The organism is Secundilactobacillus silagei JCM 19001, assembly GCF_002217945.1.
GTDB lineage: Bacteria > Bacillota > Bacilli > Lactobacillales > Lactobacillaceae > Secundilactobacillus > Secundilactobacillus silagei.
The window spans coordinates 1-115,343 of the sequence record NZ_BCMG01000001.1; the positions used below are offsets into that span (position 1 = coordinate 1).

Consider the following 115,343-nt stretch of genomic DNA (forward strand, 5'->3'; position numbering starts at 1 on the left):
GGAAGGATAAAGCAATGGCGATATCCTTTTTTCGTGTCAACATACATAGATTACAGAAAGAAAAATCTGTTGTCGATCATGTCTTGTGACATGACCAACAACAGATATGATAGAACCTCTTTTATCTATATTATAAGGAGTGTGTGATATGAGTCGATTGTCAGAAACTATGAAACACGAATTAAAACAGATTCAGCCATCATCGATTTTGAAGTTCAACCAAGAAATCTCTCAAATTCCCGATATGGTGAAGTTAACCATTGGTGAACCAGATTTTAATACACCTGATCACGTGAAACAGGCTGCTATCCGCAGTATCGAAAATAATGAAAGTCACTACACGGATTCCCGTGGTACGGATGGCCTTCGCAAAGCAGCATCGAAATTCTTGCACGATAAATATAACGTGACCTACGATCCAGAAACGCAGATCTTAGTCACGACTGGTGCCACCGAGGGGATCTTTTCATCACTGACTGCCATGTTGAATCCTGGCGATACGGTCATTATCCCCACACCTATTTTTCCACTATACATTCCGGACACGCTGCTGAACGGTGCGAAGCCCATTTTCCTGGATACTTCCGATAATGGGTTTATCCTCTCACCTGAAAAGTTACAAGCAACCATTGAAGCCAACAAAGATACGGTGAAAGCCGTGGTTTTGAACTTCCCATCTAACCCAACTGGGGTCACCTACAGTCGGAAAGATCTGCAGGCGATTGCGGATGTCATAAAGCAGTATGATATCTTCGTTTTAAGTGATGAAATCTATTCTGAACTGACTTACGGTGAACGCCACGTTTCCATGGGTGAACTGTTGCCAGAACAGACTATTTTACTAAACGGTGTGTCCAAGTCTCACGCTATGACCGGCTGGCGGATCGGCCTGGTATGCGGACCCGTTGACGTGATCACAGAAATTGGTAAAGTTCACCAGTTCGCCATTACGTCGGCCACGGCTAACGCCCAGGCTGCCGCGGAAGAAGCCTTCAAAAATGGCCCAGACGATGGGGTGGCCATGCGGAAAATTTATCAGCAGCGCCGTGATCTATTGTTAGCTGGCTTAAAGAAAGCTGGTTTTGAATGCGCTAGTCCTAAAGGGGCGTTCTACTTGTTCGCTAAGATTCCAGCCAACTTGAATCAAGACAGCGTTGCCTTTTGTTACGAATTAGCTAAGGAAGCTAAAGTAGCCGTTATTCCAGGAGCTTCATTTGGTGCCGGTGGTGAAGGCTACGTTCGTATCAGTTACGCGGCCAGCACCGAAGACCTGAAGAAGGCAGTGGTACGGATTCAAAAATTTGTTGATGCACATTAATTAGGAAGAGGGAACCTGTGTTGAAGTTTTTGTTATATCATGCACGTGAAGATGAATTAGTTGCTGTTAAGGAATGGATGAAGGCGCATCCCGATGTCCAAGTCGATACTAACGACGTTCCGTTAACTGAAAAAACGGTCGGGTTAGCTAAGGGCTATGATGGTATCGTGATTCAGCAGCATATTCCAGTGGATTCACCAAAGATTTACCAGCAGCTGCATGAATTCGGCATCAAGCAGTTGACGTTACGAATCACGGGTTATGAAATTGTTGATTTGAAACAGGCTGCTAAAAATCATCTGGTTGTGACTAACGTACCGGCTTATTCACCACGTTCAGTCAGTGAACTGGTACTGGCTCACGTGATGCGGTTAGTTCGGCATTTAGGCATCGCGCAAGCGCGTGAAGCCCACCACGACTTTACTTGGGATGGCATCGAAGCCAATGAAATTCATAATTTGACGATCGGCATTATTGGCGCTGGTAAAATTGGCAGTGCCGTTGCCCGGATTTTCAAGGCGTTAGGTTCAACGGTGATTGCAGCTGACCCGATTCACCGGCCAGAATTAGGCGATACCTTGACCTATACGGATCACGAAACGGTCTACAAGACGGCCGATATTGTGACCATGCATACGCCACTAACGGATGAGACCCACCACATGATCGACAAGCACGTTTTCAAAATGATGAAGCCATCAGCGTTCTTCATTAACGCTTCTCGTGGCCCAGTGGTCGTTGCTGATGACCTCGTGGACGCACTGGAAAGCGGTGAAATTGCCGGTGCTGGGATCGATACCATCGAAGGTGACAGTCAGATCTTCAGTCAAGACTGGTCTAATAAACAGCTAGATAATCCGCCACTGGAAAAGTTACTCAAGATGCCAAACGTCAGTGTCAGTCCCCACGTGGGGTTCTATACCGATGCTGCGGTGGCTAACATGGTAGAAATCGCCTTAGACGACGTTTTGACCATCGTAAATGGCGGCACCAGCCGGCATCAAGTGACAGAATAAGGTTTAAACTTGAATCGCACTGCGAAAGTCTGCAGTGCGATTTTTTGATGATAATGCTGTAAAATAGTTATCAAAAGAGACTAAGGGTGGTGTTTAAAATGGATCTGCCACAAGCATTTTATTTTCAGGCTGGTGAACCGGCCGTGTTACTGCTGCACACGTTTTCGGGTACGCCCAATGATGTACGGGCACTGGGACGCGGTCTGCAGAAGCAGGGCTACACCGTGTTAGGCCCCATGTTTACGGGGCACGGCACGGCTGATCCGCAGCAGATCTTCAAAACGGGCGATCCGGATCAGTGGTGGCAAGATACGGTTGCTGCCATTCAGCAGTTAAGAACTGACGGCCACCAGCACATCGCTGTTTTTGGGGAGTCGCTAGGCGGGCTGTTTGCCATGAAAGCTCTAACTCAATTTAACGACGTTGTCACCGGTGGCACCATTGATACACCATTGTTTCCGGTGGATACCAGCCGAGTAGCTAACCGCTTTTTGGCTGAATGCCGGCAGTGGTATCAAAAATTAGCGTTACCCGCTAGTGAGGTCACTGCCAGAATGCAGTATCTGACCCAGCATATTAACGCGATGCTGGCTAGCATTGGCACGTACACTGGACCAATTCACGATGAGTTGGCTGGGTTAACGAAGCCGGTTTTTATTGCCCAAGCGGATGCGGATGAGCTGCTTGAACGCAATATTGGTCAACGGTTGGCCGATTATTTAGCTTCAACGGCTCAGGTGACGCTTAAACACTATCCAAACGCACCCCACGTCATGACCTTCAGCCCCCAGGGACGTCAGTTGACGGCTGATATGAGTCGTTTTCTTGAAAAGAATATGCCAGTTTAGAAGTAGCTAAAGTAAGATAACAAGCCTGATTCTCGGTCAAAAAATGACTGAAAATCAGGCTTGTTTTGCTGACCCGTTTGAATTATCTTTTTTTTTAATTTTTTTAAAAAAAGTGGCAGACGGAAACGGCCGAAAAGCGTTGAATTTAAGCGGTTTCAGGCTGATACTAATACTTAGATATACATCTTTTTAGAAGGAGGCCGAGTGAAATGAAAGCACAACATCATTTAGTTAAATTAGGATCTCTTTGCGGCATGGTAACAGTGGTAGTTCTTTTGGAAATTGACCAATTTCCTCAACTAGCGTATGCAGCTACCAGCCAGTTTTTGGACAAGATCAACCGCCAGAACTTGACTGAAGCCGTTTTTATTGGTGTTGGTCTACTGATTTGCCTATTGGGACTATTTGGACTTGATTGCTTTCGTGCTCGGCATCCGCGGGTCAATAAATCAGCATTAAAATCAGAAACTAAACTGACGAAGATGACGTCAGCACAACAAGTGAGGGATTCAAATGAAGCGCATCAATTTAATTAATCAACGTTTTGGCCGGTTGATCGTAATCGGTTTTGCAGGGAAAGCTAAGAATGGTAACGCTTTGTGGCAATGTCGGTGTGACTGCGGCCAGGAAGTGGTTGTTGATGGTTATTTATTGCGTAAGGGCAATACGCGAAGCTGTGGCTGTATCCGGCGCGAACGTGGCAGGGAGGCCATGCGGACCAACGAGCAGCTGATTGCTAATCGCGGGGACGTCAACAATCTGCAGCAAGTCAATGGCACTAGTGTGGTTGCCATCATGAAAAAACGTAAAACCAATAAGTCGGGCGTTGCCGGCGTCTCCTTTGATAAACGCTCACAGCGTTGGGTTGCCCGGTTAATGATCCGCGGTCAGTACGTGTTGAACCATAGCTTCGACACGTTCAATGAGGCGGTGACAGCGCGTAAAGACGCCGTTGAAAATAACTTAGGTGAAGCCCTGGTTCAAAGTGTTAAGGTGGGTCAGTAACAATCATTCTAATTATAGAGATAATAAAAAACTGATCAGTAATCAAGAATTCGATTGCTGATCAGTTTTTTATTATTTTGATCTATATATGGTTAAAAGAGGGAACGACAAAATGATTCATTTCAGATAAATTTTTCAGAAATGAATCATTTATTGCTATCCTCTTGCACCAAGATTGATTTTTCCAGAAAGACTGATGAAGTAAGCAGCCAGCCCAGAAACTGAGTGACCGCCACTGCCGTTATTAGCAGCGGCATGGCCAAACGACTGGCCATTATTAGCAATGGCATCACGGTGAACCTGGCCGTTTCGTTCAGTATCCTTGGAAGTGGCCTGACTGGTAGTGTTTTGAGCAATCTTTTGGTTTGGTTTGGCCATGTTTTGATTAGTTTGATTGCTGTTATCAGAGCTGTTACTGTTATCAGAATTCTGACTATTCGTGCTTTGATTAGTCGCATTTTGATTGCTTGAACCTTGACTGTTCGAAACGGAATTAGTCGTAGCTTGCTGATTATTTGCCATGCTGGTTGTGCTGGCAGCTTGATCAGCAGTCTTAGCGTTAGCAGCTTTCACTGACTGAGAAGCATTACCAAGTTGAGCGACAATTGGCATAGTATTGTGTTTGAACGGATTAGCTTGGCGGGCAGGGTGACTGACTTTGATGGTCATGACCGGATTAGTCTGGCTCAAAGTGGTATTCCCCTTAACGTCATTACTTAAAATAACGTAGCCAGCTTGACGCAGACCGTTAAGCTTTTGCTGAATCTGCGTGCGAACATTAGCACCTAGCTTGCCAATGACGGTAAGCTGACTCAGTGGCTTGCCAGTTTCGGTCACAATGTTGACCGTTGCGGTTGGTGTTGCTACCGGACTGGTTAACATTGAGAGTGGCGTAGTCGTAAGTGAACTCGAATTACCAGTTACAGTCGTTGCAGTACTACCTGCTGTTTCAACAGTACTATCCGTTGTTTCAGTGGTCGTTATAGTAGTCGTTGAAGTGCCGCTGTTATTTGAGCTTGAGCTATTCGTAGTTGTTGTATTTGTTGTCCCAGTTGTCGGTGTTGAGCCACCAACTGTAATGGTAGTGTGACCTGATCCAGCTTGACCATTGTCATAACTGCCGACTTTAACCGGTGCTGACTGATCGCGTTTGAGATAGAGACTGAAGCTGTATTCACCAGTTAGACCAATTGGAGTAGTTTCAGACGTGACGATCCAGTTAGCAGTATTTACAGTTCCAGTTTGACCTAGTTTGGGCTGATAGTAGTAATTAACGACGATTGGATTGAGGTCGGTGTATGACTTAACCGTCTGATCAATGAGACCCGTGGTATTACCGCTATCGTGATCAAAGGTGTAGCCGGCAAATTGCAGTTGGCTATCATCTGCGTCGTAGACTTGACCCTTGGCTGCCATATTGGTTGGCAAAGAATACGTCCAAAGTACATTACTTGGATCCGTTGCGTCAACGTAATGGACCACGATTGGTGAAAGCTGCATATAGGCTAGGTTAGCGGTTTGCGGAGTTTTCACAAAGGTGTCTGGAATGTCTTTATCAACGTTACCAACGTAAGAATATCCCGGAATCGGAGTTACTAGGATAGACTTATCCTTAATTGATGAACCGACAGTTCCTTGATACTCACCGGTAAAGGTGTTACCAGCAATTTTAGTGCCAGTCACACCATCGATGGCGTTAACTTCTAATTGCCCCATCTGACTGACGTTAGGGTTACTCGTGGTAGAACCTTGAGTTGAGACTGATGTGCCAGAAGTTCCCGTTGGTTCAGAAGGCTGTGCAGGCTGCTGATTAGTAGTATTCCCCTGAGTTGAACTTCCCTGGGTCGAACTTCCCTGAGTCGTCGAAGCGGATCCTGGATTGGACGTTACCGTGCCAGTATTAGGCGCTATCGGCGTTTCAGGTGATGGCGTTTGAGGAGTTGTTGGTACCTCAGACGATGGAGTTGGTTGATTAGAATCAGTTTGCGTTGTTGTGGAAGTGGCCGTTGAGTTAGCAGACTGTAACGTCACAGCATGAGCGTCAGTACTTGGTTGGTACCCAAAAGAACCAGTCACTACGCCAGAAACTACTGAATTCTTAGTTGCTGCGTTAGTGACGGCGTTTTGTGTTTGTTGTGTTGGCTGGTCGGCGTGAGCATCTACATGCTGTAACTGAAAGCCAGCTAATACAGTAACTGAAAAAAGACACGCTGCTAGCCATTTATTTTTCGCTGTCCTGCTGAATTTCATCTACGCCACTTCCCTTCTGTGCTGTATCTTGGTTTGGAAATAAACTTGGTAATTTTTGTCGCTTAGCATCTAGAATCAAATCTGCGAGGTTCGACCAGTCAACTGGTGTTGGCGGATCTTGCCAAATCACTTGGGTCTGGCTGACCTTCTTCGAATGAAAATCGGAGATGTAAATGTCGGTATCGGCCGTTAAATGCGCATCGATAATGATGTGCGCGTGGTTGAAGGCGCTAAGTGATTGAATGACATAATTGGTATATAAATTGCCCTGAGAAAAGTCGACACAAATGTGAACTTGATCGCGCATGAGTTCGGCCGGGACGGCATTGATCAATGCGAACATATAGCTGAAGTATAAGTTGACAGCCATTTTTTGGGTCAAATGCAGGTCCTCACGGCGTTGTAACTTGGTAATGCTGTGCGATACAGCAACGTCAAACGCTGGGTAAAGTTCGGCAAAGAACTGAACTTGATCAGGGCTGATAAACGTCGTGGGCTCAATGTAAAACGTCGTGAACTGAAAATGAATACTGAGTAGACTGTCTTCCAGCTGATGATCATCAACCAGGTGAGTGGTCAGCAAAACGTTGGTGTCTTGCATCTCACCCATAAATTGAGCGGTTAATTCATCAACTGCTGGGATGTTAGCGGCTAGTTCACGCATTTTGTCAAAGCCGAGATAACCTTGAGCAATTAAGAAACTATAGAGGTAATTAAATTCTTCTGCGGTGAGTTCCAACTGATCTGCTAGCAGGTTTTGGAGCTGTTCCATCATCGCCTGGCTGGACGCCGTTGGTTTGATCTGAAGCTGCTGATTATTACCAATGGTGTTTTTATCAAGCATCCGCAGTAACCAGATCCGCAGAAAAGTGGCTAATTTGGTTTCCTGTGTGGGGTTCAATTCATCGGGTAAACCGGATTGAATCGCTGCTACCATATTGTCAATCAGTGGGTTAAGCGGTTCGAACGGCTCGGACACACCATTGTATAACGTATAGTAAAGCTGAAATAAATGCAGCCGAACCGTAAACTCCTTACTAGCATATAAACTGCTAGCTTGAAAGAAGTTGTGCTTCGTTAAGGTATCCGACAGGGAATCCAAGGACCGGTAGAAGACGGAGCTGCTCATATAATTAGCAGTCACGTATTCCTTCTTAGTGTACAAGTGGTTATAGAAGAACTGGTATTCCAAAGCGGTAAAAAGCGGTGCGCGATTCAAGTAGAGCAGGGTCACTTTTTGCAGCAAGTAAGAATTCAGCCCAAACGCTTGCCACGTGCCCTTATTAGGTTCATCTAGATAACAGGGCGTCTCTTCGGCAACTGAAGCCAAATCAGTATTCATCGTTTCAAAGTATTTATTCAATTGATAAGTCGTCAACGACAATGATTGAGCTAACTCTTCTTTATTTAAGGTCTGGTCAGCTTGTTGGGTGAAACGAGATAAAATATCGAAACAAATGTGATCATTTTTCGATAGTAAAAACGTATAATCCATGGCAGACATTCCAATCATTTTTCTCGATTACTATTCCACCCTAAATTATACCTTATTATAGTCCCTTTGCGATAATTAAACAGTTTTCCAACATAATTGATTTCGCCACTTTTTTTAAAAAACTAAAAAAAAGTGGGAAGCGCGAAGTATTGTATTTACCGCTGTTTCAAGCCATAATGTTCTTTGTATTAAAGGTGCTCGTGCTTAAGTTTCTGAACGGCTAACTGCTTAGAAAATAGCTGAGAAATTTTAATACAGGGGTTAAACATTATTTGATCGATGTAGTGTTATTGAACAAATGATTGGTTTTGGGAGCAATTTTCAACAGGGCAGTTCAATATTGGAGAGAATGTTGAGCCGACTTTAACTGCTGAGCCAGTGATTTATCTTAATGGCACACGTCCAGTAATGAAGTTGTATCTGTCGAAGTGCGGGGGCACGGCGATGGGCTGCAGCGTTAGATAAAAGTGTTTGGTGACGACGAATCATTTAAGCACTAGCAACACCCGCAATAATGAATAATGACGACTTTAAGGATCGTGATGATCGTTATTGCATCAAACAAGGCTTTACTTCGCGTTCCCTGACAACAGTAAAGTTTTTATAAGCTACATGGGTCTTCGCTAAAGCCAATTAGTGGGATTTGCAAAAAACAGTCACCTTAGTGTGACTGTTTTTTATTTATGGGCAATCAAAAAACTGTTCCCGAGATCATCATCTTAGGAACAGTTTTTTGATTAGTAATTATTATTTTTTAATCAAGCGAGCGCGATAAACCGCCTGAATGGCGTTTAACTGGTCGATAATATTGGCATCCTGTTTTTGGAGGTGTTTGACATCAATAATGGTGTAGGCGACTTTGTCCTTCGCCGCGTTGCTCATGTTTTCAATGTTAATGTTGGCATTTGCTAGAATAGTGGCAATTTGGCCGACCATGTTAGGGATGTTTTGGTGCATGACGGTGATGCGGTAAGGGGTGCCAAACGGTGCCTGCAGATTCGGCAGGTTGACGCTGTTTTGCACGTTACCGGTTTCCAGATAGTCCATGATGGTTTCAGCACCTTGAACGGCACCGTTAGTTTCGGCTTCGCCGGTGGAACCGCCAATGTGAGGGGTAATGATGACATCTTTGCGATTGAGAATCTCATCGCTGCCGAAATCGGTGTAATACCCCTTCGCATGACCACTGTCTAAAGCTTTCAGCATCTCGGTGTTATTCACGATACCGCCACGGGCAAAGTTAAAGACTGTAACGCCGTCTTTCATGGCAGCGAAGGCCTTAGCACCGATCATGCCGGTGGTCTCCTCATTCTTAGGCACGTGGATCGTGACGTAGTCGGCTTTTTTCAGCGCTGTGGCGAGCGTCTTGGCACGGTGAATGTCAGTTGAGATCCGCCATGCGGCATCCGACGACAGGTACGGGTCATAGGCAACGACCTTCATACCCAGCTGGCTAGCAGCGTTGGCAACTAACGAGCCGACGTGGCCGACCCCAATGACGGCCAACGTTTTGCCTAACAGTTCCTGGCCGTTAAACTTGGTTTTATCGTGTTCAGTCCGCTTGGAGATATCAGCCCCGCTATTATGAGCAGCGTAATCAGCGGCAGCAAATAAATTCCGTGAAGCGGCGATCAGCATGGCCACCATCAGTTCCTTGACCGCGTTGGCGTTACTGCCGGGAGTGGTGAAAACAGCGGTCCCGTTGGCTGTCGCTCTGTCGATGGGGACGTTGTTGAAGCCGGCCCCCGCGCGAACGATGACCTTTAGATTTTGAGGCAGTTCCTGTTCGTGCAGGTTTACCGACCGAATTAGGTAAGCATCGGCATCATCGGTTTGGTTGATCTGGTATTGATCGGTGAACCGGTCAAAGCCCGCCTGCACAATTGCGTTATACGTTTTAACTTGATACATATGGACACCCTCCTATAAGTTCTTCTCGAAGTGATACAGTTCATTGACCAGTGCCTGAACGCCTTCAAATGGCATGGCGTTGTAGAGGCTGGCACGCAGGCCGCCAACACTGCGGTGGCCCTTGAGGTTCAATAAACCATGCGCTGTCAGGTCATCGATCGCTGCTTGATCAGTTTTCGGATCACCGGTCATAAACGGTACGTTGGTCAGTGACCGATCGGCATGTTTGACCGGGTTGTTGAAGAGTTTTGACTGATCTAAGAAGTCGTACAGCAGGCTGGACTTCTTCTTGTTTAAAGCCTCCATGGCTTCAATACCACCGATCTTTTTCAACCACTTTAGCGTTAGACCAGTCGCGTAGATGTTAAAAACGGGTGGGGTGTTTGGCATAGAGTTCTTTTTGGCGAACAGCTGATAGTTAAACACGCTTGGAATGTGGTCCACCTTTTTGATCAGTGATTTTTTCACGATGACTAGCGTGACACCGGCAGGGCCTAAGTTTTTTTGAACCCCAGCAAAAATGAGGTCGAAGTCGCTGACGTTATAGTGCTGAGCCATGATGTTAGAGGACATGTCGCCAATCAGCGGTGTGCCGTTAGTCTGCGGTAAATCGTGATAGGCCGTGCCCTCGATGGTGTTATTGGTGCAGATGTGTAAATAATCGTAGGTATCGGTTGGTAAAGTTGAGGTGCGTGCTGGCAGCCGGTCGTAGTGGGTGGCCTTAGTTGACGCCAGCGTATCCACTTGATAGCCCAAATTTTCGGCTTCTGCACCGGCTTTAGCAGCCCAGTGGCCACTGTCCAGCAGGGCAATTCGGTGGTGCTTAGTGGCTAAATTCATGGGAACAGCAGCGAACTGGCCGGTACCGCCACCCTGGAAGAAGAGGACTTCATAGTCATCGGGAATACTCATGAGGTCGCGAAGATCCTGCTGGGCGGTGTTGATGATGTCATCAAACAGGGCGGAACGGTGAGAGATCTCCATGATGCTCATTCCGGTTCCCCGTAAGGATGGGAGTTCGCTTTGAATTTGGGTGATGACTTGGTCTGGTAAGGTGGCTGGACCAGCGGCAAAATTATAAACTGTCATGAGATATTCCTCCAAATAATTTAGAAATTAAAAAATCCTCACAGTGGGCACTGTGAGGGTGATTGATTACAGGTATAGTGGCCTCACAGTTGAATTTTAACCTTCATCTGTGGGAGACCAATTAGGATACATGAAAGCGGTCTACACAGATGTGACTGTAGACCAGGAGGATGATACGATTTGCATGTTTTGTTGCTTGTTCATATCAATAACCTCCCTTTCTTTAATTAAAATTTAACAGACACGGTGATGATTGTCAACGTCAATTCGATAATCAATGGGCTATGAGTTAGCAATGAAAACGGTTTATATCATATAAGGCAAAACTTTAAGGACTGTCAAAATAATTTTAAATTGGAATTGTATGAGGAAAATTGATACTATAAAAGCAATGATTATTTCAGGTTAATGACTAAACATCAAGAAATGAGGAAAACTGCATGACTGAATTTTATTTTATTCGCCACGGTCAGACTGAGGGCAATGCGCTGGGGCTGAAGCAGGGGACCATGATTTCGAATATCACGCTGCTAAATGAGACCGGGAAAAAACAGGCGCAGCATTTACACGACCACTTTGACATTCAGTTCGCTGATCAGTTGATCGTCAGTCCACTGCAACGAACGCAGGACACGGCGGCCATTTTGAACGCTACGGCAGGGTTACCTACTCAGACCGATTCGCGACTGCTGGAAATTTCCTATGGCAAATGGGACGGCTTAAAGAACCGGGAGCTGCAAGCGAAGTATACCGATGTTTTTGATCCCGTTTTGCACGATGTTTTACCAGACTACACCAAGTATGCGACTGATGGGGAAACTTTTGAGCACGTGGTTCAGCGCGTCACCGACTTCATGACGGACTATGCTAGCCAAGCTAAGGACGGCAAGTATATCGTGGTGACACATGGGTTTACGGTTAAGGCGGCGGCTTTAGCAGCCCTGCAGCCCCAAGATCCCATGACGCTGCCGGAACCGGACAATACCAGTGTCACTAAAATTAGTTTAATTGATGGTCGATACTACGTGTGGTTTTATAACCGGCTGTACTAAATTGAAGAACAACAAATAGAGGCTGTACCATAAGTCTATGTTGGTAAGTATCCTAATTAACTTCTTAACTGAGAATAGTAACAAATGGCCATTTGTTCAATCCTTCGATATGGTCTAATAGTGCGCCAAAACTCAGATTCCGGCCATTTAACCCAAATAAGACCTATTCCGATAAAGTTCATCGAAATAGGTCTTATTTGGGTTAAATTCTGGAATCTACCGAGTTTTGTCACACACTCGGTTATTTGTGTATTAGAGTGTTTTAACCATATTGTACCAAGTTTCGCCAGCGTGGGCTGAGTCTGAAACGCCCTCGTTGACGTAACCGTTACGTTCGTAAAACGGGACTAATTTTTTGAGACAAGTGAGGGTGATGGCCGTACGGTTTTGCGCGTGGGCAACTTGGGCTAATTCAGCGAGTAACTGGCTGCCAATGTGTTGGTCACGGGCGCTTTTGGCCACTGCCAAACTTAAAACGGTCTGGTAACGGTCAGATGGTTTGTTAGCTGTCAGATGGGCATACAGATCATCACTGAGATAGCGTTCATCTGAGGCGGGGCCAACCACGTAACCTAAGACCTGCTGATCTTGTGAAGCAACAATAAAAGTGTCACTAATACGGTCGATTCGTTCGGCCATACTGGGCTTAGTAGCGGCCTCGTCAGGGGTGAAGCCCTGATTTTCAATGGTCATAATGGCTGACAACTGATTGGGTTTAGCGGGTTGAAATGTAAGCATGAGGATCCTCCGGAAATTTTAAAATCAAAACAATGCTTTTATTATAGCCGGAGTTATGGTAAAAGAAAACGCCTCGATCAGTTTGACCGAAACGTAGGAATAGTTAATAGTTGTTAGTTAGCGTAAAGCCAGACCCGCATGGTTAAGAGATACTCTTCCACTAGCGGCAAATCATTTTTAGCTGGCAGATCATCGGCTATTATTTCAACCGTTTGTTGTGACCACGGATGAATCACTTTTTCATTGGCAATTAAAGCCAACTGACCTGGCGTAAAGAGTTCGGCTAACCCTAGTCGCTTGACGACGCCATAACGGTACCGCATCGCAACCGTCCACAGATAATCGTAGATCGACTGCTGTGCCGTGCTATCTAACGGGGTGGTCTTCACTAATGCTGCCAGCTGGTCTTTTAATTGCGTTTCTAATTTTTGATCCGCAATTGGGAAACTAGTGACCAGTTGATTAGGCTTGGAGAGTGTTTTTAAGAGGTCTAAGGCTGCTCGGAATAAATAATTCTCCTGGCCGTAAACGGCGACTTGCTGATCAACAGAGAGATCCACGACTAAGTTATAGTGCGCTAAAAAGTCAGAAACCCAGTTTAAATCATGCCGAACAGTGTCATTTTCAGCACCTAGTGTAGCCGCCAGTTCTGTTAGCGGAACGTGCTTTGGTGCATGCACAATTAATAAAAGTGTTAAATGAGTGCGTCTTTTTACGGTTTGCGGATCTTGATCTTTAATCATTCTGAGTCCCTCCCTAGGTGAGCATTGGTTATCATTTTAAGTGTCTATAACCTAATCATCGCAGGTTCCAGAGTCAGTGTCAATCAGAAAGTAAACGGTTTCAGTGAAATGCTGGGCGCTTATTTTTAAACCCTTTGAACACACAAAAACACCTTCAGCAAAAGCTTGTTGAAGGTGTTTTTGATGATGAGTTAAAGCTTAACCAGCTTGTTTAGCGCTAGATACGTGTTCCACTAAGGCAGCAACGGTATCCGAAGCCGTAAACAGAGTCACTTGATGACTTAGAGCCTTGGCTGTCAGTTGCTTAGCGAGGTCACTTTCATCTTCAGTGGCGAGGACGAAAGCGAGGTTCTTCGGCCATTTTTGATCCAGTTGATAGACCTGGTGCGGGTAGCCACCAGCGTCCAGGGCTGCCATGAGGTCGGTGTTTTCGGCGTCATGCGGGGTAACCAGGATTGGCCCAGTGGTATCACTGTCAAAATGATAACTATCGAAGAACGCCTTGTGCAGCGCTTCGGCCAACGTCTTGCCATGGCCGAGATCTTCACCGGTAGACTTCATTTCTGGACTGAGCGCTGTTGGGGCACCCGGTAATTTGGCAAAGGAGAAGACCGGTGCTTTAACGTAAACACTATCTGGTTCCGGATACAGTCCCGGCTGCAGGTTAATGTCGGCCAGCGACTTGCCGATGATCAGCTGAGTGGCTAATTGGGCAAGGTGCATATGCGTGATCTTACTCATGAACGGCACGGTCCGTGAAGCCCGTGGGTTCACTTCAATGACGTAGATCTGGTCGGCAGCGATGAATTGGATGTTCATCATGCCAATGCAGTGAACTGATTTACCAATCTTGGTGGCGATTTGAATGATCTTAGCCTTCTGTGAATCAGTCAAGGTCTGCGGCGGGTACATGGCGATTGAATCACCGGAGTGCACACCGGCACCTTCCAAGTGTTCCATGATGCCTGGAATAAAGACTTGCTTGCCGTCACTTAAAATATCGACTTCACATTCGGTACCCTTGATGTACTTATCGATTAAAATCGGTTCGCCGTGGCTGTGCTTAAGGGCTGGAATCAGGTAGTCATCGAGTTCAGACTGATCATGCACGATGGCCATTCCCTTACCGCCTAAAACGAAGCTTGGCCGAACTAAAACGGGGTAGCTGAGTTTATTGGCGATTGCATGGGCGTCCGGAATATCAGTGGCGGTATCACCAGCTGGATGCGCGATGCCTTGATCGATCAGCAGGTCTTCAAAATCGTGCCGGTTTTCAGTTTGTTCAATGCCAGCCATGTTGGTGCCCAGAATTTTAACGCCATGATCCGTTAACTGCTGGGTTAGATTAATCGCCGTTTGACCACCGAATTGAACGATCACGCCCAGTGGTTTTTCCAAATTAATGATGTTCATTACCGAGTCAATGGTGAGTGGTTCGAAGTACAGTTTGTCAGAAATTGAGAAATCAGTTGAAACCGTTTCGGGATTATTGTTGATGATGATCGCGTTGTAGCCGGCAGCCTGAAGGGCTTTAACCGAGTGAACGGTAGTGTAATCAAATTCAACCCCTTGGCCGATTCGAATCGGACCAGCACCAAGGACGATGACGCTGTTCCCCAGTGGCTTGCTTTCGTTTTCAGTACCCACCGTACTATAGAAGTAGGGGGTGAAGCTTTCAAATTCGGCCGCGCAGGTATCCACCATTTTGTAAACGAGGTGCTGATCAGCCATACTGTGCAGTTTGGCTAACTCCTGGTCGGAAACGTTGGTGACCGTTTTGATCATCTTATCATCAAAGCCGAGTTTTTGGGCTTTAAGAACCGTTTCCGCAGTTAGCATGCCAGTCGTTAATTCCTTTTGCATCGCAATGATATTGATCATTTTCGATAGGAAAAATTCATCGATTTTAGTGGCATCGTGGAGCTGCTTGATAGTTGCACCCTTGGCGATGGCGGCAAAGATTTCAAATAAGCGGATATCCGTTGGCGTTTTGATCTTATCTAATAACTCATCTAAGGATTTATCCTTGGCGTCATCCGGTAACAGGGTGGCCTGCATTTGGGTATCCAGTTCCAATGATTGAACGGCTTTTAACAGGGACTCCTCAATGTTGCTGCCAATGGCCATGACTTCACCGGTGGCCTTCATTTGCGTGCCTAACTTCCGGTCGGCATGGTAGAACTTGTCAAAGGCAAAGCGGGGAATCTTGGCGACCACGTAGTCCAAAGCCGGCTCAAACATGGCGTAAGTGGTTTGGGTGATCGGGTTGATGATCTCGTCGAGGTTGAGGCCCACGGCAATCTTAGCGGCAATTTTAGCAATTGGGTAGCCAGTGGCTTTTGAAGCCAGTGCTGAAGAACGGCTGACCCGTGGATTAACTTCGATGACGTCGTAGTGTTCGCTGTAAGGATCTTGAGCGAGTTGGACGTTGCAGCCGCCTTCGATCTTAAGGGCATCAACGATGTTCAGTGACGCGTCACGCAGGCGCTGATACTCTTTGTCAGTTAGCGTTTGCGTTGGGGTAAACACAACGGAATCCCCGGTATGAACACCCACTGGATCGAAGTTTTCCATGCCGGCGACAATGATCGAAGAACCGTTGTGATCCCGCATGACTTCAAATTCAATTTCCTTATAGCCAGCAATCGATTTTTCAACTAAACATTCGGTTTCCGGTGACATTGTTAGGCCACGGTTGAGTACCGTTTTCATTTCGGCGTCGTTGTGAGCGAAACCACCGCCAGTACCGCCAAGGGTATAGGCTGGCCGGATGATGACCGGATAACCGATCTCATTGGCGAAGTCTAACCCGGTCTGGAGGTCATAAACCGTCTTCGAAGACGGAATCGGCTGCTTGAGTTCCTTCATCAGGTCCTTAAAGGCTTCCCGGTCTTCGGCTTGATTGATCGTGTGGAGGTTAGTCCCCAATAATTCGATGCCGAGATCAGCTAGGGTTCCCTTTTTAGCCAGTTCAACGGCGAGGTTAAGTCCGGTTTGACCACCTAGAGTAGGTAAGATGGCATCTGGTCTTTCCTTCTTTAAAATGGCGGTGACGGAATCTAAGGTCAAAGGTTCCAAGTAAACCTTATCCGCAATTTCATCGTCAGTCATGATCGTGGCTGGATTGGAATTGATCAGAACGGTTTCGTAACCTTCTTCTTTTAAGCTTAAGCAGGCTTGACTGCCGGCGTAATCGAATTCCGCGGCTTGGCCGATAACGATTGGACCCGAGCCGATAATCACAATTTTATTTAAATCTGTTCTTTTAGGCATGCTGTACTCCCCCGTTCGTCTTCATGAGATCAATAAACTTGCTGAATAAGCGCGTCGCTTCGTGGGGCCCTGGTGCGGCCTCTGGATGATACTGGACTGAAAAGACCGGTTTTCCAGGATAGCGAAGCCCTTCGCAGGTCTTGTCATTGATCTCAATGGCGGTGACTTCAAGGGGTGTATCAGATACTGAATCAATGTCCACGGCGTAACCGTGATTTTGGGAGGTGATCACCACTTCATTGGTCAATAGGTTCTTGACGGGGTGATTAATACCCCGGTGGCCAAAGACCATTTTATAAGTCCGAGCGCCGTTTGCCAGGGCTAACAGCTGATGGCCTAAACAAATCCCGAATAGCGGGTAGTGTTCTTGCAACTGTCTGATAACTGGCAGGAAGTCTGAATAGTCTTCCGGGTCACCAGGGCCATTGGAGAGCAGGATGCCATCGGGATGTAACGCAGCGATGGTATCAAAATTGGCTTCAGGAGTGACCACCGTGACGTTAGCACCGAAGTTTTCCAGGGATTTAACGATGTTGGCTTTGACCCCAAAATCGACCAGGACAACGTGGTCCGGATCTTCGTCAGTTGAGTGGGCGAACGTGGCGGACTTAACGATCATATCCACTGACTTGGCCTGGTTAAAACTGCTCTTTGCCAGTGGCTGATTAGTGAGGCTGGCCTTCATCGTGCCGTGGGTTCGAATGATCTTCGTTAATTCACGGGTGTCGATACCAGCGATTCCTGGCACACCAGACTTCTTCAAAAAGTCGTCCAGCGTCATGACACTTTGATAATGAAAAACCGTCGTCGCAATTTCTTGCATAACAACGGCCGATGCGGCAACCGATGGTGACTGGTTCGCGTGCAGCGAAATGCCATAGTTACCGATTAATGGGTAGGTAAAGGTGATGATCTGATTCGTGTACGAAGGATCAGTTAAGGTTTCTTGGTAACCGACCATACTGGTGGTGAAAACGAGTTCACCCTTAATTTCTTTCGTTAAGTCGCCAACGGCAGTACCAACAAATTGATCTCCGTTTTCTAGCGTTAAATATTTTTTCATGTCTGATAACCTCCTCAATTGCCGCCTCGCAGGACGGAGTTAATTGCTTTTTGTATAAGATAAAATTTTTTCGAGGAATTGTCAAGACACTTTATACATAAAAACAGCTATTTTTAGTTAAATATAAGTTATTTTATCTATATATGAATACTTATAGAGATAAAATGTAACTTTATAGCCGAACTTTATGCCGATCGTGTCGGTGATAATTGTCGAGCTAAACCCTCATACAAAAAGATTTACAACAAACAATGGAAAAATCAGCAAACGGTCAGCTCAATCGTATTATGCAGAAAAATGAATATACAAAAGTTTTTTCTGAATAATGACGATTTGCACAACTCAACTTACTAGATTTGAACTGATTTTAAACTATATTTCCGAATAAAGCTAGTCAAAATCAAATAATTTATTCGTTTTTATTAGAAAATATCAGGCATGCTATTATTTATATTGTGTACAATCTTGTAATTTACAAAATATACAAAAAATAAGGGTGGTTCACCACTGATCCGGTGAATCACCCTTATTTTAAAAATGATTTGCTAATGATAAATTACTTAGCGTCCGCAGTCTTCAAGTTGTCTTCAGCAAACTTACGAATGTCAGCTTCAGATTCAGTCATGAATGGCTTCATTTGTTCTTCAGTCTTCATGGTGTCGTGATTGTTGTGCTCCATGAGGTAATCCCAAATGGCGTCGCGAACTGGCATTTCGTCTTTGCTCCAGTCAAAAGCGTCACTCATGTTGTAATCTAAGAATAAAGTCTTATCTACATCTTCTGCCATATTTGAATTCCTCCTAACACTTACATTGTAGTCCTTTATTTCTGTGTGTTAAGTTATTCGCTCATAATTATATTAAGTGATTTTATATAATGTTTAAGGGACTGTTAAATCAATTCCTAAACAGGTTCAATATTTAACAAACTCTCCCATTAGTGCTAACATAAAGTAGTTAGGAAGTCCTAACCAATTAAGCTAAGACAAATAAAGGGAGCGCGATTTAAATGGCTAACAAATTAAGCAAGGAACAACGTAAGGCATTGATCGAAAAGGCAGAGGAAGACCGTGCTAAGCACCCAAAGGCTAAGAGTGGCAAGTCTGGTTTCGCTACTATTGACGAAGCTGCTGAAAAGCTTGAAAACCAAAACTAATTAAAAACGGCTTTGGCTATTGCCAAATGTAAATGAAAAGAACGTGATCGCAGTCAAAATCGACTGTAATCACGTTCTTTTTTGTGCAAATTAGGCGACTTTAACATCGACCAACCAGTTATCCTGAGTTGCATGTTTGGCGAGCTGATCACTTTGCTTTAAGAGCGCGTTATTTCTGGCAATGATGGTGCCTTTAACGGGTGACTGCAACGTTTCCACCGCTTTGGCGCCTTCCATCTCAAGCAGATCATCGTCTTGATCCAACTGATTGTCCGGTGATGAAAAATCCATAAAGGTAATGTCGCCGAGGTCTTCATAGGCTTGATCGGCAATCCCGATGCGGACCACGCCGGGCTTAGTTTTCTGATACCAGACCCCGTCTTTTTCCTGGGGATCAAACTGGGTGGCTTTACCGCCAAATAAGCGTTTAATGCTGTTAATTAATTTTGTCCAAAATGACATCGCTGTCCACTCCCTTTTGTTTCTACCATACGATTAGTATACCGAGCTTGCTGAGAGAAAGAAAGCGTTTTACATTGGGCTGGTATCAATGACCGAAAAAAAGTAAAATGGATGTAACAACTTACAGAAAAGGAGCGGACATATGTTTTTAATCGATACAAGTCGGGACGGTAAGCCGGTCTATGATCCCATTGTGAATCAGTCGCTGGATAATTATTTGATCAACGACCTTAAATTACCAGGACATGGACTGATCATGTACATTAACGAACCATCGGTCATTGTTGGTGTGAATCAAAACGTGTTTGCGGAGGTCAACGTCCCTTATTTAGCAGAGAATAACATTACGTTAGTTCGGCGGACGTCCGGTGGCGGTTCCGTTTACCATGATATGGGGAACTTGATTTTTGAAAACATTGTGGTGGGCGACACTGATGATGACGCTGAGTGGGGCAATTATTCGGTTTTCGCTCAGCCAATTTTGGCTGCTCTGCACGAATTAGGCGCTACGGACGCGCAGTTACGCGGCAATTCGGATCTTGTGGTGAACGACCATAAGTTTACGGGCATGACGATGGTGAAGTCAGGGAACGCTTATGCGGCTGGCGGGACGCTGATGTTTGACATGGATCTAGCAGCAGCCAGCCAGGCCCTCAAACCGGTTGAAACGCATATCAACGGCAAGTGGGTCAAGTCAAACCGCAGTGACATTGAAAATATTAAGACCCATTTAGCACCAGAGTATCAGCAGCTGACTAGTGAACAGTTCAAGATGCAGCTACTGCTTAAACTGTTTCACGTTGAGCGGTTAGAGGATATTGAAACGTATCATTTGACCGATCACGACTGGCAGATCATTGATGAACGGCTGGCTGAACAGTACCAGACGGATGATTGGAATTTCGGTGCTAATCCAGGCTTTAACCGCTGCCGCTTCAAGCAATTTGACGCCGGTTCTTTGATCTTGAATCTGATGGTAAAAGAGCAGCGAATTACGAAAGTTGCAATCTATGGCAATCTGTTGGATGATAAACTGGCGCGCAAATTAGAAGCACAACTCACGGGCGTCACGTTAGATAAAATCGATCTGCGCAAGCGGCTCAATAAGCACTGGTTGCGGAAGGTATTAAACGACGCAGATCTTGATAAATTAATTGATGAATTGATCATTGAAAAACAGTAGGTGAATAATGGCAAAACCAAAGTACCCAGTTGAAGAATATATTGGTGTGCCCGTTGAACAGGATGACAGCGGGCAATACGTGATTCGTGATGAAGCCAGCTTTCAGCTCCATTCTTGGCGGACTGGCCGGCACACGAAGGGCAAATTGAAAAAAATTGGTCAGGTCTTCTTGACTGAAAACCATCTTACGGTAGCCGTGATTGCAACTAAACCGGTGGCGTATAAGAATCGCCATGCGATTACACCAATGCAGCGGTTTACCAGTGAGTTTGTTAGTGATGATCTGATTCAATTGGCGCGCACCAAACTCAACTGAAAATAATTAAAAATAGCGCATATTAACAACCATCACTTGGTTGAAAATATGCGCTATTTTTGTATACATATGCAGTTTATTTTTTAACGGCAATCGCCGAAACTTTTGGTAACTGATCAACAAACTTGAGATAAGCGGTTTCTTCCGTCGTTGGCTCGATGGTTGCTGTTTCTGTCGTCACGTTCGCACCGTGCAGTTGCGCTTCATCAACTTCAATGAGGTGGGTCTGCGTGGCGTTACCAATGAGATCGATCCAGTAGCGGTCGGCTGCTTGATGAACCTTGGTTTTGACCATGCCACCGGGGTTATAAACCGTGATGGTGTGGTCAAATTGACCGAGATGAGGATGGGTCATAGCAAAGGCCAGACTAGTTGCTGACATACCGGTCCCACAAGCGTTCGTGAAGCCGACTCCCCGTTCATAAGTCCGAACGAAGAGCTGATTCTTACCTAAGATCTGTGCAAAACTAACGTTAACACCATCTGGAAAATAATCATTATGACCGTTTAAGTGAGCGCCTAATTTGCCAAGAATGTCGCTATTCATGGTGTCTTCATCCACAAAACTGATGAGGTGGGGATTAGGAACGGCAATTGCCGTAAAGTTCAATCCGGCAGCAAAGGCTGGAACTGGCTGGTCGATCAAAGCCCCATCACCCAAGTTAGTAAACGGAAAGTCAGCTGGCTTGAAGCGAACGGGTGAGATCTCCACGCTAAATGCTGGGACATCCGGTGCCAAATCGTTTTGACGGCTCACTTGCAGGTCAGCGGTGAGGGTTTCAACTTTGAACTGATTCGTGTGGTTTTTTTCAGCCAAATACCGTGACACCGTTCGCAGGCCGTTGCCGCACATTGAAGCTTCGCTGCCATCAGCATTGATGACGCGCATTTGCCCCAAAACGTTAGCGTGGGCCGATGAATTAACGACTAACAGGCCATCAGCACCGTCTAAAATACCCGTTTGAGGATTGGTGACCTGCTGGGCTAAGGCGGCTAATTCCCCGTCATTTAACGGTTGGTCCAAGGTCGTTTGATCCAGTAAGAAAAAGTGGTTTTCAGACCCGTGTACTTTACGTAATTGCACCATATTTTTTAACTCCTTATCGTTAGCAATAATTGTGATGTCATTCTATCAGTCTTTGACGAAAAAGTCTTGTTTTTAACCTAAATTTAAACTGGATCAGGGCTAAAAAAGGCGTCGTAGATACTTTTAACGGCCGCTTCCGCATCCGCGCGTCGAGTCCCCAGCATAATTGAAATTCGCGAAGCCCCTTGGTTGATCATGTGGACGCCGATGTTGTGCTGAACCAGTGGCCGAATAATTTGTTCAATAACGCCAACCTTATTGCGCATACCTTCGCCGACAACCATAATAATCGCGTAATCATCGATCCATTCCAACGTGTCTGGTTTAAGGACTTCACGAATGTCATGGCACATATTATGAACGGTATCTTCGTCAAACTGGGTGCGGTCAAAAATCACGGTCAGGTCATCGATTCCAGAAGGCATGTGTTCGTAAGAAACGTTGTACTTCTTAAAGACTTGCAGTAATTTCAACGTAAAGCCAACCTCCTTGTTCAGCAGGTAACGGTGAATGTAGAGCGCGGCAAAGCGGGTGGAACTAGCAACGCCAGTAATGGTTTGCGTCGGCTGGAAATCTTTTTCGGGCACGATCAGTGTACCGGGTAAATTTGGCCGATTGGTATTCTTAACGTTAATGGGAATCTGACCCTGAATCGCCGGAATGATGGCTTCATCGTGAAAGACTGAGAAGCCGGCATATGAAAGTTCCCGCATTTCTCGGTAAGTCATTCGCGGAATGGCAATCGGGTGATCGACCAGCTTGGGATTAGCAGCGTAAATGGCGTTGACATCGGTAAAGTTTTCGTAGAGGTCGGCGTGCAGCCCGCGGGCAACGATCGCCCCGGTGATATCAGAACCACCCCGAGAAAAGGTCGCAATCTGACCTTCTGGTGTAAAGCCGAAGAATCCAGGAAATACCAGGACCGAATTATCAACGGGAAGCTGAGCTAAATTTTCATAGGTCTCTGGCAGCACCGTTGCGTTATTGGGTTCATCGCTGACAATAATTCCAGCAACTTTAGGGTCAACAAAGCGTGCCGTGATTCCCACGTGGTTCATCACCGTAGCCATCAACCGGGCGTTTAGACGTTCGCCATGAGCCTTAAAGGCAGCCATCAGATACTCATTGTCTGGGTATTGCGTGGTTGGTAATTTACGCAGCGCCTGCTTGATCGGTGCCAGGGCCTTGTCGTCTAAATTAAAGTAGTTACCAATTGACTGATAACGCGCAAAAATTTGGTTAAATATCTCGCCGGTATCTGCATGTTTAATCGTTAATTCTGCATATTTAATGAGCAGATCGGTGACTTTAATGTCACCTTCATGACGTTTTCCTGGCGCAGAGGTGATAATCACCCGACGCTGAGAATCAGCCTTCATAATTGAGATCACTTTTTCAAACTGGGGTCCGTCAGCTAACGAACTGCCACCAAACTTAACGACTTTCACATCCAACACTCCTTGTCCGTCTGACTTTTATCAGAAACGGTTAATAATTACATTGAATTCTAACAGTTTATTTTGCTTTGGCAAATGTTTTGCAGATGAGAATGCGGGGATTTTTAGGTAGCCTATGTAGGTAGTGAAGTTTTTTTAGATTTTGGTGAGAGGGCTCCGGATACATGGCCTAACTGGGTTCAGGCGAGCAGAGAGCTGCGTGTAAGGTGGCGTGAACATAAATCCAAGCCCGGGATTTTTGCTCACGCCGCCTTACACACCGCTCTCTAACCGCTCGCCTTCACACCTTGTCTTTTAATTTCCCCTTGACTATCTGTGAAAACAATTATAGAATTTGATTAAATCGAAGAGGTTGCAACCGACACCAGTCAGTTCGCTTAGTCACTGTAATGACGAAGAGGCGGACCTAACAGGGACGTTGCCGAAGCGCTGCACTGTTACAGCAGTCAGTTAGCTGGGACGCGATCCAATAAATCACGGACTGTCGCAGATATATAACGTCTGCGGAGCGCTATCGAAAATGAGTCCATAATGAATTTGTCATTAAACTTGGAGTCCTTTTGTTTAGCGTAAACAAAAGGGCTCCTTTTCGTACAACCATAACTAACCATCGGAGGACATAACATGAGCGAGCAATTGACGAACGAGCAGATTAATGAAGCAGGACATTTAACCATTGGTGGGGTCGACGCCGACCAATTAGCGGCCAAGTACCAAACACCACTAGCGGTCTACGATGTCTCAAAGATTCGTGACCAGATTCGCCGGTTTAAATCCGTTTTTGAAGCCAATGGCGTTGATTACGCGGTCAGTTATGCCAGCAAAGCGTTTGCGACGATTGCCATGTTTCAGGTGATCGACCAAGAGCAAGGTCACATTGACGTGGTTTCCGGTGGTGAACTTTACACCGCTATTCAGGCTAACTTTCCAATGTCACGAGTCAGCTTTCATGGGAATAATAAATCCCGGGAAGAATTGGAAATGGCCGTTAAAAACAAGGTTGGCGTTATCGTTTTAGATAACTTCCATGAAATTGAATTATTGGATCAGGTGCTTAAAGAACAGGACGCAACTTCAGCTGTCATGCTCAGAATTACCCCAGGCATTTCGGCGCACACCCATGAATACATTTCAACTGGTCAAGAAGACAGTAAGTTTGGCTTTGATCTCAAGTCAGGTCAAGCCGACCAAGCTTTACAAGAAGTGCTGGCTAATGACCGGATGAATATGTTAGGCATTCACGCTCATATCGGTTCGCAGATCTTTGAACTGAAAGGTTTCCAAATGGCCGCCAAGAAATTAGTTGAGATTGCCGCTAACTGGCACAACCAGTATCAGTATCAGCCGGAAGTGATCAACGTCGGCGGTGGCTTTGGGATTCGTTACACCAAGGATGATCATCCGTTAGCACCAGAAGATTTCGTTGATGCCATCGTTAAGACCATCAAGCAAAGTGCCGCGGATCAGAATTTGGACATGCCGGCCGTTTGGATCGAACCTGGTCGTTCGATTGCTGGGCCAGCCGGTTACAATCTCTATACCGTTGGTTCTCGCAAGGACGTTCCTGGATTAACTTCGTATTTGACCGTTGATGGCGGCATGGGCGATAACATCCGCCCGGCGCTTTATCAAGCCGAATATGAAGCCGTGTTAGTTGATCAGCCTAACGCGCTACCCACTGAAACGGTGCATGTTGCTGGTAAGTATTGTGAGTCCGGTGATATCTTGATTGATAAGCAGGCTTTACCAGCAAGCAAGCCCGGCGATGTACTGGCTGTCCTGGATACGGGTGCCTATGGTTACTCAATGGCTTCCAACTATAACCGTAATCCACGGCCAGCAGTGGTTTTTGTTGAAAATGGTGAGTCCACGCTGGTGGTTAAACGGGAAACGTACGCTGATCTGACGCGGTTGGATCAGCCACTACCCAAAACATTTTAAATAAAAACTACCTATTATAGACATTTTAGAGAGACGAGGAAATCACATGGCAAAATTAGATGCACAACAAATTATTGATTATATCGGCAATGCGCCAAAGAAGACACCCGTTAAAGTTTACATTAAGGGTGATTTGTCCAACTTAACGGTGCCGGATAGCATTAAAGCCTTCATTGAAACTAAGACTGGGGTGCTGTTCGGTGACTGGGCCGATGTTAAAGGGTTTCTCGACCAGCATCAAGCCGAAATTAAGGATACTGAAATTGAAAACCAAACCCGTAATTCAGCCGTCCCGTTACTTGATATGAAAGATGTCAACGCCCGGATCGAACCCGGTGCCATTATCCGGGACCAAGTCCTGATCGGTGATAACGCGGTCATCATGATGGGTGCGACCATTAACATCGGTGCTGAAATTGGTGATGATACCATGATCGACATGGGTGCGGTTCTCGGTGGCCGGGCCATCGTTGGGAAACATTCCCACATTGGTGCCGGTACCGTGTTAGCCGGGGTGGTGGAACCCGCTTCAGCTGAACCGGTCCGCGTTGACGATAACGTGTTGATTGGTGCTAACGCCGTGGTGATCGAAGGCGTTCACGTGGGTGAAGGTGCTGTTGTAGCGGCGGGAGCCATTGTGACAAAGGACGTGGCACCGCATACTATGGTTGCTGGCGTCCCGGCTAAATTCATTAAAAACGTTGATGAGAAGACTGAATCTAAAACCGGTCTTGAAGACGATTTAAGAAAGTTGTGATGAGATGGCAGCCTTAACGGAAGAGTCACTGATTAAAATTCGCCGGCATTTACACCAGATCCCTGAACTGGCATTAAAGGAAATTCAGACGTCAGCATATCTGGAAAAAGTAATTGCCGGTTTTGACCAGACCCATTTACAAGTTAAAAAGATTGCTGATCTGCCAACGGCCATCATGGTCAGAATTGCAGGCAGTGCGCCGAAACGGACACTGGGTTACCGTACCGATATTGATGCGTTACCGGTGACCGAAGCAACTGGCTTACCCTTTGCCTCCAAGCATCCCGGTGTGATGCACGCCTGTGGTCACGATATTCACATGACGGTTGCCCTGGGTGTTTTGAGTTACTTTGCCGCGCATCAGCCAACTGATAACATGATCTTTTTCTTCCAGCCAGCGGAAGAAAGTGAAAATGGCGGTAAATTAGCCTATGAATTAGGCGTGTTTAAAGACCAGTGGCGACCGGATGAATTTTACGGGTTGCATGACAATCCGGATCTACCGGCCGGGGCGATTGGCTGTCGTATGGGAACTTTATTTGCTGGAACCACTGAAGTCAACATTGACCTGGAAGGGAAGGGCGGTCACGCCGCTTATCCCCAAGATGCCAACGATATGGTGGTCGCAGCAGCTGCGTTAATTGAACAAGTGCAAACGATTATTTCTCGAAGTATTGATCCCATTGAAGGCGGCGTCATCACACTGGGCAAGATGGAGGCCGGCACGATCCGCAACGTGATTGCCGGTCACGCCCACATTGAAGGTACGATTCGCGGTTTGACCCAAGTGATGATTCAGCACATTGATCAGCGCCTGAAAGACGTTGGTGAAGGCATTGCGAGGAGTTTTAACGCGAAAGTCACAGTTGGTTTGAATCAGGGTGGCTATTTGCCGGTGGAAAACAACCTGGCATTAACCAAACGCTTCATTGCCTATATGAAACACAATCCAGACGTAAATTTTGTGGAAACTGAACCGGCCATGACCGGTGAAGATTTCGGTTACCTGTTATCGAAAATTCCTGGCACCATGTTTTGGCTAGGCGTTGAAGATGACTCACAGCTGCACTCAGCCACGCTGAACCCGAAAGAAGCTTCCATTGAAGCCGGCGTTCAGGCAATTACTGGGTTTATGACAGCCAGAATGGCCGAATAATTAACGATAATCCGTACGAGACTAAAAAGGAGACGTTACCATGACAACACTAAAAAACGTAGATTTAATGACGGCAATCATCACCCCATTTGATGAAAATGATCAGATCAACTACGATGCTTTAGAGAAGTTGACCAACCACTTGATCGATACTGGCAGCAAGGGCTTCGTCATCGGTGGGACCACCGGTGAAACGCCAACCCTGACTCACGATGAAAAGATCGACCTGTACACCCGCTTTGGTCAAATTATTGGCGGTCGCGTACCGGTAATTGCCGGTACTGGTAGCAATAACACCCGCGAAACCGCGGCCTTCACTAAGGAAGTCAGCGAAATTGCCGGGGTCGATTACGAATTAGTCGTCGTCCCTTACTACAACAAGCCGAGTCAACGGGGCATGGTCGCCCACTTTATGGCGGTTGCAGACGCTGCTGAAAAGCCAATCATTATCTATAACATTCCTGGCCGAACCGGCGTTACCATGGCTAACGATACCGTCGTTACCTTATCTCAAAACCCTAACATTATTGGGGTTAAGCAGTGTACTTCAATTGACGACATTGAATTTTTGGTTGAACACACCCCAGACGACTTTTACGTTTACAGCGGTGAAGATGCGCAAGCCTTATCCGCTCGAGTCGTTGGCGGTGCCGGTGTGATTTCCGTTGCTTCCCATCTTTATGGTGATCAGATTCGCGCCATGTACGATGCCCTTTATGCAGGAGACTTAACCAAGGCTGGTGGCCTTAAGCGTCAACTGACCCCAAAGATGGCAGCTTGCTTCATGTTCCCATCACCATCACCCGTTAAGGCGGTGTTGAATGCTCAGGGTTACAATGTGGGCGGCTGCCGTTTGCCAATTCAATCACTCAATGATGACGAGAGCCGTCAGTTAGCGGTTGCATTAGGCATGGACGCGGATGCATTATTAAGTCAATCAGTGAAGTAGAACGGAGAATATTTTAAAATGACAAAAGTTTTAATTGCCGGCTTTACCGGTGCAATGGGTCAAAAAGCGGTTCGGTTAGTTCAAGCAAGCGATGGTTATGAACTCGTCGCTGGTCTGGCCGCTGGAATCACTTCTAAAGATCCCAAGGATTACGATCTGCCAGCCGGGGTTGCCATTTATGGCGATTTGAACGAGATTCAAACCGATGCTGACATCTGGATCGATTTCACGTTACCCAGCGCGGTTTACGCGAACACTAAATTTGCGATTGAACACGGGATCCATCCCGTGATTGGGACGACTGGTTTAACGGATGACCAGGTCAGTGAACTGCAGGGCCTAGCTTCAGCTAAGCATCTGGGTGGCTTGATCGCACCAAACTTCGGCATGTCTGCGGTACTGTTAATGAAATTCGCTAAGGAAGCTGCCAAATACTTCCCAGACGTAGAAATCATTGAAATGCACCATGACAACAAAGCGGATGCGCCTTCTGGAACGGCCTTGAGTACCGCAAAATTGATCGATGAAGTTCGGCCCGAACATGAACAGGGTAACCCTGACGAAACCGAGAGTTTGTCAGGCGTCCGCGGTGGCGACTACCATGGCATTCACATCCACGCGGTGCGCTTACCCGGTTACGTTGCTCATGAACAGGTGCTCTTTGGCGGTCCCGGTGAAGCTTTAACGATCCGCCAAGATTCATTTGACCGGCAGTCCTTCATGACGGGGGTCAAAGTGGCCATGGATCACGTGCTGGATTTAAAAGAATTAGTGGTTGGGCTCGAAAATTTGCTTTAATTGTTTTATAATTTTATTATCAAATATTAATTTAAATTAAAAATGGAGTGATATTTTGCCTCAATTAGCCAGTGATTTAACCCAGCAAGTCAATCAACGATTGAATCAAGTCGGTCCTTCCGGTATTCGGGAAGTTGACCAAAAATTCTCATCCATTCCAGAGATCATCAAGTTAACTCTGGGTGAACCGGACATGAACGTGCCAGAACACGTGAAGGCAGCCGCTATCAAGAGTATTCAGGATAACGACTCCCACTACTCACCGCAAAAGGGGACCATGTATTTGCGGGAAGGTATCCATCATTATTTGATGGAAAGCCAAGGCTTGGATTACGACCCGAAGACTGAGATCATTGCCACGGTGGGTGCTACTGAAGCCATTTGTGCCTCACTGTTCACGATTTTAAATCCTGGTGATAAGGTGGTCATTCCGACACCGGCATTTGCCTTGTACTTCCCGTTGGTTACGATTGCGGGTGCAACGACCGTTCAAGTCGACACTTCAGATAGCGACTTTGTTTTGACCCCAGAACGGCTGGAAAAAGTCTTGGATGAAGAGGGTGATTCAGTAAAGGCTGTTTTGCTGAACTATCCTTGCAACCCAACCGGTGTTGAGTACCCGAAGTCAATGATTGAAGGCTTAGCCAAGGTGATTGCTGACCACCATCTATTTGTGATTGCGGATGAGATCTACAGTGAACTGACCTATGGGGTTGAGCACTATTCGATTGCTAACGTGATCCCAGAGCGGACGATCTTGGTCAACGGACTATCCAAGTCTCACGCCATGACCGGTTACCGTATGGGCTATCTAGCTGGACCAGCGGAATTGATCGCTAATGCTACCAAGATGCACGCCTTTATGGTGACTTCAACGTCGGACTCTTCTCAAGCCGCTGCGGCTGAAGCACTGCATAACGGGCTGCAGGACCCAGTTGCCATGCGTAAGATCTATCAAAAGCGGCGTGACTTTGTCCAAAAGTCGATGGATGAAATGGGCCTGTCAATGGCGACCCCATCCGGTGCGTTCTACGCCTTTGTCAAGATTCCGGCCAGTTACGGTCAAGATGACGTGAAGTTTGCCTATGATCTGGCCGAACAAGGCAAAGTCGGTGGCGTTCCCGGCAGTGCTTTTGGTGCCGGCGGTGAAGGCTACATCCGCTTTTCTTACGCGGCATCTGATGATGATATCGCGGAAGCCATGAAACGGATGAAGGCGTTCGTGGCCAGCAAGGCTTAGCACTTGACTAATTGTGCAAAATACAGTTTAATGCTAGTTATTAAATTCTGATTTGAAAACTATGTGTGATGAAAACGAGGTATTTTTGATGAGTGAGAAACTACGAGTAGGAATCATTGGTGCAACGGGTATGGTCGGTCAGCGGTTTATTAAGATCCTGGCTGATCACCCTTGGTTTGAGATCGAGGTATTAGCTGCCAGTGCCCACAGTGCCGGCAAGACGTACGCCGAGGCTGTTAAGGGCCGCTGGAAGATGGAAGGCGATATTCCGGACCAAGTTAAGGATATGGTGGTGCAAGACGCTGCTAAAGTCGACGAGATTGCTTCACAAGTTGACTTTGTCTTCAGTGCAATCAAGTTAGATAAAGCCGACACCCGTGCTTTGGAAGAAGCCTACGCTAAGGCTGAAACACCAGTTGTTTCTAACAACAGTGCTCACCGCTGGACACCGGATGTGCCAATGGTAATTCCCGAAGTTAATCCACAACATACGGATGTGATCAAATATCAAAAGGCCCGTTTGGGGACTACTCGTGGCTTTATCGCCGTTAAGCCTAACTGTTCGATTCAAAGTTACACGCCAGCCCTTTCTGCTTGGCGTCAGTTTGAACCCACTCAAGTGATTGCTACCACTTACCAAGCCATTTCTGGTGCCGGTAAGACCTTTAAGGACTGGCCTGAAATGAAGGGCAACGTGATTCCTTACATTGCCGGTGAAGAAGCCAAGTCGGAAGGCGAACCGCTGAAAATCTGGGGTCACGTCGATGATGACAAGAAGGCCATTGTCCCAGCTGATGACACGGTGATTTCTTCGCAGTGTATCCGAGTCCCAGTTTTGTACGGGCATACGGCGGCCGCTTTCGTTAACTTCCGTCAGAATCCATCGAAGCAAGATCTGATCGATGCTCTGGAAAGCTATTCTGGCGAACCGCAGCGTTTAGGTCTGCCAAGCGCACCTAAGCACTTCATTCGCTACATGACTGAAGATGACCGCCCTCAAGTTCGCCTTGATGTGAACTATGAGCACGGGATGGGCGTTTCGATTGGCCGGCTGCGTGAAGATAAGATCTTTGATTGGAAATTCGTGGGTCTGTCTCACAACACCGCCCGTGGTGCCGCTGGTGGCGCCGTTGAATGTGCTGAATTATTGAAGGCACAAGGCTATTTGACCGCTAAATAAATTATTAAAACGTTTGCCGCTAGGTCCTGCTGTATGTAGGGAACTAGCGGTTTTTTAATACCGGTTAAAATTTGATTTCACTGATTAGCGTAATTAACACTAGGACCTAAATTCTGTTAAACTGGAAGAAGATTATTTTGAAAGGAACTGAAGTCCATGAAGCCGCAGACCATCTTAAAATCTCAGTTCGGCTATGATAGCTTTCGGACGGGGCAAGAAGAAGCCATCAATGACGTTTTGAACCACCAAAATGTGCTGGCAATCATGCCCACTGGTGGCGGTAAATCACTGTGTTACCAGATTCCAGCGCTAATGCTGGACGGGGTCACACTAGTGGTCTCACCTCTGATTTCTTTGATGAAAGACCAAGTTGACGCGTTGACTGAAAACGGCATCGCAGCCACCTTTATCAACAGCTCACTGGATTATGACGAAATCAATTCGCGGTTCAACCAGGCTGCCAATGGTGAGGTAAAACTACTCTACGTGTCACCGGAACGGCTGGATTCGGGTTATTTAAGCCGGCTGGCAGAATTGCCGATTGATTTGGTGGCCATTGATGAAGCCCACTGTATTTCACAGTGGGGGCATGATTTCCGGCCCAGCTACCTGAATCTGGCCCAAACGATTCAGCAGTTGCCTAGTCAGCCAACGATTATTGCGCTGACGGCGACCGCAACACCGATCGTGGCACAGGATATTATGCAGCGGTTAGGTTTACAGGATGAAGTTAAGACGGGTTTTTCACGCCCTAATTTAGCGTTTAAGGTGATCAAACATCAGGATAACGATAAGTACTTGGTGGATTATTTAAAACAAAATGCTGGTCAATCTGGCATTGTTTACGCTAGTACCCGTAAAGAAGTTGAGCACTTAACGAAGTTATTAAATAAAAAACACATTGACGCGACAATGTATCATGGTGGCCTGCCCAAGGATGTGCGCCGGGAAAATCAGGAAGACTTCCTCTACGACCGGGTGCCCGTCATGGTGGCGACCAATGCTTTTGGAATGGGGATCGATAAATCTAACGTCCGGTTTGTGATCCACGCTCAGGTTCCCGGTAGTATTGAATCGTATTATCAAGAAGCTGGCCGTGCCGGGCGTGATGGTCTTCCCAGTGAAGCTATTTTACTGTTCCGGCTGTCAGACGTGCAGATTCAGCATTTCTTGATCGACCAGTCTGACCGCGACGATGCTGGTAAGCAGCGTGAATATGATAAACTGCAAGCTATGTCGCAATACGCGAACACCCAAGAATGTCTCCAGAGCTATATTCTGCAGTACTTTGGCGAAAAGGGCGAGAAGTGCGGCCGCTGTTCGAACTGTTTGGATGACCGCAAGGAGCAAGACATTACCGTTGATACTCAAAAGGTGCTGTCCTGCGTGAAGCGGATGAACGAAAACTTCGGTAAAATTCTAGTGGCGCAGGTTCTAACGGGTTCAAGTGTGGCGCGGGTCAAACAGCTGCACTTTAACGAATTATCCACTTACGGGCTGATGAAGCAATCGTCACAAAAGTCGGTTGCTGAGCTAATCGATTTTTTGACTGCAGCCGGTTATCTCTTGTCGGTCGGCGGCCAATACCCAGTACTTAAAATCAGTGATTTAGGTGTTGCGGTTTTAAAGGGTGAACAAAAGGTTTACCGCAAAGTTGCCATCAAGGCAACCCATGTCTTACCCGAAAATGATGGGTTGTTTGAGCGGTTGCGCGGGTTACGTCGTGATTTTGCGAAGAAACAGGGCGTCCCACCGTTCGTGATCTTTTCAGACAAGACGCTTCATGACATGTGTGCCGTGATGCCGCAAACCGATGAAGAGATGCTGACCGTCAGCGGCGTGGGTGAAAGTAAGCTCCAGAAGTATGGCGGGGCCTTTTTAACGGAAATCAAAACCGCTAGTGAAGCCCATTCGGATAACGATGGTGTAACTGCTAAGTAAACTAAAAGACCGATTTCAGCAATCAAACTGAAATCGGTCTTTTTGTAGCACTTATTTAACCCAATAAGCACTCTTATAATCTTCAACGACACCGCTGATATTATGGACGACACCGTTGAGCTTGGGATTGGTTAAGAAGCTATCAGCTTGCTGGTACAAGGGGGTTACACCCTGCTGTTCAGTGAGCCGCTTTTCAGCAGCCAGCATCTGTTCCCAGCGTAATTGATTGTCCGTGCTCTGATTATTGCTGATGGTGGCAACCTGACGATCATACGCGGCGTTATGCCAGTGGCCGTAGTTATGACGGCTGTTACTGGTCATTGCCTGTAAAAATGACAGCGGATCAGGGTAGTCAGCGCCCCAGCCAGTTAGCAGCAGGTCAAACTGACCAGCCTGCACGCGGTCGTTTAAGTGAGTTGAATCCGGCGAAACCACTCGTACGGTCAAGCCTTTCAACTGGTGCTCCAACTGAGATTTAAGGTTGTTGCCGACCCGTACGCTGATGGCGTCGTTTGACGTAGCCAAGGTTAGCGTTGCTGATGACGCGTGCGACTGGCGCTTGGCTGCTGCCCATTCTTTAGCGGCTAACCGTGAATTGCCTTTGACATAACGAGATGCTTCCTGCTGGTTAGCAAAGTCAGAATGGTTGAGATTATTTTTACTTAGGCCAGCAGTGACGAATCCCTTGGGTGGCAAAGAGGCATTTTGCAGGGCATTATTAATCAGTTTACGACGACTAATTGCGTGCGAAATTGCCAGCCGTGCGTTACGATTATTAATGAGTTTCTGATTGGTGGGATTGGCTGTGGTAAAATTATATTCGATTATCCGCATCAAAGAAAACGGCCGGACAACGTAGTCCCGGTTATTTTTATTTGCCGGGATCTGGCGGCCAATCAGCTGAATCTCAGCGACTTTGCCAGCGCGGTAGGCTTTTAGATCTTGGGCTGGCGATTTGGCAGTCACAATGGTTAAGCGCTTTAAATAGACGTGGGCTTTGTCCCAGTAATACGGATTGGGTTCCAGCGTCCGAGTGGCGCTATTAGCGTGCCACTTAACGAGCTTAAAGGGACCGCTGTAGATCTGCTGATTAGCGCTGTCACCATAGTGAGTGCCATACCGCTGTACCGTGGCCTGATGTTGCGGCGCAAATAGCGGGTAGGCTAAAAGGGTCTCAAAGTAAACCATGGGGTGATCTAAAGTCACCCGCAGTTCATGGTTTGAGAGGGCTTTGACACCCAAGTCAGTTACTGGCAGTGTTCCCTTTCTGATCTGATCAGCGTTTTTGATGCCGTCAAATAAATTCGCGTTGACGGAGCGAGTCTGCGGTTTAACGCTGCGTCGCCATGAGTAGACAAAATCGGCTGCCGTGATGGGCTGGCCATTACTCCAGCGGGCATTTTTGCGCAGTTTAAAGGTGTAGGTTTTCGCGTTCTTACTGATACGGTAAGATTGGGCGAGACCGGGATTAACACGGCCGTTTTTACCTAAGCGAAACAGGCCCTCCGTTGAACTGCGCAGCTTGTTAAAACTGTTGACCTTTGAGATGTCAACGGTGCTTAAGCGCGTCTGTTCAACCACGGTGACGTTTTGATTTTGTGACATGACGCCTTTGCTGTCGGAAACCCGTTTGGAATTCGACAGATTTTGCTGACAGCCGCTTAGAACAAGAACTGCCGCGAGTATTACGATGAGTTTTAATTTTGATTTCATAACTTAATCCTCTCAATTCCAATAACTCTATTTTGATAATAATAACGCAATTTCGTAGCGTCAAGCACGGTGAATACTTACGAGGTGAAAAGCATTGATAGAAGGACAACAACTTTCAGCGGGACAATTTGCCCAGCTCTTAAAAATTGATCGGCACCTGTTAAACCGGTTTGATGAACTGGGCTTATTTAAACCGGCCAACCGAGATAAAAATGGACACCGGTCATATAATTTAACACAGGTTAACCAGTGGCTATCGCTGCAGGCTACCGTTGGTTTGGAAAATGACCTTAATCAAACTAAGACCACGTTACAGACTAATGGCAAGGATCACCTAGCCATGCTGAAATATCAGCAGCAATTAATTGAACAGCAGCTTAATCAACTTAGTCTGGCACGCCAGCAAGTCTCTCAAGAGATCAGTAATCAGGAGACAGCACGTCAGGCCATCCCAGAAGCAGCAGCGGTGGTTGACCGGTCGCCCATTAATCTACTTGCAACGATTTTTCCGGAAGAAACGGAAGTGACTGGCAAACAGGTTCAGCAACAAGTCAACCACGTGCTGTCAGTGTTGGACACGCCACCTATTAATCTGGCCATTGGCCGGGTCCACCCGCGGCACGCAATTGAAGCGGGGAACACTGAGCCGATTACGGCGCTGTATACGCCGCTAACGGCTGACAGCAAGGTTAAAGCCGATATGACGCAGTTAGGCGGCCACGTCGTGATTGAATACCACCATTTGAACACACCATTAATCGAAGGGTTTAACCATTTGCGTGAATATGCTGACCAACATCATTTTGCTTTAGGCACTCATTTTTACGAAGAACCCGTGATTAGCAGCTGGCAGACGGCGGATCCCGCACAGCAAGTGGTTCGGCTGTTAGCAGAAGTAAAGGAATGATGAGATGATTGAATGGTCGCAAAACCAAATTCGCGCTTTTCGCAAAACACTGCTGGACTGGTATGATGCTCACGGCCGAGATTTGCCGTGGCGCCACGATCACGCCCCGTATCACGTCTGGGTCTCAGAAATTATGCTGCAACAGACCCAAGTGAACACGGTCATTCCCTATTACGACCGGTTTATGGCCCAGTTCCCAACGGTTAACGCATTAGCTGATGCCCCTGAAGCACAGCTGATGAAAGCTTGGGAGGGTCTGGGATACTATTCCAGAGCCCGTAATTTACAAAAAGCTGCCAAGCAAATTGTATATGAACGTGATGGTCAGTGGCCGCAAACGGCTGAGGGGTTACGTGAGCTGGCCGGAATTGGCCCGTACACGGCCGGTGCGATTGCTAGTATTGCGTTTAACGAACCGGTTCCAGCGGTGGACGGCAACGCGTTTCGGGTATTTGCCCGCTTGCTGGAAATTGATTTGGACATTGCTAAACCACAAACCCGTCCCGTTTTTGAACAGATCATCGGCCGCATCATGTCACCATCACGACCGGGTGATTTTAATCAAGCAGTGATGGATCTTGGGGCCAGTTATATGGCGGCTAAAAATCCAGATTCCGCACACTCGCCGGTCAAAGAATTTGATCAGGCTTATTTAGATGGTGTTGAAGGGCAGTATCCCGTGAAGTCCAAGAAGCCGCGACCCGTTAAAGTTGCCTACTATGGTCTGGTGATTCGCCATGGGGATCAGTTCTTGATGCAAAAGCGGCCAAGTGATGGCTTACTGGCGAACTTTTGGACCTTCCCGCTAATTGCCGAAGATGACGTGTTAGCGTTGAGCGAGACGCCAGAACTGGTGACGGATGAAGAACGGCTGACGTTACTGGAACAGCTGGTCAAACAAGACTTTGGCCTGACCGTTCACGTGGTACCGATCGGTGGTAAGCCGGTGAAGCACACCTTTACACACCGTCAGTGGGTGATCTCGTTGCTGAGCGCTGATTTGCCAGCGAATACTGATCTCAGCTTTTTTCCCGGGGAATGGTTATCGATAGAAGCGTTACAAAAAATTGCGTTACCAAAAGTACAAGCGAAATTATTCACACGGATACGCTAAGGTAAATGATTAGCGCTATCCGGTTTTTTATCAAATAAATTCAGAAAGAAAGTGATGTTATTGTCTGGAGATGGACATACGCCAGCACAGCCCGTTGATCAAAATGGGCGCCCGTACAACCGAATAGCATTAGTGTTTACGATGCTTGTGGGAACGTTTAGCACCTTTTTAACCTCGACAATGCTGACGACGGCTTTTCCAACTTTGATGAAGTCGTTTAGTATTTCGGCTAATACCGTTCAATGGCTGACCACCGGATTTATGCTAATGATGGGAATCACGATTCCCATTACCGGCTTTTTCCTCCAGCGATTTGATTCGGGGAAACTTTACTTAGCTGCAATTATCATTTTTTCAGTTGGAACTATTCTGTGTTACTTTGCCCAAGATTTTTGGATGATCTTAATGGGCCGGTTGATTCAAGGGGCTGGTGTTGGCATTACCGCACCGGTTTACCAAACCATCATGACGTCCATTTTTCCACCGTCGCAACGGGGGGCTGCTATGGGAACGGCCGGAATGGTCATTGGACTAGCACCCGCCATTGGGCCGACACTTTCGGGTTGGATCTTGATGCATTATTCTTGGCGGATGCTGTTTTTGTCCATCCTGCCGATCTCACTATTGGTCGTAATCATGGGGCTCTTTACGCTACGCAAGGTATTACCCACTAAAAAAGCGCCGATTGATTGGCTCTCGGTTTTGCTGTCGATGATCGGTTTTGGATCCATGCTATTTGCGTTCTCGTCAGTTGGCGATTATCAATGGACGGATCCAATCGTTTACGTCACGTTGACGGTGGGTGTAATTGTGGTCGCACTGTTTATTTGGCGGTCAGTGAAGATCAGTAATCCGTTACTGCAACTGAAAGTCTTTAGTCACCGGGAGTTCACGCTTTCGGCAGCGCTAGTCGCGGTGTCGTTTATGTCCATGAACGGGTTTACATTGATCTTGCCATTATACTTACAAACTATTCGGGGTGAGACACCGTTAGCATCTGGGCTGACCCTGTTGCCGGGGGCCATCGTTATTGGACTGATGAACCCGGTTACCGGGCGGATATTTGACCGGCTGGGTGGTCGCAACATGGCCATGGCCGGGATGTTTTTACTGATGGTCACGACCGGTTCCTTCATCCCGATTACGGCAACCACACCGGTGATCGACATCGTGTGCCTCTATTCGGTACGGATGCTGGGGATCTCAATGGTCATGATGCCAGTGACCACGACTGGAATGAACGCCTTACCACTGAACTTGATCAGTGATGGGACGGTGGTGAACAATACGGCGCGCCAAGTTTTTGCCTCCATGGGAACCGCCGTTTTGGTCTCGGTGATGTCCAACGTCACGAAGAACCACATTCCCGCTCACGGGGTGGCCAAAGCAACACCGATCCTATTTCGTAAATTAGCCTTGCACGCGAACGTCGTGGGCTTTCGATACGCCTTTGCCATTGCCACGTTATTTGCGCTGGTGGGGTTCGTGATGACCTTCTTCTTGAAACGACATAAGGAGGCGGTCTAGATGATTGCAATCACGTTATTTATTGGTGCGTTACTCTTTGCCGGCAGTATGATTTTTATTTCTGGCGGGATTCCAAAGGCGGTTTGGGTGACCATTGGGCTGATCCTAACTGTTGGTAGTATTGGACTGATGATTTTAAATTATAGTCAGTATTTGGGGATGAAAAAGGTGACGGTCCAGCAGACTTATCCGCTAACGTCCAGCATAACTGCTAAGAAGCCGGTTTTACTGTATCATCCAATCGGGACGCAAAACGAGCGGGTGTACCTCTATAAGACCAATCCCCTTGAACACGGCCTGCAGCGGACGAATCCGACTCAGGGACCGGTTCAGGTAACTCGCAATGCTAGCCGTAATCAACTGAAAGTCACTAAGACTTATCGGGTTTATAAAAGTGAAGAGCTGCGGCTGCTATTTAGTACTGGCGTTCAAAACCACGAGTATGTCATGACCCAGTGGCACTTTAGTTTAAAGCCGGGCTGGCAGCTGGTTTCGACCAGGTGATATTCCTGAGTTGGATTAGCTTTCACAGCCTAGCAACATCGTGTATAATGAGCACAATGTAAAATACAAATTGGGGGAGCCGAACATGGATAACGTTTTTGATATATTAAAGATGATCACGATCAACCATCATGGCGTTGATGGGGCACAGCTTGTTGTCACGGATCTGGAGGGCAAGCCGAATAGTCTGCTGACTGATCTGTTACGTGATACGGTGGGTAACATGCGGTTATTTATTGATATGCAAAAAGTGGACTCTCCTGATGATGTTTTAGCCGAATTAGGAGACACCACACCGCTGCCGGACGACGTACTGGATGAGTATTCTAAGATCTTGAAAGAACCTGTGGTAGGCCTCAATTTTGCGCCTCAAAAAGACACGATTGAATTACTGATTCGCTAAAATTGATAACTAATTGCTAAATTAAAAATAATTAAATGAATATGGTTCAACGGCTGATTGGCACCTGCTAATGGTGCTAAAAGGGCGTGATAGCAGGTATTGTCTGCAGTTAGAGCGGCAGTCTTCATTTAAAATAAAGTTTTGCTTCGCAGGAGTTTATTGTTGCACTTCTCAAAATTACCTGTTATAGTATTGGTAATGTATTTATGCTTCGGGATTAAGGTACAACGTTCTTTTTAGAATGGCTCCTTATTCAAAAGTTTCAAATGCAAAATTTATTTGCGCATAGCGCATGGAGGTTTCATTCTAATGGAACAAGGTACTGTTAAATGGTTCAACGCTGACAAAGGTTACGGTTTTATCACTCTTGAAAACGGCTCAGATGTATTCGTACATTTCTCAGCTATCAATGCTGACGGTTTCAAGACCCTTGAAGAAGGTCAACATGTAACCTTAGACGTTGAAGACGGCGACCGTGGCCCACAAGCTGCTAACGTTACTGTTGCTTAATTTAATTAAGCCCAACGGAACCACTGATCATTGTGATCAGTGGTTTTTTTGTGTCTTCGGTGGCGTTCAGACGGTTATTTTCAATCTTTACGCAACCAATACACAAATGACAACTGTTTATTACAGACGAGCGCTAAACTAATCTTGAATAGTAAAGGTGTGGCTGTCACCGCGGCTTATAAATCCTAGCGCTATTCACAGTAGTCCGGTCGCTACTGTACTCTCCCTATAAGACACTGCAAAAAAACGGTTTTGAGACAGCCTACTCTCAAAACCGTTTTGTAGTTACTGCGCATAATCGCTAATATGAGCTTTAGCGATACCAGGTAGTAATGGGTGTGATAAGATGAGCATAATTAGAAGTATTAAGCTTATGTGAATTGGGGGGCGGTTTTATCAAAACTTTAGTCGTTGTAGGGCATCCGCAGATTCAAGATTCCAGTACCCAGCAATTCTTAAAGGAAGCAGCTGCTTTACCAGACGTTACTTGGCATCCGCTCAGTACGTTTGATTTGAACGTTGCTGAAGAACAGACATTGATTAACCAAGCGGATCGCATCGTGCTGCAGTTTCCGCTGTATTGGTACAGCGCACCAGCCATCTTGAAGAATTGGCTGGATCAAGTGTTGACGCGTCACTTTGCTTATCCTGACGCCATGGGAAGCTTAGTTGGTAAAGAACTGGGAATCGCCGTGAGTTTAGGCTCACCAGCGCGAACCTTTACTGCTGGTGGCAGTGAAGGCTTTAGTCTTTCCCAGATCATGACACCGTTTCAAGCGTTGGCGCATAAATTACAAATGACGTTTTTGCCAACCTTTGTGATCGACCAATTTGGCTACCAGACGGATGATGACAAGGCCAAATTACTGGTGAATTATCAGCGCTATCTGACTCAGGCGCAGTTGGGGCACTTTGATGACCGGACCAATTGGTTAATGGATCAATTGACTGAATTGATACCGACCGTTTCAGCCGACAAGCAACAGCAGCTAACTTTGATTTTAGAGCAGTTAAAAAATGATCAGGCAACGTTAACGGATCTGCAGACGAACCTGAAAATGATTCAGGACATGGAGGGATAATTAATGGCAGAACAGACTTGGGCGGCCCAGCAACTATTTGCGTTAGCTGCCAAAACGCCGCAATTTAAAGAACGTGCGCTGTATTTGGCGCTGGCAGAACTGAGCGAAGAACAGCAGCGACGAATTCAACTGGCCCAAGATGAACTGGACGGACGAACGTGGAATCCGTCGCGGTGGTAGCGCTAGGAATTACCCTGATTTACAAAATTAGCGTTACAATTAAAGTTAATTAAGTTTATAGAAACGGGATGATGACTTGTTATTGGGGTACGGGTTTTTATTCGCGGCAATTATCTTTGAGATTATTAGCAGTTCGTTGTTGAAGGAATCCGATGGGTTTCACCGAATACTGCCAACGCTGCTGTTAGTCATTGGGTATTCCATTACCCTGTTTTTGTTTTCCAAATCACTGCGGTGGTTAGATTTAGGTGTCGCTTATGCGTTATGGGGCGCTATTGGGACCCTTTTTACAACCATTATTGGGATTATTTTCTTCCAAGAGCAGGTCAACCGCTCGAAAATCGTCGGTGTCGCCTGCATCATTCTCGGAACGGTGATGTTAAATATACTGTGAGGTGATAGCGGATGTTTAAATACTATGTAGCGCTTGGAATTGCGATTGTCACCGAAATTATTGGGACCATGTCGTTAAAGCTGTCGAGGGGATTTACACAATTTTCATGGACTTTTTTGAGCATTGCCGTTTTCTTGATCATGCTCTACAGTCTGTCGTATGCCATGCAAGTGGTGCCGCTGAGTGTGGCTTATGGGCTGTGGTCAGGAGCTGGAACAGTTTTAACTGCAGCACTTGACGTGATCATGTTTCACGAATCGTTTTCCATTGGCGAAATTTTGGGCCTGGGGCTGATTGTCGGCGGCATCGTGGCCTTGAACTGGTCTGGTGAAGCTGAAGAAGAAATCGACTATGAATCGCTGCAGGTAGAAGAAAAGATGAAGGTTTAGGGCTGAGCGCGAGCGAGGCTCTTTTTTTTCACTAAAAAAGCTGATTGATGTGAGTCAATCAGCCTTAAGCAGGGAAATATTACGCCTGAGATGAAGCCTGTGCATCTTCGTTAAACTGATTCACATCAGTGGTGTAGCCCACAACTGAAATTAAATCATTTTGCCGGAGTTTATCGTCCGCAGTGGGCGAGAGGTTGACCTTGCCATCGGTTTTAATGGCGATGATATTGATATGGTATTTATTACGTACGGCTAGTTCGTTGAGCGATTTGCCCACGAAAGCCGGGTTATCAACCTTAACTTCCGCCATGGTGACTTGGTCATTTAACATGAGGTAGTTCACGATGTTGGGCTGCAGCTGATGGAAGACAATTCGCCGAGCCATGTCACGTTCTGGACGGACGATTTGGTCGGCACCGATCTTCTCTAAGACCCGGGCGTGACTTTCATTTTCAGCCTTGCAGATGACGTCTTTAGCGCCCAGTTCTTTGGTCAGCAGGGTGGCCATGATACTGGCCTGAATGTTTTGACCGATGGAAATGAACACGTGGTCGAAACTGCCCAGTTCCAGTTCTTTCATGGTATCTTCATCCTGGGCATCGGCAATTACCGCCCGGGTCACGATGTTAGTGAACTCGTTGACCTTTTCTTCACTAATATCAATGGCTAGCACTTCTTGCCCCGCTTCAACGAGGGACTGACAGATGGCACTGCCAAATTGTCCCAGGCCGATCACGGCGTAGTTTTCACGTTTATGTTTAACCAATTAGAACACTCTCCTCTGGATAACGGTACTTCGGTTGCTTACGGTTGGCGTTTAAAATCGAGAACATCACGGTGTAGATACCGACCCGGCCAATGAACATCAAAAACATGATGATCAGCTTGCCCAGAACGTTTAAATGTGGCGTTAGTCCTAGTGAAATCCCGGTAGTCCCAAAGGCTGCCAGGACTTCAAAAGTAACCGACTGCAGGCCATCATTTTTAGGCAGCGGCTGGGTGGCGCAAAGAATCAGTGTGGCTGCTGCTAGGATGGTCAGTGCGACAAAGATTAAGGTCAGTGCCCGGAAAATATTATCTTGTGTGAAGCGGCGGTGGCCAAAGGTGGCGTCCCGCTTACCGCGCAGGGTTGCAATACTTTGAATGGTAAGTAGACCAATAGTCGTTGTTTTCACACCACCGGCAGTTGATCCGGGGGTGCCACCAATGAACATTAAAATCATGGTAAAGGCAATACTGGCAAGGGACAGATGCTGGTAGGGCAACGTGGTCAATCCGGCAGTCCGCGGCGTGATGGCCATAAACAGGGTGTTCATGAGCCGGTGGCCGTACGAAACGTGCTGGCTAAGGACTTGCAGGTTATTTTCGCTGAGCAGGTAGACCACGATTGAGATTAAGGTGATGACCGTTCCGGTTCCCAGTGCTAGTTTAGTATGCAGTGATAATCGCCGCCGTTTAGGATAGAGCAAGAGGTCCTGCCAGACCAGGAAGCCAAATGAACCGGCAATGATGAGGATCGCCATGATACTCAAAACGTAGGGGTCGTTCGTGAAGTCTTCTAAACTGTTGCCGAATAAGTCGAACCCGGCATTACAGAAAGCTGAAACGGCGTGAAAGATACTGAACCAGATGCCCTTAGTCCAGCCGTATCGCGGGTAAAAATCAAGCATTAAGAGCCCAGCACCCACTAGTTGAATGATCAATGAGAGCAGTAAGATTAATTTGATTACACTGAGCTGTGAGAGATTATCGAGGTTAAGTGATTCTTGCGCTAACAGTCGCGTTGAGAGTTTCATTTGGCGACGCATGAATAAAAATAGCATGACGGTGAAGGTCATGAAGCCCAGACCGCCAATCTCCATCAAAAATAAAATTACCGTTTGGCCAAACAAGGTCCAGTGAAACGCCGTGCTGACTAGCGTGAGCCCGGTCACGCAGGTGGCGCTGGTCGCGGTAAAGAAGGCGTCCATTACGGAGGTCGTGTGCGTACCGCGCGTGGCAATCGGCAGGCTGAGCAGCAATGTGCCAATTAAAATGATGATCAAAAAGCCCAGGGTGAGAATTTTGGGCAGTGACAGATGTTGCTTTTGAGGGATTGACATAGCTGACCTCCTTTCCAGTTTCTGTTAGTTTCACTATAGCGAAAATCATGCTGGTTTAAAAGCCATATGACAAGAAAACCGTGGCCGCAGTATCGGCGTTAAAAATAGTTTGTGGCAAAACGAACAATACAGCTAATGTGAGGTAGCTCCCGTGTTATAATTTAATCGTAATGATTAACTAAAACTGCTGGAGGTAGTAAGAAGATGTTGATACAGCAAGTGTCAATTGAGAATAGCGAAACCTTGAAAGACGTTCGAATTGAAGACGGCAAGTTTGTTGAAATTGCTAACCACATTACACCCAAAGAGAGCGAAGGCTTGATTGATGGCTGTGGGAAGCTGTTATTGCCACCGTTTGTTGACCCTCATGTCCATTTGGATGCCACCTTAACAGCAGGGGACCCGGAATGGAATCAATCCGGGACGTTGTTTGATGGAATTCGAATCTGGTCGGAACGCAAGAAGAAGCTGACCGTTGAAGACGTTAAAAAGCGCGCCATTCAGACCTTAAATAAACAGGCGAGTCACGGGACCCAGTTCGTACGTTCACACGTTGATGTGACTGATCCTGACTTGACGGCGTTAAAGGCGTTACTGGAAGTTCGAGACGAAGTGAAAGACTTCATTGAACTGCAGATCGTGGCTTTTCCACAAGAAGGCATTTTGTCCTTCCCGCATGGTAAAGAGTTAATGACCAAAGCAGCTGAGATGGGCGTCGACGTCATTGGCGGGATCCCGCACTTTGAATTCAACCGTGAATACGGCGTGGAATCACTGCACTTTGTCAGTGATCTGGCTGAAAAGTACGATAAATTGATCGATGTGCACTGTGATGAAATTGATGATCCAGCAGCCCGGGGTCTTGAAACCCTGGCAACCTTAGCCTACGAAACCGGGATGCGCGACAAAGTGACCGCAAGTCACACCACTGCCATGGGCTCATACAATGACGCTTATGCTTACAAGCTGTTCCGGCTGCTGAAAATGTCCGGCATCAACATGATCGCCAATCCACTAGTCAACACCTTCCTGGGTGGTCGGTTCGATACTTATCCTAAGCGTCGGGGGATGACCCGGGTTAAGGAATTGACCGAAGATGGCATCAACGTTGCCTTTGGTGAAGATGACATTAAGGATCCCTGGTACCCAATGGGTGACGGCAATATGTTAGATCCGCTGCACCTTGGTCTTCACGTGGCACAGACTATGGGCTATGACCAGATCATGAATTCATATAAGTACGTGACGCAAAACGGTGCCCGTGCGATGCACGTTTTGGACCATTACGGCATTGAAGTTGGCAAACAGGCGAACTGCATTATTTTAAACCGCGGTAACTTCTATGATGCCCTTAATGAACGGGCGGAAGTTTTGTATGCGATCCATCATGGTATCGTAACCGTTAAGACGCAGCCACAAGAAGTAAAAACTTATTTTGATCAAAATAAATAAATAAAGCACAAAAAATCCCTTAGTACAGCAATCTTTGACTGACTGCACTAAGGGATTTTAGTCACTATTTTAGGAATCCTGACTGTCACGCGCAAAATAAAAAGTTCTGAGTAAATTCAGAACTCATCAGACTAAGCGTGTTTCTTTGGTTTATGGGCACGGGATTCTGAAGCCTTCTTTTGGGCGACCGTGTCCTTGTGTAAAGCCCGGAGCTGTTCTTTATAACTTTCAATTTCCTCAGCGTGGTTTTCATGCCATTCCTTAAAGGAAAATTGGCTGTCGGTATCACCGGGCTTGAGCCCCGTTTGCAACCAGAATAACGCTTGGGTCAAACTTGAAAAGTTATGCATCCAAAGGGTTTGACCATTTTCGGAATCAAAGGCAACGTAGGATTTGAAATGCTTCTTTAAAAAAGTATGTTTCCGAATTTTAAATGCTTCCCGTTTACGAGTCAGCCGATAATCTGGTAGGATATATTGGCCAGTAAGTGTCAGTTCAGGAAAAAATTCGTTGGCTTGACTATGTTGCTCTTTCAACAAAGCGTGAGCTTGTTTAATGTTAATGAGCTGCGCGTGAATTTCAGACATCAGAGTTATTCCTCCTCTTGAACAACTGGTTAATAATGGCAAAGTTCATAAATGAACGTCGATTTTCTACATAAAGTGCTTACACTAATAACTTTAGCATAATTTTCACAAAATTAGTATAATTGACGATTGTAAAGTGGAAATTGTAATAGGAATTTATTAAACTTTAATAATCTTTAAATGGAGAGCAGGTGACGTTTTTGGGTAAATATTATGCGGTACGAAAGGGTCAGCATCCCGGCATTTATACCAGCTGGCCGGAAGCGCAAAAAGAAGTTTCGGGCTTTTCCGGTGCCGAATACAAAGGATTTAAGACGGAGTTAGAAGCCCAGCAATTCATGGGTGGGTCCACGGCGAAAAAAAACGTTACTCACGATGGCCTGATCATTGGCTATACGGATGGGGGCACGCGTAATCACGGTAACGTTAAGGGCGGTCACGTGAAGACCACCGATCCCGCTGCCTGGGCCTACCGACTGGAGCTGCCTGATACGGTCCTCAGTGATTCCGCTGGTGAATGGGGGGCCACCAATAACCGAATGGAGATCATGGCTCTGATCAAAGCGCTGAACGCATTGATCGAACAAGACCAGCAGACGGCTGACATCACGCTGGTACTTGATTCCAAGTACGTGCTGGATGCAATCAACAAGGGCTGGCTAAAAGGCTGGCAGCGACGTGGCTGGCGACGCTCCGGCGGTGAACTGATGAACGCTGAGCTTTGGCAGCAAGTCAATTCGTTATTGCCGCAGTTTTCTAAGCTGTCGCTTGTTTGGACTAAGGGCCACGCGGATAACCAGGGTAATATTTTTGTTGACCATTTGTTAAATCAAACGATGGACGAGATGGTTAAGACTGATCGGCCAATCGCAGGACGCCAGGTTAAGGCTAAAACGGTTAGACCGACTAAGCCTAAAGCTAAGCCGGCAGTATCAACTAAGCAGCCTGCTGCTAAACCAGCACCGCAACAGCAAAAAAAGGTTGATCAGTCAGTTTCAGACATTCAAAAAGCACTGGAACAATTGGATTTATTTAAAAATCCATAGCCCAGTGCTGATTGTGTCAGGTTTAGTTTTGCTTTTCTTTATGAGTTACTTTTCTGAAGCGGCGCTCAACTTCCTTACTCCAGAAGCCACCAGACATTTGGGTGGGTTCGTTGACCATGACAAAAGCTTCTGGTGCCAATTGATGGATCAGATCCATTAACCGGCGATCAGCTTTTCTGGGGGCTAAGATGTTTAAGATCAACCGCGAACCATCACGGCCATAGCCCCAAGTTTCCGTGACCCCGTAACCATTGTTACGCAGATCCTCCGGTAATTTTTTATTTTGCTGATACTTGGGATCGTCATTGTCGATTTTGACGGTGACTTGGAAATTAACGTAGCCTAACGCCACGTGATCTTCAATCAGAATACCTAGGTAAATCCCAATCCCGAAACCAACAGTATAAGCAATGACGTTGATCGGTGAGTTGATGTTCTTCAACGCAATTGCCAGTGCAATCACGTAAACGAATTCTTCAAAAACGGCTAGCAGTGGTGCCCATAGTTTTTGTCTGCGGACAACTAACATTGTCCGAAAGGTGTTTAAGGTAATGTAACAGGCATTTAAAACAAAAATAGTAAGCGCAAGTTTCAAATAAATCGCCTCTTTTATAAAGATAAAATTTAAAATTATTCTACTACTACAGTTTAGTGCAAATCACGGATGATGAAAGCAATTTAACTCAAAATTGTAATCTGTGATATGCTTTTAGCAAAGGAGTGTTGTTTTGTATGGCTACAGAAAGAGAAAAGATGACTGCCGGTGAACCGTACGATGAGCTCGATGGCGAACTTACTGCTCGCCGGGACTATATGCGCCAGCAACTAGAAGAAATTAATCATATTACTGATAATCAGAACCGTAATGACCGTTTCAAAGCGTTAATTGCCGATACTGGCGATAACTTTTTCGTTGAGACCAGTTTCAAATTTGACTACGGCTTCAACATTCATTTAGGCGATCATTTTTACGCCAACTATGATGTAACCATGCTGGATACGTGTCCCATCACCATCGGGCCGTATGCCTGGATCGGCCCTAACTGCGGTTTTTATACCCCAATTCACCCATTAGATCCAGTTCTGCGACGGGATGCCGACGTTGAATTAGGCGCTCCCATCACCATTGGCCACAGTGTATGGATGGGCGGCGGCGTCATCATCTTGCCTGGTGTCACGTTAGGTGATAACGTGGTCGTGGGTGCTGGCTCCGTGGTGACTAAATCATTTGGGGATAACGTCGTGATTGCTGGTAATCCAGCGCGGGTCATTAAACCCGTTCCAAAACACTCAGATAAGTAAATATGGACGATTAATAACCATTTTCTGCAAATAACGATCTTTCAAAGGCGGTTTAAACACCGTTATTTTGAAAAATCGTTTTTATTTTTCACTTATTTTGCTAAAAAGCCCGAGAATTCGGCAAATATAGCTTGTGGATAACTCCGCTAAAGCCTATGTATAAGCCAATAACATGGGTATTTTTCTTATCATTTTGACTGATTTTACTTATTATTTCAAACGTGTATAATAATGATGTAAATTCAATCGGGTTACATTGGAATTGGCAATTTGTTGCAGGCAGAGCTGTTGCAGGTGGTCGTAGACGATCTCGGCAGCTCTTTTTGTGCTTTCTACTTTGTCGACCCGAATGAAAATACGTTGGGTGCTTTCAGAGTTGAAAGGTTACAATTTCATTGTGGTTTCAATACGATGCTTGACGATATCGTTGCTATAACGGTATTTTGATCAGGATCCATCGGTAGGAATAATAACGAGAACGGTTATTTTTCTGAAAGTGGGGTTGATTGATACATGGACAAGACGTATTCCCAAGCTAGACCGCAGCGTGAACGGCAAGTTTTAAAATCGTCGCAGCGTGTTCAACCCTCTAGCTTGTTCCACACTCTGCATCCAATATGTACAATTATTAGAGGAGGAATATTATTTTAAGAAGCAAGTTAATCAACAAGTGGGTCTTTGTACCAACTGTGGGATTATTCTTACTGGCAACTTTAGTGTTAATGATAGGTGGAAAAGGGTTACAAGCACCTTTATCTAGTCTATTGAGTTGGATGAACCTAAAGTTAGGGTGGATGTACCTTGGTATTTATATCATCAACTTTGTCTTCTTAATCGGATTGGCATTTAGCCGATATGGGAAAATTAAAATTGGAAAACCCGATGACAAACCGGTGTACAGTGGTTTCAAGTGGGGCGCAATGGTGTTTGCAACGGCGATCGATGCCAGCATCATGATGTTGTCCATTACTGATCCACTGACGGTGATTCAGAATCCGCCATTTCACATTAAAGCTTATTCACACGCTGCTTACATCTCTGCTACGATGATGGGCCAGTTTAACTGGGGCCCAATGGCTTGGATGATGTTCGCACCAGCCGCTGTTTTGATTGGTTACCTGTTATACCGTAAGGGTCAGCCCGTTCAAAAGTTAAGCGACGGGATCAGTATGTTAGATGGTGACAAGCACCAGTCATTGAAGAAATTCTTTGCGGGCTTGATCAACATTTTGGTTGTTATTGGTATCATCGGTGGTGTCGGTTCATCAATTGGGATGGAAGTCCCAATCACTGCTAAGGCCTTTTCAAGTGCAACTGGCCTGAAGTACGGTCTGCCATTGGAAATGGCATTGTTCATTGTCTTATTCGGTTTGTTCGCCGTCACGGTCTTTAAAGGCCTGAACGGTGGGATCGACCGTTTAAGTCAGGTGCATATTTGGTTAGCCATCGGTTTTCTGGTTTTAATTTTATTCTTTGGTCCGGCTCGTTACATTATTGGTAACGAAGCACAAAGCCTAGGTATGTTAGTTCAAAAATTCGTACCAATGGCCACTAATACGCATCCAAGTGCCACTCAGCAGGATACGATCTTCTACTGGGGCTGGTGGTTGTCATATATGCCTGTGATGGGATTATTCATTGCGAAGATCTCACGTGGTAGAACGATTCGCCAGATGCTCATGGGGATGTTAATGTATGGCTTTACTGGCTGTGCATTGTTCTACGCCGTCATGGGTGGTTACGCACTTTGGTTACAACAAAATGGGGTCATTAATTTGGTCCACATGTTGAACACCCAAGGTCAAGCTGCCGTTATCGCAACCGTAATTGGGACGTTGCCAATGAAGCAGATCATGACGTTACTGTATTGCTTGTCATGCTTTATCTTCTTAGCAACAACCATTTCTGGTTCAGCTTACATTCTGTCATCGTTTACCAGCACCCCATTGAAGCACCGCGAACCAACGCGTTTCAACCGGATGACTTGGGTCGTCGTCTTCATGATCTTTGCCATCTCACTTGTTCTAGTAGGTGGTTTCAAAGTTATTCAGACGATTTCCGTCATGGCTGGTTTCCCGTTGATTGGGGTCTGTGCCGTCATCCTGCTGTCAATTCGGCGGTTGGTCAAGCACGACCACGAGCTGGTCTTCACGCCATCTTCAGAAGTTACCGATATGGGTATGGCACATCAACCAGTTACGGTGGAACGCAAGTCAGCGATTCATGGTAAGCTGATCTTGTCACCAACGCAATTAGCTAATTAATTTAAATAATTAAGAGAAGTTCTGATAAAAATTGTTGCAGACAATTTTCATCAGAACTTTTTTAGTGGACAGGATTCAAGATGGAAACTAGTTCTTTACAGAATTCAAATTGTGAGAGAAACTAACACTGATTGGGTTTAAAGTTGAGTGAGAAAGGGGGCAGCTGTTATGCTGGCATGGGCCATTCGTGGGATGACATTTGTGACTAATTTGTTGTTACTAACGGGGTTTGCACTGCTCTATGACTGGCTGCAGCGCACCCAATTTCAAATTCAATTCTTGAAACGGTTTCGAGGTATTTGTCAGATCTTACTCACCATTGGCTTTCTGGGATTCTTTCAGCTCGCCTCCGTGTTTCGGATTATGGAAGCCCATAATCGAAAGGGGTTTGGCTGGAGTTATCTCGGGTTTCAAATCGGGGTGCTGATCATTGCTCTATTCTTTGAAAAAAGTCGGGGGCTGTTCCCGGTGGCATCATTTCTTGTACTGAATTGGTACTGGCTGTTACCCAACTTGGTATGGTGGGGCTATGCTTTCGTTTTCACACTCGTGTTAATGCGGGTGGCGGAAAAATTCGGCCGGCAGATCATTGATCGACCACTGCGGTATTACCCATTTTGCTTTCTGTTTGCGGCGCCGTTTATGTGGGCCAACTGGGTTTCATTACGCGGTATTGAAGTGGGCTGGCTATGGGAAATCTTTGCTAGTTTAGTTGTGTTTTACCTGATTTGGTTTATTTACTATGAGCTAAAACTGCGAAATCAGCGGCACGCACTGCTGCTCTACGAAGCCAGACAGGATAATCTGACGCAACTCTATAATTTTCGGGTGTTTAATGAAGATCTGAACCGAGCATTTCGCGATTATCATAAAAATGGCACACGGTATTTGCTGTATACCTTTGATGTTGATCATTTTAAACGGGTCAATGATCGTTATGGTCACTTAGAAGGCAACGCCGTATTGCGAAAAGTCGCCGCTGAATTAAAACAGATCGTGCCTGAAATCAGTAGTCATGCTGAAGCTTATCGGGTTGGCGGCGAAGAATTTTCCATTCTGGTCTTCGATGTTGAGACCCAGCACTGTTCGGCCAACATGGCTGCCAATCGTGTTCGTAAAGCAATTGGCAACTTGAACTTTACGACTCAGCAGGGCGAACAGTTTCAAATCACCATTTCGATGGGCCAAGACCAAATTGACGCTGAGGATCAAAATTATTTGGACTTGTACAAACGTGCCGATAAGCGGCTATACCGTTCAAAAGAAGCTGGTCGAAACAGAGTGACAACCTCTGACGTGGGTTAATTAGGGTGTTTTAAATCAAAGCATGGTAAACTTTAAATAGTAAACGACTCTTTAAACAGAAGGGAATTTTTAAGATGCAGAAAGTAATTATACCTCAGGTTGCTGACAAGCAAACTGACCATTATTTAACTAAGAAGGGTTATGAAGTCTTGATGGTACCCGATCCAACGGAAGCAGCCATCTTGGCGACAGCACCTGATGTCGCGGGCATTATGATGTTTGTGGCACCATTTCCAAATACTTTATATGACAAACTGCCTAATCTAAAAGTCTTAGCTCGCTATGGCGTTGGCTATGACAGTATTGATGCCGACTATGCGGCGACCAAGGGCGTTTGGGTCACCAATACCCCTGGTGCCAATTCGGTCAGTGTGGCTGAAAATGCGGTTACTGATATCATGCTGCTGGCAAAGCAGTCGTTTAAAGTGTCGACTTTGATGCGTTCAGGACAGCAGCGGGCTGCTAGACAGATCTTTGGTCATGAACTCGCAGGGAAAACGGTGGGTATCGTTGGTTTCGGTCACATTGGTCAGGCAGTGGCCAAGATGCTAAGTAGTTTTGGTGTCAAAACGTTGCTCTATAATCGTACTAAACGCCCCACGAAATATGGTGAATACGTTGATTTAGAGACGTTATTAAGACAATCAGACTTCGTGACGCTGCACATTGCCGCCACTAAACAGACTGAACATTTGATCGGTGAAAAAGAATTAAAGATGATGAAGTCTAGCGCCTCGTTGATTAACCTAGCGCGTGGTTCCGTGGTTGACGAACAGGCACTGATCAAAGCACTCAGCAGCCATCAAATTGCCAACGCGGCCTTAGACGTCTTTGATGAAGAACCGCTGCCAGACGATAGCCCGTTATTCAAACTTGACAACGTCTTCTTGACACCGCATACGGGTTCCAATACCGTTGAAGCCGGTGAAAACATGGCCATGGGTGCCGCCAGAATGATCGATGAAGCATTATCGGGTCAAAAACCAGAATGGGCCGTTAATCAGCCACAGTTCTAAGATTATTAGCATTCTTCCCCGTATTTGAGTGGCTGAAAGGTTAGCAGTTGGGAAAACTAAAACCATTTAGTTAACAAGCTAAATGGTTTGGAATCGCTTCCATACGTGCTACACTACAGGCATAAAATACAAAAGGGGGATCCAGATAATGGCTATTAATGGATCGTTGTATCATACAGAGGCAGTAAATGAAAAAGGCTTAAGCGGTGTCAGCTTTATTCGTGGTAATGAAGGTTTAGCACTGGGTGTTAGCAGCTCACTGGTAAAGGGTTCTGGTACAAATCCCGAGCAATTAGTGGGGTTAGCAATCAGTACCTGCTTTAACGCTACCATTGAAATTATTGAAAAGCAGCATAACCTACCGCATACCAGTGTAGTTCACACGGGTGTGGATCAATTAAAAGACGATACGGGTTACAAATTCGTCGTCCGTGTTCAGGTTTTGATGAATGGTGTTAAACGTGATCAAGCACAGGCATTAGTTGATGAAGCTAAGAACTATTGCCCAGTTGCTAAGATGATCAAGCAAAACGCCAACGTTTCATTTGAAGTTGTGGATGAATTTGCGTTCTAATTGAACTAAAAAGCTCGTTGCATGATTGTTATGCAACGAGCTTTTTGAGTTTATAAACGTTGATGTTTTAATTTTTTAAAGACGTAACGGTCACTTAAAGCGATAAACGTTCCCTGGAAAAGCAGAGCCACTACGGTCCCAATATTGACGGCCCAAAGATGGCGCTGAATCAGAAAACAGATGGTTGTAATCGTAATGGGAACGATGAAGGCCACCAGTGAGGCAATCACTGCGTTACCATGGAAATACTTAAACCGCAAGATCTGCATAAAATCATCGTTGGGGTGAAGAATTAAATTAACCCGTTGATAAATAGAAACACCGCAGCCAATCATCATAACCCCAATGATATCGAGAATCACTGACGGGACTAATGACAGATGCTGGATGTGAAAGACCGTTAACATTTGGGCAATGCCACTGACGAGGTAACTAAATGGCACCATGAATAAGACGTTACCTAACATTCGGCGCCAGTCAAAATTTCTTAGGATCAACGCGTTTGAAAGAATGATTGCAATTCCTTCCAGTAACAGAATGTTGCCCAGATTCATGCGGAATAGGTGGGCCATGTTCACGGCAGAGGCGGTCCACAGTGCACTGCCTAGGTTAAGAGACACTGTGAGTGCGTTTCCTAATGAATTGATTATAATGGAGATAATAAGTAGGGTACAATCTCCTAAAATAGTTGGTTTTCCGTTATCTTGATACACGTGCGCATCCCTCCATAACGGTTCTAATTATACGGGATTGTAGCCAAAATAAAAGGGCAATTGTCCTTTAATCGAGGTGATTTGAATGGCTAAATTTGATCAATATACCGGTGTTCTTTTTGATCTGCATGGCGTGATTGCTGATTCTTCTCAGTATCACCTGCAGGCCTGGCATCAATTAGCGGATGAACTGGGTATTACTTGGACGCAATCACTGGCTGAACGAGTGCTTGGGATGAGCCGGCAGGATTCCTTGACGACCATCTTACAAGCTGGACATCAATTAAACCGTTATACGGCAGCTGAACAGGTGAAATTAGGCGACCGTAAAAATCAAATGTACCTTGAGCTGATTTCGCAGATGTCGCCAGCGGATGTTTTGCCTGGTATCATTGATTTTCTAGATGAATTAAAGGCGCAGCACTACGGTATCGTGCTGGCGTCCGCTTCGGTGAACGCGCCATTGGAAATTAAAAAAATGCAGTTGACGGACTACTTTCCCTTAATTGTCGATCCAGCGACACTGACCCGTAATAAACCGGATCCAGAGATCTACGTTCGAGCAGCCAGCTTATTGAACCTGTCGCCGACTAACTGTCTCGGTATTGAAGATTCGAAAACGGGGCTCACTGCCGTCAATGGTGCCGGTGCTTTATCAGTTGGGGTGGGTGCAACAGCTGAAATTGCCACGGCGGATGTTAAGTTCGCGGATACTGCGGAGCTGACATTGGCCGGGATTCAGAAGCAAATTGAACAGCAACATTAAAAAAGGTCACTGATAAGAGTGATCTTTTTTAGATTATAATTGTTGTTCGATGTATGCTTTCAATACCACAGCCTGGTTATGGGCTTCATCCTTAGCACCGTAAAGCATGATGACATTACCATCAGCTAAATGAGCCTTAACCAGTGCTAAAAATTGGTCACGGTCAGGGTTGACATCTAACTCAGCTCGATAGCGGGTTTTAAACTCGTCATACTTAGCTGGATCATGACCGAACCATTGGCGCAGTTCCTTGGTTGGCGCAATCGTTTTAAACCACTCATCAAGGGCGGCCTTTTCTTTGGAAATTCCCCGTGGCCATAGGCGGTCCACTAGGATGCGGTAACCGTCCATGTCAGCGGGTTTCGTGTAAATCCGTTCAATTTTGAGTGCCATTTCTAATCACCTCTTCTATAATGACAATATAGCATAATGACGTTGGAGGGAGAAATGATGACAACTATGGCAGCTTTTTTTAGCGCTCGTTCAACGGGTAACATCACCCGTGAATTATTGGGTAAGCTGTTGCGTTATGAGTCACCCCAAGGGCTGGTCAGCGGCTACATCGTGGAAGCTGAAGCCTACTTAGGTGTGGCGGACTCTGCTGCGCATGTGTATAAGGGGCGGCGGACTAAGGCGAATGATGCACTGTACGGCGCTCCGGGCAACGTTTATATTTATACGTCCCGCGGCTACTATGCGTTTGATGTTGCAACGCAAGCTCAAGGTGAGCCGCAAGGGATCTTGATTCGAGGTGTTGAACCCAAAGATGGTTTAGACATCATGCAGGCTAATCGCCCGAAAACCGGTTCAGAACTCACTAACGGTCCCGGTAAATTAATGCAGGCCTTTGGTGTGACCGACCTGCGCTGGAACAACGTGATGATCACTGACAGTCCGTTTAAGATTGATTTACAAGATCAGCGCGTGCCGGCACAGATCCTGACGTCAGCTCGAATTGGCGTCAGCAAGCGCGGCGGCCAAACTAATTCACCCTATCGCTACTACGTGGCAGGCAACCCATACGTTTCTGGTATGCGCAAACGCGAGATGAATCTGGCAACGCATGGCTGGCTAGCTCAATAATATCAGTTTTAATTAATTTTCAGTGTATGCTTTGCGAGCTAGGTGTACAGCAGCCGCACCCATGTCAAAAGTTTGATAGTTGATATGAGTGAAACCAGCGTTATCATACATCTGAGCTAGTTGTTTAGCATTTACAAATTCAGTCGCGGTGCGTTGCAGATAAGCGTAGTCGTGATAGTCGTGAACGGCAATCTTAGCCATCATTGGTACCAACTTGAAGTAGACTTGCCAGCCCAGTTTGACGACTGGTTGGTTCGGCTGTGATGTTTCTAGTGAGGTCACTTGACCACCTGGACGAACGACCCGGTGCATTTCACGCAGCACTTGATTGGCGTCTGGCACGTTGCGCAAGCCAAAGCCAATGGTGACCACATCGAACTGATCATTACTGTAAGGCAGCGTCATGGCATCACCCTGAACTAAAGTTACACGGTCGTTTAAACTGGCTGCGGCGACTTTCTTTTTGGCGACTGTAAGCATCTCCGCACTGAAATCTAACCCAATGATTTGACCAGATGGACCAGTCGCTTTAGCGAGTGCAATGGTCCAATCTCCAGTTCCGCAGCACAGATCGAGCACGAAGCTGCCGGGCTTAAGCATCAATTTAGTCATAGCGACTTTGCGCCAGTGCTTGTGAGTGCCCAGTGAAATTAAGTTGTTCATTTGATCATAGTTACCGGCAATTCGTTTAAAAAGACCTTGGACCTGTGATTCTGGTGTCTGGTTAGTCAGTGACATGTTGGGCCTCCCGCATAAATTTAATGTAATAAGCATACCAAAAAACGTCCCGCAAGTCTGGTTTCGACTGCGAGACGTTTATTATTTAATATTAAAGGTACTTAGCATCTAAGTCTGGATCTTGAGAAGTTAATAACTTAGGACCATCATTGGTGATCTCTAAGGTATGTTCGTATTGAGCTGAAGGGGTGCCATCAGCTGAAACGTAGTATTCCCAAGTATCGCCGGGAACCGTCTTAGTAGCAATCTCCCAGGTCCCAAGGTTAACCATTGGTTCAATGGTGATCGTCATACCAGCACGTAAACGCAGGCCTTTGCCTGGTTCACCGTAGTGAGGGACGTTTGGTTCTTCGTGCATGGTCGGTCCAATACCGTGGCCGATCAGTTCACGAACATCGCCCATGTGGTTTTCGTCTTCAACGTAGTGTTGAATGGCGTAACCAATATCACCGATCCGGTTACCAACAACGGCTTGGTCGATACCGAGGTATAAGGCCTTCTTGGTAACGTCCATTAAATGCTGCTTTTCCTTGCTGATGGTACCAACAGCGTAGGTCCAGCAAGAATCGCTCATGAAGCCATCCAGGTTAACTACCATGTCAACGGCAACAATGTCACCGTTCTTAAGTAAGAGGTTCTTACGGGGAATGGCGTGAGCGACTTCATCGTTAACGCTGACGCAGGTCGCGTATTTGTAACCTTCAAAGCCCTTTTCTTCGGCCTTGGCGTGGTGTTCTTCGATGTAGGCATTAGCAAACTTTTCGATATCCCAGCTAGAAATACCGGGCTTGATAATGTTACGCAGACCCAAGTGAACACCAGCCAAAACGGCACCGGATTTACGCATCATTTCAATTTCACGTTCTGATTTTAAAGTAATCAAGAATTTCTGCTCCTTTATGCTTTATATTATTTCAACAATGTTAATGGTACACCAAAATACCAAGGTGTGAAAGCGGACGTTTTGGGAGTGGCGTGTAAGGGTGGATTACAATGTAAAACCCGGGCTTGGTTTTATATTGTAATCCACCCTTACACATAACTCCCAGTCCGCTTGAACCCGATTAGGCAATGTAAACGAAAAAGCGCGGTTTGTTTTTAGATTGCCATTCACCTTTATACATAACGTCCAGTCCGCTTAACCCCGCTTAGGCAATGTAAAATTAAAGTAGTCTCTCCTAATCCTTAAGCATTCCTTAAGAAGATTGTCCCAACCCCAATAACTTGCTACAATGTTCTGCAACGATAACGCTAAATAATATTTCTAACAACTGATTTAATAGATAGGAGGGCTTCAATGACATCACCAATTTTTGCCTTTTTTGATCCAACGTACATTTTAGTTATTGTTGGGTTGTTGCTTTCAATGGCCGCTTCGGGTTACGTTAAGTCGACTTATGCTAAATATGATCGGTACCGCGCTCAAAGCGGTGTTACCGGAACCAGTGCGGCGGAATATATTTTACAGCAGTCGGGCATTAATGACGTGACCGTTCACCCAATCGCTGGGGACCTGACTGACAATTATAATGGTGGTAACAAGACGTTAAACTTGTCGGAATCAACCGCCAATTCGTCATCGGTTGCCGCCGTTGGGGTTGCCGCCCATGAATGTGGTCACGCGGTGCAGGATGCCAACAATTATTTACCAATGAGGCTGCGGACGGCCATCGTACCAATTGCTAATCTCGGGTCGACGGTCTCTTTCCCGCTGATCTTAGTTGGGGTGTTAATGGGGATGAATCAGACGTTGATCCATCTCGGTATCTTGCTGTTCTCACTGGCACTGTTGTTTCAGCTGGTGACGTTACCAGTGGAGTTTAACGCTTCTCATCGAGCACTGCGCATTTTGAGTGACGGTGGGCTGTTGTCTGCGGATGAAGTGCCGATGGTTCGCCGGGTGCTAACGGCTGCTGCACTGACTTATGTGGCTGCTGCGTTAGCTACCTTTTTACAGCTATTGCGACTAATCATTCTCTTCGGAGGAAATCGTGACGACAATTAGACAGGTTTGACTTATAATGGTAGGGAAGACGAAAAGGCTGGTGGATAAGATGGACTTAATTTCATATTTAAAGGATCAAATCGAATTTTTAACTGAACAATTTAATCAAGCAGAATCTGACAAGGACGTCACGATGAAGTACATTGTTGAGTCTCGCTTGGATGAAGCAAAAAAAATCAAAAAAGCAATTGATGACGGTACAATTAATAGTCTGAGCTAAATTTTGACACGGTCAATGTGACCGTGTTTTTTTATGTCATACAGTTAGGTCAACTTGACTTAAAAGTAAACGAAATCGGATTTTTAATCTATGCTACTGCCTAATCTCCGTTTTGCACAATTGATTTTAATTTTATTTACGATTATGATTGTGATAGTAAGGGGGAATTCGAAGATGAGTCAAACAACTACTCTATCTGGCCGCTCACGTTTGTGGTTCGTGACGACGCTGTTGCTGGGGACGTTTACCATGTCCATCAGTCAATCTGCGGTGTCAACTGCCTACCCGACGTTGATGCGGTATTTTTCAATTTCAGCTTCGACAGTTCAATGGCTAACAACGGGGTTCATGTTAATTATGTGTATTATGATGCCAGTGAGTCCTTGGCTGCTGAGCAATATTGGGTTTAAGTCATTATTTCTATCCGTGCTCATTATGTTTGATGTGGGGACACTGTTAATTATTTTGGCACCAAACTTTCCGCTAGTCCTGTTAGGGCGTGCGCTGGAAGCAATTGGTGTCGGCATTCTGTTTCCATCGTATCAAACGGTACTGTTGACCATTACACCGCGTGAAAATCGTGGCGGTGCAATGGGTCTAGCGGGACTAGTCATGGGGTCAGCGTTAGCGGTGGGTCCCATTATTTCAGGAATCGTGCTGCGCTTTACGAGCTGGCAAGGATTATTCGTCGTGTTCATGATCATTATTTCTTGCGTGATCGTGGTTTCACTTTGGGCAATCGTTAACGTCATGCCTAAGGCGCCTTCACACCTTGACTGGCTGTCAGTGATCAGTCTGGTGGGCTTTATTGGGGTTTTGTACGTGGTCAATCTGGTTGGTAAATCAGGCGTTAACTGGGGGACTGCGACAATCATCCTAGTGATCAGTATTCTTTTGCTATTATTCTTCGCTTATCGCCAATTACACTTACCAGAACCGCTACTCGATCTACGGGTCTTTGCGGTCGGTCAATTCAACGCGTCAGTTTGGTTAACCGGACTGTCCTACATTGCGCTGATCGTGGTGACAATCGTGTTCCCACTGTACTACCAGATCATTTTGGGTGTCAGCCCGTTTATTTCCGGGATGGCGCTAGTTCCAGGAGCTGTCTTTCTGAGTATTTTGAATCCATTGACGGGTAAATTAGCTGATAGAATTGGCTTTAAAAAAGTCCTGCTGATCGGGATGACGATGATTCTGATTGGCTGGGGAATTCTAGCTTTGATTCCCGCAAAGTTCTCATTGTGGGCTATGATGCCGATTGCCATGCTGATCGAAGGCGGCAATGCCTTCGTGATGATGCCCGCAACAACTTTAGGCGCGGATGCGCTGCCTAAGGAGAAGATTTCTCACGGAACGGCGGTCATTACCACGATGCGTCAACTGCTCGGTTCGACGGGGGTTGCCGTAGCGACTATTTTGCTGTCATTGGGCGGTGTGGCCACAGCGACCTTAGGTAATTTTCACATTGTGTTCATTACCTTCTTTATTCTTGAAATTATTGGACTGATTTTAGCACTGAGTTTAAAGGAAAAGAAAGCCAAGGCTTGATCACGATTAAAATTCAAGCGGTAGGGGGTTCATTCAATTCTAAATATTTCAAAAAATTCTCTCATTTTTGCAATATTAAAAGGCAATGGAACCCTATTCGCACGGTATTTCGACTCTTTTATTAAATTCTCATTTTTCTGTTTTCGTTCGGCTTTTTTTACGCTACAATAGACCCATGGCAAGTTAGTTTCATTTGATTGGAAGGAGAATTACCTACATGACTGAATCAGAAAAAGTTGAAACATCTGCGTTATATATGAATCCAGATCGAGAAGTTGCGGTAATTAATTACACGAGCAAGTACGTTACTGATATCTTTACTTTAATTAACAGTAAAGAAGCAGAAGAAGTTGTTCGTCTATTCCTGGAGGATCGCCGGCATACGCCCGAAAGTAACCGCAGTGACTTTGAAGATGCTGATCCTAAAACGTACATTAACACGTTGAAGGCGGTGCTGCTTGATCGGCCCGATGCCTTTGATACTTATAAACGTGAAGAAATTTTATTCAGCATTGAAGAACTGTATTCATATTATCGGTCATACTTGAGAATTGGGGTCGTTAACCAGCATGGTAGTGCAGCAACTGCTAAGAACTTCATGCAAATGGATAATAAGTTCAACGATGTTGTGATCGAAGCTTACCGGACTGTTGAAGAAAAATTACAGGGATCTCCTAATAAGACTTATCGTCAGGTAAGTGCTGGGACTTCTGCATGTATCCTGACGCAATCTGTTGACTGGCCGATTCCAGAAGGTTATGAGGCCTTGAAGCCAATTCGTTTTCTGAACACGATATCGTTACGGCCACCAATGATGATGAAGACGCCTTCCAACAAGCGTGAAGGGACCTTCACCGCGGTACCTGATAATCCAATTGCTAAGTTTCATGGGGCACGTGATGAATGGTATTGCTTCCCAGCCAAAATTGGTGAAAGTTTAGCTTATATCTATTTCCAGCGTGATTACTTTGTTAGTGGCATTTCGTTAGCTAACTTATTTGAAGTTGCCAGTGAAAAAGACGTTGCTGGTCACAAGCCAGATGAAATTTTACTGTTTGGCCTGCCAAAGACTGAAGGCGATGTTTGCCATTACCACCACGATGAAGAAAACGATATCTGGGTCGGTGAAGTGCCATACAACGATAAGACCACTTACTTCGGCTATATGAAGAAGATGTGCCTGACGTTGCATAATCTACACATGATCTACGAGAACCGCCTGCCAATTCACGGTTCAATGGTGCGTATCAAGTTCTCTAACGGTAAGAATAAGAACGTGGTGTTCTTCGGTGATTCAGGTGCCGGGAAGTCCGAATCCTTGGAAGCATTGCAGGAAATTGCGGATGATAAGATCCTGAGTCAGGAAACGATCTTTGATGATATGGGGAGCTTCACCTTAACAGGTGATGGTGATCTGTACGCGCAAGGAACTGAAATTGGGGCCTTTGTTCGACTGGACGATTTAAGTTCGGCCGTAGCCTTCAATAACATGGACCGTGGGGTGTACTTAAACCCAGACCGGAAGAATGCCCGGGTTATCATTCCAGCTGATACGTATAACCGGGTTGTCGGGCATCATGGTGTAGATATGTGGATCTACGCGAATAATTACGATAAAGATATCGGTATCCACCAATTCGATAACGAAGAGGATGCTAAGGCAACCTTCATTGAAGGTAAGCGGTTTGCTTTAGGGACGACTGATGAAGTTGGTATGAGTACTACCTTCTTCGCTAACCCATTCGGCCCAGTGCAAGAAGAGAAGCGGACCCGTCCAATTATTGATAAGGTATTCAAGCACTTCTTCGATAAGGGAACTTATGTAGGTGAAATTTATACCCACCTTGGTACTGATAAGAGTAAAGATAGTTTGAATGAAAGTGCAAAACAGCTGTTGGATGTGCTGTGGAACAGCTAGAGCGTGAACCGCGGCGTTTAGATAGCGGTGTGTAAGACAAGAACCACCTAAATCCCCGAACTTGGGATTTGGGTGGTTCTTGTCTTACATGTAGCTATCTGCCGCGGTGAACGCGTTTCGGCAATGTAAACTTAACGAGCCCCTGAAGGTGGTACACACAAACACACGCGTTTCAGCAATATTACGAAATGATTAACATTGTGTAAACCCCTAGCATTTCTCTTGTCAGTCTTTTGATTTGCAGATATACTATCTTAAAATCAAAGTTAAGAAAGCAAAGAGGGATGATAACGTGCAATTAATTTTTACAAAACTACTCTGGTCAATGTTAATGGTCACCGGGCTAATTGGGTCAATTATTGGCTTCGTGCTACCGATCATCCCTGGAATTCCATTTTTAGTATTGATGATTTATAGCCTTAAAAAAATTTCACCAGCTTTTCATCGTTGGCTTACACGCACCCGATTGGCTGAATGGTTAAGAAAGCATCAACCAACTCTGGCCAAATGGCTGGTTGGTTAATTACCAGCTAAAAATACGCCTCAAAGCTGTTTACAGCTCCGGGGCGTATTTTTATTGCGCATTTACAAACTAAAAACCAAAAGTTGAGTCCGGTGCGTAAATGTATTGACTATAGTCATTACTATCAACGTTAGGTGTCAATTGTTTAATGAGCCGATAAGGTTTAGTGGCACTAGTGCTGGTTTCATCAGTCGCATGGACGTTGATTTTACGGGGCCAGGTTTGCAATTCAGGGCTAATATCTACTGAGTAGCGTTCAACCCACTTGCCATTAACAAGTTTGTAGTCCCAGAAACCACAGCCTTGGATCTCACGATAAGAGGTGGCACCGTCACGAATCAGTTGTGCCTGCATATCGGCTTTTTGGCTGCCTGAATCAGCAGGTGTGAACCAAATGCCGTGAATCTTAGTTGGTTGAGTTTCTGACAGGGTCAACAGATCGCTAGTCTTGACGTAGTATGTCCGGTTGTTGCCAGTGGTGATCAATGTAAAGTCACCCTTAGTAGCCAACTTGGCAAAACTAGTTAAATCTAATGGCCAATCAGCTTGCTGAATAAATGCTGACTTGTCATCAGGGAAAGCATAGAAAGGTCCAATCAAATCGGTAATGCTTGTCGTTGATGTAGATGACGGTGCACCCTTACCGTACTGAGCTTGTGCCAATATACTTGCTGCGGGAATAGGATCTTCTGTCCATTCACCGTGAAGCGTTTGATCATAATCCGGATCATCGACAGGGGCAGTAAAGGTTTCAACGGCTGGAATCGTTGTCTTGCCGTCACTTCCCAGAACTGGTAAGTCGACAATTCGGAATTGATAGCCTTTGTAAGCATGTGCGGTTTCATAAGCGACAATCGTGTTAACTTGGTCGGTGGTCAACTTTGGCGAATTCGACTTTATGGTAGCAGTTGTCATTGTTTGTAACCACTTGCTTGGTTCAGTGGTAGCTGGATCATAGTCGTCTACTTTAGTGCCCTGATAAGTTGAAGCGTAGGGGAGCGTTGAATAATAGATGCCCTTACTTGGGTAGCTGTAGTTACCAGATTTAGGAGTATTGTTCTGAACGGGTGCAGTCCGGTTACCAAATGGATTACCGGGTGCTAGGTACCCGTGCCAAACGTAGCCGGTGATCTTTTTATTGCCGCTGGTGACCCGATAATAGATGGAACTCTTCTTACCCTGAGTCATTTTGACACTCTTTGAGAGATACCAAGTTGTCTTGGGGTAGTGTTTTAGATTATGCAGTTTCTTAGTGTGCTTGGCATTCCACATGTAGGCTGTAGTGCCTTTCTTTGCTTGGTGGTAGGGCAGTGAACCCGAATAATTTTTAACCTTCGTCCAGCGATAAGCCGCGTGGCCAGTAGCTGGTTGGGTAGCCGTACCCACAAGGCCAACGGTGGTCATTAAAGCCGTTGCCAGAATAAGCTTTCTAAACTTCAAAATGAATTCCCTCTTTCAAGCTAAGTATACTATAGGCTAGATTTCAGATAAGCAGGAATTCCCATTTCTTAATAAATAAAATCGGATTCGTTCATTATCAGTACAGTGAACGAATCCGGTTTATTTAATAGGTTGTATGCAATTGAGGTTAGTACTGAATATTCAGTAACTTAGCGTGTTTAATATCTGCCACGGTCTTAGTCCCAGCTAACTGCATGACGATCTTTAGTTCGTTATTCAAATGTTCAAAGACAGAGAAGACCCCGTCAGCGCCACCTAAAGCTAGTCCGAAGAAGGCGGGACGACCAATGCCGACTAAATCGGCACCCAGCGCTAGGGCCTTAAAGACATCGGAACCACGCCGAACACCCGAGTCAAAGAGGACGGGCACTTGGTGGTTAACCGCCTTAGCCACGCTCTCAAGGACATCAAAACTAGCGGGGCCACCGTTGAGCTGCCGGCCACCGTGGTTAGAAACGTAGACGCCAGCAGCCCCAGCACCAATTGCGTAAAGTGCGTCTTCAGGAGATTCAATCCCCTTGACGATTACTGGCAGGTCAGTGTAGTCGATGATGCGTTGAACGTCTTTTGGGCCGATCTTTTGGGCGGCAGCGGCGTAAATTTCAGAAATGCCCTTACCCTCGCCATCGCCTTGGCTGAACTTGACCAAGTTAGCCATTGGGATTGGAAACTGGAAGTGGTTTACGATATCGGCTTCACGATAGCCGCCAACAGTGGCATCAACCGTGAGGATAATCGCTTTAACACCGGCCTTTTTTGCTTCATCCAAGATGGATCTGTTAAAGTCCCAATTTTTACTCATGTAGAGCTGGAAGAATTGGGGCGCACCGCCGCCACCAGCGGCAACGTCTGCGATTGAGGCGGAAGAATAAGTGCTTTCCGTCATCAGTGCGCCGGCTTTGGCAACTCCTTTAGCAGTATCAGCTTCACCTTTGACATGGGCTAAGCCTTGCGCGGCAGCCGGCGCCATTATAATGGGTGTCTTTAAGTCGATACCAAATACGTTAGTGTCCGTTTGCGGTTTTTCAATGTTACTTAACGACCTAGGCACAATCTGGCGATGCTGAAAAGCCTTCCGATTTGCCTGCAAAGTAAATTCATCTTCCGAGCCACTGGTGATATAACCAAATCCGCCAGCAGGAATAATCTGCTTAGCTTCTGCTTCCAATTGAGTCAAGTTAACGATGTCGATGAGTCTTTCGTTTTCGTTTTGCTTGTAACCATTTGTTATTACCATAGTATGGCCTCCAATGAAGCTGATGAGTTGAAGTAAATGAGCTGTAAACGTCTTTAGTTTATCGGCCTGTAATGGGAGAGTCAAGACTTACGTGTTACCGCTTACAAAAACGTCACCCGTTAACCGATTGGATGACGATCAATTAACGGGTGGCATCATAGATGACGATAGCGTTTAAAGGATGCGAAGTCCTGGTTAACCTGTTCGACGTAAGCGGCCGTCCAACTTTGAATCGCACTGTCAAAATTCTCGGAATGGCCGGTATAGCCAAGAATCACACCGGCAGTAGGGCTTTGAGCGTGGGCAATCCCCAGTACCCAGGCACAGGTTTTGGCATAGGCATCAAACTGATCCCAATCAAGGGCTGAAAGGTCAATCGACGCCTTCATATCACGGAATTGACGCACGTAGAAGCTCTTTTTTTCGGTTGCAAAGTAACCTAGAAAGGCATCGGAAGCCGATTGGAGAATCTTTTGACAGTCAACGATTCGCTTACCTTCGTTTTGCTCGTACTGAACGTTTTGGACGTTGACCTGATCCGCTAATTGACGGTGCGGCAGGGCTTCCTTAATTTGCAAAACCAGGTGGGAATCATCAGTTCCGGTCAGTAGCAGCAGGTAGCAAAGTGAACCAAAGCTACCAACACCGACACTGTGGCGGACAATATCGGTGACGTGATACTGCGACAGCATCAAACTGACGTCGGGGGCCAAGGATTGCCGGTATTGACTGAGATATTTGGTAATGTGCTTGGTTACGCGGTCTTCAACGTGGCGCGTGCGTGGCGGGGTTTCTTTAAAGGCAATTTGGCCGTCACTGTCCGTGACCGTAAATTTACGGACGACCTGCTCAGAATCGCGTTTACCAGCCTTATCGAGAAACTTTTTAAGCTTTTTAGTCTGCGCTTCTTTTAAGGGGATGGTGCTCAAAACGGTTTCTACGCTGTTGACAGGGTAGAAGCGGTTAAGCGCGGTTTTCTTAAACATTTCTTGGAGACTTTCACGGTAGGTCTGGCCCAGCGCTTTGACTAGCGTCGTTAGTGCTTGCTCGTCAAATGAATGTTCACGGCCAGCCAATAAAGTACTGACGGCTAACCGTTTAAGATCCCACTCAAAGGGGCTGATGCCGGATTCATCGAAATCATTTAAGTCGAATAACAGCTGCCGTTCCGGTGAGCCAAAGAACCCAAAGTTACCAATGTGGGCGTCACCGCAGCTCACCGCGTGAATCGGTGAGTTGGCTTGCTGCGCGAGATCGTACTCCATAAGTTCTGCGGTACCACGAAAAAAAGCGAAACTGGACTGGTTGACACGTTGCGTTCGTTCCGGCAGCAGCTCTGGAATCAGAATGGCGCGGACTTCATCCATTAACTGATTCGGGTCACGATCGGTTGCGGTATAGTGACCGAGTTCTTCAAACGGAAACGCTGTCCGCAATTTTTTACCGAACTTTTTTTGTTCTTTTAAGGGTTGCTGTACGAATAACTGACTAAAATCAAATGGTTTAACACTCATCACAATTCACCTCATGATTATAATTACGTCTAGTTTAACACTTGAAAGGCTGTCGGCTTCGCTATTGCACTGCAAAAGAATTTGAAAAATGATAAAATTGTAAGGGCCTTCAAAGCACCAAAGTTTAAAATTGTTTAGTAAAATTTTTACTATTTTGGGGCATTTAGTTCTATACTAAAAGTGAAGACATAAAAGAGAATGAGTTATTTAAATATCAAATCATGAGGAGTGCGATACGATGACTTGGCAAGATAATTATCAAGTATGGAAGAACTACCAAGACTTAGATCCAGCACTAGCACAAGAACTAGCCGATATGGCGGGTGATCAAGAAGCCCTAGAAAACGCCTTTACGAAACCAATGGTCTTTGGGACTGCCGGCATGCGGGGCTTAATTGGTCCTGGTATCGGTGAAATGAACGTTTATACCGTTGGTGCCGCTGCTGAAGGGTTAGCCCGGTTTATGGATACGTTAGATGATAAGGATAAGCAACGCGGGGTTGCTATCAGCTTTGATTCACGGTATCACTCACGGGAGTTTGCCCACCATTCAGCCCACGTTTTGGGTGCCCACGGGATTCCAAGCTTTGTGTTCGATGATATTCGGCCCACACCAGAACTCTCATTTGCCGTTCGTCACCTGCATACGTACGCCGGTATCATGATTACCGCCAGTCATAACCCGAAGCAGTACAACGGGTTTAAGATCTACGGTCCTGATGGCGGTCAAATGCCACCAAAGGCTGCCGATCAGATCACTGAATACGTTAACGGTATCGATAATATGTTTACCGTTAAGACGGTAAAAGAAACCACGCTGCGAAAGCAAAACCTGATTCACATTATTGGTGAAGACGTCGACGAAGATTATTTAGCCGGTGTTAAGGCCGTCTCCATTAATCCGAAACTGGTCGATGAAGTTGGTAAAGATATGACTTTGATCTACACGCCGCTGCATGGGACTGGTCATATCATTGGCTACCGGGCCTTAAAGGATACCGGCTACAACCACTTTACGATGGTTAAGGAACAGGCCATTGCCGATCCTGAATTTCCAACGGTCGTCCACCCTAACCCAGAATTTCCAGAAGCGTTCAATATGGCAATCAAGTTAGGTAAGAAGGAGGGCGCTGACCTATTAGTTGCCACCGACCCAGATGCTGACCGTCTTGGTGCCGCTGTGCGGATGCCAAATGGTGAATATCAGCTGATGACGGGTAACCAAATCGCTTCCGTACTATTAAACTACATTTTAAAGGCTAAGCAGGATGCTGGGAAACTCCCAGCTGACGGCATGGTCGTTAAGTCCATTGTTTCCACTGAATTAGCCACTAAGATCTGTGAACACTATGGTGTCAAGATGGTCAACGTTTTGACCGGTTTCAAGTACATTGCTGAACAGATCAAGCTGGCTGAACAGAACCACGATCACACCTTCCTGTTTGGGTTTGAAGAAAGCTTCGGCTATCTGATCAACCCGTTCGTTCGTGATAAGGATGCGATTCAATCGACGATCTTGTTGGCTGAAGTTGCCGCTTATTACAAGCAGCAGGGCTTAACCTTGTATGACGGTATTCAACAATTATACAAGACGTATGGCTATTACAAAGCCAAGACCACTGCTAAGGAATTTGACGGTGTTGATGGGGCCGATAAGATGGCTGCCATCATGAAGTCGTTACGGGATTCCCACCCAACTGAGTTTGCCGGTGTCAAGGTTGAAACTACCGATGATTACCAGACGCAAGTTGCCACTCATCAAGACGGCAGCACGGAGAAGTTAACGTTGCCAGTTTCCAACGTTTTGAAGTACTGGTTAGCTGATGGCACCTGGATCGCTGTTCGGCCTTCAGGGACTGAACCTAAGATCAAGTTCTACATTGGCACTAACGGTAAGACGGATGCAGCAACTGCTCAAAAACTAGACGACTTTGAAAAAGCTTTGACCCAGTGGGTTAAGGACTAATTATTAAGTCAATCAATAAAAGCAACCCAATTTAATCAACCTTGACTAGATTGGATTGCTTTAGTTGTCTAGTCGGAGTAAGTTCGTCTGGCAGGGACCAATATTGATCAGTTTTGAACACGCCGAAAGATTGATTTAAAGCTAAAGAAAACGATTTCATTTTTCATTGACATTGGCCTGAAATTAGGTTACGTTAGAGATAGTAAAAATTTAGTAAAATTTGTGGAGGCATAATTATGGACTATCAAAGCTTAAAAGATGAATTCAAGAAAGCTTTTGGCTACGAAGGTGATCGGGTATACTTCGCACCAGGTCGAATCAATTTAATTGGTGAACATACTGATTACAATGGCGGTCACGTTTTCCCTTGCGCAATCACAATGGGGACTTACGGTGTCTATAAAGCGCGTGATGACAACCAAGTTCGCGTTTATTCCGCTAACATTCCAGATGCCGGCGTTTTGACCTTCCCAATCGACAAACTGGATTTTGATAAAAATGATAATTGGGATAAGTTCCCACGTGGTGTGATGTATGAAATGGCTAAGCAGGGCAAGACCGTGGATCACGGGTTTGACCTCTTCGTTCATGGTGACCTGCCAGATGCATCCGGTCTTTCATCATCCGCATCAATTGAATTATTAATTGGTAACATTTTAAACAAGGAATTCAACTGGGGCGTTGATCAATTAACCTTAGTTAAGAATGGCCAAGCCGTTGAAAATGATTACCTCGGGTTAAACACCGGTATCATGGATCAATTTGCTATTGGCATGGGCAAGAAAGATCAAGCAATTTTGCTGGACACCAACACCTTGAAGTATCAATACGTTCCCGTTGAATTGGGCGATAACGTGGTTGTGATCATGAACACCAACAAGCAGCGTCAATTAACGGATTCGAAGTATAACGAGCGTCGTTCTCAATGTGAAAAAGCCGTCGCATTGCTTCAAAAGGGCGGCGTTGACATCAAGACGTTGGGTGAACTTTCACAAGAAGAATTCGATAAGGAAGCTTACTTGATCAATGATGATACTTTGATCAAACGTGCCCGTCACGCGGTCATTGAAAACCAGCGGACCTTACGCGCTCAAAAAGCTTTGAGTGCCGGCGAACTTGAAGAATTCGGCAAGTTAGTTAATGCATCACACATTTCCTTACACTATGACTATGAAGTTACTGGTAAGGAATTGGATACCTTAGCTGAAACCGCATGGAAGCAACCCGGTGTTCTTGGTGCCCGTATGACCGGTGCCGGATTTGGCGGCTGTGCCATTGCCATCGTCAACAAAGCTAACGTTGATGACTTCATTAAGAACGTCGGTGATGTTTACAAGAAGACAGTTGGTTATGCAGCTAGTTTCTACGTTGCAAGCATTGCTGATGGTCCTAAGGAAATCACAGCTTAATAGAATTTAAAAAAGCGCAAAGCAATTAAATTTGCAGAGCGCTTTTATATCGGAAATGAATTACAGAGAAAGTTATGGAGGTAATCTTTTATGACAGTTGTTGTATTAGGTGGTGCGGGCTATATTGGTTCACACACAGTTGACCGATTAATTGAAAAGGGGTACGACGTGGCAGTGATCGATAATTTGATCACGGGTCACCGGGCAGCGGTCAATCCTAAAGCCCGTTTTTACCAAGGCGATATTCACGACCGGGCCTTTTTGGATGAAGTCTTTAACAAGGAAACTAACGTGGAAGGCGTTATTCACTTCGCGGCCTTTTCAATCGTGCCGGAATCAATGAAGGATCCATTGAAGTACTTTGATAACAACACTGGTGGCATGATCACTTTGCTTAAAGCAATGCGGGATCACAATATCAAACGGATCATCTTCAGTTCAACGGCGGCCACCTATGGCGAACCAAAGCAGATTCCAATCAAGGAAACTGACCCACAGATTCCAACCAACCCATATGGTGAGAGTAAGTTATGCATGGAAAAGATCATTCACTGGTCTGATCTGGCATACGGTATCAAGTTTGTTGCGCTGCGTTACTTCAACGTTGCCGGTGCTAAAGCTGACGGCTCGATCGGTGAAGATCACCATCCAGAAACCCACTTGATTCCAATTATTTTACAGGTGGCTGCTGGTGAACGGACTGGCCTAAAGATCTTTGGGACCGACTATCCAACTAAGGATGGGACTAACGTTCGTGACTACGTCCATGTTGTGGACTTAGCGGATGCTCACATTCTGGCACTGGAATACTTGAAAGCCGGCAATGACAGTAATGCCTTTAACTTGGGCTCATCAACTGGCTTCTCTAACAAACAGATCTTGGAAGCTGCTCGCAAAGCAACTGGTAAGGAAATCCCTGCCGAAGATGCACCAAGACGTGCCGGTGATCCAAGCACTTTGATTGCTGCTAGTGACAAGGCTCGTAAGGTATTGGGCTGGAAGCCGCAGTACGATGACGTTGAAGAAATTATCAAGACGGCTTGGAACTGGAAGACGTCTCATCCAAAGGGTTACAATGACCGAGGTGAAGCCTAAGATGACAGAAACTGTTAGTAAGTTTGTTGATGCCGTGCTCGATAGTGGCACCTATCAGCCACTCGACCGAATCTACGTCACTAACCGGGTTTTAGGCTTAGTTGGTGATGGTGCGGCGGTTAATGCCAAGAGCGATGAACTTTTGGATATTGTGGACGCATTGCTTGAAACGGCGGTTAAAAACGGTAAAATTGAAGATGGTCAATCTGATCGTGATATTTTGGAAGCTGAATTAACTGATCTGCTGACGCCAACGCCAGCAAAGGTTAATCAGGAGTTCTGGAATGAATACCAAAAGTCACCTGAAGACGCCACTAATTTCTTCTATGATTTAAGTCGTAAAAATGACTATATTAAAACCCGTTCGATTGCTAAAAACATCGTCTTTAATGCACCGACGCAATATGGCGATCTCGAGATCACGATTAATCTATCCAAACCCGAAAAGGATCCTAAAGCCATTGCGGCAGCCCGGACACAGAAAACCAATACGTATCCGTTAAGCCAGTTGGCCATTGAAAACGAAGGTTACCGTGGTCGTTTGGGCTATCCAGCTCGGACGAACCACCGGGTGATCCGGTTGGACCTTGGCGGTGAACCTTGGGGCTTCCAATATTCACCATATGCTTACTTTAGCGAACACGCGATCTTCCTGCTGCAAGCTCACCGGCCAATGCTGATCAACCAGCATACGTTTAGCAACTTGCTGGAAATCGTACGGCTGTTCCCACACTACTTCGTGGGTTCCAACGCCGATCTGCCAATTGTTGGTGGATCCATGCTTTCACAGGATCACTATCAAGGCGGCCGTCATGATTTTCCAATGATGAAATCACCAATTGACCGTAAGATCAAGTTGGCTGGTTTTGACGACGTGGATGCGGGTATCGTGAAGTGGCCAATGTCGACGATTCGGCTTTCAGGTGATACGCCTGAACCCTTGATCAACGCTGCCACGGCCATTGCGAATAGCTGGCAGCACTATGATGATGAATCCGTCGATGTCCGTGCTTACACCAACAACGAACGGCACCATACGGTAACGCCAATTGCTTACCGCCGTGGTTCTAAATTTGTATTAGACATCGTGCTGCGGGATAACCAAACCTCTGAGAAGTACCCAGATGGTATTTTCCATCCACATCAGGATGTGCAGCATATTAAAAAGGAAAATATTGGTTTGATCGAAGTAATGGGTCGGGCAATTTTACCAGCTCGGCTTAAAACGGAGATGCAAGAAGTGAAGCACTACGTCTTGGGCGAACCAAACAAGATGAAGGATTATCACAAGACTTGGGCTGATCAGTTGAAAGCTGACAACCAGTTTACTGCTGATAATGTCGATAAAATTATTGATCAGTCGATCGGTAACGTCTTCGCTCGGGTTCTCCAAGATGCCGGTGTCTTCAAGTGGGATGACTCAGGTCAGGCTGCATTTGACCGGTTTATTGCCCAAATTGGGTAAGTTAGAATATAAAGAGGGGAAGCATCAGTCATGAAAGTCACTTTGAAAGATATCGCTCAAAAAGCGGGTGTTTCCCTGTCCACCGTCTCTCGAGTCCTTAACTACGATACGACACTATCGGTTAGTGATAACACGCGCCAGCGAATTTTTGAAATTGCCGAAGAACTGAACTACACCAAAACTAAGCGGGTCACGCAGACGCCTGATACCTACAAAATTGCGGTTGTTCAGTGGTATTCGATCAATAAAGAGTTGGATGACCTTTACTATATGAAGATTCGTATGGAAATTGAAAGACGCAGTCAGGAATTGCACATTCAAACGATTCCGGTCTTTCAAAACCAGGTTTCTGAAATTAGTAAGGACGTCGACGGCATTATTGCGGTCGGCAAATACAGTCAGGCGCAGGTTGAAGAACTGAATGCAATCAGCGATAATCTTGTATTTGTGGACTGGGATGAAATGAGTCAGGGGTTTGACAGTATTGTTACTGAATATGGGCCAGCAGTGCTCAAAGTCATCGATTATTTGTTGCCTAAAAGCCAAGATTTGGGGATTATCTACGGCTCGGAGTACACCACGGATGGCGTGCTTAAAATTCCCGATCAGCGCTTTAAAGCTTTCAAATCAATCATGACGGAAAGAAAGTTGTTTGAACCCCGGTTTGCGTATGAAGGTAATTACACCAACCAATCCGGCTATGAAATGATGAAAAAAGCGATTCATGATTTAGGCGATGATTTGCCGCACGCCTTCTTTATCAGCAATGACCCCATGGCCATTGGTGCTTTAAAAGCGTTAGGCGAAGAAAACATTGCCGTACCGGACCGTGTCAGTCTGTTTAGTTTTAACGATACCTCGGTTGCTAAGTACGTTTATCCAGAGCTCAGTGCCGTTCACGTCGCTACTGATCAAATGGGCGTGAGCGCGGTTGAGCTGATGTTAACCCGTTTGGAAAACGGACGGGAAGTGCCGTTAAAGATCATTGTCGCAACTAAACTGATGGTTCGTAAGAGTACCCGATAAGAAACTATATATATGAAGTTAATAAACCTAGTGAGGCTGTTTAGCCCAGCTAGGTTTTTTATTTGGCTTATTTTACTGGTAGGTGGGTTTCACAAGTCAAAAAGTTTAACCAGTTAGACGTTGATAAGGCAACGTTATGACTTTATCCCGTTTAGTGAAGGCGTAAAAGAGGTTGCAAACGATCCTGACACATGTTAAATTAATCACTCAATTAATACAGCGACTTTTTGTGATTTATCAAAAATAGTTTTAATAAATTTAAAAAAATCGGTTATTTTTTTAAAAAAATGAACACTTTTCCGTAAAATGCAGTATAATGAATGTGACTTAAATAACAAACAAAAAATACATGGAACGAGTCATTAGATATCAGGATTGACTGAAAGGAGACTGTCATTATGATTAAAAAACACCGTAAAGTACTACTAGTTGGTGACGGCGCTGTCGGATCATCATTTGCTTTTTCATTACTTCAAAATTGTGGGATCGATGAATTGGTAATCGTTGATCTTCAAAAGGAACACGCTGAAGGTGATAGCCTTGATTTGGAAGACCTGACACCAATGATGACGCCAGCTCAAATCAGAACTGGTGAATATTCAGACGCTGCTGATGCAGATATTGTTGTGATCACAGCGGGCGTTCCTCGTAAGCCAGGTGAAACCCGTCTGGACTTAGTTAACAAGAACACCAAAATTTTGGAATCGATCGTTTCCCCAGTTGTTGACAGCGGCTTTAACGGTATCTTCGTGGTATCAGCTAACCCAGTTGATATTTTAACCGCTTTGACCCAGCACATTTCTGGTTTCCCAAAGAACAAGGTCATCGGAACTGGGACTTCATTAGACAGTGCCCGTTTACAAGTTGCGCTGAGCAAGGAATTCGACGTTAACACCAGTGAAGTCGATGCCTACATTTTAGGCGAACATGGTGACAGTTCATTTGCTGCTTATGATGAAGCAACGATTGCCGGTCAGCCATTATTGAGCTTGCCAAACGTTGATCTTGACCGTCTAGCTCAAATCGAAGACGACGTTAAGAAAAAGGGTGGCGCAATCATCAACCGCAAGGGCGCAACGTTCTACGGGGTTGCCGTTTGTCTGATGAAGATCTGCCGGGCAATCTTAATGGATGAAAATCTGGTACTGCCAATCTCAGCACCAGTTAACGGCCAATATGGTCTGGAAGACGGTTATATTGGCTCACCAGCTGTTATCAACGGCAGCGGTATTCGCCAAGTCATCGAAGTTAACTTGACCGATGAAGAAAGCGTTAAGATGCAAGAATCAGCACGTAAGATGAACGAAGTCCTATTAGCTGCTGAATAACGCGCTTAAAATAGTCATTATTGAACGAGTTGGGTAGGCAGTTGCTGACAACTCGTTTTTTAGTTGAGGTATACAAAATGAAATTTACAACGAGTGATCATGTCAAACTAGATTTTACTGATGAAGGTGACGGGCAGCCGGTATTGCTACTGAGCGGTATTGGTAGTTACCGTGAGATCTGGGCACCAACGATTCAATTTTTATTAAACGCGGGTTACCGGGTCATCAATTTAGATGCTCGCAATCAAGGCGCTTCGCAACGGACGCTGAAGGGGCGCCGGATGAGCCGGCACGCGATGGACGTTAAGGAGTTGTTGGACTGGCTTGATGTCAATGACGTGGTCGGTATCGGTAATTCAATGGGGGCCAGCACGCTGTTTGCGTACGCGTCTTTGTTTGATAGCCAACGGTTCAGTGCTTTTATCGATATCGATCAAAGTCCCAAGATGATCAGTGATGATACGTGGTCCTTTGGTTTTAAGGATCTCACCTGGGAGAATTTTCCAGCGGCTTTAAAACTGCCGATGGGGGCAGCAACCGCAACGCCTGTGTCGGAGGAAGTGCGGACCAGCGTTCAAGCCGCTCGACAGGCCCGGCCCTACGATGCTGAGCAGAACTACGCCTGTTTAGTGGATCATACCTTTCAGGATTGGCGGGACGTTTTACTGCGACTGCCAATTCCGCTGTTGGTGATTGCGGGTGAGAAGTCGCCTTACTTCGATCCGCAATTTGCCACTGCTACGGCTCGGTTTGCACCTCAAGGGCAAGCCCAGATCATTAAGGGTGCCGGCCACATCGTGATGGCGGAACAGCCAGACCTATTTAATGAAGCGTTATCGACATTTTTGCAACAATTAGATGATAAACAAACCAACCGGCCAGTGCCGGCGATATAAACCAAAAACAGGTACGCAGTCAAGAAACTGCGTACCTGCTTTTGGTTTTATATTCTGAAGTTAAACGTCCGTTGGTTTACGAGCGATCCATTTCCAGCAACACCCGGTTTGCAACGGATTCATTAGTAACAAAGTCGGTTAGCAGGCCACCGCGGATCGCACCCAGTAAGGCCCGGCCCTTGAACTTACTCTTCACGATCGCAAAGCGATGCGGAACGGTTAAAATGACGTCCAAAGAGGAACCAAAGAGTTTATCATGACCAGTATTTAGGATGTGACCATAGATATCATATGGACGACCATATAACATCCCGGCAACGTCATCGGGTTCAATGTTACCCAAAATTTCGCTGCGGTGATTACGCCAGAGCGGAATGGAGTCAACTGAGGCCAGTGTCCCAACACCGGCAAATAACAGGTCCATTTTAGCCATAGTGGTAAAGGCGGGTACCAATGCTGGTTCTTCCTTTAACGTCGCACGAGTTGAATCGTTAATGATATACAGTGGGGCGGGAATCGTTCTAAAGCTGGCACCGAATTTAGCGGCCGCCTTTTGCACTAACGGCGTCGCACCCAGAGTGGAGTTGTATTTTAAATTATCACCCATGTACTGCGTAAAGACGAGGTCATCTAAGACTTCAGATTGAAAGTGGTTGATCACGTTGGCAACTGTTCCGCCCCAGCCAACGCCGATGACGTTACTGCGGTGCAGCATATCCTGAATTTCCTCCGCTGCGAACTCCACGACGTTTTCATAGTCTTCATTAGTATTGTCAGCGTCTTTTAAAATAAACGCGTTCTGCAAGCCAAACTGTTTTTTAAAGCGGGCTTCCAGTTCCATATTACGGTCAATGGGGGCATTGATCGAAATCTTGACTAGACCGTTGGATAAAGCATCGTCCAATGCTTTGGTGATCAGGTAACGGCTCAGGTCGTATTTTTTTGAAATTTGCGAAATGGTTAATTTAGATAAGTAGTAGTCACGGGCAATATTAGCCAGTTGCTCGCGAGACTTCGTGTTTTCCAAGTGAGTTCCTCCTATAAAAGTCTGTCCGACGGGTTCATGTACAATGTTCGTCTTCTTTTCATAAATGCGGAATTCAAACTCGGATTCAACATTAATCAAGTTATTTGTGCTTAGTTCTTATCATAGCATGTTCAACCCAAAAAATTCATTTTTTTTGAAAACTTTTATCAGAACGGAAAACATTATTTTAAATATTTAAAAAATCAGATTTATATTTGAAAAAGTTAAAGTATCGGTGTAGACTATAAGAGTAGAAAAGCTTGATAATAAAATCACAAGTGTCAGTTCGAAAGGAATGGTGCGATTGACAGATACTAATGAAATTTTAAAAGTGCATGAGGATCATACGGGTGTTTTAGACATCCAATCTGACCTTGGTGTCCACAATAAGGCTGATTTGGGTAAGGCGTACACCCCTGGCGTAGCAGTGCTCTCAAAGCTGATTGCCAAACACCCAGAGTTAAAAAATAAGTATACGGTCAGTGGTAAGCTAGTGGCTTTGATCACTGATGGTTCCGCCGTTTTGGGCTTAGGTAACATTGGCCCAGCTGGCGGCTTGCCAGTCATTGAAGGCAAGGCTTTATTATATAAAGATCTGGCCGGTATCAACGCCATTCCAATTGCGGTTAATCAAGAATCACCTGAAGAAATCGTTAAAACAATTCAAAATATTTCGCAGTCCTTTGCGGGAATTCACCTAGAAGATATCGCAGCACCAAAGTGTTTTGAGATTGAAGACGCGCTGAGTCAAACGCTCAACATTCCCGTGTATCACGATGATCAAGAAGGGACGGCAATCGTTGTTCTGGCCGGTTTGATCAACGCTGCTAAGGTCGTTGGCAAAGAACTGGCAGACCTGCACGTTGTTATCAATGGCATCGGTGCTTCTGGTTTGGCAACGGCTAAACTATTATATGCAGCCGGCATTACCCATTTGAAGCTGGTTGACGTTTACGGTGTCGTAACCGCCAATGATTCACGCTATAATCATTACCAACGTGAATTTGCCGCTCAAATTGGGACTCGTGACGATCAAAAGGGCCTTAAATTAACGGATGTTATGGATGATCAGGACGCCTTTATTGGCCTTTCTGATCAGCACCTGTTATCCGGTCACGATGTGCAACGGATGGCCCAGGATCCAATTATTTTTGCATTGGCCAACCCAGTGCCTGAAATTGAACCGGAAGAGGCTGCTAAAGCCGGTGCTAAGGTAATTGCGACTGGCTCCAGTCAGCACCCTAACCAGGTCAACAACATCTTATCCTTCCCAGGATTATTTAAGGGCTTGTTAGCCAGCGGGATTACTCACGTTGATGCGCAATTACAATTAGTTGTCGCTAAAGCACTTGCCAGCGTTGTTCCAACACCTACAGCTGAAGAAGTTGTTCCTGGTGTGTTCAACAAGCAAGTTGTTGAGACAGTTAGTCAAGCAGTCGAAGATTACGCTGACGACCAAGATCAGCAGAGAGAATTGGTTACGGAGGATTAAAGTGGACAACCAAATTGTCGATTTATATTTGAATGATCCCAAAGTCAAAAAAGACTGGCAAGCTTTTTTAACCAGTTTGAATATTACTAACTTTGCCGCTAATGAAGTTGATCAAATCGACTACACGATCGGTATTTATAACGGCGATGATTTGGTTGCCACCGGTTCGGTTGCGGGTAACGTGCTGAAATACATTGGCGTGTGCAATAAAGGGGTCACTAACGGTTCGCGCTTTAACGCCATCGTTTCCGAACTGGTAAACCGCCAATTTGCACAGCATATTTATCATCTATTCGTGTTTACCAAGATCAAGTACAGTGAGAGCTTTCAGCACATTGGTTTTAGTGAACTGGCCCATTCAGATGAGGCGGCCTTTCTAGAGACCGGCAGTCCTGACGTGAACGATTTTCTAGCTGAGATTCCTCGAGTCGATGGTCAAAACGACAAGCAGGTTGCCGGCATCGTCATGAACGCCAACCCGTTTACGCGCGGTCACCGTTATCTCGTGGAACAGGCAGCCAGTCAAAATGACCTGGTTTACGTGTTCGTGGTCAATACGGATGCTTCCTTATTTACTACTGCGGAACGGTTCCAGTTAGTTCAGGCGGGTACCGCCGACTTGGATAACGTGATCGTGGTCGACGGTGGTGACTATATGGTCAGTTACGCAACCTTTCCAGCCTACTTCCTAGCGTCACCGGATCAGGCTGTGACCTACCAGACCACGCTGGATGCCCGCATTTTTAGAAACGTGATTGCGCCAGCGCTGAATATCAAAACGCGCTACGTGGGGTCGGAACCATTATCGCGCACCACCAATATTTATAACGAAGTGCTCAACCGGGAATTACCACCGGCAGTTCAGGTAAAGGTAATTGATCGGACACAGACACTCACAAGTGATCAGCAAGTGATCACTGCAACACAAGTCAGACAGTTCATCAAAAATGGTGAACTGAGCAGTTTATCAGACTTTGTGCCTGAAACGACAGCCCAGTTTATCCAGCATCATCTAACACCCCTACAAACAAGGATTCAGGAAGGAATGAACATTGATGGAAATTAAAGAAACAGCTGTTGCTGGTACTTTGGAATCATCAGATATTCAGATTATGATCTCTAAAGCAGCAACCGGGATTCAAATTGATTTACAGTCCGATGTTGAAAAACAATTCGGCGACCAAATTAGAAACGTCATTACGACTACGCTTAACGCCTTAGATGTCACAGCAGCTAAGGTCAAAGCAGTAGACAAGGGTGCGCTTGACTGTGTCATTAAAGCACGCACTATCGCGGCAGTGCAACGCGCTAGCCAGACCACTGATCAACCAGCGTGGGAGGTATTATAATGGCTGAAAATGAAGAACGTTTACGTCGTACAATGATGTTTGTCCCGGGTAATAACCCAGCAATGGTCAAGGACGCCGGTATCTACGGTGCCGATTCCATCATGTTTGACCTTGAAGATTCCGTTTCAATGTCCGAAAAGGATGCTGCCCGTGTTTTAGTATACGAAGCACTCCAGACTCAAGACTACGGTAACGCTGAATTAGTTGTCCGGGTCAACGGTCAAGATACACCTTATTACGCCAACGATGTTAAAGCCATGGTTAAAGCTGGTATCGATGTGATTCGTTTACCAAAGGCTGAAACGCCAGAAATGGTTCACCAATTAGAGGATGATATCTTAGCTGCCGAAAAAGAATTTGGCAGGGAAGTTGGTTCTACTCATCTGATGGCTGCCATTGAAAGTGCAAAGGGCGTCTTGAATGCCCCTCAAATCGCCGCTGCTTCTGACCGGATGATTGGGATCGCCCTTTCTGCTGAAGATTACACCACTGATATGAAGACTCACCGTTATCCTGATGGTGCCGAATTAGTCTTTGCCCGTAACATGGTGCTTCACGCCGCTCGTGCAGCTGGTGTGGCCGCCTTTGATACCGTCTTTACTAACATGGACGATACTGAAGGCTTCTACCGTGAAACTGAATACATTCACCAACTTGGCTTCGACGGTAAGTCACTGGTTAACCCGCGTCAAATTGCAATGGTTAACAAAGTATACGAACCAACCGAAAAAGAAGTGCTGAACGCTAAGAACGTGATCAACGCCATTGAAGAAGCGCGTCTGAAGGGTTCAGGCGTTATCTCGATGAACGGTCAAATGGTTGACCGACCAGTTGTTTTACGTGCTCAACGTGTGATGCGGCTTGCTAAGGCTTCCAACCTAGTTGATGAGGAGGGTAATTACATTGAAAAATAGTGTTAATCGCGACTTACCAGAAGATGTTATGAAAGACTTGAACTACAAACCATTCGAAACGACTGAAATCGGCCACCCCGAAATTCAACGGGTCGCCCCTAAAGTGCACGTTTCCACCGGTGACGACAAGGTTGTTACCTCAATCAAACAAGTCATTAAAGATACCTTAAAAGACGGTATGACCATTTCGTTCCATCATCATTTCCGGAACGGTGACTTCGTCTTTAATACGGTTATGCGTGAGATCATTGATGCTGGTTATAAGGACTTAACTTTAGCACCTTCTTCATTGACCGGTGTGATGAACGATATGGTGATCGAAGCTATCAAGGCTGGTACCATCACTAACATTACCAGTTCAGGTATGCGTGGCTCATTGGGTGACTTTGTGTCACATGGTGGCTTAAAGAACCCCGTTATCTTCCGTTCACATGGTAACCGTGCCCGTGCCATCGAACACGGCGACATCAAGATCGACGTTGCTTTCTTAGGTGTTCCTAATGCGGATGCCCTTGGTAACGCCAATGGTATGGAAGGCGACGCAGTCTTTGGTTCATTGGGTTATGCCTTAATGGATGCCCAATATGCCGACAAAGTTGTTTTATTGACTGACAACATTGTTAGTTATCCAAACACGCCAGCTTCAATCAAGCAGACCCAAGTGGACTACGTGGTTAAAGTTGATAAAGTTGGTGACCCAGACAAGATCGGTTCTGGCGCAACTCGTTTCACTAAGGATCCTAAAGAATTGAAGATCGCCTCAACCGTTAACGATGTGATCGTTAACTCACCTTACTTCAAGGATGGCTTCTCATTCCAAACCGGTTCCGGTGGTGCAGCCTTAGCCGTTACCCGTTACCTGCGTCAAGCCATGATCGACAACAAGATCAAAGCTTCATTTGCCTTAGGTGGGATTACTAAGCCAACCACTGATCTGTTAAAAGAAGGCTTGATCGACAAGGTCATGGATGTGCAAGACTTTGACAAGGGTGCTGCTGATTCCATGCACACCAGTGCCAACCAACAAGAAATCGATGCTTCATGGTACGCTGATCCTGATAACAAGGGTGCCATGGTCGACCAATTAGACGTTGTGATCTTGAGTGCGCTTGAAATTGATACTAAGTTCAACGTGAACGTCATGTCAGGTTCTGATGGTGTTATCCGTGGTGCCATTGGTGGTCACCAAGATGCTGCAACTGCTAAGTTGACCATCATTTCAGCACCATTGGTTCGTGGCCGGATCGCTACCGTTGTCCCAGACGTAACCACCATTGTTACGCCTGGTGACTCAGTTGACGTGTTGGTTACTGAATACGGGATTGCTATCAACCCTAAGCGTAAGGACCTTCAAGAAGCACTTGGTAACTTACCTGGTGTGCCAGTTTACAAGATTGAAGATCTGCAAAAGTTAGCTGAACAAAAAGTGGGCAAGCCAAAGCCACTTGAATTCACTGACCGCACTGTTGCCATGATCGAATACCGTGATGGCTCAATCATTGATACAGTTAAAGAAGTTAAGGACTAAACTTATTCGTTAGACAATTCTCTGAAAGGACTGAGGTTATGGTCGCCATATTTCAAACGGGTCAGCCACAGACAATCACCGATGTGCTGGATAATCGTGATGCGCGGGTGGCACTGCAGCAGCAATTGCTAAAGCAATACCCGATGCAAACACTGATTGCCATTAAGCTGAATATTCCTGGGCCAATTAAAAATAATGATCAGCTTCGGCGGTTATTTTCAGCTGGTATCAACCGGTTTTATGACCAGCTTAAGGCGCAGACACGGCACTTCCAAACGGTGACACAGTGGGACAAACCAACTGGAAATGAACTTTTCATTGTGGTTGAACTGGACCCAACGGCCGTTAAAAAATTAGCGGTTGAATTTGAAGACCATGACCACCTTGGCAGATTGTTTGATGTTGATGTGGTGCACGCCGGCAACGCACGGGCATTATCCCGGTCTGACTTTCAAATGCCAGTCCGAAAATGTCTGCTTTGTAACCGTGAAGCTAAAGACTGTGCGCGTTCCAGACGCCATTCTGTCTTGGAATTACAAACTCGAATCAGTGAGATCTATACCGCTGAATTCGACTCTGATGGAGGACGTCAATGATGGACGATACTCAAAAGACCACACTGGTCAGCGATGCTTTACGGGCATTGCTATACGAAGTGAGTGTCAATCCGAAGCCTGGGTTGGTGGATCCCGTTTCCAGCGGTCCGCATCCCGACATGGACGTATTTACCTTCATCGACAGCGCCGTCAGCCTGCGACAGTACTTTGACCGTTGCGCGACCCATGGCGCAAACTTCCAGGGCGATAACCTGCACGACCTGTTCTTAGGGATTCGGCCGGATGGGGTGGTTGCCGAACACACGATGTTTGGTGCCACTGAAGGGGTCAACACGCATAAGGGCGCCATCTTCTCATTGGGGATTCTCGTGACGGCGGATGCGTATCGCGTGGACCATAACGAATACTCTTTACAAGATATCGTGAAGGCAATGCTGAAAGATCTAACCGTTAATGATTTTAAAGACTTAGATGATAAATCGCCCGAATCGTTAACCGCTGGTGAAAAACAGTATTTAAAATACGGTATTAAGGGTATTCGCGGTGAGGCTGAGGCTGGTTTCCCAACGGTGATGAACGTGGCGCTACCCGCATTACGGAAACACCAGGGGACTAAGAATCAGCGCTTGCTGGATACCTTAATGACCATTGTCGGCAGCACGGTGGACACCAATTTGGTGAAACGCGCGCAAACCGACTCGGTGGTCGACTGGGCGCATCAGCAGTCGCAGCATTACTTTGCGTTAGGCGGTAGCCGAACCGTTCAGGGAATGGCCTTTCTTAACGAATTAAACGCTGTCTTCACCGAACGTAACCTCAGTTTAGGCGGATCAGCTGATCTGCTGATCCTGACGATTTTTATTGGGTTGCGGGAAGAAATTATATAGAGTGTGAGACAACTCGGGTTGATGCCAGAGTATAACAAAGAAGAGTCGAGTTCCCTAGGTTTGGGGAGCTTGACTCTTCTTTGTTATACGGCCGGGATCAGAGTTGCAGAACAGGTTTCGGTAAGATATCAGTATGCAGCAAAAGAGGAGTCAACGTCCAAATAAACGTTGACTCCTCTTTTCATTTATCTTATTAATCAGCTGCACTTTTAGCCAGTTCATCGATCTTATCAAAGAATGCCTCAGCGTGAACGTTGGTAACAAAAGTAATGTCACGCCCGGTATCAGTGATATATGTCCGTCCTTCAGCTGGCGCATGGTCGATCACCGCGCTTTTAACCGGTTTTGAATCCACCAGATCAGGATAGTCACTGACCAGAGTAGTTAAAACGTCCCAGAGATAATAAGTGGAGTTCGCTTCAAACGAATGGACCAGTGAGTAGCCTTGACCGATGAGATCAAGGGCTGGATAGCGTCGCTGTTTCGCCCAGCGAATGCGCAGTTCCTTGGTCAAAGGCACTTGATCAGTACTGTCTAGGCCGACCATGGTAATCTTTAACGGTGAAGCCCAAACCGTTTTAACTGCTTGAGCGTCCCAGTAAGCGTTCCATTCTACGGTACCATCTTGGCCGGGTTCGGAAACGTTGCCTTGGTTGTTCATGGTGCCACCCATCCAGTACAGCTGATCAATGTTGTCGGCGATAGACGGATCGGTCGTTAACGCGCGAGCTAGATCCGTTAACGGGCCGGTCATCACCAAGGTGACTGGTGTATCTGATTGCTTGATAGCATCGACCATATCGAGATGGGCCGGCTTTTCTGCCAGCGGTGTTTGCGGTGCGCCATGTTCATTTAAGATTGGAAAATCGTCAAATGAAAAGGCACTTAACCGCCATTCTTTGGGAAATTGGTGCGCTGGCCGGGAATTAGATTTGGCAACCGCTGCCGGTTTGCGATCAGTGTGGCCGAACAGATCGATAATTTTTCGGGATGCTGAAGAAGCGGGATCAACGTAGCCATCGGCATCGATGACACCGACACCAATTAAGTTAACATCGGGCATCTGCAATAACAGTAAGAGTGAAACGAGATCGTCAACGTTACCATCATGATCAAAATAAACATTGTGCATAAGACAAGGCCTCCACCTATTTTTAGAAAATTTTACGCAGAATTAAGTCAGTAGTCAAGACTGAGGACCATATAGCAAACCAGCCAAGGTTTCCATTTAAAGGGAACCTTGGCTGGTTGTTATAAAACTTTAGTTATTACCAAATTTTAACGCGATCAGCAGGTACCTTATACATCTTGTCACCAGGTTGAATGTCAAAGGTACTAAAGAAGTCATCCAGGTTTTGAACTTGAACGTTGGCACGCAGTTTGGCTGGGGCGTGAACGTCAATGGACAAGAGTAGCTGTTCCCGTTCTGGCGTGGCCTTTTGGCGCCAGATCTTAGCCCAGTTGAGGAAGAAGGCGTTTAGATCCACGTCAGGTTCACCCTTAGCCGCTTCGAGGGCACAGGATAAGCCGCCAGCGTCGGCGATGTTTTCGGAAACCGTTAGTTTACCATTGACCTTTTGGCCAGCGTATGGCATACCATTGAATTCCTTAACCATGTTTTCGGCGAGTTCGTGGAAGTGCTGATTATCAGCTTCCGTCCACCAGTTGTTCAGGCTCCCATTTTCATCAAACAACGACCCATTATTATCAAAGGCGTGGGAAATTTCGTGGGCGATTACCGCGCCGATGCCACCGAAGTTTTCGCTAGAGGACTGCTTAAGACTGTAGAATGGGGCTTGCAAAATAGCAGCTGGGAAAACAATGATGTTGTAAAACGGATGGAAGTAGGCGTTGACGGTGTCCGCACTCATTTCCCAGCGGGTTTGGTCCACTGGCTGGTTCCAGCGAGCAAAGTCATCTTCGTTGCGGATGCGGGTGAAGGTCATCAGGTTTGATAACACCGTTCCGCCATCGCTTGCGGGCGTGACTTTGAATTTACTGTAAAGCGCATCGATCTTATCTGGATAACCCACTTGAATCCCCAGTTTGTCCAGTTTTAAAATCGCCTTTTCGCGGGTTGCTTTACCCAGCCAGGTGTTGTTAGCCAGCCGTTTTTTATAAACGTTGACCATTTTTACGACCATATCATGAACGTCTTTTTTGGCGGTTTCGCCAAAGTATTTGCGGCCATAGTAGTCACCGACAACTTGGTCAAAGACACCAGTGGCGAGATCATAAGCGGATTTAGCTTGGCTGCGGGCTTCCTTACGGCCACTCATGGCCCGGCTGTAAATGGTGCTAGCCTGACGCTGTTCTTCGGTTAAGTAGCCAGACAGGCCCATAACAGCCTTAAACAGCATCCAGCTCTTCATCATCTGGAAGTGATCAGCAGTTAGCAGATCATTCAGTGCATCGAAGTAGGCGGGTTCAGTAGCGATGATCTTTTCTGGGGTACCGTGAACTAAGCTGGTAATTGCAGTTCTCAAGTCCAGTTGATCAGTACTGTTATCAATCTGATCCAAAGTACGTGGGTTATACATCTTACTGTAATCTGCACCTTCTTCAGCTGATTTGACGTGTGGCGCGATCAGTTTATCAAAGGTGGTTGCCTGTTCGATAATTTGTTGCGCCTTAGCATCGTCATAACCGGCGAGTTTGAACAATTGCGCCATCATCTTTTCAAGGACGGGCATCAGTTGTTTAGCCGCCTGGTTATCCTTATCGTAGTAGGTCTTGTCCGGCAAGAACAGGCGGGGACCACTGGCGAATAGAGCGTAATTATGAGACCCCTTCATATCGGAATCAATATCCAGTGAAAACGGTGTTGGTAGACCCGTTAAAATCCAGTCAGCCAGCTGATCACTGAGATCTTGATAGCTGTTGAGGGCTTCAATTCGGTCAAGGTAGGGCTTTAACGGTGCACTGCCATCTTTTTCACGCTTGTCAAAATCACTGACCAGTTCATAAAATTGCTTAAATTCACCCATTTCAGCGTTTTGCGGTTTTAATTTACCAGCTAATAAGTCCTTAAAGTCGGCCATTAAAGTTTTTTCAATGCTATCTGAGAGGTCAGTAAAGCCACCCGTTGTTGAGTGGTCACCTGGGATAGTGGCCGTTTTAAGCCATTCGCCGTTGACGGCGTCGTATAAATCAGTTTTGATTAAACTGTGATCAATTTTATCTGCCATTTGACAACCTCCATATTATTAGACTGTTTTCATTATACTGCAGACTGCTACATTTTGATGCGGGTAGAAAAAAGACGGTGCTAAAGTCGTTAATAACTTTAGCACACGTCAGATTTACGGTAGCTATTCAACCATATGGTGGCTGAACAGTTAGTTTATTCAAATTGTGAAGCTCTTAAACCGGTACGCCAAAAACAAAATGCAAACGGATCGTGAGTCGGCCTTCAGAAAGTTGATTTCAGCTTAAAGCTTCCACCATTTTTTCTCGATGACGGTCACGTCGTTTAAATCTCCCAATTCAAACTTTTCGATATCACCATTGTGAGTCAGGTAAAATACACCGTGACTGGGAGAAGTATTTACCATTCCCGTGACAGCTTGAGACCGGCTTAATGTCAGCTTAATGACCCAGTTGTGATGGTAAGCTTCCGTGATTGTTGATGATAGATTCTGTAATGTCTGTTGCATTGATATCCCCCCGATTCAAAAACTCAGACTCCATTATAGGGAGCCAAAATTTGGAATTCAATCTTGACATTTCGGCAAGGTGAAGCGACGTACTGTTATGTGGCGATTTAGCACAGTAAAATTTTTTTAACAGCGGTTGCGATTAAAATTGACCAATTAATTTGGAACAAATTTTTGCGGTAGCGCTTTCAAATGTGGTAGCATAAAAATAAGAAAACCGATGGAGGTGGCACTCATGTTTGAAAAAATTTTGGTTCCAGTAGATGGCAGTGAAAATGCTTATCGGGCACTTGATGCTGCGGTGGATATCGCCAAACACTATGATTCAAAGATTACCGTTGTGGCGATTGCTAACGATCAAAGCTATACGCAGTACGGGGCAATTTTTGGTGATGATATCATGGCCCATATGAAGGAACAGGCTGAGGCAACACTTAAAGACGCGCAGACGCGGGCGAAGGCTGCCGGCGTGGACGTGGCAACCGATTTTGAAGTTGGCATCCCGAAGCAGGCCATTTCGGAGACGTTACCCGACCTGTTAGATACCACGTTAACCGTTATTGGTAAGTCTGGGGTTCACGGCTTAAACCGTGCAATCATGGGTTCTACGACCTCCTATGTGGTTCGGCGCTCCATCACGCCAGTCTTGGTTGTTGGAGATTAATCGATTAGAAGCAAGCAATTAACGAACGTGTTTTTCCGCCATTATTTGGTAGAAGGGCACGTTTTTTTAGTCAGCTAATTCGCAAGTGCTTTTTCCATAAAAACGCTGAAACTCATGGTAAACTTACTGTAATTTCAACACATGGGGGGTGTGTGAGTTGCTGCGCACATTATTGAAATCAGTTCGTGAGTATCGATTTCAAACGATTATTTCGCCATTATTTGTGGTTTCAGAAACCGCCATTGAGACGTTTATTCCGTTTTTAATGGCGGCCATTATTGATCAGGGTATCCGGCCTGGTCACTTATCAGTGGTACTTAGAATTGGCATCTTATTATTGTTGATGTCAGTGGTATCGCTGACTTGTGGGGCCAGTGCCAGTTGGTTTTCAAGTCAGGCAGCAGCTGGGTTCGCGAAGAATCTGCGGCACGATATTTTTAGTCAGGTACAAACTTTTTCCTTTCAAAATCTCGATCATTTTGCCACTTCCAGTTTAGTGACCCGGTTAACTACGGACATCACTAACATTCAAACGGCTTATCAGATGCTGATTCGAGTGGCAGTGCGGGCACCGTCCATGCTGTTATTTTCAATCATTATGGCTTTCTTGGTGAGCAGCCAAGCCGGCTGGCTATTTGTGTTCGTGGTCCCGGTACTCGCTGTTGGCTTGTTTTGGATCGTTAAGCATTCCCGGCCGCTCTTTCGGCAAGTGTTTAAACAATACGATAAATTAAACCGCGTTGTACGGGAAAATCTCAGGGGAATCCGGGTCGTCAAAACCTATGGGCAGCAGGGTGCTGAAATTTCAAAGTTTCGCCAGTCAGCTAAAGAGATCGCCCAGGTTTTCGCTAAGGCGCAGCGAATCGTGGCGTTCAACATGCCCTTAATGCAGTTCGTCATTAGTACCACGATGCTGATTTTATCGTGGCTGGGGGCGAAGCTGATTGTCGGTAAAACTCTTCAGATCGGGCAATTTGTCAGTTTGTTTACTTATAGTACCTCAATTTTATTTAGTCTTAATATGCTGGCAATGATCTTTTCACAGTTGTCCGTTTCGCAGGCCTCGGCGGAACGGGTCGTTGAAGTGCTGGAAACGGCGCCGGACATTGTGGCACAGCCAGACGCTGAGACGGAAGCTTCCGATGGCAGTATCGATTTTGAGCACGTCACCTTCCGTTATCCCGGCAGTGATGAAGACCAGTTAAACGACGTTAATTTACACATTCCAAGCGGTGCGGTCGTCGGCATTATCGGCGAGACTGGGACCTCCAAGACCACCTTAGTGTCGTTGATCCCCCGGTTATACGATGTGGCCAGCGGGACCGTGCGGGTGGGTGGTAAGGACGTGCGCCAGTATGCGCTGAAGACCTTACGTGATCAAGTGGCCATGGTGCTGCAAAATACGATCTTATTTTCGGGGACGATTCGGGAAAACTTGCGCTGGGGTGATCCGGACGCAACGGATGAGCAGCTGAATCGGGTCCTGCAAGAAGCGCAAGCGAAGGATTTTGTCGATAGTTTGCCAGATGGTCTGGATACTAAGATTGAACAGACCGGCCAAAACGTTTCAGGAGGTCAGCGGCAGCGGTTAACGATTGCGCGAGCGCTGTTAAAGCAGCCGAAGATCTTGATCTTGGATAATGCCACCAGTGCCACCGATACGCAAACGGAAGCCCGCATTCGCCAGGCGTTTAAGCGTGATCTGCCCCACGTCACCAAGCTGATGATCACGCAGCGTGTCGACAGTATTATTGATGCCGACCAAATTATTATCATGCGCCGCGGCGGTATTGAAGCCATTGGCACCCACGTGGAATTACTGGCTAATAATCAGTGGTACCGTGAGCTTTACCAAGCACAGCAGAAGCAGGGCGGGGGTGAGACGCATGAGTAAACGACGTGAGACGTTCTGGCGGCTGTTACGCTTGCTGGTGAGTGATTATAAGGGCTGGCTCAGTATCAGTCTCATAACCATCATTTTAAGCGCTTTATCCGGGGTAGCCGGATCCCTGTTTATTCAGCGGCTGATCGACCACTACATTATCCCGCTGATGCGGGTGGCGAACCCGCGTTTCGGGCCGCTACTATTGGCAATCGGCGTCATGGCGGTGATCTTCTACGTGGGGGTGATTGCCACCGTGATCTATACCCAGATTATGGCAGTGATCGGCCAGCGAATTCAAGAATCAATCAGAGACCAGATGTTTGCCAAAATGCAGACCTTACCGCTGCGTTACTTTGATCAAAATGACTATGGCAACGTGATGAGCCGTTACACTAACGATGTGGACACGCTGATGCAGTTGATCACGCAAAGTTTTCCGCAGTTTATCGTAGCGCTGTTTAACGTGACGTTTGCCCTCGTGGCCATGGTGGTTTTAAGTCCGGTACTGACGTTAGTTTCTCTGGCTATTTTTGCCACCAGTATCATTATCGTACGCTGGCTGACTCATCGCAGTGCGAAGTATTTTCGGGCGCAGCAATCAGCCATTGGGCAACTTAATGCGTTCGTGGAGGAAATGCTGAACGGCGAACGGGTCATCAAAGTTTTTTCCCACGAAAAACCGGTTCAAGCAGCATTTGAAACTTATAACGATGCGCTACGAAACGATGCCCGGTACGCGAACGGTTTTGCCACGATGCTGTTCCCAATTATGGGCAACATGGGGAATTTGCTGTACGTCTTAATCGCGATACTGGGTGGCGGGTTAGCCATTATGCACCCGAACCTGCTGACGTTGGGGACCATTGCTGCGTTCCTGCAGCTGAGTCGTTCTTTTAGTCAGCCAATTGCCCAGATCTCACAGCAGTTAAACGCAATCATTCAGGCGATGGCTGGTGCTGGGCGCATCTTCCAGTTATTGGATGAAGCACCTGAAGATGATCAGGGGACGACGACCTTGGTCAAACAGGGTGACGATTGGTTCTGGCAGCCGGCCGATAAATCCGCTTCACGGATACCGGTGAAGGGGGAGATCACCTTTGCCCACGTTAACTTCACCTATCCGCAGTCACGCGCGGGGCTGCACGATCTTAACTTTGAAGCTCAGGCGGGTGAAAAAATTGCCCTGGTCGGTGAAACTGGGGCGGGGAAGACCACCACGACCAATATGCTGAATCGATTTTATGACATCAGCAGCGGTCAAATTAGGTACGATGGGGTGGACATTGCCACGATCAAGAAGGCCGATTTGCGACGGGCCATGGCGATTGTCTTACAGGACACCCACCTCTTTACTGGCACGATTCGGGACAATATTCGCTATGGTGCTCCCCAGGCAACTGAGTCAGAAGTGATTGCGGCGGCCCAATTAGCCCGGGCAGACGTTTTCATTAATGAACTGCCGGCTGGGTATGATACGGAGATCACGGGTGATGGTGAAGAATTGTCTTCTGGCCAGCGCCAGATGCTAGCTATCGCGCGAGCCGCCATCGTGGACCCGCCTGTGATGATCTTAGATGAAGCCACTTCCAATATTGATACACGAACGGAGCGTTTGGTTCAGGCTGGTATGGATAATTTAATGGCTCACCGAACAACGTTTGTGATTGCCCACCGGCTATCGACCGTCTTTAATGCGGATCTGATCTTAGTTATCGATGATGGCCGCATCATTGAGCGCGGCACCCATGAAGAATTGCTTAAGCAGCACGGAAAATACTATGAACTGTATCAAGGATTAGCCTAAAAAACAGCAAAAAAAGCCTCATTTAAGTGACCATGCATAGTCGCTTAAATGAGACTTTTTTACCTGCAATGCTTGCAAGAAGTAACGAATTACTTCTTGTCGCTCTTAAGCCATTGTTGCAAGTTTGAAATTTCCTTTTGGCGCTTCGCGTCCTTCTTTTGGTTCACTGGACGGCGGCCTTGTACTCCATGTGGATGTGCTTTTCTCATAATGTCTAACCCTCACTTTATAAATCTGGTGTAATCAATCACTCGACCATTTTAACCTATCCACCCACTCAATTGCAAGGGCAGATAATTAAAAGTTTAAAACTAACGGTTAGTTTAAATCTGTCGGCACTTTTCATTCAGCAACTTTCGGTATGATATGATGTATGTGATAAGGTGGTAGTGAAATGATAAATCAAGCAAATAAGACGCATTCTTTGTGGCAACGCTGGTGGCCGTTTTTAGTGGTCATTTTGGGTGCGTTATTAGTTTTTGGTGTGGCACACGATGACAGTCTGTATCAGACACCAATCTTAAAAATTCAATCCATTAAACAAATTAGCTCAACAAAACAGTCTGATCAGTTTCATAATGAGGACCGTCAAGTAGAACAGGAGCTGCACGGTGTGATCACTAACGGCCGTAATAAAGGGAAACACCTTAAAATTGAAAATACCTATTTAAAATCGGAGTCAACGACACTGGGGTATCATACCGGCCAGAAAGTCTTTTTGACGGCGCATCATCATAACGGTCAGCTTTCGGCAACGATCAGTAACCTTAAACGGGATACGGCACTGGCCTTCACTGTCTGGCTGACGGTGAGCCTGCTGTTAGTTCTCATGCGATTTAGCGGGTTAATGGCTCTGACCAGCGTCATTGTTAACGGCATCTTATTCTGGCTAGCCGTGAGCTGGAACGCCGATACGCAGGGTGGCATTGTACTGATGATCTTCGGTGGGCTGGCAATCGTTTTTGCGGCCCTCACATTAGTGATCGTGATCGGGTTCAACCGGCAAATGCTGATGACGTTGCTGTCGACGATTGGCGGGACGGCATTGTCAATCATTGTCGCCTTGATCGTGTTTAGTTTGACCCATGAAAAGGGCGTTTACTATGAATCCATGCAGTACGTGACCCAGTTGCCACGACCGCTGTTTCTAGCTGAAACGATCTTAGGTTCGTTGGGCGCCGTGATGGATGAGTCAACGGATATTATCGCGTCGCTAACGGCGTTAAAAGCCGAAAAACCAGATGTTTCTGCAAAACAGATCTTTAAATCCGGCAGGCAGATCGGTGGCGAAATTATGGGCCCGTTAGTCAACGTGCTCTTCTTTATCTTCGTGGCTGAGACGTTGCCAATGGCGCTGCTTTATTTGAAGAACGCCAATTCATGGAACTATTCCTTTAATATGACCATGTCGTTGGGGGTAGTTCAAAGCCTCATCAGTGGCATCGGCATCGTACTGACGATTCCGTTAGCCTGCGGAATTACGAGTCTCATGATAGGAGGTGGCCGTAAATGGGGACGATTACAGCATTAGGCTTAATTTTACTGATTTGTATGGTCGCTGTGGGTGGTTCTCAGGGACTGCAAGCTTGGATCAGCCTGATCTTTAACTTTGGTGCGCTGTTCTTTGCCATGGTACTCATGGCCTTTCATTTGCCGCCGGTGCTGGTCACGTTAGTAACTGGAATCATTGTACTAGCAATGACGATTTTTTTGGGTGGCAAAGATTCTACCAGCACCATGGTTGCCTTTTACGCGTCCGTGGCGGTTTTGATCCTGTTGGTCATTATCATTATTCCAGTTGAACACTGGGCCCAGATTCAGGGGTTCGGCCAAGAAGACAGTGAAGATCTAGAAGGCATGTCCACCATTTTAGGCATCAGTTACTTAGACGTTGCCATTTCGACCGCTATCTTGAGTACGTTAGGGGCGATTGCTGAAGCCGCCATTGCGATTGCGGCCGGGTTAGCCGAAATCTTGGAACAGCACCCTAAGATCACGCTTAAAAATCTGCAGGGAGCCGGCTTCAGAGTTGGGTCACAGATTATTGGAACCACGTTTAACACGTTGTTCTTTGGCTTTTTTGGTGGGTTTTTGGCGCTGTTCATTTGGTTTGCCGGGGTCCACTACTCGATGGGTGAGATCTTAAACGATAAGATCCTTGTTGGAGAAGTGCTGATGGTGCTGTTTTCAATGATGTCAGTCATCGCCACGATTCCACTGACTACTTGGGCGATGGTCGCTAGTGAACGGCAAGCCCGTAAAAAGTTTGTTAAATAAAAAAATAGGATAAGGGAGTCAAAATGCGACGGTATTTTGATTCCCTTTTTTGATACATTAAAGCGTCGCGCAAAAAACGCAGCCATCAGGAGATGACTGCGTTTAGTAAAACTACAATTCTGGAGGGTGGCAATAGCAAAATTGCTACGTCAATCCTGGCTTGATATCTAGACTATCGATTATTTGTCGTCGGTTTCTTTTCTTCTGAGACCAAACAGACCCAATAGGCTCAGCATGATCAAGCCAAGCACCCCTGCAGTTTGAGTTTGATGCGATTGTTCGTTAGTTTGTGGTAGTTGACCGCTAGTAGTTTGACGCGTTTCATTTGAATTCGTTGCCGTTTCATTAGGCATTGCCTGACCGGCAGCTGATTGACCAGCAGTTGTGACTGCACTGGATAAGTTTGTCGTCGGTTGCTGACCAATTGCGGATGAAGAATTGGTAGCAGAAGTATTCGGGTTGGCTACTACGGTGCCGTGATCAGTTGATTGACTGGTGTTCGAGTCTGCTGACTTAGTCCCATTTACACTTGGGGTCGTGGCTGTTTTGCTGCTTGACCCTGATGGGGTTGTTGGCGTGGTTACCGCAGTACCTGGTTGAGTGGTTGTATCAGTAGGTGAGATAACGTTTCTATCTTGAGAGTTGTTATCTAGATTGCCTGAGTTACCAGTATCACTAGGATTGCCAGTTTGCCCATTATTATTACCAGGGTTTGGTACGTTCGAAGTGTTTGAAGTATAGGTGACATAACCGGCATCGCCAGAGGTTGCCTTAGGATCATTGACGGTGATTGAGCCATCTGGGTTAACGGTTGCGAGAACTGCTGATTTATCAGCCGTATAGCCATCGATCACTGGCACTGGAACAGTAAAGATATCGCCAACCCTGCCACTTACATTAGAAACCGTTTGATTTCCCTGGTTGCTTGGAATCGTGACATCAGCAGTGGTTTGATTGCCAATGTAGATGATTGAGATATCTGAGGGATTCTCAGGCTTAGTCCCCATAATCATGGGGTCAGCTGCAGGAACTTCTGTAGTATCTGTTGTATAGCCACTGATAGTTGGAACGTCAAGGCTTGGATACCAGCTTATTGGGGTGTAGACGACAAACGAATTGTCCTTAAATGGGACTCCAACCCAATATACTGGTTGAACAACATCAGGGGCAAGTGATTTGCCATTGCTATTTACCAAATGAATGGTTCGAGTTGTAACTAGAGTTGTTGAAAGAGGCAAAGTGACGACCTGATTTTTTGTTGCGTCGGCATCAAAGTTAATTGGGGCACCCACCGCAGTCAGTAAGTCTTTAACCGGGCCTACCAAGGCATCGCCCAGAGGGACCAAACTCGTGATTGCGGTAGTATCGTAATTAATTTTACTGCCAGATTCACCAGTAGTCGTCCAATTTTTATCACCGACTTGGACGATCACTTTTTGAAGGTTATCGGCAATGTTATCTGTGTCGCCGGCCTTCAAATCTGGGGTATTAACAGTATCAATAACTTTTCCGGAAACATTGGCTACAGGTTGATTTTCCTTACTATCACTAGTAACCACAGTCGGTGATTCGTTACGGCTACCTGGATTGCTTAAATCCGTGGAAGCTGCACCTGACTTATCAGGTGCAGGAACAGTAGGATCAACTGTTGGGGTTGATGTTGCTGGTGCCGGAGTAGCAGGTGATTTCAAAGCAGTTGGTGTATTAACAGCCGCTTGCTTACCCGCGTTAGATGCTGTGTGAGTATCAGCTGGCTGTGTTTGTGAATCAGGGGTTGTGGCTGCAGCCTGACTTTCAGTAGGGTTATCACTGGATACGCTATTCGTACCAGCAGCCTTATTCATTTGGATTGATGTATCAGCATTACCGGTTGCGGCTGGAGTATTGATAACGACTTCAGTGCCTGATGTAGTTGTTGGTGCAGATTGACTAACGTTGGCGGTAGGGTCATTAGTCGTAGTTTCTGCCGCATTAGCAGTCGTGCTAGTGGCAAATGAAATTCCAGCAAGAGTCGCCAGGGTAATACCCATAGCTACCCATTGTTTACCTCTCTTATAGAGCTTTACGTGATACTTATTTTCAGTAAATGATGATTGTAGATTATTTTTTGACATAGTAAATTGCCCACTCCTTTTTATTTAATCCCTCGTTACAAAAAAGTAACAGTATTCTACCCTCCGACATTAAGATAACATAAATTAATAATGAAGTGGCTAAATATGCTTAAAACAATAATCTGTAATAATCACTTGCTTATCAGTATTCGTGGACATGTTTTGAATGTAATCAGTAAATACAAAAATTAAGTTTCTAAGAATCATTTTATATAAATGTGTCTTTCAGATAATCAATATCCGTACTTTGACCCATAAATGATCAATCAAAAAAGCAGCTCCCTTCATCAAAGAGAACTGCCATTGCATGCAGACATCGTTTATTACGTTTTGTCATGCACCTTTGAGTTAAATTTTAAGATTAGTCAACGTCAACTGCATTAGCGTATGCCCAGTACTGCTTAGCATTCTTAGCAGTGCTGAAGGTGAACCGGTACCAAGTTGTACCAGCCTTATCCTTAACACCCTTGTTGTTGATGTAGACGGTTTTACCAGCGGTAGCCTTAACGGATGACCAACTGTATTTTGACGTGTTGGCGTAGGCGTTTTTAACGTGGTTATAGAGTCTGTAATTAGTGTATTGGCTGGAAAGCTTACCAGTTGCAGTGGTCTTAGTGTAGGTAACTTTGTCCAGTTCCGTAGCGGTTGCTGAACTGCTTGGTTTTGAAGCCGAGCCATTAAAATTATCGTAGTAGTAAGAGTGGACTAATTGATAGAAGTCACTCATCTTGTAACTTTGACCAAAGTACCGCTTACCAGTGGTTGCGTAGTAACCAACGGGATCGGTATGGTCTGAACCACCTAGGTGCTTAGCAACGGAACCGTGAGACCAAACAGTACCCTTACCATCATAAGCGGCATCGTTTGGTTTCAAGCCGTATTGGTGAAGCAGGTAGGCGGTGTACCAAGCGGCGTTAGAGATTTCGTGGGCAAAGGCACTCTTGCTGTGAACCTCGACTTGTTCGAATTGAACGAAGCGTGAGTTACCAGGGAAACCAACACCCCAAGCTAAATACTTGGTATTAGCAATGTTGATGATGTGTGAGGCATCAACGAATGAATGGACGAAAGCACTGCGGTAATGAGACTTCATATAAGCGATTTCGTTATAGATCGTTGAATTCGGGTTGGCAGTTTCGTGCACAACGACACCCTCTGGTTTACCAACACCATGACGGTAAGCATTTTTAGGAAAGCCACCCCAAAGTGCACTGGTAACTTTAGCGGGTTTGATATTTTGACTGGAAATATAATTATTTACAGCTGAACTGGCATGAGCAGTGGTGGTACTAGCGGTTCCCACTGTGAATAATGTCAGCAAGCCGGTAAGAAGTAAGGAAAATTTTTTCACACTAATCATCTCTCTATAAACAAATTTTTTAATGAACGGTCGATTCATTCTCTGCGACTATACTACCGATAATAAAGACCCTTGACAAGTAAGTGAAAGCCAAGAAAGCCTAATATTACAGTCATAGACACTGCTTTAGCAGGCTAAAGGGGGCTTGTTTTCATTCATGTTAAAAACAAGTAACAAAACTTTCAGTTGGTGGCTGTTTGTTACAAAATAAAGACCACATCAAAAAGCCGAGTTAACTTAGACGCAAACTAACTCGGTTCCAATTTAAGTTAATGGCTGGCTACGAGGCTAACGTGACGCCCTTGGCCTGACATTCAGGACAAATGCCGTATAGCTCGATGTGACACGCGTTAAAAGTATAACCAGATTGCTTTTTAGCCGTATTTTGGAGCATGCCGTCAATTTGTGGCAGGTTAGGATCATAAATATCGGTGACCTTACCGCAGTTTTCACAAATGGCATGATAGTGGGGCCGACCAAAGAAATCGTAGCGCACACCACCGTTTTCGTTAGGAATTTCAATGACGATTCCTAGTTCTACAAATAGCTTTAGAGTATTATAAACAGTGGCTAGACTCAGCGATGACATTTGGGGTGCCAGTTCCTTATAGATTTCCTCAACTGGTGGATGATTTTCATGATTCATTAAGTAGTCTAGAATTAGTTTACGCTGGGGCGTGATCCGCACGTGTTGTTCACGGAGTTTTTGAAGCGCAGTACTAAGAGTATCGTCAGGTGCTTTCATGATAATAGTCTCCTTTCAGATTAGATTAATTATTAGTTATCTTCATTTAAACACTTTTCTTAGAAAAATTCCAGAGAACATCATTTTAAATTGACTAACAGCTGAAAACTTTGAAGTTCGTTTTGGGCAAATTCAGTCATGTAGGTTTCAATTTCTTCTACTAATGATTGATTATCCTTAGCCACTTGGGTGATGGTGAGCTGGGCCTTTTTAAAATTGGCATTCGCTGGTGCTAAATTGACGATGGCCAGCAGATCATCCTGCTGCTTATCGCTGACGCCCCAGGTGAGGGCTTGATCGTTCATGATCGTGCTCATTTCGCGGTTGACGTAGTTCGCTGTTTCAAGCATTGATTCGGTCGGATGACCGGCTTGACGCAGGGCGTTCACGTCCTTAACTTTAAAATTGGTCAGCCAATCTAGCTGGTAATGCGGTGTTAAGATTGGATGGTAAAGTTCAAATTTGGCCATGTCCATACTTCCTTTTTGTAAATAGATGCCCTAAAGTGTAACACAAAATAGTGGTGATTCGAAAGGGTTTAATTCCTCGTAAAATTAATCACAAACATTTAGCGATGATATAAAAGTCGGCCTAGACCTGTGCTATAATTAACGGGTAGAAATTAACTATAAGCATAGTGGAGGATTGAACATGATCGAAACATTTTTAATCGGTACCTATACGCATAAGAGTAGTGAAGGTGTCTATGAACTGCAATTAGACACAGACAAGCAGCAGTTACAAAACCTTGAATTAGTTGGCCGTGCTGGGAACCCAACCTACGTTGCTGAGTCCAAGACACACAAGGTTTACGCAATCGATGCAGAGTCAGCAGATGGCAAAAAGATTGGTGGCTTAAAGGTCTTTGATGCTGCCGAAAAGCCGTTTAAGGAATTGGATAAGAACCTGATTTCAGGACCTAATCCAGCCTATGTTGCCGTTGACGAAGACCGTCAATTGGTCTTCACGGCGAACTATCACACTGGTGTTGTGACGGTTTACAAGATTGCGGCGGATGGTACCCTGACGACGGCTGACACCGTTCAGCATACTGGTAAAGTGGGCCCTGCGCCTGAACAGCAAGACGGCCCGCACCCGCACTTTGCTGACTTAACGCCTGATAAGCGGTTAGTTTGCTGTGATTTAGGTGAAGATACCGTCTATCTTTACGATCTTAGTGATGAAGGCAAGCTCACCGAAAAATCACGGTTCAAGTGTGCTGCCGGGTTTGGCCCACGGCACATCGTGTTCAACACCGACAAAAACGTGGCTTACCTAGTCGGTGAACTGGGCAGTGGCATTGAAGTATTGGACTACGATGCTAAAGCTGGTCAATTCACGTTACGCGAAGAATTGAAGACGATTCCCCGTGACTGGACGACTCATAACGGTGCTGCAGCTATTCGGCTATCCAGCGACCAGAAGTTTGTCTATGTCTCCAACCGTGGCTACAACTCAATTGCCACGTTTAAGGTTGAAGATAATGGTGAATTATCATTGATCGATGAGATTCCTTCAGAGGGGGATTTCCCACGTGATTTTAACTTCAACGCGGATGAATCTTTCATCATCCTGGTTAATCAAAATACCGATAACGCCACCCTTTACAGCCGCGATGCTAAGAGCGGTAAATTAACCCTAGTTCAAAAGGGCTTTGAAGTTCCAGAAGGGGTTTGTGTCGCACCCGTTAAATAAGTAAAAAACGGTTTATAAATAAGATTCATCTAAGCGTTCTCATTTTTAAAAGCCCGTGCCTATCAAGTTTAGGACACGGGTTTTTGAGCTATATTAGAACTTGCTAAAATCGGTTATGAATCCCTATAAATCGGTATTGGAAGCGTTACAATGTCCTTGGATAGAAACCAATAAGGATAGGAGTGAGTTAGACATGATGAATCGAATTAATCTTCAGTTAGTGGCTATGGGACGAGAGGTAACGTGGGGACGAGTCTTGATATTAGCGCTGAACTTTGTCACCTTCATCAGTTTGATCTTAGGCACATCGGCTTCCTTATATGCAGCTTTGCTATTTGCAAGCATGATTCTATTTAGTGGTCACTTTATCGTTTTTGACACGACTAAGCAGGCACGGGGATTACAGGAACTAGACCTGTGGCTCATCGGTCTGACACTGGCAGCGGGTTATTTGAAATTAGTTTTTGGTATTTAAAAGTGCATTAAACCATGCGATAAGTTCAAATATAGATTAAAAATGGGTATTCTTAATTTAGGAATACCCATTTTATAATGGCAAACTTTTTTGATGACTGCGAAGTATGGCTGACTCAGAAATGTTAAAATAAAGAAAGTAATGACAGAGGGAGAAAAAATGTTTTGAAACGACATGCAGCAACAAAGAAACCCATTTGGAAACGGCCATTCTTTTGGGTGATTATTATTTTGATCGTATTGGTCGGCGGTATCACGATCGGTCGGCAAACAGGGACCACCTTATCTCACCATGAAAAGGTGTCTAAACCAAAGCCTAAGCCGAAACCAAAACCCGTCAAATTGACAGCAAAAGAGAAAAAAGTGGCCAAGAAGTATGCTCTAAGTCCTCAAGCAACGGCTCATGCACACACCGCCAAAGTAACGGCCATCGGTGACTCGGTCATGGTCGATATTACGCCGGAACTGAAACAGGTTTTTCCGCACGCGTTGATCAATGGCGCCGTGGGGAGACAGTTTTATGATCTACCAACTATCGCCCAAAGTTTAAAGGCTGAAGGTAAACTCGCCGACAACGTGGTGGTCAACTTGGGCACCAACGGACCACCAGAAAAGAAGGATATTTCGCGGTTTCTAAAAGTGGTTGGCAGCAAACGGCAAGTTTACTGGATCAACACCCACGTCCCAACGCAAAGATGGGAAGGGCAGACCAACCGGCTGATTGCGTCAACCGCCAAAGCCAACCACAACGTACACGTGGTGGATTGGCATAATTTGAGTAACAATCACGCTAACTGGTTTGCGGGCGATGAGGTCCATTTACAAACGAAGGGTGCCACTGCCTACGTTGGCCTGTTGGCTAAAACGATGGCTAAATGAGCAACTAGATAACATAAATAAGCGCTATTCGGTGTTTACCGAATAGCGCTTATTTATGCTGTCTAGCTGGCATCCAGTTTAGTTAGACACCGTTATTCAATTTTAAATATCTTGCCATAATTTCCAAATGGTGTTCGATCGTCAAAGCTTTCAGCACGCCCATGCCAGGAAAGTGGTGTTCATCGGCTAAGGCGACTAATCTTGTGGAAGCAGTCGTCTGGTTGATGGCCGGTTGCGTTTTGATCCACGCAACTGCTTTAGTTAAAGCTTCAAAAAACTTGTCACGCTGATGTTTAAAATCCTCGTGTTGATCAGAAACAAAATGGCGGATGCGAACCTGATCATTAGCGAGATAAATTAAATGCAGGGTCACGGTTCGGCTGGGATGACCGTGTTCAAAGTACGGCGCGCCCTGAGTGAGATAATCGCTAAAGCCGATTTCGTGATACTGCTGAGCAAACTCAATGTCACTGCTCCAAAAGCTGTCCGGCATGGCTGAAAATTCAAAACTGTGTTCCGGAACGGCGTAGTGATCAAACAGGTGGCCGAACCGACGCCCAGTCAGTAATTGGCGAATCCGAGCTTCTGGCGGGACTAACAGGGTGGCGGAGTCTGGTAACCAGTCATGGGCTAAAAACAGCTTCAAATCAGCGTAGTGCTGAACAATGACCAGACTGTTAGCTAATAACTGAGGGGGCAAAAGCGGCGTTAAAATGTAGGCCCGCTGAATCTCAGACTGTTGAAAGAGGGCTTCAATTGGATAGCGTTTAGCGGCTTGAAAGTGATAGTGGTCCACCTGCGGATTTTGAATCACGGCTAGTGGCTGCTGATGCTGACTGAAGGCCTTAATGGTTTTGGGCAGCGCCGGCACGTCACGGACCGGTTCGATAATGGGCATCACGTTTGGCGTAGCTGCTTGATTGGCAAATTCGGTTAACGCGCGCAGGTCGAATTGACGACCACGAAAATAGGGGTAATAAATCATTTGGAAGTTACCTCGTAAAGCTGGTGCTGCAGTTTGGCAATTTCTAAATTAAGCGCGTCGATCTCTTCTTGAAGCGCGGTCACGGCATTGGTCTGGGTTTCATCGATAAAGCGGTCGTAGAAATTATTTTCCGGGTCATAGATGTCGTAGTGCTGATGACGTTTCTTTAATTCCTTGAAGAGCCGGTCAGTCGAATACTGGCTGATTCCCGTTTCAACGCGCTTAGCTTTGCGGACTTCGCGGGCTAATGAATAGAGAAAATGGCGCATTAGATCCCTCTGATCCAGGGTGATCTCCTGGAAGCGGGGCTTTTTTTCCACCGTTAAATAGCCCGGTGCTAAAACGGGTTCAGTAGCAGCTTCTAGTTGGGATGGGTCGTATTTTTGGTAGCTTAAGACGCCGATCTCAGTCGGAATTTCGTCCTTAAGTTCCTGATAGAGCGACAGCGGCAGCACGAAATAGTTATAGTTGCCCACAAAGGAAAGTTTGGCGTGGGAATGAAAGTCACTCTTTGTCACTTTTAGTTCATAGCAGCGCCATTCGTCCGAACCGTCTGGCAGGTGCTGGTAGCTCAAAGTATCCACGATACCCTGATCATCTGGCATGGTGACTTCTTCCACTGCGATGCTGCCAGCTTCAAGGCAGGTTTCATAGAGGGTCTTCTCAAGTTCTAGTGTAAGTTTAGTTTTCACAGTTAATGTTCCTTCTTATCAGTTTTAGCGGTCATTTCCCAGAATTGTTCAATGGTGGGGGCCAGTTCATTTGCGGTGTGCAGCACGCGGTGATACTGCCAGTGCGGCGGAAAGTAACGCGTGTAGCGCTGACTGGCGAAGCGCTGATCCATTAACAGGATGACACCGTTGTCAGAAGCACTGCGGATCAGCCGGCCAGCAGCTTGAAGCACGTGATTCAGTCCTGGCAGCTGATAAGCGTAATCGAAACCGGGTTCACCCTGGGAATCAAAATAGTCTCGTAACAGGTCGTTTTCGGTACTAAGACCGGGCAGACCCACACTCACGATACCCACGCCGATCAGCCGGTTAGCGGTCAGGTCAATGCCCTCAGAAAAGATGCCGCCTAAAATACCAAAGCCCACCAGTGATTCGCTAGGTTCAGGGGCAAAAGCGGCTAAAAAGGCACTGCGGTCGTCCTCGTTCATATTGGGTTCTTGAATAACCGTTTTGACATCCGGATAGGCCATCTTGAAGGCCGTGGTGACGGTACTTAGGAAACTGTATGAGGGCAAAAAGATGAGGTAGTTACCCGTTTTACCGTTGATCAATGTTTTAATACTGGTGATAATTTTAGCTAAATTAGCATCGCGATTACGGTAAGTGGTACTGATGTAGTCGGTGATCAGAATGCTTTGATGTTTCGGTGGAAAGGGTGAGGGCAACTGATAACAGAGGCTGTCTTCGTTGCCGCCAAGGACGCGCTGATAGTAATCCAGCGGCGAAAAAGTAGCTGAAAAGAGCACGGCGCCACGGCCCTTAGACAGACAGTCATGTAAGAATTCACTGGGATCCAGGCACAGCTGTTTAAAGGTGATTTCGCGGTCAGTATTATCGCCTAAATTAATTTTAGTCCGGTAAGTTTCATCGTAAAAATCAGCAATTTTTAGGTAGCTGAGGCAGGCAAAATAGTAGTCTAAGACGGTCTTCGTATAGTCAGTCTGCGGTCGTTTTTCATCGCCCAGCCAGTCACTGATGTGGTCACTGAGCTTTTCGACGGCTTGATTAAAATCGTTGGCAGGACTATTAAAGACACTTTCCCGGTCGTCGCTTTCAATCAGCGGGCCAGCAATCTTGAAAAAAGCTCGGCGCATGGCGCGCAGGGCTCTTAGTAAAGTTGGCGTTCCTTCATCGGCCTGCTTAGTGGCAGCAATCAGATCCGTTAGCGGTGCCAGTGACAGTTCGGTGGAATACATATCCCGAGAACGGCTGACGAGGTTATGCGCTTCGTCCACTAAAAAGAAGTTATCGTCATCGTGGTCGATGGCAAAGAACCGCTGCAGATAGACCTGTGGATCAAACAGATAGTTATAATCGCAGATGATCACGTCACAAAACAGACTGATATCCAGTGAAAATTCAAACGGATCCAGCTGATGTTTACGGGCGTAAGTTGTCACCGTTTCCCGGGTGATGGCAGTTTCGTTGGTTAAAATATCTTTTAAACCGGGTTTTAAACGGTCATAATAGCCCACCATGAAAGGGTTGTCCTCCGGTGCGAGGTCGGCTTCTTCTGGAAAAGTGATGGTATCCTTTGCGGTCAGTGTAATGCTGCGCAGGGTCAGTCCCTGCTGCGCCATTAAATCTAAGGCCTGCTCGGCAACACGCCGGGTACTTTGCTTGGCGGTGAGGTAAAACAGCCGCTGAATCTGATCTTCACCCATGGCTTTAATACAGGGGAAGACGGTTGAAATGGTCTTACCGGTACCAGTGGGTGCTTCGATAAAGAGCTGCTTTTTTAGTCGGATAGCCTTATAGACGGAGACCGCTAATTCCCGTTGACCAGTGCGATAGTGGTCAAACGGAAACGGTAAATTTTTAATCGAAGCATTGCGACTGTGGCGTAAATCGGCCTGTAACTTTAGCCAGGTTTCGTATTCGGCCGTGACAGACTTAAAAAGGGCGGTGGCTTCCGCTAGAGTGTAAGTGATCTGACGCGTCGTTACTTCTTCAGTGGTCCGGCGATAATAAGTTAATTGTAACGTGAGCTGGTCCAGCTTTTCGTCAGTCATGAGAATGTAGGCGTACATTTTGACCTGACCCCAGTACAGCGTCAGCGTGTTTTCAGTGAGATCTTCGAAAGCGGCATCGGAGGTTTTGATTTCTTCGATCAAGGTGTCTTCGCCATTTAAAATGACCCCGTCAGCCCGGCCGTGAATCAAGTAGGGTTTACCTGCTAATTTAACTTCGTGTTCCAGACTGTATTCTTTTTGGTAGTGCTTGCCACGCGATTTTTGCAGCATCCGGTGAATTCGGGCACCCTCTAGTGCGGTATTCATGCTGTTCATACTGGCGTTGAGATCGCCGGAGCGCAGCGTAAATTCAACGAGTTCGCGGATGCCTAATTTGGTGATTGTCATTTTGTAGTCCTCTTTGTTCATAGCTGAAACCCATTATAGCATGATATGTGATTAACGAAATGGCACCCAAAAAGGCTCAAAAAAGTTTAAAAAAAAGCTTGTTTCAGGCAAGCAAACGAGGTATGATACCAGCAATGAAACCTTTAACAAATAGTCCTGTGAGGCTAAGAAGGAACGGTGAACTAGGCGTGCAGCCTAGATTTTAGTGAACCTCTCTACCCACAGGCGGCAGAGAGGTTTTTTGTTGACTGACGATTTAATTGTCTCCCGTGAGAGCAAAACGTCCAAAGGTTAATACACCTAACAGGCGCGCTTTGCAAACACGGCAAGGCGCGTTTATTTTAGGAGGATATTATCTATGATTGAAACCACCAAGCCGTTAAGTTACGCAAACGTACTCAGTATGAAAGATCTAGAAGCCGATGAAGTGATGGCATTTATCAAAGAAGCCCAGCAATTCAAAGCGGGCAAGCAGATTCAACTGACCAGACCAGCGTATGCCGCAAACCTGTTCTTCGAAAACAGTACCCGGACCCACACCAGTTTTGAAATGGCGGAACGCAAGCTTGGATTGCAGGTCGTTGATTTTAACCCAGCAGTCTGCTCAGTCACTAAGGGTGAGAGCATGGGCGATACCGTTAAGGCCTTGCAAGCCATTGGTGTTGACGTGGTCGCTATCCGCGCCCGGCAAAATGAATACTACAATCAACTCGTTAATGACCGCCATATTCACCTGGGAATTGCTAATGGCGGTGATGGCTCTGGCGAACACCCATCACAATCGTTGCTTGACATGATGACGATCTACGAAGAATTTGGGACTTTCACCGGGTTAAAGGTTGCCATCGTTGGTGATCTCTCCCATTCCCGAGTTGCCAAATCAGACATGGAAGTTTTGAATAAGCTCGGTGTTCAGGTCTACTTCGGCGGTCCCAAGAAGTGGTTCGACGACCGGTTTGACGCCTATGGAACTTGGCTGCCAGTGGATGATCTGGTTGAACAGATGGATGTCATGATGTTCCTGCGGGTTCAGCATGAACGTTTGGATGCTTCAGAAAACAAGACCTTTACGGCAGCTAAGTACAATGAAAAGTATGGTCTGACACCTGCTCGCAAGGCACGGATGCAAGATCACGCCATCATCATGCACCCAGCTCCCGTTAACCGCGGGGTTGAAATTGCCGATGAACTCGTTGAATGCGACAGTTCCAGAATTTTCCAGCAAATGGCGAATGGTGTGTTCGTTCGCATGGCAATTATGGCCAGTCTGCTGCGGTATCAAGGGCTGGTGGATGAAGATTAATGATGAAGCGACTAATTAAAAACGGCCAGTGTTTGATCGACGGGCATTTACAAGTTTGCGATATTTTGATCACCGATGACAAAATTAGTCAGATCGAACAACACATTACGGCTGACGTACCAGTTGATCAGATCATTGATGCGCAAGGCCTATTTGTAAGCCCCGGATTAGTGGATCTGCACGTGCATTTGCGCGATCCTGGTCAAACAGACAAAGAAACGGTTAAAACGGGCAGCCTGGCAGCCGCTCATGGTGGCTATACCACCATTGCGGCCATGCCAAACGTGATCCCAGCACCGGATACCCCGCAGCGAATGCGCGAGATGCTGGCTTTGAATCAGCGTGACGGTGCGGTTCACATGGTGCAGTACGCGACCATTACCACTGAACGCGGTGGTGATGAACTGGTGGATATGGCTGGCTTAAAGGCAGCTGGGGCCTTTGCTTTCAGTAACGATGGCAACGGGGTGCAAACTGCCGGAACGATGTATCAAGCCATGAAACAGGCGGCTAAGTTGCAGATGGCAGTGGTCGCCCACGCTGAAGATGATAGTTTGACCTATGGCGGGGTGATGCATGAAGGCAGCGTGTCAAAACGACTGGGGCTACCCGGCATTCCCAGTGTTTCTGAAACTGCTCAAGTGGCGCGCGACGTTACTTTAGCTGCTGCCACTGGTGTTCATTACCACGTCTGCCACGTGTCTTCGGCAGCTACTGTCCAGGTCATTCGGGCAGCCAAAGCAGCCGGCGTCCACGTGACCTGCGAAGTGTCACCGCACCACTTACTATTAAGTGATGAAGATATTACCGGTGATAACGCCATGTTCAAGATGAATCCGCCGCTGGGCAGTGAGCAGGATCGACAAGCGTTAATTGCCGGTTTACTGGATGGCACCATTGATTTAATTGCGACGGATCATGCACCCCATACGGATGCGGAAAAGGCCCAGTCCATGCTCAAAGCGCCCTTTGGGATTACTGGCAGTGAAACGGCCTTTGCGATGTTGTATACCAAGTTTGTCAAAACCGGGCTTTTCAGCCTGGCACAATTGATCAACTGGATGGCCGTTCAACCGGCAGCCTTATTCGGCTTGAATGCCGGCCGGCTCACTGAAGGCGCGCCAGCAGATTTAGCGTTGTTTGATTTAACCACGCCCACGACCATTGATTCAGCTGACTTCTTATCTAAGGGGCACAACTCACCGTTTATTGGCGAACACATTTTGGGGAAAACCGTGCGGACGTTAGTAGCGGGGAAGGATGTTTATGGGAGTAAACACTAAATAAGTTTTGGAAAGGGTCTTGTTAAAAGAACTTGCTATCAACGAACTCCAATTACTATAATTAAAACGTTAGGATTGGAGGAAATTGTATGACTGAGGCAGAATTAACGGCATTAAAGCCACTGTTGGCTGCGTATAATGTTGAACTAAAAACCAGTGGCACGATGATCACTCATGTGAATGGCCACGAGGCCCAGCTTGATGCTAAGGGCTACATGCCAGATCAGCTGATCAAGGTGGTTTTAGAAATTATTGGTGCGGATTTGCGCGCGGCTTTGTTCCAAAAGATGCACGAGTAATGTGACAAACGTGTGACAATTATTTCAAAAACTTGATAAATATTAATTTGGCTGAGATACCCACGTAATTTTCTTTGACTATACTAGTTCATGTTGTATTAATACGAATTAGATTGTTGAGGGGAATTTTATCTTGTCACTTAAAACTTGGGTAGCGAGCCTATTACTCGCTGTATCAATGTTTGCGGGCGTTGCTGGTTTGACCGGAACGAACGCAGCTGCAGAAACTGCATATAATCCGAAAGCGGATGCGGTAATGAGTATTTCAGCCTTCAAACGAATGGGCCGTGTTCATTATCACAAACGGGTCTTCACGTACTATTCACCAAACGGTTCTCACGTCTATGGGTTAGGCGCTTATACTTCAGATGGCACTTATACGTTGAATGGTCATGATAAAAATGGCTATTTGATCTTAGCTAACAACAAGAAGTTTGGCACCAAGATCAAGACACCATTAGGTATGGGTGTCGTTCATGATCGTGGTACTTATGGCGGTCATTATGATATCGTTGTAAAATAAAACTGCATTTTAAAACAGCAAAAAAGCTGCGTTCTCCAATTTGGAAAACGCAGCTTTTTGCTGTTTCATTAGGAACTGGATCAGTTAAACTTCCAGTCATCCAGCTGTTTTTCATGGTTGCCAAGATAATTGATTGCTTCGTGAGCCAGTGATTCTGATTTCTTTTCGTTTTGTTCTGCGGATTGACCGTTATCATAGTCCGAAAGAAAGCCTTCACCAACGGCTTGGTAGAAATGTTCACGGGCTTCACCGTTATCTTTGAATAGGGTATCTAAGCCCTTAATATCATCCTTTGCTGCATTATAGATAACCTCAGCTAAATCATCTCGGTTACCTAACTTTTTGGCACCGTAATCCATTAAGAAGTCGTTCATATCGACAATAACGCTCTCTTTAAGTTCTCTTTCAGATTTTTTCAAGAATAATCACCTCTTACTTCATTTTAAGGCTTTACGGGGTCAAAATTCAATGCAGATGTTTCAACAAAGCTGGCAGGTAACTTGATTTGCGTCAAGTTGAATAATTAGTTTATGGACTATAATCAGGTTAGAATAAATGGAAGATCTTTTCGATTGGAGGTTACCACGATGTTAAAACACCATGATGCGATTGCTTGCGTCAAATTAGTCCCAATCTTTCAGCAATTAAATCACGACACGCTGGCTGAGGTGGCGAAGCTGGTTCAAGAACGGCACGTTAAAAAGGGTGAATTTGTCTTTATGGCAGGTGATCATGCAGACTCGTTAATGATCATGGCCCACGGGCAGGTAAAAGTCACTCAAAGTACGGCTAGTGGCCGTGAGCAGCTGATTCGGCTGCTGCAAACTGGGGACTTCGATGGTGAGTCAGTCCTGTTCGAAGATGCGCAACGGCAGACTAGTGCAGAAGCGTTAACTGATACGCAGATCTGTTTGATCACCCGGCAGGATTTTCAAAAATTGATTCAGCGGTCAGCAGCAGTGGCAATCAACATGTTGAATGCGCTCGGAAAGCGGGTATCTGAGCTGGAAGCACAGGCGGCGGCTACCTTAACTACCAGTGTTGGGGAGCGGTTAGCCAACTATTTAGTTGAGACGAGTTCTGAATTAGACACGGCGGATTTTGACTTACCGCTGCAAAAAAAGGATCTGGCTCTTTATTTAGGCACTTCGCCGGAAACGATCAGCCGCAAGTTAAAGCAGTTTTCAACGTCAGGCTTGATCATCCAGCGTGGACGGAACCATATTAAACTCGTGAATATTGATGGTTTGATGATGGTGAACAGCTAATTAGTCATTAACTATTAACAGTCGGCCAGATAAGTGGTAGTCTGTTAGTATTGTTGGGTCCATAGCTCAGTTGGGAGAGCGCCTGCTTCGCATGTAGGAGGTCGACGGTTCAAGTCCGTTTGGATCCATTTTTGTTTACCTAAAAATAGGTTTTTGATTGTATTGGGTTCTCGTTTTACGCATGATTAAGATTAAGTTAGTGCGTTGAGTTGTTTTTCTTTAGGGGGAAACTGCGATAATGAAAAAATTAGGAACAAAATTGCTAGTCGCGTTGACAGTGGTTCTTGGTGGTCTGGTGGCTTCGCAGCAGCCGGTTACAGCACATGCCGCAACTACTTTTTCATCTTCAATAATTCCAAGCGGTCATTTTCAAAATGCGGCGAACCATTATGCGTTTCACTGGCAAAGTTTTAAAGCCGGTAAAAGTAAGGGCCAAGTCCTTATTTTCGGTAACTTTAATGGTGATGTTAAGCACCCAGCCATTCAATTCGGGGTGCCAACGAAGTATAAATTGAGTAAAAATCGCCGTACACTGACGACTTATTATCGGTTAACGAGTGCCAAAGGTAAGCTGAGTAGTACTTACCGAATGGATCTTTATAAGTATAGCAACAGTAACTATCGCGTTAAACTTAATCAGTATAAGGCGGGGTTACTGCCAAGCTACAAGGGGTCCTCTTACACGTTTAATTTGACTAAGAACTCGCCAGCACAGGCGTTTTCAGCATTTACAACTACTCAACTGACTAATTATGGAATTGCTCAGGATACCCAGTCGGTTCAAAAACAGCGTGAACAGGGTGAAACTTCCGCGGATCCAAATTCTTCAGAAGTTCAGCAGCAAATTCGGGATACTGTGACTAAGCAGGTTACCCCAGTGGTTTCAAGCATGGTTGAAGCGTATAACACGACGCATTAAATGGTATTAATAAAATTACGAGGCACAGTCACATTTTTGTGGCTGTGTTTTTTTTATGGGCAAGGAGATACGTTCTCTTAAGGACGTACTGAATTGCCTATATTGGGGGATAGCAAGCATAATAACACGGTGCGAAAGCGCTTGCTAAAAAATGGCTTTTCGATTGTATTGGGGTCTCACACATGATAAGGTTAAGTTAATGTGTTGAGTTGTTTTTTTAAGGGGGAAACTGCGATAATGAAAAAGATAGGGACAAAATTATTAGTTGTATTGGCAGTTGCACTGGGTGGCGTTGCGGCATCACAGGAGCCAACAACGGCAAAGGCGTCAACCACCTTTTCATCGATTCCAAGTGGTCATTTTCAATCGAGCAAGGCGCATTATGCGTTTCACTGGCAAACTATGAAGAGTGGCAAAAATAAGGGACAAGTACTTGTTTTTGGTAATTTTGATAAGCCTTCGGTTCAGCTTGGTGTTCCTAATAAGTATAAATTGAGTAAAAATCACCGAACTTTGACCACTTATTATCGTTTGATGAGTTCAAAGGGGAAACTTGAAAAAACGACTTACCGGATGGACGTTTATAAATATAGTAGTAGTAAATATCGTGTCAAACTAAACCAATATAAGGCTGGTCTGCTTCCAAGTTCTAAGGGTTCAGCCTATACATTTAACGTTACTAAAAAGTCACCCGCTCAGAATTATGCGACAAAATATACCAAGCCTAAACTTTTTAACGCAGAATATAAGCCAACATATGATGCAAACTATAAGTCAAACTATGAAACAAACTATAAATCAGCATATAATGCATATCTTAACGAGGTAATCTCCGAAATTAATAAGGGCGCTCAACAAGATTATAAAGATGGTAAAAACGGGGATCCAAGTACACCCGAGGCGCAACAGGATATCAAGAATGCGGCACTTAAATATGTTAACGACAATACTGACAAAATTACCCAAGCAGTTACCCAAAATGTCACCAAGAATGTTACCAAAAGGGTGACCCAAGAAGTTAACAAAGATGTCAACAAGTCGCTTGAAAACCTGGTTTCAGCGTACAATAACTTAAAATAAAAAGTTTTCTGTCAACGCAGGTTGATGAAGTATTTAAGAAGGCCAATTCATTTATGAATTGGTCTTCTTTTTCGTCTCAACACTAAATATCACAGAACCTTTTATTTTTAAAAAGGAAACCTGTTTGGCGGTTTGGAATCAAAAATGCTATGCTGTAAATGAATGAAATTAACTTTTACGAAAAGGAAGCAATGATATGGCAGAGCAAGATTTTTCAATTAAAGCTGATAAGCATCAAAACGGTGATGAAAAGCCTGAAATTATCACCAAGGATTTGACTAATATTTTGATCTTCTTACAAGAGTTCGGTGTCGATATGGATAACCCGACACTTGAACAGCAATTGAGCAATACTGTAAGTAGCGGCCAATCTTCAATTCAACCAACTCCGCTTAAGGGGAAGAATCAAATGACAGTTGATTTCAAGCAAACTAAGGAAAAGAACAACAAGTTCTCAATTAATGTTTCAATCGAACCGTCACCAAAGTAACCTAAAAAGTAACTTGAATTACTGGCACAGTCACATTTTGTGGCTGTGTTTTTGTAGATTCAGTCTTCTAAGTACAAAAAAGCCACCTGCTAGGCGGGTGGTAGGTAACTGCTGATAGGCGTTAATGTCGAACTGAACGGTGATTGCCGCCGCGACGGCCCTTGATGATCTTACGTTTAAATTTGGGCTTGGCATTATCGGCTTCAAACTTAAAATGATGCATTTTGCCAGCAAAGGGCTGACCGCTCATTCGGATACGTAACCAGGACTGCATGGTCGCAAGCATTTGCTTGGCGTTTTCGACTTGAGCGGGCTGACCTTCTTTTTCAGCGGTTGGAAGGACGTCTTCTTGAATTTGTTTGACTAATTTTTGGTGATAAGCCACTAATTCCATGGTTAAGGGTGCTTGGGCGTATTGATTAAATAGACCCTCAATGTAGCGCAGAGCATCCTTGGCATTTTGCGGTTGGTAATAACGATCTTCTGTCATGTTTTCACCTCGCATATTAGAATAGCAGGCTTAATGGGGTTACGCAAGAACGGTCAGCAAGTACTGGTGCTATTGGGTCAAGTGTTTGATTAAACCAGTAAAAAAGCGTAAATTTATAAACTGAAATGGTTATTTTTCAATGAAAGCAGGTGCAACGTGGCAACTAAAAGTTATGTAACAGATCCGCAGGTTCAAAAACATCGCTGGTGGATCTTAGCGGCGGTGGGACTGTTTACGTTCATGTCAACGCTGGATGCCAGTATTGTCAATATTGCGCTGCCCGTTATTTCCAGTGATTTAAAAGTGCCAATGAACCAGGCAGAGTGGGTCGTATCGATTTATTTGATCGTTATTTGCGCGCTGTTATTGCTGTTTGGTAAACTTGGCGATTCACTGGGTAAAATTAAAATTTTTCGAATTGGCACGGTGCTATTTGTATTGGGGTCGCTGTTAGCCGGCTTTAATGGCAGCTTTTACCTGCTGTTGTTGGCACGAATCGTTCAAGCGCTGGGGGCTTCAATGACCATGGCGAACAATAACGGGATCGTGACGGAAATCTTTCCCTTTGGTGAGCGTGGCCGGGCTTTAGGCATGATCGGTTCGTTTGTCGCGTTAGGGGCGATTGCCGGACCAGGCCTGGGCGGAATCGTCCTGTCCCAGCTGTCTTGGGGCTATATCTTCTGGTTAAACGTGCCAATTGGGGTCGTGACCATCATTATTGGGCAGACCATTTTACCCGCGGACCTGACTAAATCGCACGAAAAAATTGACCGGTTTGGGGCGCTCACCATGGCCTTATTTATGGTTTCGCTATTCGTGGGAATCTTTTTAGGCCAGGAAATTGGCTTTACTAAACCGCTGATTTAGGATTATTCGCATTTGCACTTATTATTGGCGCCGTTTTTGTTCATATCGAAAATTACCATGCCAGCCCGTTACTGTCATTTAGTTTATTTAAGAACGGTGCGTTTACCATGAGTTTACTATGCGGCTTTCTGATTTTTGTAACGAACTTCTTCTTTAATGTGATCTCGCCATTTTACTTAGAAAATGCGCGGGGCTTAAAGCCTAATCTGGCTGGATTTATCTTAATGGCGTATCCGATTGTTCAAGTAATCGTGGCGCCGTTGGCAGGAGCACTGTCAGATAAAATTGGACCGGAATTGATCACCTTTTGCGGCTTGATTTTAATTCTTTTGAGTCAAATTGGGTATATGCTGACAGACTTGGGCACACCGCTGTGGTTATTCACCGCCATTATTGGTTTTGTCGGGTTTGGCAACGGCATTTTTCAGGCACCGAATAACACGATTGTGATGAACTCAGTTGAAGCCAAAGATTTGGGCGTTGCCGGTGGGATGAACGCGCTAGTCCGTAACTTGGGGATGGTCGTCGGCATTTCCTTTGCGACAACGGTGCTCTTTGCTGCGATGAGTCATTATAAAGGGACCAAGGTGACGACTTATATCAACGGTCAACCTGATGTTTTTATTTACGGCATGCACGTGTCATTCTTAATTGCGGCTATTATCTGTGCGGTGGCGGCATTGATCACCGGCTACCGATTAATTAAACGGCCAACTCAGCCAACGAAAGG

At 45.8% G+C, this 115,343-nt stretch carries 108 protein-coding genes, 1 tRNA gene, 1 pseudogene and 1 riboswitch (1 of these 111 running past the window's edge); of the genes and pseudogenes, 73 read left to right on the forward strand and 37 right to left on the reverse strand.

Going from position 1 to position 115,343, the window contains the following annotated elements; genetic code table 11:
- The first annotated feature begins 148 nt into the window (after window positions 1-148).
- From CES79_RS00005 to CES79_RS00025, 5 genes are all read left to right on the forward strand, one after another.
- Window positions 149-1,318, forward strand: coding sequence for an aminotransferase class I/II-fold pyridoxal phosphate-dependent enzyme (locus tag CES79_RS00005; protein WP_089135939.1), 1,170 nt, complete (start codon window positions 149-151; stop codon window positions 1,316-1,318).
- Window positions 1,319-1,335: 17 nt separating this feature from the next.
- Complete coding sequence (locus CES79_RS00010) at window positions 1,336-2,334, forward strand: D-2-hydroxyacid dehydrogenase (protein ID WP_191983060.1); 999 nt, start codon at window positions 1,336-1,338, stop codon at window positions 2,332-2,334.
- Window positions 2,335-2,432: 98 nt separating this feature from the next.
- Window positions 2,433-3,182: an alpha/beta hydrolase gene (locus CES79_RS00015; protein WP_054653550.1), complete on the forward strand. Its 750-nt coding sequence runs from the start codon at window positions 2,433-2,435 to the stop codon at window positions 3,180-3,182.
- Window positions 3,183-3,391: 209 nt separating this feature from the next.
- Window positions 3,392-3,718 (forward strand): hypothetical protein, encoded by a 327-nt coding sequence (locus CES79_RS00020; RefSeq protein ID WP_054653552.1) that lies wholly within the window; start codon window positions 3,392-3,394, stop codon window positions 3,716-3,718.
- Window positions 3,696-4,187, forward strand: coding sequence for a hypothetical protein (locus CES79_RS00025; RefSeq protein ID WP_089135941.1), 492 nt, complete (start codon window positions 3,696-3,698; stop codon window positions 4,185-4,187). The genes CES79_RS00020 and CES79_RS00025 overlap by 23 nt, the downstream gene beginning before the upstream one ends.
- 156 nt (window positions 4,188-4,343) lie before the next feature.
- Here CES79_RS00025 and CES79_RS00030 read toward each other — a convergent pair whose 3' ends face one another.
- The 4 genes from CES79_RS00030 to serC all read right to left on the reverse strand — a co-directional run bounded on the left by CES79_RS00030 (window position 4,344) and on the right by serC (window position 10,932).
- Window positions 4,344-6,437: a MucBP domain-containing protein gene (locus CES79_RS00030; protein WP_089135942.1), complete on the reverse strand. Its 2,094-nt coding sequence runs from the start codon at window positions 6,435-6,437 to the stop codon at window positions 4,344-4,346.
- Complete coding sequence (locus tag CES79_RS00035) at window positions 6,409-7,932, reverse strand: hypothetical protein (protein WP_089135943.1); 1,524 nt, start codon at window positions 7,930-7,932, stop codon at window positions 6,409-6,411. Before CES79_RS00035 ends, CES79_RS00030 begins: the two co-directional genes overlap by 29 nt.
- 747 nt (window positions 7,933-8,679) lie before the next feature.
- Window positions 8,680-9,843, reverse strand: a complete 1,164-nt coding sequence (locus CES79_RS00040; protein WP_089135944.1) for a phosphoglycerate dehydrogenase — start codon at window positions 9,841-9,843, stop codon at window positions 8,680-8,682.
- 12 nt (window positions 9,844-9,855) lie between these two features.
- Window positions 9,856-10,932, reverse strand: a complete 1,077-nt coding sequence (gene serC, locus CES79_RS00045; RefSeq protein WP_089135945.1) for a 3-phosphoserine/phosphohydroxythreonine transaminase — start codon at window positions 10,930-10,932, stop codon at window positions 9,856-9,858.
- A gap of 440 nt (window positions 10,933-11,372) precedes the next feature.
- Here serC and CES79_RS00050 point away from each other — a divergent pair, with 440 nt between their 5' ends.
- Window positions 11,373-11,984: a histidine phosphatase family protein gene (locus CES79_RS00050; RefSeq protein WP_089135946.1), complete on the forward strand. Its 612-nt coding sequence runs from the start codon at window positions 11,373-11,375 to the stop codon at window positions 11,982-11,984.
- A 252-nt stretch (window positions 11,985-12,236) separates the two neighbouring features.
- On the opposite strand, the gene CES79_RS00055 is transcribed toward CES79_RS00050, so the two are convergent.
- The 5 genes from CES79_RS00055 to CES79_RS00075 form a co-directional block, all read right to left on the reverse strand.
- Complete coding sequence (locus CES79_RS00055) at window positions 12,237-12,722, reverse strand: GNAT family N-acetyltransferase (RefSeq protein ID WP_054653560.1); 486 nt, start codon at window positions 12,720-12,722, stop codon at window positions 12,237-12,239.
- Window positions 12,723-12,835: 113 nt separating this feature from the next.
- Window positions 12,836-13,465 carry a hypothetical protein gene (locus CES79_RS00060; RefSeq protein WP_089135947.1) on the reverse strand — a complete coding sequence of 210 codons (630 nt, stop codon included), beginning with the start codon at window positions 13,463-13,465 and terminating at the stop codon, window positions 12,836-12,838.
- 198 nt (window positions 13,466-13,663) lie between these two features.
- Entirely contained in the window at window positions 13,664-16,738 is a 3,075-nt protein-coding gene (gene carB / locus CES79_RS00065) for a carbamoyl-phosphate synthase large subunit (RefSeq protein ID WP_054653564.1), read from the reverse strand.
- Complete coding sequence (locus CES79_RS00070; protein ID WP_089135948.1) at window positions 16,731-17,801, reverse strand: carbamoyl phosphate synthase small subunit; 1,071 nt, start codon at window positions 17,799-17,801, stop codon at window positions 16,731-16,733. The genes carB and CES79_RS00070 overlap by 8 nt, the downstream gene beginning before the upstream one ends.
- Before the next feature lie 556 nt (window positions 17,802-18,357).
- The gene (locus CES79_RS00075) at window positions 18,358-18,588 is read right to left on the reverse strand and encodes a P8 family protein (RefSeq protein ID WP_054653566.1); all 231 of its coding nucleotides are present in this window, start codon (window positions 18,586-18,588) and stop codon (window positions 18,358-18,360) included.
- A 221-nt stretch (window positions 18,589-18,809) separates the two neighbouring features.
- Here CES79_RS00075 and CES79_RS13000 point away from each other — a divergent pair, with 221 nt between their 5' ends.
- A complete protein-coding gene (locus CES79_RS13000) occupies window positions 18,810-18,956 on the forward strand; it encodes a hypothetical protein (RefSeq protein ID WP_089088279.1) in 147 nt (48 codons plus the stop codon).
- A gap of 90 nt (window positions 18,957-19,046) precedes the next feature.
- Here the strand turns inward: CES79_RS13000 and CES79_RS00085 are convergent, their stop codons facing one another.
- The gene (locus tag CES79_RS00085; protein ID WP_054653568.1) at window positions 19,047-19,418 is read right to left on the reverse strand and encodes a glycine cleavage system H family protein; all 372 of its coding nucleotides are present in this window, start codon (window positions 19,416-19,418) and stop codon (window positions 19,047-19,049) included.
- Between the two features lie 142 nt (window positions 19,419-19,560).
- Here CES79_RS00085 and lplA point away from each other — a divergent pair, with 142 nt between their 5' ends.
- A complete protein-coding gene (gene lplA, locus CES79_RS00090) occupies window positions 19,561-20,601 on the forward strand; it encodes a lipoate--protein ligase (protein WP_054653570.1) in 1,041 nt (346 codons plus the stop codon).
- A gap of 7 nt (window positions 20,602-20,608) precedes the next feature.
- Complete coding sequence (locus CES79_RS00095) at window positions 20,609-20,917, forward strand: DUF7671 family protein (RefSeq protein WP_054653572.1); 309 nt, start codon at window positions 20,609-20,611, stop codon at window positions 20,915-20,917.
- 76 nt (window positions 20,918-20,993) lie between these two features.
- On the opposite strand, the gene dapF is transcribed toward CES79_RS00095, so the two are convergent.
- Window positions 20,994-22,004 carry a diaminopimelate epimerase gene (gene dapF, locus CES79_RS00100; RefSeq protein WP_089135949.1) on the reverse strand — a complete coding sequence of 337 codons (1,011 nt, stop codon included), beginning with the start codon at window positions 22,002-22,004 and terminating at the stop codon, window positions 20,994-20,996.
- A gap of 83 nt (window positions 22,005-22,087) precedes the next feature.
- Window positions 22,088-23,452, reverse strand: a complete 1,365-nt coding sequence (locus CES79_RS00105; RefSeq protein ID WP_089135950.1) for an aspartate kinase — start codon at window positions 23,450-23,452, stop codon at window positions 22,088-22,090.
- Between the two features lie 348 nt (window positions 23,453-23,800).
- Window positions 23,801-23,983: riboswitch (Lysine riboswitch) on the forward strand.
- Window positions 23,984-24,085: 102 nt separating this feature from the next.
- On the opposite strand from CES79_RS00105, the gene lysA reads away from it, so the two are divergent.
- The 8 genes from lysA to recQ all read left to right on the forward strand — a co-directional run bounded on the left by lysA (window position 24,086) and on the right by recQ (window position 33,423).
- Window positions 24,086-25,402: a diaminopimelate decarboxylase gene (lysA, locus tag CES79_RS00110; RefSeq protein WP_054653576.1), complete on the forward strand. Its 1,317-nt coding sequence runs from the start codon at window positions 24,086-24,088 to the stop codon at window positions 25,400-25,402.
- Between the two features lie 46 nt (window positions 25,403-25,448).
- Window positions 25,449-26,159, forward strand: a complete 711-nt coding sequence (dapD, locus tag CES79_RS00115) for a 2,3,4,5-tetrahydropyridine-2,6-dicarboxylate N-acetyltransferase (protein WP_089135951.1) — start codon at window positions 25,449-25,451, stop codon at window positions 26,157-26,159.
- A 4-nt stretch (window positions 26,160-26,163) separates the two neighbouring features.
- Window positions 26,164-27,315 (forward strand): N-acetyldiaminopimelate deacetylase, encoded by a 1,152-nt coding sequence (locus CES79_RS00120; protein ID WP_089135952.1) that lies wholly within the window; start codon window positions 26,164-26,166, stop codon window positions 27,313-27,315.
- Between the two features lie 40 nt (window positions 27,316-27,355).
- Window positions 27,356-28,264: a 4-hydroxy-tetrahydrodipicolinate synthase gene (gene dapA, locus CES79_RS00125; RefSeq protein WP_089135953.1), complete on the forward strand. Its 909-nt coding sequence runs from the start codon at window positions 27,356-27,358 to the stop codon at window positions 28,262-28,264.
- Between the two features lie 18 nt (window positions 28,265-28,282).
- Entirely contained in the window at window positions 28,283-29,062 is a 780-nt protein-coding gene (gene dapB, locus CES79_RS00130; protein WP_089135954.1) for a 4-hydroxy-tetrahydrodipicolinate reductase, read from the forward strand.
- A 55-nt stretch (window positions 29,063-29,117) separates the two neighbouring features.
- Complete coding sequence (locus CES79_RS00135; protein WP_089135955.1) at window positions 29,118-30,302, forward strand: aminotransferase class I/II-fold pyridoxal phosphate-dependent enzyme; 1,185 nt, start codon at window positions 29,118-29,120, stop codon at window positions 30,300-30,302.
- A gap of 88 nt (window positions 30,303-30,390) precedes the next feature.
- Window positions 30,391-31,482 carry an aspartate-semialdehyde dehydrogenase gene (asd, locus tag CES79_RS00140; protein ID WP_089135956.1) on the forward strand — a complete coding sequence of 364 codons (1,092 nt, stop codon included), beginning with the start codon at window positions 30,391-30,393 and terminating at the stop codon, window positions 31,480-31,482.
- A gap of 156 nt (window positions 31,483-31,638) precedes the next feature.
- Complete coding sequence (gene recQ / locus CES79_RS00145) at window positions 31,639-33,423, forward strand: DNA helicase RecQ (RefSeq protein ID WP_089135957.1); 1,785 nt, start codon at window positions 31,639-31,641, stop codon at window positions 33,421-33,423.
- A 51-nt stretch (window positions 33,424-33,474) separates the two neighbouring features.
- Here the strand turns inward: recQ and CES79_RS00150 are convergent, their stop codons facing one another.
- A complete protein-coding gene (locus CES79_RS00150) occupies window positions 33,475-35,136 on the reverse strand; it encodes a peptide ABC transporter substrate-binding protein (protein WP_089135958.1) in 1,662 nt (553 codons plus the stop codon).
- Window positions 35,137-35,230: 94 nt separating this feature from the next.
- Between CES79_RS00150 and CES79_RS00155 the strand changes: the two genes are divergently transcribed.
- The 10 genes from CES79_RS00155 to CES79_RS00195 all read left to right on the forward strand — a co-directional run bounded on the left by CES79_RS00155 (window position 35,231) and on the right by CES79_RS00195 (window position 42,146).
- A complete protein-coding gene (locus CES79_RS00155; protein WP_054653582.1) occupies window positions 35,231-36,043 on the forward strand; it encodes a MerR family transcriptional regulator in 813 nt (270 codons plus the stop codon).
- Between the two features lie 4 nt (window positions 36,044-36,047).
- Window positions 36,048-37,157: an A/G-specific adenine glycosylase gene (mutY, locus tag CES79_RS00160; RefSeq protein WP_089135959.1), complete on the forward strand. Its 1,110-nt coding sequence runs from the start codon at window positions 36,048-36,050 to the stop codon at window positions 37,155-37,157.
- 60 nt (window positions 37,158-37,217) lie between these two features.
- Window positions 37,218-38,684: an MDR family MFS transporter gene (locus CES79_RS00165; protein WP_225362269.1), complete on the forward strand. Its 1,467-nt coding sequence runs from the start codon at window positions 37,218-37,220 to the stop codon at window positions 38,682-38,684.
- The gene (locus tag CES79_RS00170; protein ID WP_054653584.1) at window positions 38,685-39,188 is read left to right on the forward strand and encodes a DUF4811 domain-containing protein; all 504 of its coding nucleotides are present in this window, start codon (window positions 38,685-38,687) and stop codon (window positions 39,186-39,188) included.
- Between the two features lie 85 nt (window positions 39,189-39,273).
- On the forward strand, window positions 39,274-39,591 hold the full coding sequence (locus CES79_RS00175; RefSeq protein ID WP_054653585.1) for a hypothetical protein: 318 nt from the start codon (window positions 39,274-39,276) through the stop codon (window positions 39,589-39,591).
- A gap of 309 nt (window positions 39,592-39,900) precedes the next feature.
- On the forward strand, window positions 39,901-40,101 hold the full coding sequence (locus CES79_RS00180) for a cold-shock protein (protein ID WP_054653587.1): 201 nt from the start codon (window positions 39,901-39,903) through the stop codon (window positions 40,099-40,101).
- Window positions 40,102-40,481: 380 nt separating this feature from the next.
- A complete protein-coding gene (locus CES79_RS00185; RefSeq protein ID WP_054653589.1) occupies window positions 40,482-41,183 on the forward strand; it encodes an NAD(P)H-dependent oxidoreductase in 702 nt (233 codons plus the stop codon).
- 3 nt (window positions 41,184-41,186) lie between these two features.
- Window positions 41,187-41,363: a hypothetical protein gene (locus CES79_RS12785; protein ID WP_159459428.1), complete on the forward strand. Its 177-nt coding sequence runs from the start codon at window positions 41,187-41,189 to the stop codon at window positions 41,361-41,363.
- 82 nt (window positions 41,364-41,445) lie between these two features.
- Window positions 41,446-41,757: a DMT family transporter gene (locus CES79_RS00190; RefSeq protein ID WP_159459429.1), complete on the forward strand. Its 312-nt coding sequence runs from the start codon at window positions 41,446-41,448 to the stop codon at window positions 41,755-41,757.
- Between the two features lie 11 nt (window positions 41,758-41,768).
- Window positions 41,769-42,146: a DMT family transporter gene (locus CES79_RS00195; protein WP_089135961.1), complete on the forward strand. Its 378-nt coding sequence runs from the start codon at window positions 41,769-41,771 to the stop codon at window positions 42,144-42,146.
- 79 nt (window positions 42,147-42,225) lie between these two features.
- Here CES79_RS00195 and CES79_RS00200 read toward each other — a convergent pair whose 3' ends face one another.
- Together CES79_RS00200 and CES79_RS00205 are read right to left on the reverse strand one after the other, a co-directional pair.
- Complete coding sequence (locus CES79_RS00200; protein WP_054653593.1) at window positions 42,226-42,912, reverse strand: potassium channel family protein; 687 nt, start codon at window positions 42,910-42,912, stop codon at window positions 42,226-42,228.
- Window positions 42,905-44,248, reverse strand: a complete 1,344-nt coding sequence (locus tag CES79_RS00205; RefSeq protein ID WP_089135962.1) for a TrkH family potassium uptake protein — start codon at window positions 44,246-44,248, stop codon at window positions 42,905-42,907. Before CES79_RS00205 ends, CES79_RS00200 begins: the two co-directional genes overlap by 8 nt.
- Before the next feature lie 204 nt (window positions 44,249-44,452).
- Here CES79_RS00205 and codA point away from each other — a divergent pair, with 204 nt between their 5' ends.
- Entirely contained in the window at window positions 44,453-45,700 is a 1,248-nt protein-coding gene (gene codA / locus CES79_RS00210) for a cytosine deaminase (RefSeq protein WP_054653595.1), read from the forward strand.
- Window positions 45,701-45,831: 131 nt separating this feature from the next.
- Here codA and CES79_RS00215 read toward each other — a convergent pair whose 3' ends face one another.
- On the reverse strand, window positions 45,832-46,287 hold the full coding sequence (locus CES79_RS00215; RefSeq protein WP_089135963.1) for a hypothetical protein: 456 nt from the start codon (window positions 46,285-46,287) through the stop codon (window positions 45,832-45,834).
- 200 nt (window positions 46,288-46,487) lie between these two features.
- On the opposite strand from CES79_RS00215, the gene CES79_RS00220 reads away from it, so the two are divergent.
- Window positions 46,488-47,333 carry a ribonuclease H family protein gene (locus tag CES79_RS00220; protein ID WP_089135964.1) on the forward strand — a complete coding sequence of 282 codons (846 nt, stop codon included), beginning with the start codon at window positions 46,488-46,490 and terminating at the stop codon, window positions 47,331-47,333.
- Window positions 47,334-47,355: 22 nt separating this feature from the next.
- On the opposite strand, the gene CES79_RS00225 is transcribed toward CES79_RS00220, so the two are convergent.
- Complete coding sequence (locus CES79_RS00225; RefSeq protein ID WP_089135965.1) at window positions 47,356-47,928, reverse strand: DUF2179 domain-containing protein; 573 nt, start codon at window positions 47,926-47,928, stop codon at window positions 47,356-47,358.
- A gap of 137 nt (window positions 47,929-48,065) precedes the next feature.
- Here CES79_RS00225 and CES79_RS00230 point away from each other — a divergent pair, with 137 nt between their 5' ends.
- The 5 genes from CES79_RS00230 (at window position 48,066) to CES79_RS00250 (ending at window position 53,794) form a co-directional block, all read left to right on the forward strand.
- Window positions 48,066-48,635 carry a sugar O-acetyltransferase gene (locus tag CES79_RS00230; RefSeq protein WP_054653597.1) on the forward strand — a complete coding sequence of 190 codons (570 nt, stop codon included), beginning with the start codon at window positions 48,066-48,068 and terminating at the stop codon, window positions 48,633-48,635.
- 662 nt (window positions 48,636-49,297) lie between these two features.
- The gene (locus tag CES79_RS00235) at window positions 49,298-50,899 is read left to right on the forward strand and encodes a BCCT family transporter (protein ID WP_089135966.1); all 1,602 of its coding nucleotides are present in this window, start codon (window positions 49,298-49,300) and stop codon (window positions 50,897-50,899) included.
- 168 nt (window positions 50,900-51,067) lie between these two features.
- On the forward strand, window positions 51,068-52,204 hold the full coding sequence (locus tag CES79_RS00240) for a GGDEF domain-containing protein (protein ID WP_089135967.1): 1,137 nt from the start codon (window positions 51,068-51,070) through the stop codon (window positions 52,202-52,204).
- 74 nt (window positions 52,205-52,278) lie between these two features.
- Window positions 52,279-53,220 carry a phosphoglycerate dehydrogenase gene (locus CES79_RS00245; protein WP_054653603.1) on the forward strand — a complete coding sequence of 314 codons (942 nt, stop codon included), beginning with the start codon at window positions 52,279-52,281 and terminating at the stop codon, window positions 53,218-53,220.
- A 148-nt stretch (window positions 53,221-53,368) separates the two neighbouring features.
- The gene (locus tag CES79_RS00250; RefSeq protein WP_054653605.1) at window positions 53,369-53,794 is read left to right on the forward strand and encodes an OsmC family protein; all 426 of its coding nucleotides are present in this window, start codon (window positions 53,369-53,371) and stop codon (window positions 53,792-53,794) included.
- A 50-nt stretch (window positions 53,795-53,844) separates the two neighbouring features.
- On the opposite strand, the gene CES79_RS00255 is transcribed toward CES79_RS00250, so the two are convergent.
- Complete coding sequence (locus CES79_RS00255; RefSeq protein WP_191983061.1) at window positions 53,845-54,507, reverse strand: DUF6198 family protein; 663 nt, start codon at window positions 54,505-54,507, stop codon at window positions 53,845-53,847.
- Window positions 54,508-54,592: 85 nt separating this feature from the next.
- Here CES79_RS00255 and pgmB point away from each other — a divergent pair, with 85 nt between their 5' ends.
- On the forward strand, window positions 54,593-55,273 hold the full coding sequence (pgmB, locus tag CES79_RS00260) for a beta-phosphoglucomutase (RefSeq protein ID WP_054653609.1): 681 nt from the start codon (window positions 54,593-54,595) through the stop codon (window positions 55,271-55,273).
- A 33-nt stretch (window positions 55,274-55,306) separates the two neighbouring features.
- Here the strand turns inward: pgmB and CES79_RS00265 are convergent, their stop codons facing one another.
- A complete protein-coding gene (locus tag CES79_RS00265) occupies window positions 55,307-55,666 on the reverse strand; it encodes a DUF488 domain-containing protein (RefSeq protein WP_054653610.1) in 360 nt (119 codons plus the stop codon).
- Window positions 55,667-55,720: 54 nt separating this feature from the next.
- On the opposite strand from CES79_RS00265, the gene CES79_RS00270 reads away from it, so the two are divergent.
- Entirely contained in the window at window positions 55,721-56,356 is a 636-nt protein-coding gene (locus CES79_RS00270; protein ID WP_328590721.1) for a DNA-3-methyladenine glycosylase, read from the forward strand.
- 12 nt (window positions 56,357-56,368) lie between these two features.
- Here CES79_RS00270 and CES79_RS00275 read toward each other — a convergent pair whose 3' ends face one another.
- Complete coding sequence (locus CES79_RS00275; RefSeq protein WP_054653612.1) at window positions 56,369-57,094, reverse strand: demethylmenaquinone methyltransferase; 726 nt, start codon at window positions 57,092-57,094, stop codon at window positions 56,369-56,371.
- Window positions 57,095-57,185: 91 nt separating this feature from the next.
- Window positions 57,186-57,977, reverse strand: coding sequence for a type I methionyl aminopeptidase (map, locus tag CES79_RS00280; RefSeq protein WP_054653614.1), 792 nt, complete (start codon window positions 57,975-57,977; stop codon window positions 57,186-57,188).
- 414 nt (window positions 57,978-58,391) lie between these two features.
- On the opposite strand from map, the gene CES79_RS00285 reads away from it, so the two are divergent.
- From CES79_RS00285 to CES79_RS00300, 5 genes are all read left to right on the forward strand, one after another.
- Entirely contained in the window at window positions 58,392-59,099 is a 708-nt protein-coding gene (locus tag CES79_RS00285) for a zinc metallopeptidase (RefSeq protein WP_089135969.1), read from the forward strand.
- A 49-nt stretch (window positions 59,100-59,148) separates the two neighbouring features.
- Window positions 59,149-59,319: a hypothetical protein gene (locus CES79_RS13005; RefSeq protein WP_170173494.1), complete on the forward strand. Its 171-nt coding sequence runs from the start codon at window positions 59,149-59,151 to the stop codon at window positions 59,317-59,319.
- A gap of 174 nt (window positions 59,320-59,493) precedes the next feature.
- The gene (locus tag CES79_RS00290) at window positions 59,494-60,870 is read left to right on the forward strand and encodes an MFS transporter (RefSeq protein ID WP_089135970.1); all 1,377 of its coding nucleotides are present in this window, start codon (window positions 59,494-59,496) and stop codon (window positions 60,868-60,870) included.
- Between the two features lie 217 nt (window positions 60,871-61,087).
- Complete coding sequence (locus tag CES79_RS00295; protein ID WP_089135971.1) at window positions 61,088-62,788, forward strand: phosphoenolpyruvate carboxykinase; 1,701 nt, start codon at window positions 61,088-61,090, stop codon at window positions 62,786-62,788.
- Between the two features lie 292 nt (window positions 62,789-63,080).
- Complete coding sequence (locus CES79_RS00300; RefSeq protein ID WP_089135972.1) at window positions 63,081-63,311, forward strand: YbaN family protein; 231 nt, start codon at window positions 63,081-63,083, stop codon at window positions 63,309-63,311.
- 69 nt (window positions 63,312-63,380) lie between these two features.
- On the opposite strand, the gene CES79_RS00305 is transcribed toward CES79_RS00300, so the two are convergent.
- The 3 genes from CES79_RS00305 to CES79_RS00315 all read right to left on the reverse strand — a co-directional run bounded on the left by CES79_RS00305 (window position 63,381) and on the right by CES79_RS00315 (window position 67,523).
- Window positions 63,381-64,751 carry a hypothetical protein gene (locus CES79_RS00305; RefSeq protein WP_054653619.1) on the reverse strand — a complete coding sequence of 457 codons (1,371 nt, stop codon included), beginning with the start codon at window positions 64,749-64,751 and terminating at the stop codon, window positions 63,381-63,383.
- Window positions 64,752-64,899: 148 nt separating this feature from the next.
- Window positions 64,900-66,009 (reverse strand): lactate oxidase, encoded by a 1,110-nt coding sequence (locus CES79_RS00310; protein ID WP_089135973.1) that lies wholly within the window; start codon window positions 66,007-66,009, stop codon window positions 64,900-64,902.
- Between the two features lie 155 nt (window positions 66,010-66,164).
- Window positions 66,165-67,523: a DUF2252 domain-containing protein gene (locus tag CES79_RS00315; RefSeq protein ID WP_089135974.1), complete on the reverse strand. Its 1,359-nt coding sequence runs from the start codon at window positions 67,521-67,523 to the stop codon at window positions 66,165-66,167.
- A 238-nt stretch (window positions 67,524-67,761) separates the two neighbouring features.
- Between CES79_RS00315 and CES79_RS00320 the strand changes: the two genes are divergently transcribed.
- The 7 genes from CES79_RS00320 (at window position 67,762) to CES79_RS00350 (ending at window position 76,708) form a co-directional block, all read left to right on the forward strand.
- A complete protein-coding gene (locus CES79_RS00320) occupies window positions 67,762-69,489 on the forward strand; it encodes a phospho-sugar mutase (protein ID WP_054653627.1) in 1,728 nt (575 codons plus the stop codon).
- 236 nt (window positions 69,490-69,725) lie between these two features.
- Entirely contained in the window at window positions 69,726-70,898 is a 1,173-nt protein-coding gene (locus CES79_RS00325; RefSeq protein WP_054653629.1) for a galactokinase, read from the forward strand.
- Window positions 70,899-70,988: 90 nt separating this feature from the next.
- Entirely contained in the window at window positions 70,989-71,993 is a 1,005-nt protein-coding gene (gene galE, locus CES79_RS00330) for a UDP-glucose 4-epimerase GalE (RefSeq protein WP_054653631.1), read from the forward strand.
- Between the two features lies 1 nt (window position 71,994).
- A complete protein-coding gene (locus CES79_RS00335; RefSeq protein WP_054653633.1) occupies window positions 71,995-73,458 on the forward strand; it encodes a UDP-glucose--hexose-1-phosphate uridylyltransferase in 1,464 nt (487 codons plus the stop codon).
- Between the two features lie 30 nt (window positions 73,459-73,488).
- Window positions 73,489-74,484, forward strand: a complete 996-nt coding sequence (locus CES79_RS00340; protein WP_054653635.1) for a LacI family DNA-binding transcriptional regulator — start codon at window positions 73,489-73,491, stop codon at window positions 74,482-74,484.
- Between the two features lie 398 nt (window positions 74,485-74,882).
- Window positions 74,883-75,812, forward strand: coding sequence for an L-lactate dehydrogenase (locus tag CES79_RS00345; protein ID WP_054653637.1), 930 nt, complete (start codon window positions 74,883-74,885; stop codon window positions 75,810-75,812).
- 77 nt (window positions 75,813-75,889) lie between these two features.
- The gene (locus tag CES79_RS00350) at window positions 75,890-76,708 is read left to right on the forward strand and encodes an alpha/beta fold hydrolase (RefSeq protein WP_089135975.1); all 819 of its coding nucleotides are present in this window, start codon (window positions 75,890-75,892) and stop codon (window positions 76,706-76,708) included.
- Window positions 76,709-76,784: 76 nt separating this feature from the next.
- Here the strand turns inward: CES79_RS00350 and CES79_RS00355 are convergent, their stop codons facing one another.
- Window positions 76,785-77,735: a sugar-binding transcriptional regulator gene (locus CES79_RS00355; protein ID WP_089135976.1), complete on the reverse strand. Its 951-nt coding sequence runs from the start codon at window positions 77,733-77,735 to the stop codon at window positions 76,785-76,787.
- Between the two features lie 295 nt (window positions 77,736-78,030).
- On the opposite strand from CES79_RS00355, the gene CES79_RS00360 reads away from it, so the two are divergent.
- From CES79_RS00360 to citG, 7 genes are read left to right on the forward strand one after another with little or no spacing between them, the layout of a single operon-like run.
- Window positions 78,031-79,227, forward strand: a complete 1,197-nt coding sequence (locus CES79_RS00360) for an NAD(P)-dependent malic enzyme (RefSeq protein ID WP_054653639.1) — start codon at window positions 78,031-78,033, stop codon at window positions 79,225-79,227.
- Between the two features lies 1 nt (window position 79,228).
- Entirely contained in the window at window positions 79,229-80,293 is a 1,065-nt protein-coding gene (gene citC / locus CES79_RS00365; RefSeq protein WP_089135978.1) for a [citrate (pro-3S)-lyase] ligase, read from the forward strand.
- Window positions 80,283-80,576 (forward strand): citrate lyase acyl carrier protein, encoded by a 294-nt coding sequence (citD, locus tag CES79_RS00370; protein ID WP_054653643.1) that lies wholly within the window; start codon window positions 80,283-80,285, stop codon window positions 80,574-80,576. Before citC ends, citD begins: the two co-directional genes overlap by 11 nt.
- Window positions 80,576-81,490 carry a citrate (pro-3S)-lyase subunit beta gene (gene citE / locus CES79_RS00375; protein ID WP_054653645.1) on the forward strand — a complete coding sequence of 305 codons (915 nt, stop codon included), beginning with the start codon at window positions 80,576-80,578 and terminating at the stop codon, window positions 81,488-81,490. The genes citD and citE overlap by 1 nt, the downstream gene beginning before the upstream one ends.
- Window positions 81,480-83,018 (forward strand): citrate lyase subunit alpha, encoded by a 1,539-nt coding sequence (citF, locus tag CES79_RS00380; RefSeq protein ID WP_054653647.1) that lies wholly within the window; start codon window positions 81,480-81,482, stop codon window positions 83,016-83,018. The genes citE and citF overlap by 11 nt, the downstream gene beginning before the upstream one ends.
- A 38-nt stretch (window positions 83,019-83,056) precedes the next feature.
- Window positions 83,057-83,614 (forward strand): citrate lyase holo-[acyl-carrier protein] synthase, encoded by a 558-nt coding sequence (gene citX, locus CES79_RS00385; protein ID WP_089135979.1) that lies wholly within the window; start codon window positions 83,057-83,059, stop codon window positions 83,612-83,614.
- Entirely contained in the window at window positions 83,611-84,462 is an 852-nt protein-coding gene (citG, locus tag CES79_RS00390; protein ID WP_054653649.1) for a triphosphoribosyl-dephospho-CoA synthase CitG, read from the forward strand. Before citX ends, citG begins: the two co-directional genes overlap by 4 nt.
- A gap of 193 nt (window positions 84,463-84,655) precedes the next feature.
- On the opposite strand, the gene CES79_RS00395 is transcribed toward citG, so the two are convergent.
- The 3 genes from CES79_RS00395 to CES79_RS00405 form a co-directional block, all read right to left on the reverse strand.
- A complete protein-coding gene (locus CES79_RS00395; RefSeq protein ID WP_054653651.1) occupies window positions 84,656-85,594 on the reverse strand; it encodes a nucleoside hydrolase in 939 nt (312 codons plus the stop codon).
- A gap of 136 nt (window positions 85,595-85,730) precedes the next feature.
- On the reverse strand, window positions 85,731-87,650 hold the full coding sequence (locus CES79_RS00400) for a M13 family metallopeptidase (RefSeq protein ID WP_089135980.1): 1,920 nt from the start codon (window positions 87,648-87,650) through the stop codon (window positions 85,731-85,733).
- 243 nt (window positions 87,651-87,893) lie between these two features.
- On the reverse strand, window positions 87,894-88,118 hold the full coding sequence (locus tag CES79_RS00405) for a hypothetical protein (protein WP_089135981.1): 225 nt from the start codon (window positions 88,116-88,118) through the stop codon (window positions 87,894-87,896).
- A gap of 235 nt (window positions 88,119-88,353) precedes the next feature.
- Between CES79_RS00405 and CES79_RS00410 the strand changes: the two genes are divergently transcribed.
- The 5 genes from CES79_RS00410 to CES79_RS00430 all read left to right on the forward strand — a co-directional run bounded on the left by CES79_RS00410 (window position 88,354) and on the right by CES79_RS00430 (window position 94,748).
- On the forward strand, window positions 88,354-88,782 hold the full coding sequence (locus CES79_RS00410; protein ID WP_089135982.1) for a universal stress protein: 429 nt from the start codon (window positions 88,354-88,356) through the stop codon (window positions 88,780-88,782).
- Window positions 88,783-88,939: 157 nt separating this feature from the next.
- Window positions 88,940-90,676 (forward strand): ABC transporter ATP-binding protein, encoded by a 1,737-nt coding sequence (locus CES79_RS00415; protein WP_054653657.1) that lies wholly within the window; start codon window positions 88,940-88,942, stop codon window positions 90,674-90,676.
- Window positions 90,669-92,471, forward strand: a complete 1,803-nt coding sequence (locus tag CES79_RS00420) for an ABC transporter ATP-binding protein (protein WP_089135983.1) — start codon at window positions 90,669-90,671, stop codon at window positions 92,469-92,471. The genes CES79_RS00415 and CES79_RS00420 overlap by 8 nt, the downstream gene beginning before the upstream one ends.
- A 394-nt stretch (window positions 92,472-92,865) precedes the next feature.
- Window positions 92,866-94,002, forward strand: a complete 1,137-nt coding sequence (locus CES79_RS00425) for a YibE/F family protein (RefSeq protein WP_089135984.1) — start codon at window positions 92,866-92,868, stop codon at window positions 94,000-94,002.
- Complete coding sequence (locus CES79_RS00430; protein WP_089135985.1) at window positions 93,981-94,748, forward strand: YibE/F family protein; 768 nt, start codon at window positions 93,981-93,983, stop codon at window positions 94,746-94,748. The genes CES79_RS00425 and CES79_RS00430 overlap by 22 nt, the downstream gene beginning before the upstream one ends.
- A gap of 179 nt (window positions 94,749-94,927) precedes the next feature.
- On the opposite strand, the gene CES79_RS00435 is transcribed toward CES79_RS00430, so the two are convergent.
- The 4 genes from CES79_RS00435 to CES79_RS00450 form a co-directional block, all read right to left on the reverse strand.
- Entirely contained in the window at window positions 94,928-96,862 is a 1,935-nt protein-coding gene (locus CES79_RS00435; RefSeq protein ID WP_089135986.1) for a KxYKxGKxW signal peptide domain-containing protein, read from the reverse strand.
- Between the two features lie 361 nt (window positions 96,863-97,223).
- Window positions 97,224-98,222: a peptidoglycan recognition protein family protein gene (locus CES79_RS00440; protein WP_089135987.1), complete on the reverse strand. Its 999-nt coding sequence runs from the start codon at window positions 98,220-98,222 to the stop codon at window positions 97,224-97,226.
- 280 nt (window positions 98,223-98,502) lie between these two features.
- Window positions 98,503-98,967, reverse strand: coding sequence for a Fur family transcriptional regulator (locus CES79_RS00445; protein WP_054653665.1), 465 nt, complete (start codon window positions 98,965-98,967; stop codon window positions 98,503-98,505).
- A gap of 80 nt (window positions 98,968-99,047) precedes the next feature.
- On the reverse strand, window positions 99,048-99,437 hold the full coding sequence (locus CES79_RS00450) for a hypothetical protein (RefSeq protein WP_054653667.1): 390 nt from the start codon (window positions 99,435-99,437) through the stop codon (window positions 99,048-99,050).
- Window positions 99,438-99,618: 181 nt separating this feature from the next.
- Between CES79_RS00450 and CES79_RS00455 the strand changes: the two genes are divergently transcribed.
- The 3 genes from CES79_RS00455 (at window position 99,619) to CES79_RS00465 (ending at window position 102,015) form a co-directional block, all read left to right on the forward strand.
- A complete protein-coding gene (locus CES79_RS00455) occupies window positions 99,619-100,662 on the forward strand; it encodes a lactonase family protein (protein WP_089135988.1) in 1,044 nt (347 codons plus the stop codon).
- 193 nt (window positions 100,663-100,855) lie between these two features.
- Complete coding sequence (locus CES79_RS00460) at window positions 100,856-101,137, forward strand: hypothetical protein (RefSeq protein WP_054653669.1); 282 nt, start codon at window positions 100,856-100,858, stop codon at window positions 101,135-101,137.
- Between the two features lie 164 nt (window positions 101,138-101,301).
- Window positions 101,302-102,015 carry an SGNH/GDSL hydrolase family protein gene (locus CES79_RS00465; RefSeq protein WP_089135989.1) on the forward strand — a complete coding sequence of 238 codons (714 nt, stop codon included), beginning with the start codon at window positions 101,302-101,304 and terminating at the stop codon, window positions 102,013-102,015.
- A gap of 82 nt (window positions 102,016-102,097) precedes the next feature.
- Here CES79_RS00465 and CES79_RS00470 read toward each other — a convergent pair whose 3' ends face one another.
- Genes CES79_RS00470 through CES79_RS00480 form a run of 3 tightly spaced genes read right to left on the reverse strand, consistent with a single transcriptional unit; the run spans window position 102,098 to window position 106,091 of the window.
- Window positions 102,098-103,000, reverse strand: a complete 903-nt coding sequence (locus tag CES79_RS00470; RefSeq protein WP_089135990.1) for a sce7725 family protein — start codon at window positions 102,998-103,000, stop codon at window positions 102,098-102,100.
- Window positions 102,997-103,692 carry a hypothetical protein gene (locus CES79_RS00475; RefSeq protein WP_089135991.1) on the reverse strand — a complete coding sequence of 232 codons (696 nt, stop codon included), beginning with the start codon at window positions 103,690-103,692 and terminating at the stop codon, window positions 102,997-102,999. Before CES79_RS00475 ends, CES79_RS00470 begins: the two co-directional genes overlap by 4 nt.
- A gap of 2 nt (window positions 103,693-103,694) precedes the next feature.
- On the reverse strand, window positions 103,695-106,091 hold the full coding sequence (locus tag CES79_RS00480; protein ID WP_089135992.1) for a helicase C-terminal domain-containing protein: 2,397 nt from the start codon (window positions 106,089-106,091) through the stop codon (window positions 103,695-103,697).
- Between the two features lie 358 nt (window positions 106,092-106,449).
- Here CES79_RS00480 and CES79_RS00485 point away from each other — a divergent pair, with 358 nt between their 5' ends.
- The 4 genes from CES79_RS00485 to CES79_RS00500 all read left to right on the forward strand — a co-directional run bounded on the left by CES79_RS00485 (window position 106,450) and on the right by CES79_RS00500 (window position 109,499).
- Window positions 106,450-107,394, forward strand: a complete 945-nt coding sequence (locus CES79_RS00485; RefSeq protein WP_089135993.1) for an aspartate carbamoyltransferase catalytic subunit — start codon at window positions 106,450-106,452, stop codon at window positions 107,392-107,394.
- Between the two features lie 2 nt (window positions 107,395-107,396).
- Window positions 107,397-108,677 (forward strand): dihydroorotase, encoded by a 1,281-nt coding sequence (gene pyrC, locus CES79_RS00490; protein WP_054654035.1) that lies wholly within the window; start codon window positions 107,397-107,399, stop codon window positions 108,675-108,677.
- Window positions 108,678-108,766: 89 nt separating this feature from the next.
- The gene (locus tag CES79_RS00495; RefSeq protein WP_054653679.1) at window positions 108,767-108,976 is read left to right on the forward strand and encodes a hypothetical protein; all 210 of its coding nucleotides are present in this window, start codon (window positions 108,767-108,769) and stop codon (window positions 108,974-108,976) included.
- A gap of 133 nt (window positions 108,977-109,109) precedes the next feature.
- On the forward strand, window positions 109,110-109,499 hold the full coding sequence (locus CES79_RS00500; RefSeq protein WP_054653681.1) for a hypothetical protein: 390 nt from the start codon (window positions 109,110-109,112) through the stop codon (window positions 109,497-109,499).
- 80 nt (window positions 109,500-109,579) lie between these two features.
- On the opposite strand, the gene CES79_RS00505 is transcribed toward CES79_RS00500, so the two are convergent.
- A complete protein-coding gene (locus CES79_RS00505; RefSeq protein WP_089135994.1) occupies window positions 109,580-109,918 on the reverse strand; it encodes a hypothetical protein in 339 nt (112 codons plus the stop codon).
- A gap of 168 nt (window positions 109,919-110,086) precedes the next feature.
- Here CES79_RS00505 and CES79_RS00510 point away from each other — a divergent pair, with 168 nt between their 5' ends.
- From CES79_RS00510 to CES79_RS00530, 5 genes are all read left to right on the forward strand, one after another.
- Window positions 110,087-110,767: a Crp/Fnr family transcriptional regulator gene (locus tag CES79_RS00510; RefSeq protein WP_089135995.1), complete on the forward strand. Its 681-nt coding sequence runs from the start codon at window positions 110,087-110,089 to the stop codon at window positions 110,765-110,767.
- Between the two features lie 55 nt (window positions 110,768-110,822).
- Window positions 110,823-110,895, forward strand: a tRNA-Ala gene (locus CES79_RS00515).
- Between the two features lie 110 nt (window positions 110,896-111,005).
- The gene (locus CES79_RS00520) at window positions 111,006-111,686 is read left to right on the forward strand and encodes a hypothetical protein (RefSeq protein ID WP_089135996.1); all 681 of its coding nucleotides are present in this window, start codon (window positions 111,006-111,008) and stop codon (window positions 111,684-111,686) included.
- A 237-nt stretch (window positions 111,687-111,923) separates the two neighbouring features.
- Window positions 111,924-112,766, forward strand: coding sequence for a hypothetical protein (locus CES79_RS00525; RefSeq protein ID WP_089135997.1), 843 nt, complete (start codon window positions 111,924-111,926; stop codon window positions 112,764-112,766).
- Window positions 112,767-112,962: 196 nt separating this feature from the next.
- Entirely contained in the window at window positions 112,963-113,256 is a 294-nt protein-coding gene (locus CES79_RS00530) for a hypothetical protein (protein ID WP_054653689.1), read from the forward strand.
- A gap of 121 nt (window positions 113,257-113,377) precedes the next feature.
- Here CES79_RS00530 and CES79_RS00535 read toward each other — a convergent pair whose 3' ends face one another.
- Window positions 113,378-113,746: a hypothetical protein gene (locus CES79_RS00535; protein ID WP_089135998.1), complete on the reverse strand. Its 369-nt coding sequence runs from the start codon at window positions 113,744-113,746 to the stop codon at window positions 113,378-113,380.
- A gap of 156 nt (window positions 113,747-113,902) precedes the next feature.
- Between CES79_RS00535 and CES79_RS00540 the strand changes: the two are divergent.
- A pseudogene (locus CES79_RS00540) lies at window positions 113,903-115,343 on the forward strand (MFS transporter) (it continues 10 nt past the right edge of the window).

Bases quoted from the DNA above. Each gene is read 5' to 3' on its own strand.
- CES79_RS00005 (WP_089135939.1), top strand. From the start codon at position 149: ATGAGTCGATTGTCAGAAACTATGAAACACGAATTAAAACAGATTCAG.
- CES79_RS00015 (WP_054653550.1), top strand. From the start codon at position 2,433: ATGGATCTGCCACAAGCATTTTATTTTCAGGCTGGTGAACCGGCCGTG.
- CES79_RS00020 (WP_054653552.1), top strand. From the start codon at position 3,392: ATGAAAGCACAACATCATTTAGTTAAATTAGGATCTCTTTGCGGCATG.
- CES79_RS00025 (WP_089135941.1), top strand. From the start codon at position 3,696: ATGAAGCGCATCAATTTAATTAATCAACGTTTTGGCCGGTTGATCGTA.
- CES79_RS00030 (WP_089135942.1), bottom strand. From the start codon at position 6,437: ATGAAATTCAGCAGGACAGCGAAAAATAAATGGCTAGCAGCGTGTCTT.
- CES79_RS00035 (WP_089135943.1), bottom strand. From the start codon at position 7,932: ATGGATTATACGTTTTTACTATCGAAAAATGATCACATTTGTTTCGAT.
- CES79_RS00040 (WP_089135944.1), bottom strand. From the start codon at position 9,843: ATGTATCAAGTTAAAACGTATAACGCAATTGTGCAGGCGGGCTTTGAC.
- serC (WP_089135945.1), bottom strand. From the start codon at position 10,932: ATGACAGTTTATAATTTTGCCGCTGGTCCAGCCACCTTACCAGACCAA.
- CES79_RS00050 (WP_089135946.1), top strand. From the start codon at position 11,373: ATGACTGAATTTTATTTTATTCGCCACGGTCAGACTGAGGGCAATGCG.
- CES79_RS00055 (WP_054653560.1), bottom strand. From the start codon at position 12,722: ATGCTTACATTTCAACCCGCTAAACCCAATCAGTTGTCAGCCATTATG.
- CES79_RS00060 (WP_089135947.1), bottom strand. From the start codon at position 13,465: ATGATTAAAGATCAAGATCCGCAAACCGTAAAAAGACGCACTCATTTA.
- carB (WP_054653564.1), bottom strand. From the start codon at position 16,738: ATGCCTAAAAGAACAGATTTAAATAAAATTGTGATTATCGGCTCGGGT.
- CES79_RS00070 (WP_089135948.1), bottom strand. From the start codon at position 17,801: ATGAAAAAATATTTAACGCTAGAAAACGGAGATCAATTTGTTGGTACT.
- CES79_RS00075 (WP_054653566.1), bottom strand. From the start codon at position 18,588: ATGGCAGAAGATGTAGATAAGACTTTATTCTTAGATTACAACATGAGT.
- CES79_RS13000 (WP_089088279.1), top strand. From the start codon at position 18,810: ATGGCTAACAAATTAAGCAAGGAACAACGTAAGGCATTGATCGAAAAG.
- CES79_RS00085 (WP_054653568.1), bottom strand. From the start codon at position 19,418: ATGTCATTTTGGACAAAATTAATTAACAGCATTAAACGCTTATTTGGC.
- lplA (WP_054653570.1), top strand. From the start codon at position 19,561: ATGTTTTTAATCGATACAAGTCGGGACGGTAAGCCGGTCTATGATCCC.
- CES79_RS00095 (WP_054653572.1), top strand. From the start codon at position 20,609: ATGGCAAAACCAAAGTACCCAGTTGAAGAATATATTGGTGTGCCCGTT.
- dapF (WP_089135949.1), bottom strand. From the start codon at position 22,004: ATGGTGCAATTACGTAAAGTACACGGGTCTGAAAACCACTTTTTCTTA.
- lysA (WP_054653576.1), top strand. From the start codon at position 24,086: ATGAGCGAGCAATTGACGAACGAGCAGATTAATGAAGCAGGACATTTA.
- dapD (WP_089135951.1), top strand. From the start codon at position 25,449: ATGGCAAAATTAGATGCACAACAAATTATTGATTATATCGGCAATGCG.
- CES79_RS00120 (WP_089135952.1), top strand. From the start codon at position 26,164: ATGGCAGCCTTAACGGAAGAGTCACTGATTAAAATTCGCCGGCATTTA.
- dapA (WP_089135953.1), top strand. From the start codon at position 27,356: ATGACAACACTAAAAAACGTAGATTTAATGACGGCAATCATCACCCCA.
- dapB (WP_089135954.1), top strand. From the start codon at position 28,283: ATGACAAAAGTTTTAATTGCCGGCTTTACCGGTGCAATGGGTCAAAAA.
- asd (WP_089135956.1), top strand. From the start codon at position 30,391: ATGAGTGAGAAACTACGAGTAGGAATCATTGGTGCAACGGGTATGGTC.
- recQ (WP_089135957.1), top strand. From the start codon at position 31,639: ATGAAGCCGCAGACCATCTTAAAATCTCAGTTCGGCTATGATAGCTTT.
- CES79_RS00150 (WP_089135958.1), bottom strand. From the start codon at position 35,136: ATGAAATCAAAATTAAAACTCATCGTAATACTCGCGGCAGTTCTTGTT.
- mutY (WP_089135959.1), top strand. From the start codon at position 36,048: ATGATTGAATGGTCGCAAAACCAAATTCGCGCTTTTCGCAAAACACTG.
- CES79_RS00170 (WP_054653584.1), top strand. From the start codon at position 38,685: ATGATTGCAATCACGTTATTTATTGGTGCGTTACTCTTTGCCGGCAGT.
- CES79_RS00175 (WP_054653585.1), top strand. From the start codon at position 39,274: ATGGATAACGTTTTTGATATATTAAAGATGATCACGATCAACCATCAT.
- CES79_RS00180 (WP_054653587.1), top strand. From the start codon at position 39,901: ATGGAACAAGGTACTGTTAAATGGTTCAACGCTGACAAAGGTTACGGT.
- CES79_RS12785 (WP_159459428.1), top strand. From the start codon at position 41,187: ATGGCAGAACAGACTTGGGCGGCCCAGCAACTATTTGCGTTAGCTGCC.
- CES79_RS00195 (WP_089135961.1), top strand. From the start codon at position 41,769: ATGTTTAAATACTATGTAGCGCTTGGAATTGCGATTGTCACCGAAATT.
- CES79_RS00205 (WP_089135962.1), bottom strand. From the start codon at position 44,248: ATGTCAATCCCTCAAAAGCAACATCTGTCACTGCCCAAAATTCTCACC.
- codA (WP_054653595.1), top strand. From the start codon at position 44,453: ATGTTGATACAGCAAGTGTCAATTGAGAATAGCGAAACCTTGAAAGAC.
- CES79_RS00215 (WP_089135963.1), bottom strand. From the start codon at position 46,287: ATGTCTGAAATTCACGCGCAGCTCATTAACATTAAACAAGCTCACGCT.
- CES79_RS00230 (WP_054653597.1), top strand. From the start codon at position 48,066: ATGGCTACAGAAAGAGAAAAGATGACTGCCGGTGAACCGTACGATGAG.
- CES79_RS00240 (WP_089135967.1), top strand. From the start codon at position 51,068: ATGCTGGCATGGGCCATTCGTGGGATGACATTTGTGACTAATTTGTTG.
- CES79_RS00245 (WP_054653603.1), top strand. From the start codon at position 52,279: ATGCAGAAAGTAATTATACCTCAGGTTGCTGACAAGCAAACTGACCAT.
- CES79_RS00250 (WP_054653605.1), top strand. From the start codon at position 53,369: ATGGCTATTAATGGATCGTTGTATCATACAGAGGCAGTAAATGAAAAA.
- pgmB (WP_054653609.1), top strand. From the start codon at position 54,593: ATGGCTAAATTTGATCAATATACCGGTGTTCTTTTTGATCTGCATGGC.
- CES79_RS00265 (WP_054653610.1), bottom strand. From the start codon at position 55,666: ATGGCACTCAAAATTGAACGGATTTACACGAAACCCGCTGACATGGAC.
- CES79_RS00270 (WP_328590721.1), top strand. From the start codon at position 55,721: ATGATGACAACTATGGCAGCTTTTTTTAGCGCTCGTTCAACGGGTAAC.
- CES79_RS00275 (WP_054653612.1), bottom strand. From the start codon at position 57,094: ATGTCACTGACTAACCAGACACCAGAATCACAGGTCCAAGGTCTTTTT.
- CES79_RS00285 (WP_089135969.1), top strand. From the start codon at position 58,392: ATGACATCACCAATTTTTGCCTTTTTTGATCCAACGTACATTTTAGTT.
- CES79_RS13005 (WP_170173494.1), top strand. From the start codon at position 59,149: ATGGACTTAATTTCATATTTAAAGGATCAAATCGAATTTTTAACTGAA.
- CES79_RS00290 (WP_089135970.1), top strand. From the start codon at position 59,494: ATGAGTCAAACAACTACTCTATCTGGCCGCTCACGTTTGTGGTTCGTG.
- CES79_RS00295 (WP_089135971.1), top strand. From the start codon at position 61,088: ATGACTGAATCAGAAAAAGTTGAAACATCTGCGTTATATATGAATCCA.
- CES79_RS00310 (WP_089135973.1), bottom strand. From the start codon at position 66,009: ATGGTAATAACAAATGGTTACAAGCAAAACGAAAACGAAAGACTCATC.
- CES79_RS00315 (WP_089135974.1), bottom strand. From the start codon at position 67,523: ATGAGTGTTAAACCATTTGATTTTAGTCAGTTATTCGTACAGCAACCC.
- CES79_RS00320 (WP_054653627.1), top strand. From the start codon at position 67,762: ATGACTTGGCAAGATAATTATCAAGTATGGAAGAACTACCAAGACTTA.
- CES79_RS00325 (WP_054653629.1), top strand. From the start codon at position 69,726: ATGGACTATCAAAGCTTAAAAGATGAATTCAAGAAAGCTTTTGGCTAC.
- galE (WP_054653631.1), top strand. From the start codon at position 70,989: ATGACAGTTGTTGTATTAGGTGGTGCGGGCTATATTGGTTCACACACA.
- CES79_RS00335 (WP_054653633.1), top strand. From the start codon at position 71,995: ATGACAGAAACTGTTAGTAAGTTTGTTGATGCCGTGCTCGATAGTGGC.
- CES79_RS00340 (WP_054653635.1), top strand. From the start codon at position 73,489: ATGAAAGTCACTTTGAAAGATATCGCTCAAAAAGCGGGTGTTTCCCTG.
- CES79_RS00345 (WP_054653637.1), top strand. From the start codon at position 74,883: ATGATTAAAAAACACCGTAAAGTACTACTAGTTGGTGACGGCGCTGTC.
- CES79_RS00350 (WP_089135975.1), top strand. From the start codon at position 75,890: ATGAAATTTACAACGAGTGATCATGTCAAACTAGATTTTACTGATGAA.
- CES79_RS00360 (WP_054653639.1), top strand. From the start codon at position 78,031: ATGGTGCGATTGACAGATACTAATGAAATTTTAAAAGTGCATGAGGAT.
- citD (WP_054653643.1), top strand. From the start codon at position 80,283: ATGGAAATTAAAGAAACAGCTGTTGCTGGTACTTTGGAATCATCAGAT.
- citE (WP_054653645.1), top strand. From the start codon at position 80,576: ATGGCTGAAAATGAAGAACGTTTACGTCGTACAATGATGTTTGTCCCG.
- citX (WP_089135979.1), top strand. From the start codon at position 83,057: ATGGTCGCCATATTTCAAACGGGTCAGCCACAGACAATCACCGATGTG.
- citG (WP_054653649.1), top strand. From the start codon at position 83,611: ATGATGGACGATACTCAAAAGACCACACTGGTCAGCGATGCTTTACGG.
- CES79_RS00395 (WP_054653651.1), bottom strand. From the start codon at position 85,594: ATGCACAATGTTTATTTTGATCATGATGGTAACGTTGACGATCTCGTT.
- CES79_RS00400 (WP_089135980.1), bottom strand. From the start codon at position 87,650: ATGGCAGATAAAATTGATCACAGTTTAATCAAAACTGATTTATACGAC.
- CES79_RS00405 (WP_089135981.1), bottom strand. From the start codon at position 88,118: ATGCAACAGACATTACAGAATCTATCATCAACAATCACGGAAGCTTAC.
- CES79_RS00410 (WP_089135982.1), top strand. From the start codon at position 88,354: ATGTTTGAAAAAATTTTGGTTCCAGTAGATGGCAGTGAAAATGCTTAT.
- CES79_RS00420 (WP_089135983.1), top strand. From the start codon at position 90,669: ATGAGTAAACGACGTGAGACGTTCTGGCGGCTGTTACGCTTGCTGGTG.
- CES79_RS00425 (WP_089135984.1), top strand. From the start codon at position 92,866: ATGATAAATCAAGCAAATAAGACGCATTCTTTGTGGCAACGCTGGTGG.
- CES79_RS00430 (WP_089135985.1), top strand. From the start codon at position 93,981: ATGGGGACGATTACAGCATTAGGCTTAATTTTACTGATTTGTATGGTC.
- CES79_RS00435 (WP_089135986.1), bottom strand. From the start codon at position 96,862: ATGTCAAAAAATAATCTACAATCATCATTTACTGAAAATAAGTATCAC.
- CES79_RS00440 (WP_089135987.1), bottom strand. From the start codon at position 98,222: ATGATTAGTGTGAAAAAATTTTCCTTACTTCTTACCGGCTTGCTGACA.
- CES79_RS00445 (WP_054653665.1), bottom strand. From the start codon at position 98,967: ATGAAAGCACCTGACGATACTCTTAGTACTGCGCTTCAAAAACTCCGT.
- CES79_RS00450 (WP_054653667.1), bottom strand. From the start codon at position 99,437: ATGGCCAAATTTGAACTTTACCATCCAATCTTAACACCGCATTACCAG.
- CES79_RS00455 (WP_089135988.1), top strand. From the start codon at position 99,619: ATGATCGAAACATTTTTAATCGGTACCTATACGCATAAGAGTAGTGAA.
- CES79_RS00460 (WP_054653669.1), top strand. From the start codon at position 100,856: ATGATGAATCGAATTAATCTTCAGTTAGTGGCTATGGGACGAGAGGTA.
- CES79_RS00470 (WP_089135990.1), bottom strand. From the start codon at position 103,000: ATGATTTATTACCCCTATTTTCGTGGTCGTCAATTCGACCTGCGCGCG.
- CES79_RS00480 (WP_089135992.1), bottom strand. From the start codon at position 106,091: ATGACAATCACCAAATTAGGCATCCGCGAACTCGTTGAATTTACGCTG.
- CES79_RS00485 (WP_089135993.1), top strand. From the start codon at position 106,450: ATGATTGAAACCACCAAGCCGTTAAGTTACGCAAACGTACTCAGTATG.
- pyrC (WP_054654035.1), top strand. From the start codon at position 107,397: ATGAAGCGACTAATTAAAAACGGCCAGTGTTTGATCGACGGGCATTTA.
- CES79_RS00495 (WP_054653679.1), top strand. From the start codon at position 108,767: ATGACTGAGGCAGAATTAACGGCATTAAAGCCACTGTTGGCTGCGTAT.
- CES79_RS00510 (WP_089135995.1), top strand. From the start codon at position 110,087: ATGTTAAAACACCATGATGCGATTGCTTGCGTCAAATTAGTCCCAATC.
- CES79_RS00520 (WP_089135996.1), top strand. From the start codon at position 111,006: ATGAAAAAATTAGGAACAAAATTGCTAGTCGCGTTGACAGTGGTTCTT.
- CES79_RS00525 (WP_089135997.1), top strand. From the start codon at position 111,924: ATGAAAAAGATAGGGACAAAATTATTAGTTGTATTGGCAGTTGCACTG.
- CES79_RS00530 (WP_054653689.1), top strand. From the start codon at position 112,963: ATGGCAGAGCAAGATTTTTCAATTAAAGCTGATAAGCATCAAAACGGT.
- CES79_RS00535 (WP_089135998.1), bottom strand. From the start codon at position 113,746: ATGACAGAAGATCGTTATTACCAACCGCAAAATGCCAAGGATGCTCTG.